Annotated in this window: 91 protein-coding genes, 2 tRNA genes and 4 pseudogenes (1 of these 97 running past the window's edge); 53 read left to right on the forward strand and 44 right to left on the reverse strand. The window is 70.4% G+C overall.

Annotated elements, in window-relative coordinates; all coding sequences use genetic code 11:
- Positions 1 to 126: 126 nt before the first annotated feature.
- Positions 127 to 1356 carry a M14 family zinc carboxypeptidase gene (locus ACFY3C_RS05570; RefSeq protein WP_390769805.1) on the forward strand — a complete coding sequence of 410 codons (1230 nt, stop codon included), beginning with the start codon at positions 127 to 129 and terminating at the stop codon, positions 1354 to 1356.
- Between the two features lie 83 nt (positions 1357 to 1439).
- Here ACFY3C_RS05570 and pepN (ACFY3C_RS05575) read toward each other — a convergent pair whose 3' ends face one another.
- Both pepN (ACFY3C_RS05575) and ACFY3C_RS05580 read right to left on the reverse strand, forming a co-directional pair.
- Positions 1440 to 4013 (reverse strand): aminopeptidase N, encoded by a 2574-nt coding sequence (gene pepN / locus ACFY3C_RS05575; protein ID WP_390769806.1) that lies wholly within the window; start codon positions 4011 to 4013, stop codon positions 1440 to 1442.
- Between the two features lie 183 nt (positions 4014 to 4196).
- Complete coding sequence (locus ACFY3C_RS05580) at positions 4197 to 5216, reverse strand: aspartate-semialdehyde dehydrogenase (protein ID WP_390769807.1); 1020 nt, start codon at positions 5214 to 5216, stop codon at positions 4197 to 4199.
- A 333-nt stretch (positions 5217 to 5549) separates the two neighbouring features.
- On the opposite strand from ACFY3C_RS05580, the gene ACFY3C_RS05585 reads away from it, so the two are divergent.
- A complete protein-coding gene (locus ACFY3C_RS05585) occupies positions 5550 to 6095 on the forward strand; it encodes an RNA polymerase sigma factor (protein ID WP_386571701.1) in 546 nt (181 codons plus the stop codon).
- 1 nt (position 6096) lies between these two features.
- Positions 6097 to 6963 (forward strand): hypothetical protein, encoded by an 867-nt coding sequence (locus tag ACFY3C_RS05590; RefSeq protein WP_390769808.1) that lies wholly within the window; start codon positions 6097 to 6099, stop codon positions 6961 to 6963.
- 54 nt (positions 6964 to 7017) lie between these two features.
- On the opposite strand, the gene ACFY3C_RS05595 is transcribed toward ACFY3C_RS05590, so the two are convergent.
- Together ACFY3C_RS05595 and ACFY3C_RS05600 are read right to left on the reverse strand one after the other, a co-directional pair.
- A complete protein-coding gene (locus ACFY3C_RS05595) occupies positions 7018 to 10320 on the reverse strand; it encodes a S8 family serine peptidase (protein WP_390769809.1) in 3303 nt (1100 codons plus the stop codon).
- Between the two features lie 157 nt (positions 10321 to 10477).
- Complete coding sequence (locus ACFY3C_RS05600) at positions 10478 to 11020, reverse strand: CGNR zinc finger domain-containing protein (RefSeq protein WP_390769810.1); 543 nt, start codon at positions 11018 to 11020, stop codon at positions 10478 to 10480.
- Positions 11021 to 11125: 105 nt separating this feature from the next.
- Here ACFY3C_RS05600 and ACFY3C_RS05605 point away from each other — a divergent pair, with 105 nt between their 5' ends.
- The 6 genes from ACFY3C_RS05605 (at position 11126) to ACFY3C_RS05630 (ending at position 17699) form a co-directional block, all read left to right on the forward strand.
- A complete protein-coding gene (locus ACFY3C_RS05605) occupies positions 11126 to 11572 on the forward strand; it encodes a VOC family protein (protein ID WP_390769811.1) in 447 nt (148 codons plus the stop codon).
- A 2-nt stretch (positions 11573 to 11574) separates the two neighbouring features.
- Positions 11575 to 12528, forward strand: coding sequence for a pyridoxamine 5'-phosphate oxidase family protein (locus ACFY3C_RS05610; protein WP_390769812.1), 954 nt, complete (start codon positions 11575 to 11577; stop codon positions 12526 to 12528).
- Positions 12529 to 12537: 9 nt separating this feature from the next.
- On the forward strand, positions 12538 to 12984 hold the full coding sequence (locus ACFY3C_RS05615) for an NUDIX hydrolase (protein WP_390769813.1): 447 nt from the start codon (positions 12538 to 12540) through the stop codon (positions 12982 to 12984).
- 231 nt (positions 12985 to 13215) lie between these two features.
- On the forward strand, positions 13216 to 14970 hold the full coding sequence (locus tag ACFY3C_RS05620) for a TIGR03767 family metallophosphoesterase (RefSeq protein ID WP_390769814.1): 1755 nt from the start codon (positions 13216 to 13218) through the stop codon (positions 14968 to 14970).
- Between the two features lie 94 nt (positions 14971 to 15064).
- Positions 15065 to 16180, forward strand: a complete 1116-nt coding sequence (locus ACFY3C_RS05625; RefSeq protein WP_390769815.1) for a serine hydrolase domain-containing protein — start codon at positions 15065 to 15067, stop codon at positions 16178 to 16180.
- Between the two features lie 151 nt (positions 16181 to 16331).
- Positions 16332 to 17699, forward strand: a complete 1368-nt coding sequence (locus ACFY3C_RS05630; RefSeq protein WP_390769936.1) for a glycosyltransferase — start codon at positions 16332 to 16334, stop codon at positions 17697 to 17699.
- On the opposite strand, the pseudogene ACFY3C_RS05635 reads toward ACFY3C_RS05630, so the two are convergent.
- From ACFY3C_RS05635 to pepN (ACFY3C_RS05645), 3 genes and pseudogenes are all read right to left on the reverse strand, one after another.
- Positions 17649 to 18059: pseudogene (locus tag ACFY3C_RS05635) on the reverse strand (GNAT family N-acetyltransferase); the annotation flags it as partial. The gene ACFY3C_RS05630 and the pseudogene ACFY3C_RS05635 overlap by 51 nt on opposite strands.
- A 68-nt stretch (positions 18060 to 18127) precedes the next feature.
- A complete protein-coding gene (locus ACFY3C_RS05640) occupies positions 18128 to 19165 on the reverse strand; it encodes a hypothetical protein (protein ID WP_386571715.1) in 1038 nt (345 codons plus the stop codon).
- Positions 19166 to 19372: 207 nt separating this feature from the next.
- On the reverse strand, positions 19373 to 21952 hold the full coding sequence (gene pepN / locus ACFY3C_RS05645) for an aminopeptidase N (RefSeq protein ID WP_390769816.1): 2580 nt from the start codon (positions 21950 to 21952) through the stop codon (positions 19373 to 19375).
- Between the two features lie 140 nt (positions 21953 to 22092).
- Between pepN (ACFY3C_RS05645) and ACFY3C_RS05650 the strand changes: the two genes are divergently transcribed.
- Positions 22093 to 22755 carry a DsbA family protein gene (locus ACFY3C_RS05650; protein WP_390769817.1) on the forward strand — a complete coding sequence of 221 codons (663 nt, stop codon included), beginning with the start codon at positions 22093 to 22095 and terminating at the stop codon, positions 22753 to 22755.
- Positions 22756 to 22816: 61 nt separating this feature from the next.
- Here the strand turns inward: ACFY3C_RS05650 and ACFY3C_RS05655 are convergent, their stop codons facing one another.
- From ACFY3C_RS05655 to ACFY3C_RS05675, 5 genes are all read right to left on the reverse strand, one after another.
- Positions 22817 to 24244 carry an FGGY family carbohydrate kinase gene (locus ACFY3C_RS05655; RefSeq protein WP_390769818.1) on the reverse strand — a complete coding sequence of 476 codons (1428 nt, stop codon included), beginning with the start codon at positions 24242 to 24244 and terminating at the stop codon, positions 22817 to 22819.
- Between the two features lie 12 nt (positions 24245 to 24256).
- A complete protein-coding gene (locus ACFY3C_RS05660) occupies positions 24257 to 25279 on the reverse strand; it encodes a 2-hydroxyacid dehydrogenase (protein WP_390769819.1) in 1023 nt (340 codons plus the stop codon).
- A complete protein-coding gene (locus ACFY3C_RS05665) occupies positions 25276 to 26385 on the reverse strand; it encodes an ABC transporter ATP-binding protein (protein WP_390769820.1) in 1110 nt (369 codons plus the stop codon). The genes ACFY3C_RS05660 and ACFY3C_RS05665 overlap by 4 nt, the downstream gene beginning before the upstream one ends.
- Positions 26363 to 27196 (reverse strand): DeoR/GlpR family DNA-binding transcription regulator, encoded by an 834-nt coding sequence (locus ACFY3C_RS05670; protein ID WP_390769821.1) that lies wholly within the window; start codon positions 27194 to 27196, stop codon positions 26363 to 26365. The genes ACFY3C_RS05665 and ACFY3C_RS05670 overlap by 23 nt, the downstream gene beginning before the upstream one ends.
- 111 nt (positions 27197 to 27307) lie before the next feature.
- On the reverse strand, positions 27308 to 28441 hold the full coding sequence (locus tag ACFY3C_RS05675; protein WP_390769822.1) for an RNA-guided endonuclease InsQ/TnpB family protein: 1134 nt from the start codon (positions 28439 to 28441) through the stop codon (positions 27308 to 27310).
- A gap of 459 nt (positions 28442 to 28900) precedes the next feature.
- Between ACFY3C_RS05675 and ACFY3C_RS05680 the strand changes: the two genes are divergently transcribed.
- Positions 28901 to 30343: an FGGY-family carbohydrate kinase gene (locus ACFY3C_RS05680; RefSeq protein ID WP_390769823.1), complete on the forward strand. Its 1443-nt coding sequence runs from the start codon at positions 28901 to 28903 to the stop codon at positions 30341 to 30343.
- Positions 30340 to 30951, forward strand: a complete 612-nt coding sequence (locus ACFY3C_RS05685) for a histidine phosphatase family protein (protein WP_390769824.1) — start codon at positions 30340 to 30342, stop codon at positions 30949 to 30951. The genes ACFY3C_RS05680 and ACFY3C_RS05685 overlap by 4 nt, the downstream gene beginning before the upstream one ends.
- Before the next feature lie 10 nt (positions 30952 to 30961).
- On the opposite strand, the gene ACFY3C_RS05690 is transcribed toward ACFY3C_RS05685, so the two are convergent.
- The 11 genes and pseudogenes from ACFY3C_RS05690 to ACFY3C_RS05740 all read right to left on the reverse strand — a co-directional run bounded on the left by ACFY3C_RS05690 (position 30962) and on the right by ACFY3C_RS05740 (position 43660).
- The gene (locus ACFY3C_RS05690) at positions 30962 to 31597 is read right to left on the reverse strand and encodes a response regulator (protein WP_386571731.1); all 636 of its coding nucleotides are present in this window, start codon (positions 31595 to 31597) and stop codon (positions 30962 to 30964) included.
- Positions 31594 to 32766 carry a sensor histidine kinase gene (locus ACFY3C_RS05695; protein ID WP_390769825.1) on the reverse strand — a complete coding sequence of 391 codons (1173 nt, stop codon included), beginning with the start codon at positions 32764 to 32766 and terminating at the stop codon, positions 31594 to 31596. The genes ACFY3C_RS05690 and ACFY3C_RS05695 overlap by 4 nt, the downstream gene beginning before the upstream one ends.
- 5 nt (positions 32767 to 32771) lie before the next feature.
- Positions 32772 to 34955, reverse strand: coding sequence for an MMPL family transporter (locus ACFY3C_RS05700; RefSeq protein WP_390769826.1), 2184 nt, complete (start codon positions 34953 to 34955; stop codon positions 32772 to 32774).
- A gap of 180 nt (positions 34956 to 35135) precedes the next feature.
- Entirely contained in the window at positions 35136 to 35783 is a 648-nt protein-coding gene (locus ACFY3C_RS05705) for a superoxide dismutase (protein WP_386571732.1), read from the reverse strand.
- A 133-nt stretch (positions 35784 to 35916) separates the two neighbouring features.
- Positions 35917 to 37305, reverse strand: a complete 1389-nt coding sequence (locus ACFY3C_RS05710) for an amino acid permease (protein ID WP_390769827.1) — start codon at positions 37303 to 37305, stop codon at positions 35917 to 35919.
- Between the two features lie 121 nt (positions 37306 to 37426).
- Positions 37427 to 38317, reverse strand: a complete 891-nt coding sequence (locus ACFY3C_RS05715) for a TauD/TfdA dioxygenase family protein (RefSeq protein ID WP_390769828.1) — start codon at positions 38315 to 38317, stop codon at positions 37427 to 37429.
- 14 nt (positions 38318 to 38331) lie between these two features.
- A complete protein-coding gene (locus ACFY3C_RS05720; RefSeq protein ID WP_390769829.1) occupies positions 38332 to 39672 on the reverse strand; it encodes an LLM class flavin-dependent oxidoreductase in 1341 nt (446 codons plus the stop codon).
- Complete coding sequence (locus ACFY3C_RS05725) at positions 39669 to 40403, reverse strand: ABC transporter ATP-binding protein (RefSeq protein ID WP_390769830.1); 735 nt, start codon at positions 40401 to 40403, stop codon at positions 39669 to 39671. Before ACFY3C_RS05725 ends, ACFY3C_RS05720 begins: the two co-directional genes overlap by 4 nt.
- Positions 40379 to 41225 (reverse strand): annotated as a pseudogene (locus ACFY3C_RS05730) (ABC transporter permease). The gene ACFY3C_RS05725 and the pseudogene ACFY3C_RS05730 overlap by 25 nt, the downstream one beginning before the upstream one ends.
- Positions 41222 to 42265: an ABC transporter substrate-binding protein gene (locus ACFY3C_RS05735; RefSeq protein ID WP_390769831.1), complete on the reverse strand. Its 1044-nt coding sequence runs from the start codon at positions 42263 to 42265 to the stop codon at positions 41222 to 41224. The pseudogene ACFY3C_RS05730 and the gene ACFY3C_RS05735 overlap by 4 nt, the downstream one beginning before the upstream one ends.
- Before the next feature lie 195 nt (positions 42266 to 42460).
- On the reverse strand, positions 42461 to 43660 hold the full coding sequence (locus ACFY3C_RS05740; protein WP_390769832.1) for an ROK family protein: 1200 nt from the start codon (positions 43658 to 43660) through the stop codon (positions 42461 to 42463).
- Between the two features lie 443 nt (positions 43661 to 44103).
- Here ACFY3C_RS05740 and ACFY3C_RS05745 point away from each other — a divergent pair, with 443 nt between their 5' ends.
- Positions 44104 to 44685, forward strand: coding sequence for a biotin transporter BioY (locus tag ACFY3C_RS05745; protein ID WP_386571744.1), 582 nt, complete (start codon positions 44104 to 44106; stop codon positions 44683 to 44685).
- 102 nt (positions 44686 to 44787) lie between these two features.
- Here the strand turns inward: ACFY3C_RS05745 and ACFY3C_RS05750 are convergent, their stop codons facing one another.
- Positions 44788 to 45504, reverse strand: coding sequence for an LPXTG cell wall anchor domain-containing protein (locus ACFY3C_RS05750; protein WP_390769833.1), 717 nt, complete (start codon positions 45502 to 45504; stop codon positions 44788 to 44790).
- A 252-nt stretch (positions 45505 to 45756) separates the two neighbouring features.
- Here ACFY3C_RS05750 and ACFY3C_RS05755 point away from each other — a divergent pair.
- Positions 45757 to 46506: pseudogene (locus tag ACFY3C_RS05755) on the forward strand (serine/threonine-protein kinase); the annotation flags it as partial.
- Between the two features lie 738 nt (positions 46507 to 47244).
- On the opposite strand, the gene ACFY3C_RS05760 reads toward ACFY3C_RS05755, so the two are convergent.
- Complete coding sequence (locus ACFY3C_RS05760) at positions 47245 to 47817, reverse strand: hypothetical protein (protein WP_390769947.1); 573 nt, start codon at positions 47815 to 47817, stop codon at positions 47245 to 47247.
- 159 nt (positions 47818 to 47976) lie between these two features.
- On the opposite strand from ACFY3C_RS05760, the gene ACFY3C_RS05765 reads away from it, so the two are divergent.
- Entirely contained in the window at positions 47977 to 48330 is a 354-nt protein-coding gene (locus tag ACFY3C_RS05765) for a hypothetical protein (RefSeq protein WP_390769948.1), read from the forward strand.
- A gap of 41 nt (positions 48331 to 48371) precedes the next feature.
- Here ACFY3C_RS05765 and ACFY3C_RS05770 read toward each other — a convergent pair whose 3' ends face one another.
- Entirely contained in the window at positions 48372 to 49799 is a 1428-nt protein-coding gene (locus tag ACFY3C_RS05770) for an amino acid permease (RefSeq protein WP_390769834.1), read from the reverse strand.
- Positions 49800 to 50002: 203 nt separating this feature from the next.
- Between ACFY3C_RS05770 and ACFY3C_RS05775 the strand changes: the two genes are divergently transcribed.
- Positions 50003 to 50488, forward strand: coding sequence for a ribose-5-phosphate isomerase (locus tag ACFY3C_RS05775; RefSeq protein ID WP_386571748.1), 486 nt, complete (start codon positions 50003 to 50005; stop codon positions 50486 to 50488).
- Between the two features lie 174 nt (positions 50489 to 50662).
- Positions 50663 to 51472: an Fpg/Nei family DNA glycosylase gene (locus ACFY3C_RS05780; protein WP_386571749.1), complete on the forward strand. Its 810-nt coding sequence runs from the start codon at positions 50663 to 50665 to the stop codon at positions 51470 to 51472.
- A 13-nt stretch (positions 51473 to 51485) separates the two neighbouring features.
- On the opposite strand, the gene ACFY3C_RS05785 is transcribed toward ACFY3C_RS05780, so the two are convergent.
- A complete protein-coding gene (locus ACFY3C_RS05785) occupies positions 51486 to 52727 on the reverse strand; it encodes a GNAT family N-acetyltransferase (protein ID WP_390769835.1) in 1242 nt (413 codons plus the stop codon).
- Positions 52728 to 52902: 175 nt separating this feature from the next.
- On the opposite strand from ACFY3C_RS05785, the gene ACFY3C_RS05790 reads away from it, so the two are divergent.
- The 4 genes from ACFY3C_RS05790 to ACFY3C_RS05805 all read left to right on the forward strand — a co-directional run bounded on the left by ACFY3C_RS05790 (position 52903) and on the right by ACFY3C_RS05805 (position 56239).
- On the forward strand, positions 52903 to 54078 hold the full coding sequence (locus ACFY3C_RS05790) for a PP2C family protein-serine/threonine phosphatase (RefSeq protein WP_390769836.1): 1176 nt from the start codon (positions 52903 to 52905) through the stop codon (positions 54076 to 54078).
- A 146-nt stretch (positions 54079 to 54224) separates the two neighbouring features.
- Positions 54225 to 54974 (forward strand): ABC transporter ATP-binding protein, encoded by a 750-nt coding sequence (locus ACFY3C_RS05795; protein ID WP_390769837.1) that lies wholly within the window; start codon positions 54225 to 54227, stop codon positions 54972 to 54974.
- A gap of 555 nt (positions 54975 to 55529) precedes the next feature.
- Positions 55530 to 55784, forward strand: a complete 255-nt coding sequence (locus tag ACFY3C_RS05800) for a hypothetical protein (RefSeq protein WP_390769838.1) — start codon at positions 55530 to 55532, stop codon at positions 55782 to 55784.
- The gene (locus tag ACFY3C_RS05805; protein ID WP_390769839.1) at positions 55781 to 56239 is read left to right on the forward strand and encodes an HD domain-containing protein; all 459 of its coding nucleotides are present in this window, start codon (positions 55781 to 55783) and stop codon (positions 56237 to 56239) included. The genes ACFY3C_RS05800 and ACFY3C_RS05805 overlap by 4 nt, the downstream gene beginning before the upstream one ends.
- 67 nt (positions 56240 to 56306) lie before the next feature.
- Here ACFY3C_RS05805 and ACFY3C_RS05810 read toward each other — a convergent pair whose 3' ends face one another.
- Positions 56307 to 57404, reverse strand: a complete 1098-nt coding sequence (locus ACFY3C_RS05810; RefSeq protein WP_390769840.1) for an acyltransferase family protein — start codon at positions 57402 to 57404, stop codon at positions 56307 to 56309.
- Between the two features lie 532 nt (positions 57405 to 57936).
- Here ACFY3C_RS05810 and ACFY3C_RS05815 point away from each other — a divergent pair.
- The 3 genes from ACFY3C_RS05815 (at position 57937) to ACFY3C_RS05825 (ending at position 60921) form a co-directional block, all read left to right on the forward strand.
- A complete protein-coding gene (locus ACFY3C_RS05815; protein ID WP_386571759.1) occupies positions 57937 to 58131 on the forward strand; it encodes a hypothetical protein in 195 nt (64 codons plus the stop codon).
- A 57-nt stretch (positions 58132 to 58188) separates the two neighbouring features.
- Positions 58189 to 60321, forward strand: coding sequence for a PQQ-binding-like beta-propeller repeat protein (locus ACFY3C_RS05820; RefSeq protein ID WP_390769841.1), 2133 nt, complete (start codon positions 58189 to 58191; stop codon positions 60319 to 60321).
- Positions 60322 to 60723: 402 nt separating this feature from the next.
- On the forward strand, positions 60724 to 60921 hold the full coding sequence (locus ACFY3C_RS05825) for an RICIN domain-containing protein (RefSeq protein WP_390769842.1): 198 nt from the start codon (positions 60724 to 60726) through the stop codon (positions 60919 to 60921).
- A gap of 75 nt (positions 60922 to 60996) precedes the next feature.
- Here ACFY3C_RS05825 and ACFY3C_RS05830 read toward each other — a convergent pair.
- A tRNA-Gly gene (locus ACFY3C_RS05830) sits at positions 60997 to 61067 on the reverse strand.
- Between the two features lie 163 nt (positions 61068 to 61230).
- Here ACFY3C_RS05830 and ACFY3C_RS05835 point away from each other — a divergent pair.
- From ACFY3C_RS05835 to clpX, 5 genes are all read left to right on the forward strand, one after another.
- Positions 61231 to 61307 (forward strand) — tRNA-Pro (locus ACFY3C_RS05835).
- 179 nt (positions 61308 to 61486) lie between these two features.
- Positions 61487 to 62878: a trigger factor gene (gene tig, locus ACFY3C_RS05840; RefSeq protein WP_386571763.1), complete on the forward strand. Its 1392-nt coding sequence runs from the start codon at positions 61487 to 61489 to the stop codon at positions 62876 to 62878.
- Positions 62879 to 63258: 380 nt separating this feature from the next.
- Positions 63259 to 63864, forward strand: a complete 606-nt coding sequence (locus ACFY3C_RS05845; protein ID WP_067318360.1) for an ATP-dependent Clp protease proteolytic subunit — start codon at positions 63259 to 63261, stop codon at positions 63862 to 63864.
- Between the two features lie 67 nt (positions 63865 to 63931).
- The gene (locus tag ACFY3C_RS05850; protein ID WP_386571764.1) at positions 63932 to 64597 is read left to right on the forward strand and encodes an ATP-dependent Clp protease proteolytic subunit; all 666 of its coding nucleotides are present in this window, start codon (positions 63932 to 63934) and stop codon (positions 64595 to 64597) included.
- A gap of 183 nt (positions 64598 to 64780) precedes the next feature.
- Entirely contained in the window at positions 64781 to 66067 is a 1287-nt protein-coding gene (gene clpX / locus ACFY3C_RS05855) for an ATP-dependent Clp protease ATP-binding subunit ClpX (protein WP_067003552.1), read from the forward strand.
- Between the two features lie 73 nt (positions 66068 to 66140).
- On the opposite strand, the gene ACFY3C_RS05860 is transcribed toward clpX, so the two are convergent.
- Entirely contained in the window at positions 66141 to 67076 is a 936-nt protein-coding gene (locus tag ACFY3C_RS05860) for a hypothetical protein (protein ID WP_390769843.1), read from the reverse strand.
- Positions 67077 to 67213: 137 nt separating this feature from the next.
- On the opposite strand from ACFY3C_RS05860, the gene ACFY3C_RS05865 reads away from it, so the two are divergent.
- The 13 genes from ACFY3C_RS05865 (at position 67214) to ACFY3C_RS05925 (ending at position 87926) form a co-directional block, all read left to right on the forward strand.
- Positions 67214 to 69838, forward strand: a complete 2625-nt coding sequence (locus tag ACFY3C_RS05865) for a valine--tRNA ligase (RefSeq protein WP_390769844.1) — start codon at positions 67214 to 67216, stop codon at positions 69836 to 69838.
- Positions 69839 to 70132: 294 nt separating this feature from the next.
- Complete coding sequence (locus ACFY3C_RS05870; protein ID WP_390769845.1) at positions 70133 to 71647, forward strand: bifunctional folylpolyglutamate synthase/dihydrofolate synthase; 1515 nt, start codon at positions 70133 to 70135, stop codon at positions 71645 to 71647.
- Between the two features lie 9 nt (positions 71648 to 71656).
- Complete coding sequence (locus ACFY3C_RS05875) at positions 71657 to 72013, forward strand: DUF4233 domain-containing protein (protein WP_386571769.1); 357 nt, start codon at positions 71657 to 71659, stop codon at positions 72011 to 72013.
- Between the two features lie 62 nt (positions 72014 to 72075).
- Positions 72076 to 72489 carry a nucleoside-diphosphate kinase gene (ndk, locus tag ACFY3C_RS05880; protein ID WP_389174669.1) on the forward strand — a complete coding sequence of 138 codons (414 nt, stop codon included), beginning with the start codon at positions 72076 to 72078 and terminating at the stop codon, positions 72487 to 72489.
- Between the two features lie 312 nt (positions 72490 to 72801).
- Positions 72802 to 73821, forward strand: coding sequence for a rod shape-determining protein (locus tag ACFY3C_RS05885; RefSeq protein WP_116151120.1), 1020 nt, complete (start codon positions 72802 to 72804; stop codon positions 73819 to 73821).
- A 163-nt stretch (positions 73822 to 73984) separates the two neighbouring features.
- Positions 73985 to 74926, forward strand: a complete 942-nt coding sequence (gene mreC, locus ACFY3C_RS05890; RefSeq protein ID WP_390769846.1) for a rod shape-determining protein MreC — start codon at positions 73985 to 73987, stop codon at positions 74924 to 74926.
- Between the two features lie 13 nt (positions 74927 to 74939).
- The gene (gene mreD / locus ACFY3C_RS05895) at positions 74940 to 75617 is read left to right on the forward strand and encodes a rod shape-determining protein MreD (RefSeq protein WP_386571773.1); all 678 of its coding nucleotides are present in this window, start codon (positions 74940 to 74942) and stop codon (positions 75615 to 75617) included.
- An 80-nt stretch (positions 75618 to 75697) separates the two neighbouring features.
- Positions 75698 to 77947: a penicillin-binding protein 2 gene (mrdA, locus tag ACFY3C_RS05900; RefSeq protein ID WP_390769847.1), complete on the forward strand. Its 2250-nt coding sequence runs from the start codon at positions 75698 to 75700 to the stop codon at positions 77945 to 77947.
- Complete coding sequence (rodA, locus tag ACFY3C_RS05905) at positions 77944 to 79140, forward strand: rod shape-determining protein RodA (RefSeq protein ID WP_390769848.1); 1197 nt, start codon at positions 77944 to 77946, stop codon at positions 79138 to 79140. The genes mrdA and rodA overlap by 4 nt, the downstream gene beginning before the upstream one ends.
- A gap of 112 nt (positions 79141 to 79252) precedes the next feature.
- A complete protein-coding gene (locus ACFY3C_RS05910; RefSeq protein ID WP_390769849.1) occupies positions 79253 to 80752 on the forward strand; it encodes a CHAD domain-containing protein in 1500 nt (499 codons plus the stop codon).
- Positions 80753 to 80825: 73 nt separating this feature from the next.
- Positions 80826 to 82787, forward strand: coding sequence for a TIGR03960 family B12-binding radical SAM protein (locus ACFY3C_RS05915; protein ID WP_386571779.1), 1962 nt, complete (start codon positions 80826 to 80828; stop codon positions 82785 to 82787).
- A 426-nt stretch (positions 82788 to 83213) separates the two neighbouring features.
- The gene (locus ACFY3C_RS05920) at positions 83214 to 85637 is read left to right on the forward strand and encodes a SpoIIE family protein phosphatase (protein WP_390769850.1); all 2424 of its coding nucleotides are present in this window, start codon (positions 83214 to 83216) and stop codon (positions 85635 to 85637) included.
- Positions 85638 to 86390: 753 nt separating this feature from the next.
- Entirely contained in the window at positions 86391 to 87926 is a 1536-nt protein-coding gene (locus tag ACFY3C_RS05925; RefSeq protein WP_390769851.1) for an MFS transporter, read from the forward strand.
- Positions 87927 to 87978: 52 nt separating this feature from the next.
- On the opposite strand, the gene ACFY3C_RS05930 is transcribed toward ACFY3C_RS05925, so the two are convergent.
- The 3 genes from ACFY3C_RS05930 to ACFY3C_RS05940 form a co-directional block, all read right to left on the reverse strand.
- Positions 87979 to 89376, reverse strand: coding sequence for a DUF1254 domain-containing protein (locus tag ACFY3C_RS05930; RefSeq protein WP_390769852.1), 1398 nt, complete (start codon positions 89374 to 89376; stop codon positions 87979 to 87981).
- A gap of 852 nt (positions 89377 to 90228) precedes the next feature.
- Positions 90229 to 90687 (reverse strand): ArsI/CadI family heavy metal resistance metalloenzyme, encoded by a 459-nt coding sequence (locus tag ACFY3C_RS05935; protein ID WP_390769853.1) that lies wholly within the window; start codon positions 90685 to 90687, stop codon positions 90229 to 90231.
- 25 nt (positions 90688 to 90712) lie between these two features.
- Complete coding sequence (locus tag ACFY3C_RS05940) at positions 90713 to 92089, reverse strand: FAD-dependent oxidoreductase (RefSeq protein WP_390769937.1); 1377 nt, start codon at positions 92087 to 92089, stop codon at positions 90713 to 90715.
- Between the two features lie 142 nt (positions 92090 to 92231).
- Here ACFY3C_RS05940 and ACFY3C_RS05945 point away from each other — a divergent pair, with 142 nt between their 5' ends.
- Together ACFY3C_RS05945 and ACFY3C_RS05950 are read left to right on the forward strand one after the other, a co-directional pair.
- Positions 92232 to 92600, forward strand: a complete 369-nt coding sequence (locus ACFY3C_RS05945) for an ArsR/SmtB family transcription factor (RefSeq protein ID WP_390769854.1) — start codon at positions 92232 to 92234, stop codon at positions 92598 to 92600.
- Between the two features lie 38 nt (positions 92601 to 92638).
- Entirely contained in the window at positions 92639 to 93178 is a 540-nt protein-coding gene (locus ACFY3C_RS05950) for a DinB family protein (protein ID WP_390769855.1), read from the forward strand.
- On the opposite strand, the gene ACFY3C_RS05955 is transcribed toward ACFY3C_RS05950, so the two are convergent.
- The 3 genes from ACFY3C_RS05955 to ACFY3C_RS05965 all read right to left on the reverse strand — a co-directional run bounded on the left by ACFY3C_RS05955 (position 93153) and on the right by ACFY3C_RS05965 (position 95447).
- A complete protein-coding gene (locus tag ACFY3C_RS05955) occupies positions 93153 to 94274 on the reverse strand; it encodes an ArsO family NAD(P)H-dependent flavin-containing monooxygenase (RefSeq protein WP_390769856.1) in 1122 nt (373 codons plus the stop codon). The genes ACFY3C_RS05950 and ACFY3C_RS05955 overlap by 26 nt on opposite strands.
- The gene (locus ACFY3C_RS05960; RefSeq protein WP_390769857.1) at positions 94271 to 95071 is read right to left on the reverse strand and encodes an aquaporin; all 801 of its coding nucleotides are present in this window, start codon (positions 95069 to 95071) and stop codon (positions 94271 to 94273) included. Before ACFY3C_RS05960 ends, ACFY3C_RS05955 begins: the two co-directional genes overlap by 4 nt.
- A 61-nt stretch (positions 95072 to 95132) precedes the next feature.
- Positions 95133 to 95447 (reverse strand): ArsR/SmtB family transcription factor, encoded by a 315-nt coding sequence (locus ACFY3C_RS05965; protein ID WP_390769858.1) that lies wholly within the window; start codon positions 95445 to 95447, stop codon positions 95133 to 95135.
- A gap of 103 nt (positions 95448 to 95550) precedes the next feature.
- Between ACFY3C_RS05965 and ACFY3C_RS05970 the strand changes: the two are divergent.
- The 5 genes and pseudogenes from ACFY3C_RS05970 to ACFY3C_RS05990 form a co-directional block, all read left to right on the forward strand.
- A pseudogene (locus ACFY3C_RS05970) lies at positions 95551 to 95679 on the forward strand (arsenate reductase ArsC); the annotation flags it as partial.
- 128 nt (positions 95680 to 95807) lie between these two features.
- Positions 95808 to 96185 carry a low molecular weight phosphatase family protein gene (locus tag ACFY3C_RS05975; protein WP_390769859.1) on the forward strand — a complete coding sequence of 126 codons (378 nt, stop codon included), beginning with the start codon at positions 95808 to 95810 and terminating at the stop codon, positions 96183 to 96185.
- A 47-nt stretch (positions 96186 to 96232) separates the two neighbouring features.
- Entirely contained in the window at positions 96233 to 96652 is a 420-nt protein-coding gene (locus ACFY3C_RS05980) for an arsenate reductase ArsC (RefSeq protein WP_386571797.1), read from the forward strand.
- 731 nt (positions 96653 to 97383) lie between these two features.
- A complete protein-coding gene (locus tag ACFY3C_RS05985) occupies positions 97384 to 98706 on the forward strand; it encodes a vanadium-dependent haloperoxidase (RefSeq protein WP_390769860.1) in 1323 nt (440 codons plus the stop codon).
- Positions 98707 to 98769: 63 nt separating this feature from the next.
- The gene (locus tag ACFY3C_RS05990; protein ID WP_390769861.1) at positions 98770 to 99828 is read left to right on the forward strand and encodes a zinc-dependent alcohol dehydrogenase family protein; all 1059 of its coding nucleotides are present in this window, start codon (positions 98770 to 98772) and stop codon (positions 99826 to 99828) included.
- Between the two features lie 252 nt (positions 99829 to 100080).
- Here ACFY3C_RS05990 and ACFY3C_RS05995 read toward each other — a convergent pair whose 3' ends face one another.
- Positions 100081 to 101286, reverse strand: coding sequence for a cytochrome P450 (locus ACFY3C_RS05995; protein WP_390769862.1), 1206 nt, complete (start codon positions 101284 to 101286; stop codon positions 100081 to 100083).
- The gene (locus tag ACFY3C_RS06000; protein ID WP_386571805.1) at positions 101286 to 102284 is read right to left on the reverse strand and encodes a DUF1259 domain-containing protein; all 999 of its coding nucleotides are present in this window, start codon (positions 102282 to 102284) and stop codon (positions 101286 to 101288) included. The genes ACFY3C_RS05995 and ACFY3C_RS06000 overlap by 1 nt, the downstream gene beginning before the upstream one ends.
- A gap of 565 nt (positions 102285 to 102849) precedes the next feature.
- Here ACFY3C_RS06000 and ACFY3C_RS06005 point away from each other — a divergent pair.
- Complete coding sequence (locus ACFY3C_RS06005) at positions 102850 to 105753, forward strand: SpoIIE family protein phosphatase (protein WP_390769863.1); 2904 nt, start codon at positions 102850 to 102852, stop codon at positions 105751 to 105753.
- A gap of 57 nt (positions 105754 to 105810) precedes the next feature.
- Here ACFY3C_RS06005 and ACFY3C_RS06010 read toward each other — a convergent pair whose 3' ends face one another.
- Genes ACFY3C_RS06010 through ACFY3C_RS06020 form a run of 3 tightly spaced genes read right to left on the reverse strand, consistent with a single transcriptional unit; the run spans position 105811 to position 108662 of the window.
- Entirely contained in the window at positions 105811 to 107031 is a 1221-nt protein-coding gene (locus ACFY3C_RS06010; protein WP_386571809.1) for a cytochrome P450, read from the reverse strand.
- Between the two features lie 12 nt (positions 107032 to 107043).
- Positions 107044 to 108438: an NAD(P)/FAD-dependent oxidoreductase gene (locus ACFY3C_RS06015; protein ID WP_386571810.1), complete on the reverse strand. Its 1395-nt coding sequence runs from the start codon at positions 108436 to 108438 to the stop codon at positions 107044 to 107046.
- Complete coding sequence (locus ACFY3C_RS06020) at positions 108435 to 108662, reverse strand: ferredoxin (RefSeq protein ID WP_386571811.1); 228 nt, start codon at positions 108660 to 108662, stop codon at positions 108435 to 108437. Before ACFY3C_RS06020 ends, ACFY3C_RS06015 begins: the two co-directional genes overlap by 4 nt.
- 354 nt (positions 108663 to 109016) lie before the next feature.
- Here ACFY3C_RS06020 and ACFY3C_RS06025 point away from each other — a divergent pair, with 354 nt between their 5' ends.
- A complete protein-coding gene (locus ACFY3C_RS06025; protein WP_390769864.1) occupies positions 109017 to 109694 on the forward strand; it encodes a GAP family protein in 678 nt (225 codons plus the stop codon).
- Between the two features lie 76 nt (positions 109695 to 109770).
- On the opposite strand, the gene ACFY3C_RS06030 is transcribed toward ACFY3C_RS06025, so the two are convergent.
- Positions 109771 to 110745 (reverse strand): SGNH/GDSL hydrolase family protein, encoded by a 975-nt coding sequence (locus ACFY3C_RS06030; RefSeq protein WP_390769865.1) that lies wholly within the window; start codon positions 110743 to 110745, stop codon positions 109771 to 109773.
- A gap of 287 nt (positions 110746 to 111032) precedes the next feature.
- Positions 111033 to 111335 carry a hypothetical protein gene (locus ACFY3C_RS06035; protein ID WP_390769866.1) on the reverse strand — a complete coding sequence of 101 codons (303 nt, stop codon included), beginning with the start codon at positions 111333 to 111335 and terminating at the stop codon, positions 111033 to 111035.
- 274 nt (positions 111336 to 111609) lie between these two features.
- On the opposite strand from ACFY3C_RS06035, the gene ACFY3C_RS06040 reads away from it, so the two are divergent.
- Positions 111610 to 112191: a hypothetical protein gene (locus tag ACFY3C_RS06040; protein WP_386571819.1), complete on the forward strand. Its 582-nt coding sequence runs from the start codon at positions 111610 to 111612 to the stop codon at positions 112189 to 112191.
- Here ACFY3C_RS06040 and ACFY3C_RS06045 read toward each other — a convergent pair.
- On the reverse strand, positions 112176 to 112733 hold the full coding sequence (locus ACFY3C_RS06045) for a hypothetical protein (RefSeq protein WP_386571820.1): 558 nt from the start codon (positions 112731 to 112733) through the stop codon (positions 112176 to 112178). The two genes, ACFY3C_RS06040 and ACFY3C_RS06045, sit on opposite strands and share 16 nt — an antisense overlap.
- A gap of 260 nt (positions 112734 to 112993) precedes the next feature.
- On the opposite strand from ACFY3C_RS06045, the gene ACFY3C_RS06050 reads away from it, so the two are divergent.
- Positions 112994 to 115343 carry the 5' portion of an amino acid permease gene (locus tag ACFY3C_RS06050; protein ID WP_390769867.1) on the forward strand. 290 nt of this gene lie beyond the right edge of the window, so 2350 of the gene's 2640 nt are visible here — the first part of the coding sequence; it begins with the start codon at positions 112994 to 112996; its stop codon lies beyond the right edge, outside the window.

Genomic DNA, 115343 nt, shown 5'->3' on the forward strand with positions numbered 1-115343 from the left:
ACCTTCGTCCACGTCACCGGCGGAATGTTCCCGAGGTGACCTGACAGCGCCGGTCGCGCTTGACGCGCCCTCCTCCCGACGTTCCCATGGAGACGCTCAACATCCAGAAACGGAAGCGGAGTTGACATGGGCTACCCCGGTGTCGGCGAACTGGAGCGGCGGGCCCGCGAACTCGTCGCCGCGGCCCCCGGTGTGCTGCGGCTGCGCGCCGTCGGCGAGAGCCGGGCCGGCCGGCCGCTGTGGCTGCTGTCCGCCGGGCACGGGGAGCGGCAGATCCTCACCGTCGCCGGGGCGCACGCCAACGAACCGGTGGGCGGGGCCTCCGCACTCCGGCTCGCCAGGCTCCTCGCCCACCGGCCGGAGTATCTGGAAGCACTGGGCTGCACCTGGCACTTCCTGATGTGTCTCGATCCGGACGGGGCCCGGCTCGCGCACGGCTGGCAGCCCGAGGAGCCCGCCCCCTCGCTGGAGGAGTGCCACCGGCACTTCTACCGGCCCGCGTTCGCCTGTCAGCCCGAGTCGCCGCCCGCCCCCGGCACGGGACGGCAACCGCTGCCCGAGTCGGCGGCGCTCGTGCGGCTGCTCGACGAACTGCGGCCCGTGGCCCAGTTCACGCTGCACGGCATCGAGTTCGGCGGTGCGTTCATGATGCAGTCCAGGCGGGTGCCCGGTGCCGCGCGCACCTTCCGGGAGGCGGCCGGGCTCCTGCGCATTCCGCTCGACGACCATCCGTGCGACGGGCCCGACTGGCACTGCGACCCGCCCGGTGTTCTGCGGCTGCCGGAGGAGAGCACCGGAAGCGAACGCGATCCGAGCGGATTCGTCGCCGAGAGCACGTGGCTGTACCCGCGGCGGTACGGCACCCTCACCGTCCTGGTCGAGGCACCCGCCTGGGCCGCCCCGGCGGTGAGCGACCCCCGGCCCGCGCCCGACCCCGAGCGGGAAATCGCACAGGTCGGTGAGTTACTGCTGAGTCGTACCCGGGAGATCGCTGAGCTGCTGCAGGACGGCGTACCCGGCGAAGAACTGCTGCCGCTGGACACCGCCGCACGGGAGCTGCTCGGCGTGGCGCCGTCGCTCGCCGCCACCTGGGCCGTGGAGGAACGCTCCGGCTCCCGGGGCCACTTCGCGACCCTCGGGCTGGCCGCCCGCCGCCTCCCGCTGCGCGCCGCGGCCATGCTGCGCCGGGCCCTGGCCGGCACCGCCCCCGGGACCGCCTGCGCCCTCACGGAGCTGGTGCACGAGTGGTGCCGGGAACTGGAGAAGACGTACGAGCCGCGGTGGATCCCGGTGTCCGCGCAGACCGGGCTGCACGTGCGGACCATGCTGGACGTCGCCCACCGGGTGTGCGGCTGAGCAAAGGGAAAAGGGAAAGGGCGCCCGGTGCACTCGCACACCGGGCGCCCCCAACGCCGTACGGGTGACGGCTACGACTGCCGCTACTCGGCCGCGGCGTCCGCCGCCTGGGCCTTCAGCGCCCGCTCGACGCCCGAGCGGGACTCCGAGACCAGCCGGCGCAGGGCCGCGCTGGGCTCGGCCGCGGCCAGCCAGGTGTCCGTCTTGGCCAGGGTCTCCTCGGAGACCTGGACCGACGGGTACAGGCCGATCGCGATCTGCTGGGCGATCTCGTGCGAACGGGAGTCCCAGACGTCCTTGACGACCTCGAAGTACCTGTCCGTGTACGACGCGAGCAGCTCACGCTGGTCGGTCTGGACGAAGCCGCTGATCACGGCCTCCTGCACGGCGTTCGGCAGCTTGTCGGAGTCGATGACCGACGCCCACGCCTCCGCCTTGGCCTCCGGGGTCGGACGGGCCGCGCGGGCGGTGGCCGCGTGGCGCTCACCGGCCGCGGTCCTGTCCCGCTCGTACTCGCCCGCGATCTCCGCCTCGTCGAAGCGGCCGACCGCCGCGAGCCGCTCCACGAACGCCCAGCGCAGCTCGGTGTCGACGGCCAGGCCCTCGATCGTGTGGGTGCCGTCCAGCAGGCCCTCCAGGAGGTCCAGCTGCTCCGGCGTCCGGGCGGTCGCCGCGAAGGCGCGCGCCCAGGCCAGCTGGTGGTCGCCGGCCGGCTCGGCGGCCCGCAGGTGGGCCAGCGTGGCGTCGGTCCAGCGGGTCAGCAGGGCCTCGCGGGTCGACGGGTCGGCGTACAGGTCGATCGCCAGCTTCACCTGGCGGTGCAGCGACTGCACCACGCCGATGTCGGACTCCTTGGCGATGCCCGACAGGACGAGGGACAGGTAGGCGCGGGCGGGCAGCTCCGCGTCACGGGTCATGTCCCAGGCCGAGGCCCAGCACAGGGCGCGCGGCAGCGAGGCGTCGAAGTCGCCCAGGTGCTCGGTGACGAACGCCAGCGATTCCTCGTCCAGGCGGACCTTGGCGTACGACAGGTCGTCGTCGTTGAGGAGGATGACGGCCGGGCGGCGCCTGCCGGCCAGCTGCGGTACGGCGGTCAGCTCGCCGTCGACGTCCAGCTCGATGCGGTTGGTGCGCACCAGCTTGCTGCTCGCCTCGTCGAGGTCGTAGAGGCCGATCGCGATGCGGTGCGGGCGCAGTACCGGCTCGCCCTTGGCGCCGGCGGGCAGGGCCGGGGCCTCCTGGCGGACGGCGAAGGAGGCGATGACACCCTCGGCGTCGGTGGCGATCTCGGGGCGGAGGACGTTGATGCCCGCCGTCTCCAGCCACTTCTTCGACCAGGTCTTCAGGTCACGCCCCGAGGTCTCCTCCAGGGCGCCCAGCAGGTCGGACAGGCGCGTGTTGCCGAACGCGTGCCGCTTGAAGTAGGCCTGCACGCCCTTGAAGAACTCGTCCTCGCCGACGTACGCGACGAGCTGCTTCAGCACGCTCGCGCCCTTGGCGTACGTGATGCCGTCGAAGTTGACGAGCACGTCGTCCAGGTCGCGGATGTCCGCCATGATCGGGTGCGTGGACGGCAGCTGGTCCTGCCGGTACGCCCAGGTCTTCATCGAGTTCGCGAACGTGGTCCACGAGTGCGGCCACTTCGAGCCGGGCGCGGAGGCCTGGCAGGCGATGGAGGTGAAGGTGGCGAACGACTCGTTCAGCCACAGGTCGTTCCACCACTCCATGGTGACCAGGTCGCCGAACCACATGTGGGCCAGCTCGTGCAGGATCGTCTCCGCGCGCACCTCGTACGCCGCGTCGGTCACCTTGGACCGGAAGACGTACTGGTCACGGATGGTCACCGCGCCCGCGTTCTCCATCGCGCCCGCGTTGAACTCGGGCACGAAGAGCTGGTCGTACTTCGCGAACGGGTAGGCGTAGTCGAACTTCTCCTGGAACCAGTCGAAGCCCTGCCGGGTGACCTCGAAGATGGCGTCCGAGTCCAGGAACTCGGCGAGCGAGGGACGGCAGTAGATGCCGAGCGGCACGCTCTGCCCGTCCTTCTCGTACACGCTGTGCACGGAGTGGTACGGGCCGACGATCAGCGCCGTGATGTACGACGAGATGCGCGGCGTCGGCTCGAAGGCCCAGACGTCGTCCTTGGGCTCGGGCGTCGGCGAGTTGGAAATGACCGTCCAGCCAGTCGGTGCCTTCACCGTGAACTGGAAGGTGGCCTTCAGGTCGGGCTGCTCGAACGAGGCGAAGACCCGGCGGGCGTCCGGCACCTCGAACTGGGTGTAGAGGTAGGCCTGCTCGTCGACCGGGTCGACGAAGCGGTGCAGGCCCTCGCCGGTGTTGGTGTAGGCGCAGTCGGCGACGACCCGGAGGACGTTGCGGCCCTCCAGCAGGCCGGGCAGCGCGATCCGCGAGTCCGCGAAGACCTCGGCGGGGTCGAGCGCGTCGCCGTTCAGGGTCACCTCGTGGACCGCCGGAGCGACCAGGTCGATGAAGGACGTGGCGCCGTTTTCGGCTACGTCGAAGCGCACCGTGGTCACGGACCGGTAGGTACCGCCCTCCTGCGCGCCGGAGAGGTCGAGATCGATCTCGTACGAGTCAACGGTGAGCAGCGCGGCCCGCTGCTGTGCCTCTTCGCGAGTCAGGTTTGTGCCAGGCACGCGGTCATCTCCTCGTTATGTGTGCGTTCGGTCATCCTTCCACGGCACCTGTACGGAGGGCGACGTCCTGCGGCTGCGCGGCGCAGCCCTAGGGAAAGCCCTATGGGCAGGAGACACAGGAGGGCGGCCACCCGGAGGTGACCGCCCCGTTTCAGAGCATTCGCGTTGCTCAGAGCATGCGCGTCACTTCGCGGACAGCTCGGCCGCCACCAGCTCCGCGATCTGCACCGCGTTCAGCGCGGCGCCCTTGCGCAGGTTGTCGTTGGAGATGAACAGGGCCAGGCCGTTGTCCACCGTCTCGTCGCGGCGGATGCGGCCGACGTACGACGGGTCCTTGCCGGCCGCCTCCAGCGGGGTCGGGATGTCGGAGAGGACGACGCCCGGCGCGCCCGCGAGCAGCTCGGTGGCGCGCTCCGGGGAGATCGGGCGGGCGAAGCGGGCGTTGACCTGGAGGGAGTGGCCGGAGAAGACCGGGACGCGCACACAGGTGCCGGAGACCTTCAGACCCGGGATCTCCAGGATCTTGCGGGACTCGTTGCGCAGCTTCTGCTCCTCGTCGGTCTCGTTCAGACCGTCGTCGACGATCGAGCCCGCCAGCGGGAGCACGTTGAAGGCGATGGGCCGCTTGTAGACCTGCGGCTCGGGGTAGTCGACCGCCTCGCCGTCATGGGTGAGCTTGTCGGCCTCGGCGACCACCTTCTGCGCCTGCCCGTGCAGCTCGGCCACGCCCGCGAGACCGGAGCCGGACACCGCCTGGTAGGTCGCGACGACCAGCGCCTCCAGGCCGGCCTCCGCGTGCAGCGGCTTGAGGACCGGCATCGCGGCCATCGTGGTGCAGTTCGGGTTGGCGATGATGCCCTTGGGGCGGTCGGCGATCGCGTGCGGGTTCACCTCGGAGACCACCAGCGGGACCTCGGGGTCCTTGCGCCAGGCCGAGGAGTTGTCGATCACCACGGCGCCCTGGGAGGCGACCTTCTCGGCCAGCGCCTTGGAGGTCGCGCCGCCCGCGGAGAAGAGGACGATGTCGAGGCCGGTGTAGTCGGCGGTCGTCGCGTCCTCCACCGTCACGCCGTCCAGCACGGTGCCGGCCGAGCGGGCCGAGGCGAACAGGCGCAGCTCGGTGACCGGGAAGTTCCGCTCCACGAGGATCCTGCGCATGACCGTGCCGACCTGACCGGTGGCTCCGACGATTCCGACCCTCACGACGACTCCCTCTACGTGTCTCTTGCTGTGTGCCTCTGCATGACCGGGGCTTTTCCATCATGCGGCCGACCCCGGTCCACCTGTCCAATTCTTTGCGATGTGTGCCCGAGGAGTGGGACACGATCACCCGGCCGCCGGTTCCCGATGTCCGCCGTACCCCCTGCTGAGCTGGAGATATTCCCTTGCGGAGGGCCGCGTACCGGAAGCTGTGCTGTCCCGCCCCTGCCCGCCCGGCCCCCGGCCACGCGCGGTGTGACGTACGCCTCTGCGCAAGGGGCCGAACGTTTCCGTCCCCTCCGGCGTCGTAGGGGCAAACGCAGGAGGGGGTGGCTTGTGCTGCGCGGAGGGGCACGCCGCGAGCAGGGGGCGTATGCCGGTGCCGACCAGGCCGGTGACGATCCCCTGGACGCGGCCCAGGAACGCCGGGTGCGGGCGGTGCTCGCCCTCGGTGGCGTGCCGCAGGCGGACCTGCCGGACGGGGTGCAGCAGGTCCGGCTGCGGCTGCTGGAGCGGGCCGCGAGCGGGCGCGAGGCGCCGCGGGACGTGTCGGCGTGGGCGGCGGTGGTCGCCTCCAACCTCGCCATGGACTGGCACCGGGCCAAGCGGCGCCAGGAGCGGCTCGGGGAGCGGCTGGCGTCGCTGCGCGAGCCCGTGCACCCCTCCGGCGAGGAGACCAGCCTGCTCTCCCTCGCCGTCGCCCGGGGCCTGGACGAACTGCCCGACGCCCAGCGGCAGGTGGTGATCCTGCGCTTCTTCGCCGACCTGCCGGTGCGCGGGATCGCCGAGGAACTGGGCGTTCCCGAGGGCACGGTCAAGAGCAGGCTGCACACGGCGGTCCGCGCGCTGCGCGAGAGGCTGCACGAGGACGAGGTGGTGTGACGTGACCGCCGAACACGAGGGCGCGCGAGAGTACGCCGGCATGGACGCGCTCATGGCCGCGATCACGGGCGAACCGCTGCCGGAGGAGGCCCGCGAGGACGCCGCCTACCTGAGCGAACACACCTCGGCCGAGGCCGACGTGGCGGTGCTGAAGGAGCAGCTGACCTGGCTCGCGGAGGCGCTGACCGGGGAGGAACGGACGGCGGCACCGGCGGCCGAGGAGACCGGTTCCACGGCGGGCCCGGCCCGCAGCGCGCCGTCCGGGAAGCGCCCCCGGAGCACCACGCGCCCCGCCGCCCCCGCCCGCCCGGCCCGCCCGGGGCGCCCGTCCGGCCCGCGTCTGGCCCTGCGCCTCGCGCTCGGCACCCTCGTCGGCGCGGCGGCCTTCGGCATGGTCTTCGGGCTCGGCCGGCTGATCACGAACTCCGGGGCGAACGACTCGATGGGCGGCAGCAGCGCCGACGCGAAGAGCGACGCCCACGCCCCGGAGTACAGCGGCGACGGCGGCCGGCCATCCGACCCGGCGCTGGCCCTGGCCTGCTACCGGCTGGTCGTGGAGGGCACCGTCGCCAGGGTGGAGCCGAAGCCCGAGAACCCCTGGACCCTGGTCGTGCTGAAGGTGAGCCGTTCCTACAAGCCCGCGCACAAACCGGCCGAGGTCAGCTTCCTCCTCGACGGCGGCGCGAAGCCGGCCCCGCGCAAGGGACAGCACGTGCTGATCGGGGTCGGCCAGGGCCAGGACAACGCGAGCCTGTGGGCCGTCGGGGACAGCCGGGTGGCCGCCGACCGGGCGTGGATCACCGAGGCGCTGCCCGAGGCCCGGCACACCACGTGCCCGTCCGAGGAGGCGCCGACCGACAAACCGTGAGGGGCGGGTGTCCCTCCGGACACCCGCCCCTCACCTCACCTCAGGCCCGCCGCGTTACGGCGTGACCTTCTCGATCTTCACGCTGCCGACGCCCGCGACCGTGCCGCGCGCGTTCACCAGCTGCAGCCGGCCGAAGAACTCGCGGCCCGCGGGAGCCTCGGCGGCGGCCGTGACCTGGCCGGTCACCGTGGCCGAGTCACCCGTGCCGAGCTTGACCGGGGTCGAGTCGTCGACCGTGACGGTGCCGAGCGTGGAGGCGAAGAACACGTCCCGGTAGTCGTAGTCGGTCGCACCGGACGGGACCGCGTAGCCCACGACCTCGATGGTGTACGTGCCGGCGGCCGGGGACGGGACGGAGACCGCCTCCTCCGAGTCGCCGTCCGCGGACTGCGCGACCTGCTTGCCGCTCGCGTCGTACACGGTCAGGTCGAGGTCGGCGGCCGCGTCGGAGACATTGCCGATGGCCACGTCCAGGGACTTGGCGCCGGCCGGGACGTCCACCGTGGTGGTCTGGGTCTCGCCCTCCTTGATCGACGGACGGGCCGCCTTGGCGGAGCCCAGCGGGCCGCCGACCAGCTTGCCGTCGAGCGCCGCGTACTTGTTGGTCACCTTCCAGGAGGCGGTGGCCGGGGTGCCGACCTTGGCCTCGGGCACGGTCACGGTCTCCGGGTCGAAGGCCGCGCCGAGGACGGAGACGTCCAGCTTGTACGGGTTGTCGAGCAGCGGCGAGGTACGGCGCGACTCGACCTCGATCTCCCAGACACCGGCCTGCGGGTCGGCGTAGGAGCGGACGTCGGCCTTGCAGCCGTTGCCGTCGAGGTAGTTGTTGTAGCAGTACGGGGTGCCGGTGTTGTCGACCGGAGTGCCGTACGGGTGGATCGCGATGAACCGGGTCTGGCTCTTGTCCTTCAGCCCGCTCATCGCGACCTCGAGGGACTTGGCGCCCGCGGGCACGTTCAGGAAGTACGACTGCGTGCTGTTGCGCTGCACCGAACCCGAGGCGGAGTACGTGTAGTTCACCGGGGCGGAGACCACGACGGTGGTGAGGATCTGCTTGTCGACCCCCTCGGTCCGCGGGTCGTCGACCTCCAGGATCGCGCTCTTGATGCCCTCCGACCGCGGCGCCGCCTGGACCTTGACGGTCACCGGCTGGTTCAGCGGCAGTCGCACGACGTCGTCGCCGAGGATCCGGAAGGTGTCACCGGCGTTGTTCGCGAAGTGCAGCTCGTGCCAGACGGCCTTGTCCGGGCCGGAGGTACGGGTGATGGTGACGTCGTACGTCTTCTTCTGGCCGGCCTTCAGGCCGCCCTCGCGGTCGTACAGGCCGGTGCCGTAGCCCGGGATCTTGAGGGCCTGGTCGAGCGCGGTGTCGACCGGGGCCTTCACGGTGTAGTCGTGCGAGGTCGCGTCGTCGCGGATCGCGTCCCACGCGCCCACGATGTTGATGCGGCCCGCGCCCTCCTCGTACGCCTGCACACCCTTGATGTGGTCGGCGGTCGAGGTCAGCGCCGTGCGCAGCGTGGCGGGCGTCAGGTCGATGCCCTTCTGCTTGGCGGCCGACAGCAGCAGCGCGGAGGCGCCGGTGGCCTGCGGGGAGGCCATCGAGGTGCCCTGCAGCATCGAGTAGCCGGCCGGCAGCGAGTAGCCCGCCTCGGCGACCGGGGCGCCCGGCAGCCAGGTCTGGGTGGTGTTGATCGCGGCACCGGGCGCGACCAGGGTCGGCGTGAAGCCGCCGTCCTCACGCGGGCCGCGCGAGGAGAACGGCATCATCGCGTACCGCTTCTCCACCTGCGAGCCGTAGTTGGCCGCCCAGGTCTGCTTCGAGATGGCCGCGCCGACCGAGATCACCTTGTCCGCGAGGCCCGGGTCGCCGATGGTGTTGGCGCCGGGACCGGAGTTGCCCGCGGAGATGACGAGCTGGACGCCGTAGGTGTCGATGAGCCGGGTGTACAGCTCGGCGCGCGCGTTGTTGCCGTCGTTCAGCGCCGGGAGGCCGCCGATCGACATGTTGACGATGTCGACGCCCCGGTTGGTCACCAGGTCGATCATGCCCTCGGTGAGGGCGACGTTGGTGCAGCCGCCGGTCCAGGTGCAGGCACGGGACGAGACGATCTTCGCGCCGGGGGCCGCGCCGTTCATCTCGCCGCCGAACAGGCCGTTGGCGGAGGTGATGCCGGCCACGTGGGTGCCGTGCTCGGACTCGATGACGCCGATGTTGACGAAGTCGGCCTTCTTGCCGACCCAGGACCCGCCGTAGGGGTCCATCGGGACGTCCTTGCGGATCTGCACGACGAACGGCACCCGCTCGACGACGTCCGTCTTCGGGTCGTCGGCACCGAAGTAGCCGATCTGGTAGCCGTCCTTGTACGGCTTCATCGGCGTGTCGTCGGTGAAGTCGTGGTTGTTGTTCAGGTCGACCGTGACCGTGCCGGCCGCCGCGTCGTACAGGACGCCCCAGCTGTCGGTGGTGTCGCCGTCCCGGTCGAGGTCGCCCTTCTCGTCGCCGCCGGTGGTCGCGGACTCCTTGAAGGTGCTGATCCCGTACGAGCCCGCCGGCGCCGTCCAGGTCTGGCCGCCGTAGCTGAAGCTCGGGCCGGAGACCGAGGTGACCATGGGCCGCCAGGTGGCGTCGCTGTCCAGGATCGGGTCGGTCGCGGTCACCCAGTCGACGATCTTGCGCTCGCCGGTGGTGGTCTTCTGCAGCGCCGGGTGGCCGAGGTCGACGCCGGAGTCGAGGATGCCGATGGTGACGCCCCGGCCGTCCGCCTTCGGGTGCTCGTCGACGAAGTCGACGGCGCCGGTCTCGAAGGACGGGTTGTACGGGTTCTCGGCGGGCGTGTCCTTGCCGGGACCCCGGTAAGTCGTCGTGGCCGTCGCCGACTTGGCGGTGTCCGCGTTCGGCGCCGGGTCGTCGAGCGCGATCTCCTGGCGCAGGTCGATGGCGTGCACCGAGGACAGCTTCGCGGCGGCCGCGATCGCCGAGTCCGCCTTGGCGGTCGGGACGGTGGCGCGGACGTAGCCGAGCTTGTCGTAGGTGCGGCCCACCGAGCCGCCCTTGACCGCGTCCAGCTCCTCGGCGACCTGCTCGGTCTTCCCGGGCGCGGTCGCGACCATCATCGTGACGGTCTTGTCGCCGTCCGCCTTGGCCTCGGCGAGCAGTTCCGCGTCGTCCGAACCGAGCTTGTCCTGGGCGGACTTGACGCCGGGGTCGGCGGCCGTGGCGGGCGGTGTGTCCGCGGCGAGGGCCAGGGGTATCGGCCCGGTCGCACAGAGAGCGGCCACCACGCCCACGGCCAGGCCTATGCGGGTCAGGCGTCTGTGGCCGGGTATCGGATCGCGCTCGGGGGTGTGGGTCATCGGCATCCCTTGTAGGTAAAGAATCCAGTGCCGGACGAGGGCACAGCTTTACCCAAGGGCCAAGAATTTGGGACCCGTTGACCGAATCGATATGCATGTATGGGGAAAACCCGCGATGGGGTTTGAGCGGATTGGACCCGTCTGGTTCGGGATTCGCTCAGTTCTCCTTGGAGCGGGCGTAATGACGGGACGCCTTCGCCCGGTTGCCGCACGCGGCCATCGAACACCAGCGGCGGGTGCCGTTCCTGGACGTGTCGAAGAAGTGCAGGATGCACGTCTCATGGGCACAGGCACGGATCCGGTCCGGGGCCTGCGCCAGCAGCTCCAGGTAGTTCCGGGCGGCCAGCCAGGCCGGACCCCAGGCCGGATCGGCGAACTCGGGCTCCTCGGCCGCCCCCCGCTCGGTCAGCCGGGCCCGGATGCGCCCGTGCGCGAGGACGGCGTCGACGAGCGGCGCCCCCTCGGCCAGTGACCCGTCCACCGCGGCCTTCAGCGCCTCCCGCGCCTGGCGCACATGGTCCAGCACGTCCTCGTCGGCCGCGTGGGCGCCGTCGAGCCCGTTGCTCGCGAGCCACACCGCGAGCCCCTCGGTGTCGGCGAGCAGGTCCTGGGTGACGCCCTCCCGGTTCCAGCGGGTGTTGATCAGGTCGAGGGCGAGGGGCTCACCGGTGAGCGGGCGGGGATCGCGGGCGGCGGACATCGGGCACTCCTTCTCGGCTAACCGCTCAAGGGTACGTGACTGGTTGCGCCTCCGCCTCTAACCCTCTACTCTTATGTCAACGGTTACAAACCCGATGGGGGAGCCATGACTCTGCACACCGGCCACACCGGCCTGAATGTCACCGACCTCGACCGCTCGCTCGCCTTCTACCGGGACGTCCTGGGCTTCACCCTGCTCGCCGAGGGCAAGGAGGACGACCGGCGCTACGCGTTCCTGGGCGACGGCGGTGAAGGCCCCGTCCTCACCCTCTGGCAGCAGGCGCGTCAGGGGTACGACGGCGGCCGGGCCGGACTGCACCACCTGGCCTTCACGGCCGACTCGATGGACCGGGTCCGGGAGTACGAGACGGCGCTGCGCGGCGCCGGGGTGGAGTTCGCCCACGAGGGCGTGGTGGCCCACCGGGAGGGCGCGGCCTCCGGCGGGATCTTCTTCCACGACCCGGACGGCACCCGCCTGGAGATCGCCGCGCCGCTGGGCGCCGAGACCGCCCCGGCCCCGAACGCATCTGCTCCGACCTGCGGTTTCTTCTAGCGATGGGCACCTATCACGAGGGCTCGCTCGCCGTGCAGGAGCTCATGGGCGTACGCGACCGAGCCGAACACGTGGGCCGCTCCCTCGGCCAGGACATCAAGCCGGTCGCGGCGGCCTTCCTGGAACTCCAGCCCCTGCTGATCGTGGGCGCGGCGGCTCCGGAGACGGGCCGGGTATGGGCGTCCGCCCTGACGGGCGCACCGGGCTTCGTACGGGCCACGGGCCCGAGACAGATGTCGGTCATCACGAACACCGGCCAGGGCAGCCAACCCAAAGGGGCGCGGGGAACTGCGCGAGCAACCACATGCGACCCGCACTCGCACGACGGAGATCCGCTCACCACGGCCCTCAAAACCACCGGCACTCACATAGGCACCATCGCCCTGGATCCCCGTACCCGCCGCCGCATGCGCCTCAATGGTCGGCTGAGGCCGACAGACCGCGGCTTTGCCGTCACCGCAGACCAGGTCTTCTCCAACTGCCCCAAGTACATCCAACGCAGGGAGTCCTACGAGACCCTCACCGACCGCACACCAGGCACCCCCCACCCACTGACCGAACTCACCCACCAGGCAGCGGAGTTCATACACGCGGCCGACACCTTCTTCCTGGCCACCGTGCACCCCGGCGGAGCCGACGTCAGCCACCGCGGCGGCAACCCCGGCTTCGTCCAGGTCCGTTCACCGCACGAACTGAGCTGGCCCGACTACTCCGGCAACGCCATGTTCCTCACCCTCGGCAACCTGCGCACCGACCCGCGCGCCGGGCTGCTCTTCCTGGACTGGACGACCGGCACGGTGCTGCAACTCACCGGCGAGGCGCACACCGAGTTCACGGCCGACGGCGAGCGAACGGTCCGCTTCACCGTCGCCGAGGCGATCGAGACCCCCGCCGCCCTGCCCCTTCGCTGGTCCGCGCCCGAATATTCGCCCGCCAACCCGGAGCCCACCCGCTAACGTCCGTCCATGCGACGGAAGCTGAGGGTGGCGGCCTACGCCGTGTGCGTGCGCGACGGACAGATCCTGCTCGCCCGCTCGTCGGGCCTCGACGGGACCCCCGAGTGGGTGCTGCCGGGCGGCGGCATGGAGCACGGCGAGGACCCGTACGACACCGTTCGCCGCGAGGTGACCGAGGAGACCGGCTACCGCATCGAGGTGACCGGCCTCCTCGGCGTGGACTCCCTCCGGCTCACCGGCTCCCGCCGCTTCGGCCGCCGTACGGACCACCACGGCGTGCGGATCGTCTACTCGGGCGAGATCGTCGGCGGTGAACTCCGCAACGAGGTCGGCGGCTCCACCGACTTCGCCGGCTGGCAGGACCTGGATGCCGTACCCGGCCTGAACCGGGTGCCGCTCATCGACACGGCGCTGCGGCTGTGGCGCGAGCGCCCTGCCGCGGGGCGGGTGGAATAGCTTCACTACCCCGGAAGATGAACACGGAGTGACCGCCTCCCGGCCGTCCGAGGAGCGGTTGTGGACGCGGAAGGTGGCCCGAGATCCACGTACGGTGATCGGCGCTGTGCGTTGCTGTCGTGTTCACGCACAGGTCATCCCCGGTGCCAAGCATCCAGAGCGAGCGGGATGTTCGCGAGAGCGATCGCCCGCGACCACTGCCGACGCGTTCGCACTCGGGGAGATCGCGCCATGTCGCGCATACGCTCTGTCGCCACCTCCGCACTGGGGGTCCACCGCCGTACCGTCCTTGCCGCCGCCGGAGCGGTCTCACTCTCCGCGGGCGTCGGCTACGCCCTTCGCCCCACCGACAGCCAGGCCGCCGCCAGAACCGCGGAGGCGCCCGTCGCCCACTCCCGGCAGGCCGCCGCGGCGACCGCACTCGCGCCCTACACCAAGGGCACCACCCTCTCCTCCGTCGCCGCACCCCGCACCAGCTCCGGCTACCGGCGCCTCGGCGACGGCGCGGGCTGGAAGCGGGTCGTGCGCAGCGAGCTGGCGGCCCCCAAGTCCGGCCGCGCGTCCCGCCGTACGCCCCTCGCCGCGTTCGTGCAGTTCACCGACCTGCACCTGCAGGACGTCCAGCACCCGCTGCGTCTGGAGTACCTGCGCTCCACCGACCCGCACGCCTGGCGCCCGCAGGAGGCGCTGACCGTGCAGGGCGCCATCTCGCTCGTCGAGCGGGTCAACGCGCTGCGCGGCGCGCCCGTCACCGGCTCGCCGCTCCACTTCGTCATGACCACCGGCGACAACACCGACAACAACGCCCACTCCGAACTGGAGTGGTACATGAAGGTGATGAGTGGCGGCCGTATCACGCCCAACTCCGGTGACCCGCGGCACTTCGAAGGCGTGCAGAACAGCGGCCTCAAGCTGTACTGGCAGCCCGACTCCACCACCCGCGACGGCGACAAGGCGCTCGGCTTCCCGTACCTGAAGGGCTTCCTGGCCGCCGCGATCCGCGAGGTGCGCAGCCCCGGCCTCAACCTGCCGTGGTACTCCACCGTCGGCAACCACGACGCCCTTCCGCTCGGCTGCTACGGCTCCCACGGCGACCCCTACCTCGCCGAGGCGGCCATCGGCGGCAAGAAGCTGATGAACGTCACCGCCGCCGAGGCCAAGAAGCTCCAGGACGCCATCAAGCAGGCCACCGACCCCAAGGGTGTCGGCTACCGCGACTTCCTCAAGGCCCACGCCCGCTCGATGCGCTCGGTCACCCCGGACGAGAAGCGGGCGCCGTACACCTCCGCGGACTATCTGAAGGCTCACCTGGACCCCGCCCACCAGGGCCTCGGCCCGGTCGGCCACGGCTACTCCTCGGCGAACCTGGACGCGGGCACCCAGTACTACGCCTTCCGCATCTCCGAGGACGTCATCGGCATCAGCCTCGACACCACCGACGCCGGCGGCCACTACGAGGGCTCCATCGGCACCGCCCAGCTGAACTGGCTGAAGAAGACCCTGACGGACAACAAGGACTCCTACGCCGTCGTCTTCAGCCACCACACCAGCAAGACGATGACCAACACCCGCCCCGACCCGGCCCACCCGGGGGAGCGCCGCCACAACGGTGCCGAGGTGGTCTCGGTGCTGTCCGCCCACGCCAACGTGCTGGCCTGGGTGAACGGCCACATCCACAAGAACGTCATCACCCCGCACCAGGCGTCCGGCGGCCGCTCCTTCTGGGAGATCTCCACCGCCTCGCACGTCGACTACCCGCACCTCGCCCGGATCATCGAGCTGGTGGACAACAAGGACGGCACGATCTCCCTGTTCACCACCCTGATCGAGTCCGCGGCTCCGCACCGCACCGACTTCGCCGACCTCTCCCAGACCGGTCTCGCCGCCCTCTACCGCGAGCTGGCCTTCAACGCCCCCGGCGCCAAGACGACCCTCGCGGGCACCGCGGCCGACCGGAACACCGAGCTGGTGCTGAAGAAGGGCTGATATTCACTCAACCTGCCTACAGGCGGGCAACCTTCGCACACCACCACCAGGTCCCTTCCCCCGACCGAACCGAACGGCACAGTTGGGGGAAGACATGCGTGCACGTACGACCCTGGTGGGCGCCACCGCCCTGGTCCTGTCGCTGGCCCTGGCGGGCCCGGCCTTCGCGGCCGGGCCCGCCACGGGCGGCCACTCCGCCACCCGCAAGGCCATCGAGGCGGCCGTCCAGGCCGGTGTGCCCGGCGTGACCGCCACCGCGAAGGACAGCCACGGCACCTGGTCCACGACGGCCGGCGTCGGCGACACCCGCACGGGCGCGCCGCGCTCGACGGCCGACCGCTACCGCGTCGGCAGCATCACCAAGACGTTCGTCTCCACCGTCCTGCTCCAGCTGGAGGCGGAGGGCCGGCTGTCACTCGACGACACGGTGGAGAAGTGGCTGCCCGGGGTGGTGCACGGCCACGGCCACGACGGGGGCCGCATCACCGTCCGCGAGCTCCTCAACCACACCAGCGGCATCTACAACTACACCTCCGACGAGGACTTCGGCCGCACCTACTTCACCAAGGACGGCTTCTACGCGCACCGCTACGACACGATCACCCCGCGTGACCTCGTTGCGATCGCGATGAGGCACGAGCCGGACTTCGCGCCGGGCACGTCCTGGCGGTACTCCAACACGAACTACGTCCTGGCCGGCATGGTGATCGAGAAGGTGACGGGCCACTCGTACGCCGACGAGATCACCCGCCGCATCATCGCCCCGCTGCACCTGACGGCCACCTCCCTTCCCGGCACGCGGGTCACCGTCCCGCGGCCCAGCAGTCGCGCCTACTCGAAGTTCACCGAGACGACGGGCCCGTCGTACGACGTCACGAAGCTCAACCCCGCCATCGCCTCCTCGGCCGGCGAGATGATCTCGAACTCCGCCGACCTGGACCGCTTCTACAGCGCCCTCCTGCGGGGCAGGCTGCTCCCGCCCCGGCAGCTGAAGGAGATGAAGACCACGGTGCAGGACACCGGGTACGGCCTCGGCCTGGCGGACTACACGCTGAGCTGCGGCGTCCACGTCTGGGGCCACGACGGCGGCATCCACGGCTCCGCCTCCGCGGCGGTGACGACCGCCGACGGCCGCCACTCCCTGGCGGCCAATTTCAACGGGGACTGGACCGGGGACATGATCGCGGTGGCGGAAGGGGAGTTCTGTTAGTCAACGTTTCATTCGCGTAGTTCTGTGTTAACCCGTACGCAATGTCCGTACCGCCTTATATCGGCTAACCCGCTGTGGACGGGGATGGCTCGATCTTCTCGATCATTTATGCAAGGCGGGTGGTCGTGTGCGTACGAGGCACGGACTGCGTGTGCTGTCGGTCTACGAGGGCTTCTTCTCCGGAGGAGCCAGGATCGTGCACAGTGACGTCGTACTGGGACTGGCCGAGGGCGGCCAGTCCCACCGGGTGCTCAGCATCCATGGTGAGGTCCACCGCGAGGCCACCAGGCAGCGCATGGAGGACGACCACTGCTACCGCGCGCTGACGGCCGGCGAGGTCGCCGTCACGTCGCTGGGCCGCACCGCGGGACTGGTGGACGGCTCGGTTGCGGCGTCTGTTTTCAGCGGACCGGAGCTGGCCGAAACCGCTCGGGCCATGGCCGGGGCGGATGTGATCCTCTCCCTCAAGGAGCAGCCGCTCGCCCTCCTGAACCAGGCCGGGCTGCCCCGCCGCCCGGTCGTGGTCGGCCTGCACCGCTCCGACCCCGAGAACCAGGGCCCCGCCCTGGACGAGCTGAAGGCGGCGATCGCCGACGGCACCGTGGCGGCGTGCGTGTGCTGCGCCGAGTCGACGCGGGCCGCCTACGAGGCCGCCGGCATCCCGGCCGAGCTGCTGCATGTGATCCCCAACGGCGTCGACCTGCTCCGGTTCCGCCCGGACGCGGCGGCCCGGCTGGCGTTCCGCACGTCCCTGGGCATCCCGGCCGGCGCCCCGGTGGTGGTCTTCGCGGCCCGGTACGCGCACATGAAGAACGTCCCCCTCTTCCTCCGGGCCGCCCGGACCTGGCTGGCCCGCGAGGGCGGCGGCCACGTGGTGATGTGCGGGGCCGGGATGACGGCCGCCAACCCCGCCCTGCGGGCGGACCTGGCGGCCGCCTTCGCCGGGGAGCCGGGCCTCGCGGGCCGGGTGCACCTGCTCGGCGTGCGGCACGACATGGAGGCCGTCTACGCGGGCTCCGACGTCGTCGCCCTGACCTCCGTCTCCGGGGAGGCGGCGCCGCTGTGCCTGATCGAGGGCATGATGTGCGGCGCGGTCCCGGTGACGACGGACGTCGGTGACAGTGCGGCGATCGTCACCGGCCACGGCTTCGTCACCCCGCCCGACCCCGGCGCGATCGCCCTCGCCTGGTCGGCCGCGATCGCGGGCCGCGCCGAGCTGGCTCCCGCCCTGGAACGCAGCCGTGAGCGCTTCAGCCGCACCCGCATGATCGCCGCGTACGCCGCGCTGCTCGACGAGGTGTACGCCTCACACGTGGGCGGGCAGCTGGTCGCCGCGCAGCACGCTGTAGGCGACGCCGTCCCGCCACTTCCCGTCCCGGAAGACGATGCCGCGCAGTACGCCCTCGCGAGTGAAGCCGGCCTTCTCCAGGGCCCGCTGCTCGGCGACGTTCTCGGCCTCGGTGTCCGCCTCGATCCGCATCACGGGGGTGTGGGCGAAGAGGTGGCGGACGAGCTGTAGCTGGGCCCGGGTGCCGATCCCGCGCCCGCAGGCCTCGGGCAGCAGCTGGGCGCCGATGTTCCAGCAGTGGGTGGAGGGCGCGACGACGCGCTTGCGCCAGGCGACGAACCCGAGCGGATCGGCGGCGTCCGCCACCACCAACAGGCCGCCGTCCTCGCCCAGCAGCCCGTTCTCGGCGAAGCGGCGCCGGAACCGCCCGGGGTCCGACCAGCCGTACCACTGGAACGGTCCGGCGGTCTCCGGCTCCAGCAGGAACCGTTCCAGTACGTTCAGGTCGTCCTCGCGAGCGGGACGCAGTACGACGGCTTCATCACTCATCCCGACACAGTAACGTGCGTTCGGCCGACCGGAGTTGGACATGAGGAGGGGCCACCGGCGTCGCCCCGGTGGCCCCTCTTCTCCCCTCCTGGTGCGTGCCCGGTCCGTCACTACCGCGGGAGCACCACGACATAGGCGGCCGGGTCGCGGTCGCCGGAGGCCATCAGGGCCGTGCGGACGACCGCCGCCTGTTGCTCCAGGGACGCCCGGAGCTTCCTGGGGGTGATGTAGACGACCGTGATCCCCAGGCGTTCCAAGTGCTCGCGCTTGCGCGCGTATTCCGACCAGAGGGCGTCGTCGTCCTGGCGAGGGGCGCGGGTGTCCAGTTCCACCGCGACCGCCTGCTCGGGCCAGTACGCGTCCACGCCGCCCAGGTGGGGGCCGCCGGGCAGGCGCAGGTCCACGTTCCAGACCGGGTCGGGCAGGCCGTACTCGGCGACCATCCGGTAGAGGCGGTTCTCCGCGATCGCCCGGCCCTCGGCCAGCAGCGCGTCCACCGCGTCCACCACATGCGGCCGGTTCAGCAGCTTGGCCTGGGTCAACTCCCGTACGACTGCTGCCGGTTCGCAGTGGCGGGCGCGTACCGCCTCGGTCAGCAGCCGGCGTACCGCGCCCGCGTCCGTCAGCTCGGCCACCGCGTCCGCCAGTGCGCGCGGCACCGGTGCCACCGGCAGGCCCGTCACTGTGCGGGGGGTGGGCAGGGAGGGGGTGCGCAGGACGCGGACGTACCCGCTGGAGCGCAGCCGGCGCAGGCGCGGGATCAGGACGTCGATGCGGTCCAGGGAGAGGAGCGGCGGGGTGGAGGAGAACCCGTGCAGGGTGAGGGCCGCGAGGCCCGTGATGACGGCGTCCGCGTGCACCGGGCGGTGCGGCTCGTCGGCCGCGGGCTGGGCCGGGACGCCCGGGGCCCACTCCCGCGCCGCGTACAGCAGGGCCCCGTGCAGGCGCTCCTCGCTGGTCGCCGGGCCGGGGTGGAGCAGGACCACGCCGGGCAGCAGCTGCTGCCAGGGGCCGCCGGTGCGGCACTGTTCGTTCAGTTCGGCCGTGGAGACGCCGTGCGAGCGGAGCTGACCCGCCGTCAGAACGCGGCGGTGGACCTCGGAGAGGTGACGGAGGGGGCGGGGGGAGAGCGGGGTGTTGTGCGTCATGGCGTCGGGATTCCCGCGCTCTGTCCCTCCTTTAACCGCTGTTACACGGCCGTCGATAAATGCGGACAAGACGGCACTAAAGGACGCGTGTTCGGGTGCCGAGTAGGCACGGAAAACCCCTGGTCCAATCGGGTGCGGACCAGGGGTTACGGCTGCTATTGCCTGAATTCCGTAACGGTCACCGACCGGGAAAGCTCAGGCCAATGATCAGGCTCCGGCGGCCGCCGTGTCGCACGCCTGTGCGCGCAGCGACCGCGCCAGGTCGTCCCGCGCCTCCAGCACCAGCCGGCGCAGCGCGGGCGCCGCGTCCGCGTGGGCCGCAAGCCACGCGTCCGTCGCGTCCAGCGTCTCCTGCCGGTCCTGGAAGCCGGGGAACAGGCCCCGTACGACGTCCATGCCGATCTGGATCGACCGCTCCTGCCACACCCGCTCGATCGCCGCGAAGTACTTCTCGGCGTACGGCGCCGTCAGCTCTCGCTGCGAGGGCCGGTCGAAGCCCGCGATCGTCGCCTCCACCAGCGCGTTCGACAGGGCGTCGGACTCCACGACCTGCGCCCAGGCCTGGGCCTTGACCGCCGCCGACGGCCGCGCGGCCAGACAGCGGACCTGGTGACGCTTGCCGGACGCCGTGTCGTCACGGGCCAGTTCGGCCGCGAGGGCGGACTCGTCGGCCACTCCCTGGGCCGCCAGCGCATCCAGGAACGCCCAGCGCAGCTCCTGGTCCACGTCCAGGCCCTCGACCGTCTCCGTGCCGTCGAGCAGGCCCTTCAGCAGTGCCAGGTCCGTCTCGCCGGCGGCGACCGTCGCGAAGAACCGCGCCCAGGCCAGCTGGTGCTCACTGCCGGGCTCGGCCGCCTGCAGCTCGCGCAGCGCGCCCTCGGCGAGCAGCTCCTCGCCGGTCGCCCGCCACTCGGGGGCCGCGTAGTGCACCAGCGCCGATTCCGCCCACGCGTGCAGCATCTGCAGCACGCCGATGTCGGACTCCCGGCCCGCGAACCGCAGCACCAGGTCCACGAAGTCCCGCGCCGGCAGCAGGGCGTCCCGGGTCAGGTTCCACAGCGCCGACCAGCACAGGGCGCGCGCCAGCGGGTCGGTGAGCGCGCCCAGGTGCTCGCGCAGGGTGGCCAGCGAGGTCTCGTCGAAGCGGATCTTGCAGTAGGTCAGGTCGTCGTCGTTGACCAGCACCAGCTCCGGGGCCTCGGCGCCCGCCAGCTCCGCCACGACCGTGCGCGGACCCTCGACGTCCGTCTCCACGCGCGCGTACCGCTCCAGGGCGCCCTCGGGCGTACGGCGGTACAGGCCCACCGCGACCCGGTGCGGGCGCTCCTCGGGGTGCGACTCCGGCGCCACCTGCACCACCGCCAGCTCGGCCACCCGGCCCTCGGCGTCCAGCAGCACCTGCGGGGTCAGCGAGTTCACCCCGGCCGTCTGCAGCCAGGAGCGGGCCCACGCGGACATGTCCCGGCCGCTGGTCTCCGCCAGTACCGACAGCAGGTCGCCCAGGCGCGTGTTGCCGTACGCGTTCCGCTTGAAGTAGCGGCGCGCGCCCTCCAGGAACGCGTCCTGGCCGACGTACGCCACCAGCTGCTTGAGCACCGAGGCGCCCTTGGCGTAGGTGATGCCGTCGAAGTTGAGCTTGGCGTCCTGCAGATCGCGGATGTCCGCGGTGATCGGGTGCGTGGAGGGCAGCTGGTCGGCGCGGTAGGCCCAGGCCTTGCGGCGGTTGGCGAAGGTGATCCAGGCGTCGGTGAAGCGGGTCGCGCCGACGTTCGCGAACGTGCCCATGAAGTCCGCGAAGGACTCCTTCAGCCACAGGTCGTCCCACCACACCATGGTGACCAGGTCGCCGAACCACATGTGCGCCATCTCGTGCAGGATGACGTTGGCCCGCGCCTCGTAGGAGGCCTGCGTCACCTTCCCGCGGAAGATGTACTCCTCGCGGAAGGTCACCATCCCCGGGTTCTCCATCGCGCCCAGGTTGTACTCGGGCACGAACGCCTGGTCGTACTTCCCGAACGGGTACGGGTAGTCGAAGTGCTCGTGGAAGAAGTCCAGGCCCTGCTTGGTGACCAGGAGGACGTCGTCGGCGTCGAAGTGCGGGGCGAGACCCTTGCGGCACATCGCGCCGAGCGGGATCTCCAGCTTCGTCCCGTCCTCGAAGATCCGCTCGTAGGAGTCCGTCACATAGTGGTACGGACCCGCCACCACGCAGGTGATGTACGTCGAGATCGGCTTCGTCTCCGCGAACCGCCAGACACCGTCGGTGAGTTCACCGGCGCCGTTGCTCCACACCGTCCAGCCCTCGGGTGCCTGCACCTCGAAGCGGTACGGCGCCTTCAGGTCCGGCTGCTCGAAGTTCGTGAAGACACGGCGGGCGTCGGCCGGCTCGTACTGGGTGTAGAGGTAGACCTCGCCGTCCTCGGGGTCCACGAAGCGGTGCATGCCCTCGCCGGTGCGGGAGTAGGCGCACTGCGCGTCGACCGTCAGCTCGTTCTCGGCGGCCAGGTCCTCCAGCGCGATCCGGGTGCCGTCGAAGACCTCGCCCGGGTCCAGGTCCTTCCCGTTCAGCGTGACCGACGTCACGCTCGGGGCGACCAGGTCGGCGAACGTGGACGCGCCCGGCTCGTTGCAGCGGAACCTGATCGTGGTCACCGAGCGGAACGTGCGCGGCTCGCCGTTCCCGTCGCCCACGGCGGAACGCAGGTCCAGCGCCACCTCGTACCCGTCGACGGACAACAGGGCGGCCCGCTCCCGGGCCTCGTCGCGGGTCAGATTCTCACCGGGCACGGGCGGCACTCCCTCGTGATCGCTTGGATGGGGATGGATCAGGACCGATCCTGCCACGCACTCCTGACACGGGACACCAGGGAATGGGGATGGCGAAGGGAATGTTGACCTTTCAAAAGACCGTTTCGCTGAGGAGAAGCATGTCCGAGACCGTGACCACGAGCGGCAAGACCCCCGTGGACTTCTGGTTCGACCCGCTGTGCCCCTGGGCCTGGATGACCTCCCGCTGGGTGCTGGAGGTGGAGAAGGTCCGCGAGATCGAGGTCCGCTGGCACATCATGAGTCTCGCCGTCCTCAACGAGAACAAGCTGGACGAGCTGCCCGAGGAGTACCGGGAGATGCTCGCCGTCAAGGCGTGGCAGCCGGTGCGCGTGGTCACCGCGGCCTGGCAGAAGCACGGCGCGGACATCCTCGGCCCGCTCTACACCGCGCTCGGCACCCGCTTCCACAACAACGGCGAGGGCGCGACGCTGGAAGCCATCGCCGCTGCGCTCGCGGACGTCGGCCTGCCCGCCGAGCTGATCGAGTACGCCGAGCAGAAGGACTTCGAGTTCGACGCCGAGCTGCGCGCCTCCCACCAGGAGGGCATCGAGAAGGTCGGCCAGGACGTCGGCACCCCGGTCATCGCGGTCCCGGGCCCCGACGGTGAGCAGATCGCCTTCTTCGGTCCGGTCGTCACCCCCGCCCCCAAGGGCGAGGAGGCGGCCCGCCTGTGGGACGGCACCCTCGCCGTGGCCTCCGTCCCCGGCTTCTACGAGATCAAGCGGACCCGCACCAAGGGCCCGGACTTCAGCAACCTGTAAGCCCTGAACCTGTAAGCCTTTGTAAGTCCTGAATAGTGCGAGTTCTACCGAACGGGCCCGGTCAGCGCCGGGCCCGTTCCCGTGCCTCCGCCAGGCGCCCGAGGTGCTCCTCGTACCCCTTCGCGTAGTACGCGGCCCGGTCCGCGTCCGGCTCGACGACCCGGGTCGGCTCGGTCCAGGCCGCCGCGTCCAGGGCCGTGCCGAACCGCTCGGCCGCCGCCAGCACCGCGCCCCGCGCGCCCACCTCACCCTCGACCACCCGCAGCGGGCGGCCCAGCACGTCCGCCAGGAGCCGCATCCAGGCGGGGCTGCGGGTGCCGCCGCCGCACACCGCCAGCGTCCCGGTCAGGCCCGCCGCCGCCAGGCAGTGCCGGGCCGCGTAGCCGATCCCCTCGCAGGTGGCGCGGATCAGGTCGGCGGGCGTCGACTCCAGGGAGACACCCGTGAGTTCGGCCCGCAGCCGGGGCTCCACGAAGGGGGCGCGCTCGCCGGAGGGCGCGAAGTACGGCAGCACCCGCACCCCGTGGGCGCCCGGCGGGGTGGCGGCCAGCAGGGCGTCGACCTCCTCGTGCCGCACGCCCGTCGTGTTCAGCACCCAGTCCAGGGCCGCCGTGCCGACCATCGCGGGCATCGCGCGCAGCCAGTGACCGGACCGGTCGGTGGAGATGTACAGGCCGGCCGGTTCGCCGCCGAGGTCCAGGTCCGTGGTGGCGACCAGCGCGGCCAGGCAGGTGCCGACGATCAGCAGGCCGTCACCGGGCACGGTGACGCCCGCGCCGAGCGCACAGGCCGGCAGGTCGTACGGGCCGTTCGCCAGCCGGGTGCCGGGCGGCAGCCCCGCGCCGCGCGCCGCGCCCGTCGCCACCGGATCGCCGACCGGCGCGAGCAGGCCCCGGCGGTGGGTCAGACCGAGCACCTCCACGACCCGGTTGTCGTAGGACCGGGTGCGCGGGTCCAGGAACGGCATCGACGCGTCCGACACGTCCGTCACCGCCCGTGCCGCGCCGGTCAGCCGCTGGAAGACCATGTCCTTGCAGTAGACGGCCGCGGCGGCCGCGTCCAGGGCCTTCGGCTCGTACCGGTCGAGCCACGCCAGCAGCGGGCCCGGGCAGCCCGGGAACATCGCGCCACCGGTGCGCCGGAACACGGTCTCGAAGGTGCCGTCCGCCAGCCACTGGTCGACCAGTTCATGGGCCCGGCCGTCCATCCAGGAGGCCGCCGGCCGCACCGGCCGGCCCGCCCCGTCCACCAGCCACACCCCGTCGCCCTGCCCGGTCAGCCCGGCCAGCTCCACCGGCTCCGGCACCCGCGCGGTCAGCGCCTCCAGTACGGCGACGACCGCCCCGTACACCTCCTCCATGTCCTGCTCCACGGCCCCGCCGCGCAGGTCGAGCCCCACCGGCCGTGCCTCGACGCCCAGTTCGCGCCCTCGGCCGTCGAACGCGGCGGCCTTCACCATGGACGTGCCCACATCGATCCCGACGAACATGTCGCTCCCCCTTCAGGTCAGACAGTGCGCGAGCGGCTCCCCGCGCACCCAGCGGCCCACCTCGGCGGCGGCGATCCGGGCCGCCTTCTCCGCGACCGCCCGGCTGGCCCCGCCCAGGTGCGGGGTGAGGACGACACGGTCGGCGAGAGCGGGCAGCCGGGAGTCCGGCGGAAGCGGTTCGCGGGCGTAGGTGTCCAGGGCCGCCGCCGCGAGCCGCCCGCCCTCCAGCGCGTCGCACAGCGCGTCCTCGTCCAGCAGCGGCCCCCGGGCCGCGTTCACCACCACCGCCCCGGGCGGCAGCAGAGCCAGCTCGCGGGCGCCGATCAGACCGCGGGTCTCGGCGGTGAGCCGGGCATGCAGGATGACGACGGCGGAGCGGCGCAGCAGGTCGTCCAGCGAGGACACCCGCAGCCCGTGCACTTCCCCGCGCACATAGGGGTCGTACACCATCACCCGCGCCCCGAAGGCGCACAGCACCCGCGCCACCCGGCTGCCCACCGCGCCGTAGCCGACGAGTCCGACCGGCAGGTCCTCCAGCTCCAGACCGCTGTGCGCGTAGGTGTAGTACGCCGATCCGGCCCAACTCCCCTCGCGGGCGAGGAGTTCATGGGCCTGCGGGATGCGGCGCAGGGCGGCGAGGAGCAGGCCGACGGTGAACTCGGCCGTGGCGGCGGCGTTGCGCCCGGGCGCGAAGCACACCCGGACGTCGTGCCGCTCGGCCGCCGCCAGGTTGACGTTGACCGGCCCGCCCCGGCAGACCACGACCAGCCGCAGCTTCGGGCAGGCGCCGAGGACGCGTTCGGTGACCGGGCCCATCTGGGTGACCAGGACCTGCGCGTCGGCGAGGGCGCCGATCAGTTCGTCCTCGGCGTCACTGGCCTCGCTCACCTCGGCGACGGGACCGAAGGGCTGCAGGGGCCAGCCGAGCGTCAACTCCCGTACGTCACAGGCGGCTTCCTTCCCGAGCGCGGCCGTGATGAGGGACGGCAGGACGAAGTGGTCGCCGGCGGCCACCACACGCACACTGGAGGTCATCGCAGGGTGTCTCCCGTCTCGGCGTCGAAGACATGGGTGAGTCCGGCCGCCACCCGGACCCGCTCGTCGTGCCCGAGGCGGACCTCGGGCCCGGTGAGCACCACCAGGTGCCGCTCCACCCCGTCGAGGGCGAGCGTGGCGATGCCCGACTCCAAAAGGGGTTCGTGGGCCACGACCCGGGCGGGGATGCCGTCAGCGGCGCCGGTGAGGCTGAGGTCCTCGGGGCGGATGCCGACCACCACGGCCCGGCCCTCGGCCACCGGCACCGGCAGCGCGAGCCGCACCCCGGCGGACAGGCGCGCGTGGCCGTCGGCGGTGGCGGTGCCGGGCAGCAGATTGATCGCGGGCTCGCCGACGAAGTCCGCCACGAAGGCGGAGGCGGGGCTGTCGTAGATCTCGTAGGGCGTGCCGAGCTGCTGGATCGCACCGTCCCGCATGACGGCGATCCGGTCGGCGAGGGACAGCGCCTCCTCCTGGTCGTGCGTGACCAGGATCGTGGTGTGCCCCAGGTCGCGCTGGATGCGCTTGAGCTCCCGGCGGGTGGTGTCGCGCTGGGCCGCGTCCAGATGGGACAGCGGCTCGTCCAGGAGCAGGACGTCCGGTTCCCGGATCAGCGCGCGGGCCAGGGAGACGCTCCCCCAGTGCCTCGAAGGGCCTGGGGGGACCCCCAGCTTCTGCCCGCTGGACAGTCCGGCCGGGCGGGCGTCGAGGACGTCGGTGAGGCCGACCCGCTCGGCGATCTCGGCGACCTTGTGCCGCACATCCCCCCGAAGGCTCCTGCGGCGGGCCTTCAGCCCGAACGCCAGGTTCTCCGCGACCGTCAGCGGCGGATACAGCGCGTAGTTCTCGAAGGCGACCCCGATGTTCTGCTCCTGGGCCGGACGGCCGACCACCGAGGCGCCCCCGACCAGGATGTCCCCGCCGGTCACCGCCTCCAGGCCCGCGATCATCCGCAGCGTGGTGGACTTGCCGCAGCCCGACGGGCCCAGCAGCCCGAGCAGTTCACCGGACTTCAGACCCAGGTCCAGGCCGCGGACCGCCTCCACCGCCGGGCGGCCCCGCGACCGGTACGTCTTGCGCAGCTCACGTAACTCCAGCGCGGTCATCGCCCTCCCTCGGATCCGTGGCGCACACCTCGTAACGCACCTTGTGCTCGTCCAGATCGCGCAGCGCGTCCGGCGACGCCCCGTCGTCCACCAGCAGCCGGTCGAAGCGGGAGAGCGGGGCGACCCGGTGCAGGGCGACCCGGCCCAGCTTGGTGTGGTCGACCAGCAGCACGTTGCGCGCGGCCGCGTCGAGCATCGCCCGCTTCACGGAGACGATGTGCTGCTCCTGGTGGTAGGCGTAGCCGCCGTGCACGCCCGACGTCGACACGAAGCCCACGTCCACCCGCAGCTGCTCGACCGCCTCCACGCAGGACACCCCGAGGAAGGACGAGTGCAGCTGGTCGTAGTCGCCGCCGAGCGCCATCAGATGGATGCCCCGCCGGCCCGCGAGCAGGTTGATCGCCTCCAGGAAGTTGGTGACGACCGTGAGCGGGGTGATCTCGCCGAGCCGCAGCCGGCGGGCTATCTCCAGGGTGGAGGTGGAGTCGTCGAGGAGGATCGCCATGCCGGGCTCGATGGACTTCAGCGCCCGCTCGGCGAGCGCGGCCTTCTGCGAGCGCATGGTCTTCAGCCGGTACTGCACGTTCGACTCGAACACCCCGGACGGCTGCGCGGTCACCCCGCCCCGGAACTTCCGTACGATGCCCTGCCGTTCGAGTTCGTCCAGGTCCCGGTGGATGGTCATCAGGCTCACCCCGAACCGCTCGGCCAGTTCGGCCGCGGAGGCCGAGCCCTCGGCCAGCACGCGTTCGGCCATGGCGGCCTGCCGGGCCGCGGGTCCCGATCCGTGCCGTGCACCACTGCTGCTCATCACGTGCTCTTCTCCCGTTGACGTCGTCCGCGGCCGAACCACCGTCCCTTGGGGGTCACGTGCCTGTTCATCCTTGACTGCTCCTCTCCCTGGAGGGAGGGGATTCCTGGCTCAGGCGGCCTCTTGGAGCGGCGCTCCAGGAGGTCTTACGCCCTCGACACCAGCTGGGTTCAGACCAGCCCGGACGAGCATCACACGGGCGGAATTCTTGTCCCTGGGGGACACCGTTCCGCACGCGGTGCAGGTGTAGGTGCGTTCCGGCAGTGGGAGTGCGTGCTTGGTTCTCGCTCCGCAGCGCCCGCAGTCCATGGTGGTGTGCGCGGGGTGCACCAGCCGCACGTCCCGCCCGTGCTTGCGGCCCATCTCGATCAGGGCCTTCTTCGTCGCGCCGATCGCGGCGTCCGCCGCCTTGCGCGCCATCGACGTCCTCGCGAGAAACTTCGGCCGGAAGTCCTCCACCGCGATCGCGTCATGGTCCCGCACGACCTTCTTGGCCCACTTGCGGGCAGCGTCCTGCCGCTGGCGGGCGATCTTCTGGTACGTCTTCGCCCGCCACTTCTTCGCCTCCCGGTAGCCCTTCGACGCAGCCTGGCCCTTCTTCGGCTTGCGGCGGGCCATCATCCGGTCGTACCGGGACAGCTTCCCCTTGGATCTCTTGCCGTGCTCGGGGTGGGGAAGGTCGTGGGCATCGGAGGTGGTGGTCGCGATCTCCTTGACACCCCAGTCCACGCCGAGCACCTGGCCGCTCTGCGGCAGCGGCTCGACCCGGGCGGGGATGACGAACGAGGCGTACCAGTCGCCGACGCTGTCCCGGTACACCCGCACCGACGAGGGCTCGGCGGGCAGCTCACGGGACCACACCACCCTCAGCACGATCCCGCCCGCCAGATTCAGCCGCCCGTCTTTGGGCCGGAAGCCTCGCCGTGTGTAGTTCAGGCTCGGATCAGCCTCACGCTTCTTCTTGTAGCCCGGCATCCCCGCTCGCTGCCTCACGGGCAGCCGGTCCCTGATGTCCTTCAGCGCCTTCGTACGGGGCTTGCCGAAGTCACGGATGAGCTGCTGCTGCGGCACGCTGGCACCCTCAGCCAGCCACGGCGTGATCGCGCGGGCCCCGGTCAGCATCCGGTCCAGCCGCGCCGGACCGCACTCCTCCCCCTCCGCATGAGCTTTCTTGGCACGCGCCACGCACTCGTTCCACATCCACCGGCACCGGTCCCACTCCGCCAGCAACCCCGCTCGGGCCATTGACGAAACCCTCAGCCGATACGTGTACCGGGCATGCCCCACCCCGTCGGATCCCGGTGCCGCCTCCACGCCGTCACCTCCGCCCTGACACTCGGCCCTGCCCCGCTCGGATCACCCGGCCTTCACTGTCAGACCGTACGTACGAAGCGCGAACACCTGCACCCTGTCCCGTCAATGCCACGCCAACCAGTGAACAGGGGCACGCATGTTCGCCCCCTCTGACTCCGTAAAGCAGGCCATGTGGGCGCTGCGCGCCCCAAGGAGCCGGAGGCGACGGCGCTGTGCGCCGCCGCCACGGAGGGCGGTTCACCGGGTGGTTAACAAGTTGAGTCGACTCGATAACAGAGGGTGTAACGGCAAAGGAAGGCCGTCAATCCCTTGTGCACGGGGAAATCAGGGGGAAATCTCGGAGGAGCGTGGGAAGTTCACAGTGCCGTTCGCTATCTGCGGGAGGTCCGGATGGGGTTGGCGTGGCTCGGGATCGACCTCGGGACGCAAGGGGTGCGCGCCCTGCTCGTGACGGCCGACGGCGGCGTCCTCGGCAGCGGTGCGGCGCCGCTGCGGCGCGGGCGGCGGGACGGGGTGCGGCACGAGCAGGACCCGGGGGAGTGGTGGGAGGCGGTGTGCGCGGCCTGCGGGCGTGCGCTCGACGGGGCGCGGGTGAGCCTCGGCGGGGTCGCGGTGTGCGGGACCTCCGGGACCGTACTGCTCACGGACGACACCGGTCGCCCGGTGAGCCCTGCGCTCATGTACGACGACGGGCGGGCGGCGGCCGAGGCGGGCCGGCTGCGGTCGGCGGGGCTCGCGGTGCAGGACACCTGGGCGCTGCCGAAGGTGCGCTGGCTGGCCGACCGGTACGGCCCCGGCCGGGTGGCGCACCAGCCCGACCTGGTCACCGCGCGTCTCGTCGGCCGGCCCGTCCCCGCCGACTCCAGCCACGCCCTGAAGACGGCCTACGACGTGGAGCGCGACCGCTGGCCGGACCTCACCGGCCTGCCCGCGGGGACCCTCCCGGACGTCGTACGCCCCGGCACCCGGCTCGGCGAGGTCTGCCCGGCCGCCGCCGAGGCCACCGGCATCCCGGCCGGCACCCCGGTCATCGCGGGCATGACGGACGGCTGCGCGGCACAGATCGCCTCCGGCGCGCTGCGGGAGGGCGCCTGGAACTCGGTGCTCGGGACGACCCTGGTCCTGAAGGGAGCCGCCGCGGACCCGGTCCACGACCCGACCGGCGTGGTCTACAACCACCGTGCGCCCGACGGCACTTGGCTGCCCGGCGGCGCCTCCAGCGTCGGCGCCGGTGTCCTCACGGCCCGCTTCCCGGGCGCCGACCCGGCCGCTCTGGACACCGAGGCCGCCGCCTTCGAGCCCTCGAACGCGGTCGCCTACCCCCTCGTCTCCCCGGGCGAACGCTTCCCCTTCCGCGCCCCGCACGCCACCGCCCTCCTCCTCGGCGTCCCGGAGTCGGACGCCGACCTGTGGGCGGCCCTCCTTCAGGGCGTCGCCTTCACGGAACGCCTCTGCCTGGACTACCTCCACCACCTCGGCGCCCCCCTGCACGGCCCCCTCACCTTCACCGGCGGCGCGGCCCGCAGCCCCTACTGGACCCAACTCCGCGCCGACGTCCTGGGCCGCCCGGCCAAGATCCCGGAACAGCCGGAACCCGCCCTGGGCATGGCCGCACTGGCCGCCTACGGCACCGGCGCCGCACCCACGCTCGCGGACGCGGCCGAGCACATGTCCCGCCCCGGCACGACCGTCGACCCGCGCCCGCACCATTCGGCCCGCTTCACCGAGCCCTACGCCAGGCTGGTGGGTGAGCTGGAGTTTCGGGGGTGGCTGCCGAAGGAGGTCGCCGCGCATGCGCGGGAGCGGCTGGCCCGGGATACTCCGGGCTCATGACTACGACCCTCCTCCTCGCCCGCCACGGCCAGACCGTCTGGCACGCCGAGAACCGGTACGCCGGGGTGAGCGACGTGGCCCTGACCGATAGCGGGCGCGCCCAGGCCGAGGCGCTGGGCCGCTGGGCCGCCGCCCACCCCGTCGACGCGATCTGGACCTCACCCCTGTCCCGGGCGATCGCCACCGCCGAGCCGGCCTGTCGTGCCCTCGGTCTCACCCCGCACCGCGAAGTCGACCTGCGGGAATGCGACTTCGGGGTGGTGGAGGGCCGTACGCTCGCCGAGTTCGAGGCCGAGAACCCGCAGGCGGCGCAGGCCTTCCGCGCCGACCCGGGGGCGCACCCCTTCCCCGGCGCCGAGGATCCCCGCGCCGCCGCGGCCCGGGGCACGGCCGCCCTGCACCGGATCGCCGCCGCGCACCCCGACGAGCGGGTCCTCGTCGTCGCCCACAACACCCTGCTCCGACTGGTGCTGTGCTCGCTCCTGCACATCCCGCTGGCGGAGTACCGCCGCGTCCTGCCGAGGCTGCGCAACGCGGCGGTGACCGAGATCCGCGTCACGGAGCACAGCGCGGCCCTGCTGTCGCTCAACATCCCCTGCGAGTCCTGAGAGTGACCGGTCACGGGCGTGGCAGCAGCCCTCGCTCCATCGCGACGACCACCGCCCGCGTGCGGTCGTTGACGTCCAGCTTGGCGAACAGGCGCAGCAGATGAGTCTTGACGGTGGCCTCGGAGATGACGAGCCGACGGCCGATCTCGGCATTGGTGAGCCCGTCGGCCACCGCGGTCAGCACATCGGTCTCGCGGGTGGTGAGCGGATCGTGGACGGGGCGCCGCATCCGGGCGACCAGCTTCTCCGCCACCCGGGGCGCGAGCACGGTCTCCCCGCGCGCGGCCGAGCGGATCGCGTCGACCAGCTGCTCGCGGGTGGTGTCCTTGAGCAGGTAGCCGATGGCGCCGGCCTCGACCCCGCGCTCGATGTCGGCGTCGGTGTCGTAGGTGGTGAGGATCAGCACGCGGGTGCGCGGGTGACGAGCGACGATCCCGGTGGTCGTCGCGACCCCGTCCAGCACCGGCATGCGCAGGTCGACCAGGGCCACGTCCGGGTCGTGGCGGGCGACCAGGTCGAGTGCGGCACGGCCGTCGCCGGCCTCGCCGACGACCTCGATGTCCGCCTCCCCGTCCAGCAGGGCGATCACCCCGGCCCGCATCACGGTGTGGTCGTCCACCACGACGATCCGGAGCCTGTCGGTCATGCCGCTCCCTCCACCGGGATCACCGCGAGGATCCTGGTTCCGTCCCCGACCGAGCTGGTCACCGTGAGCCGCCCGCCCAGTTCGGCGAGCCGCTTGCGCATCCCGTCGAGACCGAAGCCGGTGCAGGCCTCGACCACGAATCCGGTGCCGTCGTCCGTGACCTCCAGCTCCACCCCGTGGGGGCGCCGGGCCAGCACTACGCCGACCGTCGAGGCACGGGCGTGTTTGCGCACGTTGGCCAGGGACTCCTGGGCGCAGCGCAGCAGCGCGACCCGGGTCTGCTGGTCGCAGTCCAGGTCGGCCAGCTCGGCGGCCACGCTCAGCCCGGTGTCCTCGGCGAACCGGTCCACGATCCGCTGCAGGGTCTGCGCCACCGAGCCGGAGTGCGCGCCGCCCGGCGGCCGCCCCGAGCCGACCAGTTCCCTGGCCTCCGCCAGGTTCTCCCGGGCGGTCGACTCGATCGACACCAGCTGCCGGGCGGTGCGCCCGGGGTCGGTGGCGAGCCCGGCGCGGGCCGCCTCGGCCAGCACGACGATCGAGGCGAAGCCCTGAGCGAGCGTGTCGTGGATCTCCCGTGCCATCCGTTCCCGTTCCTCCGCCGCGCCCTGCCGCAGATGCGCCTCGGCCAGCTCCGCCTGGGTGCGCTCCAACTCCTCGATCAGCCGGGCGCGTTCGCTGCTCTGCTCGACCACCGCGCGGGCCCACAGCCCGATCAGGACGCCGACCGCGACCACGATCAGCGTGCCCACCACCGTCTCGCCGAAGAACTCGCCGGACCAGCCCTGCCGCACCCAGGCCCCCAGCAGCGTGCCGGCGGTGGCCAGCCCCAGGAAGGTCAGGGAGATCCTCGGGGTGCGGCCGAACATCCAGTAGTGCGGCAGCGTGACCATGAACAGGGCCGCGTAACTGGTGCGCAGATAGGCGAGTCCGGCGAGGGCGATCACCAGCACCGCGAGGTACCCGTGCGGCCGTACGACGGGATGGGCGGGGCGGCGGTCCAGCACGGCGAAGCACAGGGCCACGCTGCCCAGCAGGCCGAGGGCCGCGTACCGGTCGGCGCCTTCGCTCAGGGCCGTGATGCCGACCGCCATCGCGGCGAACAGGACCCAGCACACCGCGTTCCAGCGGCGCAGCGAGGTCGCCCACAGGGCGTCGGCGGGCGTGGTCATACCTGTCAACCTACGTCCAGCAGCTGGGGGTTCGGGCCGGGGACGGCGGTCTTCGACGGCCGCACGGGCCACCAGGTGCGCTCGCCGAGCAGCAGCAGGGCCGCCGGCAGGATCAGCACGCGCACCACGAAGGCGTCCAGCAGGACGGCCGCGGCGAGCACGAAACCGATCTGCTTCATCTCGATGATGTGCAGGAAGACGAAGCTCACGAAGACGGTCGTCATGATCACGGCTGCGCTGGTCACCACGCTCGCCGAGCGCCGGATGCCCTCGACGACCGCCTGCCGGGTGGGCGTGCCGGCCAGCACCGCCTCCCGGATCCGGCTGACCACGAACACCTGGTAGTCCATCGACAGACCGAAGAGGATCACGAGGAGGAACAGCGGCACACGGGAACCGATCGACCCCGTGGAGCGGAAGCCCAGCAGCCCCTCGGCCCAGGTGTGCTGGAAGACCAGCACGAGCAGGCCGAGCGCAGCCGCCGCCGACAGCAGGTTCAGTACGACACCGAGCAGGCCGAGCACGACCGAGCGGAACGCGTACAGCGTCATCAGGAACGTCACCAGCAGCAACGCGCCGAGGACCAGGGGCAGTTTGCCGTTCTGATGGGCCGGATAGTCGGTGTAGCGGGCCACGTCGCCGCTCACGCCGTACCGCGCGCCGGTGACCTTGCCGACGGTGGCGGGCAGGTAGTCGTGGCGCAGCTGCTCCAGCGAGTCGTGCGCCTGCGGGGAGTTGCCCAGGTACGGCACCCGCAGTTCCAGGGTGCTGGTCCGGTGGTCGGCGGCGGTGCGGATACGGGCGTAGTCGGTGAACAGCGGGTCGGCGGTCGCTCGGCGGGCCAGTGCCCGCAGCTCCCCGGTGACCTGGGCGGAGCGCTCGGCGGGGGCCTGTACGACGACCTGGTGGGCGACCCGCCGCTCGGGGAACTCCGCGTTGAGGCGGTCGTACACCCGCATGGCGGGGATCGCGCGGGAGTGGGTGTCCCGGCTCATCTCGGTGATCTTCAGGCCGGTCAGCGGGAGGACGAGGGCGAGCAGGGCGAGCAGCGAGCAGCACAGGGTGGCGAGCGGATGCCGGGCGGCGGGGCGCAGCAGCGCGGACCAGAACCGGCCGTCGTCCCCGCCGCGCAGGCGCCGTGCGGGCTTGCCGTGCTCCGCCCGCCGCCGAACCCTGCGCTCGGCCCGTCGGCCCAGGACGGTCAGCAGCGCCGGCAGTGCGGTCAGGGAGCTGGCCACCGCGACCAGTACGACCACGATCGTGCCGGTGGCGAGCGATGAGAAGATCACGTCCGAGGCCAGGTACAGCGTGGCGGTGGAGGCGACGACCGCAAGACCGGAGACCACGACGGCCCGACCGGACGTGGCGGCCGCCAGCTCCACCAGCGCCTCGGTGCCGAGCCGGCCACCGGAGCGGGCCCGCTCCTCGCGCTCCCGCTTGAGGTGGAAGAGCGTGTAGTCGACGCCGACCGCGAGGCCGATCATGAGGATGACGTTCTTGCCGACCCCGGCGTCGGGGGTGAGATGCGAGGCGGCCATCGCCAGCCCGATGGCCCCCGCGATCGACGACAGCGCGAGCAGCAGCGGTACGGCGGCCATGGTGAGCGAGCCGAACACGAGCAGCAGGGTGACGAGGGTGAGGGGCAGGCTGATCTTCTCGGAGAGGGCCAGGTCGTCGTCGCGCTGCTGGTCGACTCCCTTGCTGACGGAGGGGGATCCGGTCTCCTGCACGAGCAGCTCGGGGTGCGCCCGCTGTACGGCCCCGGTCTGCGCGACGAGGGCGCCGACCTTGTGGTCGGCGTCCAGCTCCTCGCCCTTGAGGGACACCTCGACCAGGAGGACGCGTCCGTCGGAGGACCGCTCCGGGGAGGCCACCGCGGCGACCTCGGGCAGCCGTCGCATGCGTGCGGTCAGCTCGCGCGCGACGGAAGCGGCCGGCCCCTCGTCCAGGGCACCCGTTCGGGCGGAGATCAGGATCTGCTCGGTGGACGGGCGTTCCAGATGCCCTTCGGCGGCCGTGGCCTCGGCCCGGCCGGCCTCGCCCACCCGGTAGTCGGCGGTCTTCGCGCTGTCGGTGCCGAGGGCGCTGCCGACGCCCAGGCACAGCGCCACGAACAGCAGCCAGCCGACGAGCGCCCGCCAGGGGTGCCCGGCGCTCCAGCGTGCCATGCGCACAGTCAGTGAGTTCATGCCCAAAAGCCTTGCTGAGCAGGGCATTTGGCGGACACGGGTGTCCGGTGGAACTTCGGGTCAGCCGTTCGGTGGACCCTCGGGGTGGGGAAGACCCCCGCAAGTCACGTCCTCGCGGGGGTCTTCTCTCATCCGCCTGCCTACGTGAAGGGTGAGAAGACGATCACGAGGCAGGACGACTCAGGGGGCGAGCAGGAGCACGTCCGTGCGGGACCTCGCCGCCGCGTAACGCCTGGCCACGTCCTGCCAGTTGACCACCTGCCACATCGCCTCGACGAAGTCCACCTTCTGGTTGCGGTACTGGAGGTAGAAGGCGTGCTCCCAGGCGTCGAAGACCAGGAGGGGCGTCGCGCCCTGGCCGACGTTGCCCTGGTGGTCGTAGACCTGCTCGACGATCAGCCGCCCGCTCAGCGGCTCGTACGCCAGCACGCCCCAGCCCGAGCCCTGGGTGGTGGCCGCCGCCTTGGACAGCTGCGTCCTGAACGCCGCGAAGGATCCGAAGGACTCCTTGATCGCCTCCGCCAGCTCGCCCACCCCGTCCTGCGCCAGCGGCTCGCCGCCGCCGTCCTTCGGACCGGTCATGTTCTGCCAGTAGATGCTGTGCAGGATGTGCCCGGAGAGGTGGAAGGCCAGGTTCTTCTCCAGCCCGTTGATCGCCCCCCACGACTCCTTGTCACGCGCCTCGGCGAGCTGCTCCAGCGTGTCGTTGGCGCCCTTCACATACGCCGCGTGGTGCTTGTCGTGGTGCAGCTCGATGATCTCGGGGCTGATCACGGGGGCGAGCGCGGAGTAGTCGTAGGGCAGGTCGGGCAGCGTGTAGACGGGCATGGGTGGTGTCCCCTCCGAACCTCTTATTGCGAAGGACTTGCAATTACACGCTAGCAACAAAAAGACCCCCGCGGATGCACCGCGGGGGTCTTTCGGGAGGGTTCGAAGGGGGGCTCGAAGGGGAGGGGCGAGGTCAGGACCTGGCCCGCACCCGCTGCCACACGTACCCCACCACCGCCAGGAACACCGTCATCCCACCGGTCGAGTACAGCTGAACCCGAGTCCCCTGCTCCCGGGCCATCAGTACGAAGATCGCCGCCATCCCCGCCAGCGCGATCCACGTCAGGAACGGGAACGCCCACATGCGGACGACCAGCTTCTCCGGTGCCTCCCGCTCCACGCGGCGCCGCAGCAGCAGCTGGGAGACCGCGATGAAGATCCAGACGACCAGGATGACCGCGCCGATCATGTTCAGCAGCCAGGGGAAGACGTCGTCCGGCCGCCAGTAGCTGAGCAGCACGCACACGAAGCCGAAGACGCAGGAGGTGAGGACGGCGATGCGCGGCACCCCGCCGGAGGTCTTCGCCAGGGCCTTGGGGCCCTGGCCGCGCTCCACCAGCGAGTAGGCGATGCGCGAGGAGCCGTAGATGTTGGCGTTCATCGCGGAGAGCAGGGCGACCAGCACGACGACCTTCATCACCTGGCCGGCGCCGGGAATGCCGAGGTGGTCGAGGGCGGCGACGTACGGGCCCTTGTCCGGGTTCGCGATGTCCTTCGAGTCCCACGGGACCAGCGTGACCACGACCGCCATGGAGCCGACGTAGAACAGCGCGATGCGCCACATCGCCGTGCGGACCGCGCCCGCCACGCCCTTGACCGGGTTCTCGGACTCGGCGGCCGCGATCGTGACCGTCTCCAGGCCGCCGTAGGCGAAGACGGAGGCGAGCAGACCGATGACCAGACCCTCGCCGCCGTGCGGGAAGAAGTCGGTGAGGTGGGAGGTGCCCGGGGCGTCCGTGCCGGGGAGCACGCCGGTGATGGCCAGCCCGCCCAGGACCAGGAACAGGCTGATCGCGCCGACCTTCAGCGCCGCGAACCAGAACTCGAACTCGCCGAAGTTCTTCACCGCGGCCAGGTTCGCCCCGCAGAACACCAGCATGAACAGGGCGACCCAGGCCCACTGCGGGGTGCCCGGCAGCCAGCCGGTGACGATCTTCGCCGCGGCGATGCCCTCCAGGCCGACGGCCGTGCACAGCAGGACCCAGAAGGACCAGCCCGCCGTGAAGCCCGCCCAGGGGCCCATCGCCCGCTCGGCGTGCGCGGAGAAGGAACCCGAGGACGGGTAGGCGGCGGACATCTCGCCGAGCATCCGCATCACCAGCATCACCAGGAGGCCGGAGAGCGCGAAGGCGATCACGATGGACGGTCCGGCCGCGGCGATACCCGCGCCGGAGCCGACGAACAGGCCCGCGCCGATCACACCGCCGAGGGCGATCATCGACAGGTGGCGCTGCTTGAGACCGTGGGAGAGGGAGACGCCGTCCTGCTGCTGCGGTGGCGTCTCGGTGGTGGTGCTGGGCATGTGCGCGGCTCGTCCAGTCCTGAGGGTGGGCAAAAACGCCCACAGTCTGGGCGGCCCGTCCGCTCACACGGACAGGCCGCCCAGTATGCGGACACCCACCTTACGCAGGGTGAGACCGCGGTTACGCGGCCACGGGTGTGTAGTGCGAGGCGTCACCCTCGATCGAGTAGCTCTCCTTGCCCTCGATACCGACCGGGATGTCACCGGCGACGGTCACCCGGTGCAGACGGCGCGGCCGGCCGTCGTAGTTGTCGATGGCGTAGTGCTGGGTGATGCGGTTGTCGAAGAGAACCAGCTGGTTCGGGGACCAGCGCCAGCGCAGGACGTTCTCCGGACGGGTGACGTATGCCTGGAGCAGGTCGAGGATCCTGCGGGACTCGCCCACCGACAGGCCCACGATCCGCTGCGCGAACCCGCCGATGAACAGGCCGCGTTCACCGGTCAGCGGGTGGACGCGAACCACCGGGTGCGCGGTGCGGTACGTGATGGACGTGAACTGGGCCCGCTGGGCGGCCTTCTCCTCGTCGATCTCCTCGGCCGGCACCGCGTAGTCGTAGTCGTTGGTGTGCTCGGCCCACAGGGTGTCGGCGAGCCGGCGCAGTGGCTCGGGCAGGTCACGGTAGGCGGCCGCCGCGTTGGCGATCAGGGTCTCGCCGCCGTACGGCGGGACGGTGATCGAGCGCAGGGTGCTGGCCTGCGGCGGGTTGAGGACGAAGGTGACGTCCGTGTGCCAGTGGTTGGCGCGGCCCCGCTCGCTGTCCACGGGCAGCACGTTCGGGGCACCCTCGACGGCGCCGACCGTCGGGTGGGCGGTGGTCAGGTCGCCGAGGTGGCGGGCGAAGGCCTGCTGGCCCGCGTCGTCGAGGTGCACGTCGTCGAAGACGAGCGCCTTGTGGACGTTCAGGGCCTCGCGGATCGCGGCGACCTGCTCGGGGGCGAGCGGCCGGGAGATGTCGACGCCGGAGATCCGCGCGCCGATGCGTGCGGTGACCTTGGTGATCTCGATGGACATGTTCGCTGGTCCTTTCACACGAGGGATGCGGTGTACTGGTTGGCGGGGCGGGGGAGGCCGTAGCGCTCCCGCAGGGTCTGGCGGGGGCGGCCGTCGTACTTCGTGCGGAGCAGGCCGCGGGTGCGCAGGATCGGTACGACGTGCTCGACGAACGCCTCCAGACCGGAGGGCAGCACGGCCGGCATGATGTTGAAGCCGTCGGCGGCGCCCTGCGTGAACCAGGTCTCGATCTGGTCGGCGACCTGCTCGGGCGTCCCGGCGAAGGTGAGGTGCCCGCGCCCGCCGCCGAGCCGCCCGATCAGCTGCCGTACGGTCAGCCGCTCGCGCCGGGCCAGCTCCACGATGAGCGTGTAGCGGCTCTTGGCGCCCTCGACGGCGGACTCGGGCGGCAGATCGGCCGGGAGTCGCGCGTCCAACTCCAGTGTCCCGGCGGGCAGTTTCAGCAGGCTCTCCAGGCGGCTCACCCCGTGGTCGTACACGATGTGGTCCTCCAGCAGCCGCTCGGCGGCCCGCGCCTCGGCCTCCGTCGAGCCGATCACCGGGACGATGCCGGGCAGCACCTTGATGTGGTCGGGGTCCCTTCTCTCCTGTGCGGTACGGGACTTGAGGTCGCCGTAGAAGGCCCGCGCGTCCCGCAGTGTCTGCTGGGCGGTGAACACCGCCTCCGCGTACCGGGCCGCGAACCGCCTGCCGTCCGCCGAGGAGCCCGCCTGCACGAGCAGCGGGTAACCCTGGGGTGTGCGCGGCACGTTGAGCGCGCCCTCGACGCTGAAGTACGTCCCCTTGTGCCGGGGCGGATGGATCTTGGCGTCGTCGCCCCAGACCCCGGCCGCCTTGTCGGCGACGATCGCGTCGTCCTCCCAGCTGTCCCACAGCTTGAGGGCCACGCCGAGGAACTCGGCGGCGCGGGCGTACCGCTCGGCGTGCGCGGGTTCTCCGTCCAGGCCGAAGTTGCGGGCGGCCTCGGCACCCGCGGTGGTGACGATGTTCCAGCCCGCCCGGCCACCGCTGATGATGTCCAGCGAGGCGAACTTGCGGGCCAGGTTGTAGGGGGAGTTGTAGGAGGTGGAAGCGGTGGCGATCAGACCGATGTGCTCGGTGACCGTCGCCAGGGCGGTGAGCAGGGTGAGCGGTTCCAGGGCGCCGGCCGGGCGCTGGGCGACGCTGCCCCACAGCTGCGGGCTGTCGGCCAGGAAGAGGGAGTCGAAGGTGCCGCGCTCGGCGATACGGGCGAGCCGCACGTAGTGGTCCAGCTCGACGTGCGCGTACGGGTCGCTCTCCGGCAGCCGCCAGGACGCCTCGTGGTGGCCGGTGTTCATCAGGAACGCGTTGAGGTGGAGCCTTCTCTGTGTCACTGATGGTCCTCCGTGACGCCCAGCGCGGCCAGCAGCCGCTCGCGGTATTCGCCCAGCACCGGCTCGCGGTACGAGCGCGGGTGGGGACGGTCGATGGTCAGGTCGAGGCCGATCCGGCCCCGGTCCAGGACGAGGACCCGGTCGGCGAGCACGATCGCCTCGTCCACGTCGTGGGTGACGAGCAGCACCGAGGGCCGGTGGCGCTCCCACAGCTCGCGCAGCAGGTGGTGCATCCGGATCCGGGTGAGCGCGTCCAGCGCGCCGAACGGCTCGTCGGCCAGCAGGAGTTCGGGTTCGCGGACCAGGGAGCGGGCGAGTGCGGCCCGCTGTGCCTCGCCGCCGGACAGCTCGCCCGGCCAGGCCCGCTCCCGGCCTTCGAGACCGACTTCGGCCAGCGCCGAACGGCCCCGCTCGACGGCGTCCTTGCCGTCCAGGCCGAGAAGTACGTTGTCCAGCACCCGGCGCCAGGGCAGCAGCCGGGAGTCCTGGAACACGACCGACACCCGCTCGGGCGCGGTGAGCCGGCCGCTGCCCGCGACCCCGTGGTCGAGGCCCGCGACGGCTCGCAGCAGGGTGGACTTGCCCGAGCCGCTGTGCCCCAGCAGGGCCGTGAACTGGCCGGCGGGCAGGTCGAGGTCGATGCCGTCGAGGACCGTACGCCCCTCGAACGACCGGGTCAGGTCCCGCAGCCGGACGGCGGGCCGGGTCAGCTGTTCAGTGTGCGGCGCCACGACAGCACCCTCCGTTCGATCAGGCGGACCACGCTGTCGGAGACCAGGCCGAAGACGCCGTAGATCAGCAGGCCGACCAGGATGACGTCGGTCTGGCCGTAGTTCTGCGCCTGGAACATCAGGTAGCCGAGGCCGCTGGTGGCGTTGATCTGCTCCAGGACCACCAGGCCCAGCCAGGAGCCGGTGACGGCGAGCCGGAGTCCCACGAAGAACCCGGGCAGCGCCCCGGGGATCACGACCTGCCGGATGAAGGCGAACCGCGACAGGCCCTGCACCTCGGCGAGTTCGACGTACCGGCTGTCGATGCCCGACAGCGCGGCGTGCGTGTTCAGGTAGAGAGGGATGTAGACGACGATCGCGATGACGGCGATCTTGAAGGTCTCTCCGATGCCCAGCCAGAGGATGAACAGCGGGATCAGACCGAGGGTCGGGATCGCCCGGTTGAGCTGCACGGTCCCGTCGATCAGCGCTTCCCCGGCCCGGCTGAGCCCGGCGGCGAGCGCGAGGGCGACACCGGCGGTCAGCCAGATTGCGAAGCCGTACCCGGCCCGCGTCAGCGGTCAGGATGTCGGTGGGCAGGGTGCCGTCGGTCCACAGGCGGGCGCCCGTTCTCAGCACGGTCCAGGGCGCCGGGACCGCACCCGGATCCAGCCGGCCGGCGGCCGAGGCGGCGGCCCACAGAGCGAGCAGCAGCAGCGGGCCGGCCAGCCGGGCCGCGGGCAGGCGGCGGCCGGGGGAGAGCCGGCGGCGCCGGCGGACCAGGGGGAGTTCCCCGGCGGCCGTGGCCGCCACGGCGGTCGTCGTCGTGGTCACGGCGCTCACCTCCGGTACTGGGCCGGTACGGCCTTGGCGGCGAGGGACTCGAAGCGGTGATCGAAGAGCGAGGAGACGTCGAACTTCTTCACGAAGCCGCCCTCGGCGAGCAGGTCGGCGGTCTCCTGCTCCCACTTGACCGCCTCGTCCCAGCTGGGCGGGAACAGCGGCTTGTTGGCGAGTTCGGAGATGCCCCGGGCCTGCTCCGGGGTCAGGTTCTGCGTCTTGACGTAGAACTCCTCGTTCCACACGTCCGGGTGCTCGTACTGCCACACCTGGCCCTTGGCCCACTGCGGGACGTACGCGGCGATCGCGGCGGCCTTCGCCGGGTCGGCCAGCACGGAGACCGGCGCCCACAGCAGGTTGAGCAGGTCGACGACGTCGGTGGGGATGGTGTGGGCGCCCTTGCCCTCGTACTGCTTGAGGTAGGCGGGTGCCTGGCTGTTGGCGAGCGGGGCGATGTCCACCTGCCCGGACTGCAGGGCGGTCAGGAACTGGTTGCTGGTCAGCGGGACCAGCTTCACCTCGTCGTACGTCAGACCCGCCTGCTTCAGCGCCCGCAGGAGCACGACACCCTGCGCCTGCCCCTGGGAGAAGGCGAGCTTCCTGCCCTTGAAGTCCGCGACCGTCCGGATGTCGCTGCCCGGCTTGGTGGCGAACAGGTAGTTGGGCTTGCGGGTGATGCCGATCGCCACGATCTTGGCGTCGAAACCCTGGTAGTGCGCCTGGATCGGCGGGATGCCCGCGTTGTTGGCCAGATCCAGGGACTTGGCGCGGAAGGCGTTGATGACATCGGGACCAGCCCCGATGTTCACCCAGCTCGACACCGTGAAGGGCAGGCCGGGCAGCTTGGCCAGCCTGAACTGGAGCTGCTGCACACCCTGGTACGAGGCGATCCTCAGGCTCGTGCCGGCCGGGACCTGGTCGGCGAGCGGCTTCGTGGCCGCGCCCTCGGTGTCGGCGGCGGCGCTGCCGTGTGCGCAGCCGCCGAGACCCGCCACGGCGGCGGACGCGCCCAGCACAGAGGTGAGGAAGAGACGACGGTGCATGGGAGTACTCCCGGGGAAAAAGAGCGAAAAAGGCAGGCGGAATTCCAGCCTGGCAAGGGGGAATTCACACGGAAGAGATACGGAGGAGATACGCGCTTCACGCGCGTCAACGCGTCAGCAACAAAGGGTGCGACAGCTCATGAGCAGGATGTTCTCGGCCACCGGTGATCCCTGTCAACATTCCGAGTTTCTGAATCAAATAGCCTCAGGTGACGCAGCCAGCGGATCCCGGTACAGCACATCCAGGGCCACCGAACCGCCCGCCACCGCCAGCACGGAATCCGGGAAACTCGTCGGCACGACGTCCGCCGAACGTGCCGTGCCGACGGCCTCCTGCAGGGCGCTCAGGCAGTCCTCGAAGTGGATGACGCCCACCTCGGTGACGACCACCGTCTCCGGGTTGAGCACATCCAGCAGCAGTCCGGCTGCCCGTCCGGTCGTCCGGGCTCGCTCCACCAGCAGCCGCCGGGCCACCGCGTCCCCGGCCGCCGCCGCGGCCACCACCTGCATCGGGTTCGCTCCGTCGATCACCCCGGCCTCCCGGGCCCGCCGGCACAGCGTCCGCTCGCTCAACTCCGCCTGGAGGCAGCCGGTTCGCCCGCAACCGCACGGCTCGGTGCCGCCCGGCACCGGAAGGTGGGCGATGGTACCGGCCTGGGACCGGGGCCCGTGGTGCACCTCGTCGTTGGTCGCGAAGGCCGCGTCGACCATGTTGCCGACGAACAGATGCAGCACGCTGCGGCTGCCCCGGACCCGCCCGAACAGCCGCTCGCCGCCCACCAACGCCCGCGCGTGCCCGTCCACTTGTACGGGCAGTCCGGTGCGGGCGCCGAGCAGCTCCCGCACCGGCACCTCGCGCCAGCCCAGCAGCTCGTGCTCGACGACGGTGCCCGTCTCCCGGTCCACCCAGCCGCCGACCGCGACCCCGACCCCCAGCGGCCGGCGGCCCGGTACCTGCGCGAGCAGCGCCTCCAGGCCCTCGGCGGCCCGGGCCAGCACCCGGCCCGGATCGGTCCGTTCGTGCTTCAGCCGCCGCTCGGCCACCACCCGGCCGCGCAGGTCCAGCAGCGCGACGGTGGTGTACGGCACGGCCACGTGCACCCCGCCGACCACGAACCGCTCACGGTCGAGGTCGACCGGCACATGCGGCCGGCCGACCCCGTTCGAACGGCGGGGCGCCGCCTCCTCCCGGATCAGCCCGAGCCCGGCCAGCCGGGCACAGTGCTCGGTCACCGACGCGGGTGAGAGCCCGGTCAGCCGGGCGATGGTGCTGCGCGCCACCGGCCCGTGCTCCAGCACGGACCGCAGCACGACGCTGGCACTCGTACGCCGCCGGTCGCTGTCGGCGGCACGGGGAACGGGGGAGACAAGGGTGGATGCCGCGGTACGGGGCATGGAGGACCGTCCTCGAAAACGGGGCCGACACGTCTCGGAGAGGAGCGGCACACCGTGGAGCGCCGCTACCCCGGGCGGCGACAGGTGGCCGTGCCCTGGCGTCGCAGGTCGACATAGCGACGCGACGTGAAGTACCGGGCCTGGGCAACCATGCGTTCGAAGCTAGCAAAGCACCCACGTGCTGCCCAGACAGCGACCGACGGGCGAGACGGCCACCAGGGCATTGGTGGAACCCTACAGACGCGGCGTCAGGTCCCCCCGTACCATGCACCACTTCACCTCAGTGACGGGCATCACGCCGTACCCGGTGTAACCCACACCCTTTGTCCGAAGCCCACCAAGGGCCGGTTCCCGCCTTTGTCGACCACTGACGGTGATCAGCGCGCGACGCCCGGGATAGCGTCACGGTGTTCCCCCGTGCCCACACCACTCGCGGAGTCCCCATGAGCACCGCCACCGTCGCCGCCCGCCCCGGCGCCGTCCTCGCCGACCTCCTTCCCGCGTCCCGCGTGCGCGACGCCGCCCTCGTCCTCGGCGGCGCCGTGCTCACCGGTCTCGCGGCCCAGCTGTCGGTTCCGGTGCCCGGCTCCCCGGTGCCGGTGACCGGCCAGACCTTCGCCGCGCTGCTCGTCGGCACCGCGCTCGGCGCCCGCCGCGGCTTCCTCTCCCTCGCCCTGTACGCCGTCGCGGGTGCCGTCGGCGTGCCGTGGTTCGCGGGCGGCACCTCCGGCTCGGGCGCCGTCTCCTTCGGCTACATCCTCGGCATGCTGCTCGCCTCCGCCCTGGTGGGCGCGCTGGCCGCCCGCGGCGCCGACCGCTCCCCGCTGCGCATGGCGGGCACGATGATCCTCGGCGAGGCCGTCATCTACGCCGTCGGCGTCCCCTACCTGGCCGTGGCCGCCGGCCTGTCCGCCTCCCAGGCGATCTCCCTCGGCCTCACCCCGTTCCTCATCGGTGACGCCCTGAAGGCCGCCCTGGCGATGGGTCTGCTGCCCACGGCCTGGAAGTTCGCCGGCAAGCGCTGACGCCGTAGTTGGGACGGAAGAGGTTCGCCGGGTCGTACCGCTCTTTGAGCCCGGCGAGCCTCTTCCGCGTCTCCGGCCGTGCAGCCCCGCACTCCGTGCCGCTCAGGCCTCCTGCCGCCGGCGCTGCGACCACCACACTCCGGCCGCGCCGGCCGCGATCAGTGCGGCGCCCGCGGCACCGAGGGGCAGCACGTCCCGCCCCACACCGGTCTTCGGCAGCTCGTCGCCGCCCGGTGCGACCGGCTTGTTGTCGGTGCCGAGGAGCAGCGGGGTGGCCGGGGCGTTCGGCGACGGGTTGGTCGTGCCGAAGGGCACCGGGCCCTGCTGCCAGAACGTCTTCTTCCCGTCCGTGGTCTGCACGGGCAGACAGATCTTGCCGGCCTTGCTCAAGTCGTAGGTGGCCTGCACCGCGTACGACTTGGACTGCCCCGCCGCGAGCGTGCCGACCGGGCAGCTGAAACCGCTGTTCGAACCTTCCGGCAGATCCTTTTCCGCGATGGCCGAGCAGCCCTGAACGCTCGTGATCTTCAGCGCGTCGAATCCGACGACCAAAAGCCGAATCCCACCGCTGTCCTTGCTGCCGTCGTTCTTCACGGTGGCGGTAATCGCCGTCTTTTTCGAACTGTTGTCGACCGAGATCTTCTCCGGCAGCAGCGTGCGCAGCTTCACGCCCGCCGGTGCCTCGTCGACCGCCTTTCCTCCCTTGTCGCTGCCCGTTCCCTGGTCATCGGCGGCGGCCGTGCAGGCGAGGACCAGCACGGCCGAAAAAGATGCCATGACCAGCGATCCTGCGATGCCCGCCCTACGACGAGAACTCATGTTCGCCCCCCTTGCAACCCCCTGGACTGCGCCTGAATTCGCAGTACTTGAAGAGGTACCACAAGATTTCCCCGCACTATGCTGGTACGGCTCGAAGTGTGACCGTTGTGTTTCAGCAGAGACGGTCGTTGAGGGGGGTGCGACGCATTGCCGGGAAATATGGGGGAATTGGGAGAACCGGGGGCCGGCGGGATTCCGGGGCTGCTGGTGAACGCACGCTATCGGCTGGTCGAAAGCATCGGGCAGGGGGGAATGGGGCGGGTGTGGCGGGCCGTCGACGAAACACTCGACCGGCTGGTCGCGGTGAAGGAGATACGCGTCGACGGGCAGGCCGCGGAGGACACCCACACACACCGCGAACGCACTCTGCGCGAGGCGCGGGCGACGGCCCGGATCGACCACCCCAACGTCGTGCGCGTGTACGACGTGGTGGACCAGGGTCAACGCCTCTGGATCGTCATGGAGTTGGTCACCGGCCGCTCACTGGAGCGGATCATGACGGAGGAGGGCCCGCTGAGCCCGCGCGAGACCGCGCGCATCGGACTGGGCCTGGTGGCCGCGCTCCGCCAAGTACACGCCGGCGGCGTCCTGCACCGGGACATCAAACCGGGAAACGTCCTGGTGGAAACCGGAGCGGGCCGCGTGGTCCTCACCGACTTCGGCATCGCCGCGATCCAGGACGCCAAGGCCCTCACCATGGTCGGCATGCTCGTCGGATCCCCCGACTACATGGCCCCCGAACGCGTCTCCGGCCGCCGCCAGGGCCCACCGTCCGACCTGTGGTCCCTCGGCGCGACCCTCTCCGCGGCTCTGGCGGGCAACTCCCCGTTCACCCGCGACACCACCCTCGCCACCCTGCACGCGGTCCTCTACGAAGAACCCCACCTCCCCCCGACAACAGGCCCACTGCACCCCCTCCTCACCGCCCTCCTGACCAAGGACCCGTCGAACCGCCCCGGCCTGAACGAGGTGGAGCGGGCCCTGAGCACGGTGGCGTATCCGTCGCCGACACCGACGGTTGCTCTGGGGGAGGGGCCGGTGGTTGGGGAGGGGTCGGTGGGGGCTGGTCCTGGGGGAGGTCAGGGGGCGGGGGGCGGCGGGCTCGTAGGGCCTGGGGCGGTGGGGCCTTCGGCGGCGGGGGCCGGGTCGACGGGGGCCGGTCCGGTGGAGCCGGGGTCGGCGAGGCCTGGGTTGGGTGTGCCTGGGGTGGCGGGTTCCGGGGGTGTGGGGCCGGAGTTGGCTGGGGCTGGGGCGGCGGGTGTCGAGCCGGTGGATGTTGGATCGGGAGCGGTGGGTCCTGGTCCGACGGGGGCTGGGCCGGGGCCGACGAAGCCTGGGTCGAGCGGGCCCTGGGTGGCGAGTTCCGGGGCTGTGGCGCCCGAGTCGGCTGGGCCTGCGGGGCCTGGGTCGACGGAGCCTGGGTTGAGCGGGCCCGGAGTGGCGAGTTCCGGGGCTGCAGTGCCCGAGTCGGCTGGGCCTGTGGTGGCGGGTGTCGAGCCTATGGGTGCTGGATCAGCGGCCGGAGTCGAGCCGGTGGCTCCTGGACCGGCGGGGACCGGGCCGAGCGGAGCCGGGATGGTGGGGCCCGACTCGGCCGGTCTCCACTCGGGGGATTCCGCGCTGCGCGGAGCCCGGTCGGTGGGAGACGGGCCGGTGGGAGCCGAGCCGAGGGACCGGGGGGCGGGCGAGGCTCAGGCCGGGCGGGGGCTTACCCCGTCCACAGGGCCGTCCCAGGACGCGCTAGCCGGCCGATACGGCCCCATCGGTGTCGGCAACGGCCCCAGCCCCGTCGGCGGCGTCCCTGTTCCTGGCGGCAGTGGTTCTGCCGGTGTCGGTGGCGGTCATGCTCCTGGCGACTGCGGCCCTGCCCGTGTCGGCGACGGCCCGCGCCTCAGTGACCCCGGCCCCACCCCTGTCGGCCTTGTTCCCGGCGACTCCGGCCCTCTCCCTGTAAGCGGCGGTCATGCTCGCCCCGACCATGGCATCGCTCCCGTCGGCAGCAGCCCAGGCCGTGCCGGTGACCGTGCCGGACTCCTCGCGGCCCCTGATGAAGCTGTGGCCGGGGTCCCCGGGGGCGGTCCGGCGCAGCAGTCTGCCGGGGCTCGCGTGCGGGCCGGTGCGGTGACCCAGCGGCGGGTGGGCGCGCCGTTCGAGTCGGCGGCCGGGGTGCCCGAAGGCCAGGACGGCCCGCACTTCCGTCGTACCGCGCTGCTGGCCGTTCTCGGGGTCGTCGCCGTCGGTGTCGTGATCGCCGTGCTGGTCGCCACCTCCGGCGGGGGTGGGCGGCGGGAGGGGGCACAGGGACAGGGACAACAGGGTGGGACCGCTACGGCTTCTTCGCCCAGGGGCTCGGACTCCGAGGCCGTTTCCCCGACCGTCGACGGGACCTCGCGGCCGCACAGTCCGCCGCCCGGCTCCAGGACGGAGGCGGGCGGGTTCGCGTGGACTCCGCCGCAGGGGTGGCGGCGGGATGTGAAGACCGGGGCCGAGGTGCACTACACCTCGCCCGACGGGCGGCAGGAACTCGTCGGCAAGTCCTCGCTGGCCCGGGGCAACCTCCTGGACACCTGGAAGCGCTCGGAGAAGAACGCCCAGCAAGGACGTGACTACGTCAAGATCCGGCTGGCCGAGACCAGATTCCAGGGGTACCCGGCGGTCGTCTGGGAGTACACCTTCACCCTCAGGGGCACCCCCTGGCACGCCCGCCTCCTCGGCTTCGACGCGGACGGGAAGTCGTACCAGATCAACACCTGGTACCAACCGGAGATCGAAGCACAGGCCCTGAAGACGTACAGCACGGTGAAGGAGACCTTCACCGTGCTGTGAGCCGGAAGCAGCCGGAAGCGGCTGGAATCAGACGGGCGACGTCAGCCTGTGGTGACCTTGTCGACCACCTCGGCCTCGACCGCGGGCACCTCGGTCCCGCGGCCCGCCGTCACCTTCTGCTTCACGAACGCGACCACGAGCACGACCGCCGCGACCAGCAGCGACAGCAGCACCGTCTCCCGCCCGTCATGCTCCGTGTCGAAGAGCATGTACACCAGGACGGACACGATCAGAGCGGCCGTCGCCCAGGTCAGGTAGGGATACAGCCACATCTTGACGATGAGCTTCTCCGGCGCCTCCCGCTGGATGATCTTCCGCATCCGCAGCTGCGAGGCGCAGATGACCAGCCACACGAACAGCGCGACCGCACCGGACGAGTTGACCAGGAAGAGGAAGATCGTGTCCGGGAACTTGTAGTTGAAGAAGACCGCGACGAAACCGAAGACAACGGAGGCGATGATCGCCGCCATCGGCACGCCCCGGGACGTCGTACGGGCGAACGCCTTCGGCGCGTCACCACGCTGACCGAGCGAGAAAGCCATCCGGGAGGCCGTGTACAGGCCCGAGTTGAGGCAGGACAGCACCGAGGTCAGCACGATGAAGTTCATGATCTCACCGGCGTGCGCGATGCCGAGGGAGTCCAGGGCGGCGACGTACGAGCCGTCCTTCGCGATCGAGGGGTCGTTCCACGGCAGCAGCGAGACGACGACCAGGATCGAGCCCAGGTAGAAGACGCCGATACGCCAGATGATGCTGTTGGTCGACTTGGTGACCGCCTTCTGCGGGTCCTCCGACTCGCCGGCCGCCAGCGTCGCGATCTCGCTGCCCATGAAGGAGAAGACGACCAGCAGCACACCGGTGAGGATGGCGCCGGGTCCGTGCGGCAGGAAGCCGCCGTGCGAGGTCAGATTGCCGAAGCTCGCCTTGTCGGCGTGCACGCCCGGCAGGACACCGAAGATGGCCAGCAGGCCGACGACGATGAACGCGCTGATCGCCACGACCTTGATGCCGGCGAACCAGAACTCGAACTCGCCGTAGGAGCCGACCGAGACCAGGTTGGTCGCGGTCAGGACGACCATCACGATGAGCGCCCAGCCCCATTGGGGCACGGCCGGGATCCAGCCCTCGAGGATGTCCGCGCCGGCGGTGGCCTCGACGGCCAGCACGACGACCCAGAAGAACCAGTAGAGCCAGCCGATGGAGAAGCCGGCCCAGCGTCCGAGCGCACGGTCGGCGTGCGCGGAGAAGGAACCGGAGGTCGGATTGGCCGCGGACATCTCGCCGAGCATGCGCATCACCAGCACCACGAGCGTGCCGACGAGGGCGTACGACAGGAGGATGCCCGGTCCCGCGGTAGCGATACCGGCCTTGGAGCCGACGAAGAGGCCGGCTCCGATGACGCCACCGATCGCGATCATCGTCAGATGGCGGTTTTTGAGTCCTGCTTGGAGGCCCGAACCAGGGGTCATGGACGGATTTCCTTTACGCCAGGGGGAGCAGCCCGTACGAGCGGTGTACGAGCCGGTCCAGTGAAACCGAGGCGAACGAATCCGGGAACCTCTGAATCCAGATCGTTACTTGAGGTTTCCTTGAGGTTCTATGGTTCCAGTCACATTTTCTGGGCTCGACACCCGAGGCTGCTGCCCTGAAACAGGCGTGTCACACTCGTCCCATGCGCGTGTATCTCGGCTCCGACCATGCGGGCTACGAACTCAAGAACCACCTCGTCGAATGGCTCACCGCGGCGGGGCACGAGCCCGTCGACTGCGGGCCTCACATCTATGACGCCCAGGACGACTACCCGCCCTTCTGCCTGCGTGCCGCGGAGAAGGCGGCCGCGGACCCCGAGGCTCTCGGCATCGTGATCGGCGGCTCCGGCAACGGGGAGCAGATCGCCGCGAACAAGGTGAAGGGTGTGCGGGCGGCTCTCGCGTGGAGCGAGGAGACGGCGGCGCTGGGGCGGCAGCACAACAACGCGAACGTCGTCGCCGTGGGTGCGCGGATGCACAGCACGGAGGAGGCGACCAAGTTCGTCGAGGTCTTCCTCAACACGCCGTTCTCGGGTGACGAGCGTCACCAGCGCCGCATCGACATGCTGTCGGCGTACGAGACGACGGGCGACCTGCCCCCGATCCCGCCCCACCACCCGCAGCAGTAACCCCGGGGGCCCTGCCCCCAGGCCCCCGCTTTGCCCACCCACCCACCCGACTCGGTGGGCTGAGATGAGACGGGTGGGCAAAGCCAGTACACCCACCCTTCTGCCGACCGAGACGGATGGGTGGGTGGGAAAGTCGCGGTAGGAAAAGTCACGGTAGGAAAGGACACCTCAGCCGTGCCAGAAGGGCACACCATCCACCGGCTGGCCCAGGACTACGCCGAGCGCTTCCAGGGCACCGCCCCACGGGTGACCAGCCCCCAGGGCAAGTTCTCGGACGCGGCCGACCTGCTGGACGGCGCCCTCCTCACCGGCACCGAGGCCCACGGCAAGCACCTCTTCCTCCGGTTCCGCGACACCGACTGGGTCCACATCCACCTCGGCCTCTTCGGCAAGGTCGGCTTCGGGCCCACCCCCGCACCCCCGCCCACCGACACCGTCCGCCTCCGCCTCGCGAACGGCACCGCGTACGTCGACCTGCGCGGCCCGACGACCTGCGCGCTCATCACGGACGACGAGAAGCGGGCGATACACGACCGCCTCGGCCCCGACCCCCTCCGCGCGGACGCCGACCCGGGCGCGGCACACCGGAGGATCTCCCGCAGCCGTACGACGATCGCCGCGCTGCTGATGGACCAGAAGATCATCGCCGGCGTGGGCAACGTCTACCGCGCCGAGGTCCTCTTCCGGCACCGGATCGACCCGTACCGCGCGGGCCGGGACATCACCCCGGCCGAGTGGGACGCCATCTGGGCCGACCTCGTCGCGCTCATGCGCGAGGGTGTGCGCAACAACCGCATCGACACGGTCCGCCCCGAGCACACCCCGGAGGCGATGGGCCGCCCGCCCCGCGTGGACGACCACGGCGGCGAGGTCTACGTCTACCGCCGGGCCACCCTGCCCTGCCACATCTGCGGCACCGAGATCCGCACCGCAGACCTCGCCGCCCGCAACCTCTTCTGGTGCCCTACCTGTCAGCAGCCCTGAGCGGGAGCAGCCGTCAGAAGCCGTGCGGCAGCCACGGGGCCACCGGTGAGGCGAACGCCACCGACGCCTCCGTCAGCGCCCCGTCCCGCAGTTCCCGTCCCCGGCCGGCCGCCGCCAGCGACAGCAGGGTCACGCCGCCGAGGTAGGCCGCGCCCAACTCCCGTACGGACAGGGTGAGATCGGCGGCGTCGGTCGTACGCTCGCAGGTCGCGCCCTTGGTGTCGCCGGTCAGTCGCCAACGCCCGGCGTTCCAGGGGCAGAAGTCGTCCGCCACCTCGAACACGACGTCCACCGGCGCCTGATAGGTGCGCGCCGCCAGCGCCGCACCGACGTCGACGAGACGGACGTAGCACGAGTCCCGCAGTTGCGGCACGCAGCGCCGGATGTCGGAGACCAGGTACTGCCACGCGTCGTCGACCGGCCGCCCCCGCACGGTCAGGTTCGTCATCAGGTCGATGTCGAACAGGAAGCGCCACAGCGCCGCATCGGTCGCCGGGTCCAGCGCGGCGAGGTCCTCCAGCGACACCGTGCCGTTGTGCCCGGTCGGCCCCCAGCCCAGCTTGGTGCGGAAACGGGCGTACCCGGTGACCTCACCGTCCCGCTCGGCGACCACGCACTGCAGCGCGGACGCGCCGTCCCGCTCGCTCTCCGGGTCGAGCAGCGCCACCCGCTCCCAGCCGGGCTGCCGGGCCAGCATCCCGGGCCGGCGCGGCACCAGCGCCGCGTACACCGCCTCGCACTCGGCGAGGACGTCGGCGGGCCGCGCGTACCGCAGCCGTATCTCCTCGGTGCCGGCGGGCAGGGCCAGTTCCACCCGGCTCGTGTCGATCTCGGCGCGCAGCTGGAAGGTGGCGGCGCCGTACCCGAAGCGGCCGTAGATGGCCGGCTCGGAGGCCTGCAGCACCGCCAGCGGCTCGCCCAGGGCGTGCACATCGTCCAACTGGCGCCGCATCATCGAGGTCAGCACGCCGCGCCGCCGGTGCGTGGCGGCCACGCTCACCATGGTGACGCCTGCGGCGGGCACCAGGGACCCGCCCGGCACGGTCATCCGGAAGTTGAACGCCCCCGCCGTCCCCACCAGCACGTCCCCGTCCCAGGCGGCCAGGGAACGGTCGAAGTCGGTGAGTGATTTGTCCAGTTCACGCTCCTCGGGCGACGCCTGACCCGCGCCGAAGGCGCGGATCAGGTTGTCCCACCACCCGTCCCACTCCTCGGGGCGCAATACCTTCAACTCGGTCGTACGGTCAGTCGCCATGAGCCATGCCTATCAGGGCATTGCGGGACGAGCCAGTGAATTTCTCCCGGGCGGCGGCGCGATGGCCCTCCGTGCCGTTCACTGTGAAGTTGAACCGCGAAGTTACGCCTCTCACGGGGGACAAGTGGGACCTCCCGTGCCAAGGGGCTGGTCCGATCGATAGGGTCCCGAACTAATGGCAGCAGGACGAGAGCGGCGCGCGAAGGCCGAGACGTTCACGGCCCGGTGGAAGATGCAGTGGCACCGGGCCCGTGTCGGCCTGCGCAGAAGCGCCGTGGACTACTTCCGCGGCGACGGCTCGGACTGGATCGCGCTCGTCGGTCTGCTGCTCACCATCCCTGTCCTCGCGGCCATGACCCTCGCCAACTCGGTGTGGTGCTCCCCGGGGACCCTCGTGCTGCCGATCGTCGCGGGCGGCCTGCTGCTGCGCCCGGCGAGCCTGCTCGGCCTGTACGCGGCGGCGGCCACCGCGCTGATCGTGGAGTCGGTGCGGCTCGGCCCGTACACCGAGGGGCCTTCGCGGGTGACCCCCGGGGTGGTCCTGGTGGTCGCGGCCTGCGGCTTCTTCGGGCTGCTCACGGCCCAGTTCCGCAGCCGGGTCGGCGTGCCCTGGCGGCGCGGCGGCACCATGCTCTTCGACCTGCGCGAGCGGATCCGGGTGCAGAGCAAGCTGCCGAAGCTGCCGCACGGCTGGCACCACGAGATGGCGCTGCGCCCGGCGGGCGGCCAGTCCTTCTCGGGCGACTTCGTCGTCGCGGCCCGTACGAACAGCGGCCGCACCCTGGAGGTCGTGCTCACGGACGTGTCCGGCAAGGGCATGGACGCGGGATCGCGTGCGCTGCTGCTGTCGGGTGCGTTCGGCGGACTGCTGGGCTCCCTCGCCCCGCACGCCTTCCTCCCGGCCGCCAACGGCTACCTGCTCCGCCAGGACTGGGACGAGGGCTTCGCCACCTCCATCCACCTGGTGCTGGACCTGGACTCCGGGGACTACGAGCTGTACTCGGCGGGCCATCCGCCGGGGCTGCAGCTGAGCGCGGGCAGCGGACGCTGGGAGGAGAAGGCGGCCGAGGGCCCGCTGCTGGGTGTGTACGACGGCGCCCAGTTCGACCCCGTGAAGGGCTCGCTGCGCCCCGGGGACGTGTTGATGCTGTTCACGGACGGACTGGTGGAAACCTCCGACCGCGACATCGTGGAGGGCATCGACCGCCTCACCGGAGAGGCCGACCGCTATGTCGCCGGCGGGTTCCACGGCGCCGCCTGGCACCTCATCGAGGCGGTCGCCAAGGACGTCAACGACGACCGGGCCCTGCTCCTGATCTGCCGCCAGGCAGTGCCGGCGACGGCCCGCTGAGCCACCCCCGGGGAATGCCGGGCGGGATTGCCGGGGGTGGGGTTTTCCCCCGCCCGGATCCGCCAGCCGTCCGCATGGTCCGGCCACCCTCCGTATCCGTACGGTCGAGACACGTCACCGAACGCCCACGGACCGGAGGGACCCCCATGCCAAGCGACTGGGCCGTAGAACTGCACGGAGTCACGCGCCACTACGGACGCGGAGGCGCCGCCGTGCACGCCCTGCGCGGCATCGACCTCGCCCTTCCCGCCGGCACCTTCACCGCGGTGATGGGGCCCTCCGGCTCCGGCAAGTCCACGTTCCTGCAGTGCGCGGCGGGCCTGGACCGCCCCACCGCGGGCCGGGTCGTGCTCGGCGGCACGGACATCACCGGGCTGAGCGAGAACAAGCTGACCGCACTGCGCCGCACCCGCCTGGGCTTCGTCTTCCAGGCCTTCAACCTCCTCCCCTCCCTCACGGTCGCACAGAACGTCATGCTGCCGATGCGACTGGCCGGCCGCCGCCCCGACCGCCACCGCTGTGCCGAGGTACTCGCCCAGGTCGGCCTCGCCGACAAGGCCCGCCGCCGCCCGAGCGAGCTGTCCGGCGGCCAGCAGCAGCGCGTGGCCGTCGCCCGGGCCCTGGTCGCCCGCCCCGACGTCGTCTTCGCGGACGAGCCCACCGGCGCCCTGGACACCACCACCGCCGCCGAGATCCTCGCCCTGCTCCGCGAGGCCGTGGACACCCAGCGCGCCACGATCGTCATGGTCACCCACGACCCGACGGCCGCCGCCTGGGCCGACCGAGTCCTGTTCCTGGCCGACGGCCAACTGATCGACCACCTGGACCGAGCCCCCGCCTCCCACATCGCGTCCCGCATGACAACCCTCACCACCCACGCCCGCCCAGCAGCCTGACACCCCACAAGCCAGTCGACGGCGCGAGCCCAACCACGCCCACAACTCCCACCAGCACTCCCGCCCCGCGGGGTCTACCCGCCCCCATCGACGGCGCCCCCGCCCCGCGGGGCCCTCTGGCACCCGCCGACGAATCCCGCAGGCCCCACCCACGTCCCGCATGCGCCGACGGCGCTCGCGCCCCTCAGGGCCCGCCTGCACGCGCCGATGGATCGCGCAGGCCCCACCCACGTCCCGCATGCGCCGACGGCGCTCGCGCCCCTCAGGACCCGCCTGCACGCGCCGATGGATCGCGCAGGCCCCACCCACGTCCCGCATGCGCCGACGGCGCTCCCGCCCCACAGGGCCGACCCGCACCCGCCGACGAATCCCGCACGCCACGTCCCGCACCCGCCAACAGCGCTGCCGCCCCACGGGGTGCACCCGCACCCACCGACGAATCCCGCACGCCCCACCCACACCACCCACCCACACCACATCCCGCACCCGCCGACGGCGAATCCGCCCCACAGGGGCCACCCGCACCCGACGACGAAAGCAGTACGGGTGGTGCGGGTGGGAAACACATCCCCGCCGAAGGCGAAGCCGAGGCGGACCGACCCCGAACGGCACCCAGATGCGCCCCAACGGCCTGGCAAGAGCATCGCTCCGCTTCAAGCCCTCCACCTTCATCGGCACCTTCATCGCCCGCGCCCTCACCGCGATGATCTGGTCTACGGCGCCTTCGTCGGCGGCATCCTGCTGCTCGGGCTGACCGCGGTCACCGTCCCGGCCCGCGCGGCGCTGCGCCGCGAGACACTGGACGAGTGACCGAGACACCACTCACCCTGGCCGAGGTCGAGAGCCTCGCCCGCACCGCGCACGCGGGGCAGACCGACAAGGCGGGACGGCCGTACGCGGAGCACCTCGCGGCCGTCGCGGACGGGGTGCGCGCCCGCGGCGGGGACGCCGAGCAGATCGCGGCGGCCTGGCTGCACGACTCCGTCGAGGACGACGCGCTGAGCGAGGAGTGGCTGACGGCGGCCGCCCTGACCGACCGCACCAAAGCCATCGTGCGCGCCGTCACCAAGCGGGCGGGGGAGGAACCGGAGGAGTACGCGCGCCGGATCCTCGCCACCCCGGGCGCGCTGCTGGTGAAGCAGGCCGACCTGGCGCACAACGCCGACCCGGAGCGGCTCGCGGTCCTGGCCGGGCCGACCCGGGAACGACTGACCCAGAAGTACGCACGGATGCACGCACTTCTCGGTCTGGAACAGCGGGGTTAGACGCGCGCGCGAGCAGCCGGCGGACCTGGACGCGCGAGCAAGGGAGCCAGTCGCTCGAACAGCGGAGCTAGACGCCGACCTTCTGCCGCTCGCGCTCCTTCTGCTGGCGCTCGCGGGCCAGTTCGGCCGCGTCCTGCTTGAACGCCCACTCCATCTTCGGTTCCATCGCGAACCGGAAGACCCGCTGCACGGGCCGGGTGCAGAGCAGCGTGACGACGGTGGCCGCGACGACGGTCACCGCGATCTCGCCGAGCGGGTGGTGCAGCCAGGAGTGGTCGAACCAGCCCTGGTAGTCGGCGAACTTCCCCAGGAAGCCGTGCAGCAGATAGCCGTACAAGGTGCCCGCGCCGAGCGCCGTGAACCACATCTTCCGGCGCGGCACCCAGGCGAAGAAGCAGGCCGTCAGCACCAGCGAGCAGCCCAGCATCGCGAGCACCATCACCGGGCCGCACCACCACGGCGCGCCCAGCTCCTGCGCGGAGTCGCGGTGGTAGAACCACGCGGTGTTCATGCGCGGCACCGCCCACCAGCCGACCGCCAGCGCGACGGCGACGATGGGCACCGAGGCGATCCGCACCGAGCGGCGGCGCACCAGTTGGAAGTGCTCGGGCTTCATGCACAGGCCGAGCACGAAGTACGGCAGGAACTGCAGGACGCGCTGGAGGTCGAGGTCGTCACCGATGCTCGGCGTCATGCTGGCCAGCACGGCGAGGCCGACGGCCATCGGCAGCGGCCAGCGCACCAGCTTCCAGATCGGTGTCGTCAGCCGCCAGACGAACAGCGCCACCAGGAACCAGGTCAGGTACCAGGGATCGAGGAGGCTGATCGGCTCGTGGGAGCCCTCGTCGACGGCGTTCTTGAAGAGCGGGTACGCGGTCTCGAAGAGGACGTACGGCACGGCGACACCGGTGATGAGCCGCTTCAGCCGGTCCGGGCGCATGTCGAAACTGCGTGAGAAGAAGCCGGAGATGATGATGAACGCCGGCATGTGGAAGGTGTACACGACGGTGTACATGGCCTCCAGGATCCGGCTGTCGCCCTTCAGCGGTTCCCAGGCGTGCCCGATCGCGACGAGCACGATCGCCAGGTACTTGGCGTTGTCGAAGAACGAGTCGCGCTGTTTGCCCGGTCTGTCCGCGGGCGGCCGCCGCTTCTGCGCACTCATCGGGGTACGCGGACTGGGCACTCCGTCCGCCGGCGACTGTGCCGGGGGGAGTGGCCTGCGGGTGTGGCCGGGGGACGAGGCGGCGTCGAACATCTCAGGCACCCTAGCGTCGACTGTGGGATTTCGTAAAACCCCCGTGGTCATTCCTGGTTATCACCTTCGGATACCCACTGATTTACATGTCTTGCCTCCCCTGTCCACGTGATGATGGGCACAGCCAAGCCCTCCGTTCAGCCTCAATGTCCCGATTCATCCCGACTAATTGGGGCATAGTGCGCCCCTGTGTCATGAATTCGAATTCCCTGCGCATGTGATGTGTGGGCACCGAAACGAAGCTGTGCAATTCCCTGTGGAGTCCGGCGCGGGTGGCCCGTCGAATTACTGTGCGGGGCGTCGCCCGCCGCGGGTGCTCGTCCAACGTTGCGTCACGAACCGCATGAGGCAGCCGGGTTGGTGGCACGATGGTTCTGGCGGGGGTGCGGGGCCGTACCCCCGGGCCGGGAGAGCGGACCGACCGAGGGTGTGATCAGTTGTGGCCATTTCACTGTCTGTGGTGCTGCTGTTGGCGATCATCCTTGTGGTGCTGATCCGAGGCGGGAACATCAAACCCGGTCCGGCCATCGTCGCCGTCCTCTTCGGTTTCTTCCTCGCCTCGACCGGCATGGCGCCGTCCATCAACCGGTTCCTGAACTCGATAGCCGAGACCATCAACCAGATCAGGTTCTGACGCCGGCCGGGGGGCCGGCAGAGCTGGACAACTGAAACAACGGGGGGACGTACGGGGATGGCGCTGCGCGACTCGGATCCGCGGGAAGTGGGCGGCTACCGGATCGAGGACCGTCTCGGCAGCGGCGGCATGGGAGTGGTCTACCTGGCCCGCTCCGCCTCCGGCCGCAGGCTCGCCGTGAAGGTCGTCCACGGCCAGTACACCGACGACGACGAGTTCCGCATCCGATTCCGCCGCGAGGTGGCCGCCGTCCGCCAGGTCAGCGGCGCCTTCACGGCACCCGTGGTGGACGCGGACGCCGACGCACCGCGCCCCTGGATGGCCACGCTCTACATCCCCGGCGAGGACCTCGGCACCCACGTCCGCCGCCACGGACCCCTGCCGCCCCACCGGCTGCGCGCACTCGCCGCAGGCCTCGCCGAGGCCCTGCGCGACATCCACCGTGCCGGCGTGGTCCACCGCGACCTGAAACCGGCCAACGTGATGCTCGCCGACGACGGCCCCCGGGTCATCGACTTCGGCATCTCCCGCGCGGCCGAGTCGGCCGCCGCCGACGCCCTCACCCAGACCGGGCGCGTGATGGGCACCCCGCCCTTCATGTCACCGGAGCAGTTCTCCTCCCCGCACGAGGTCGGCCCGGCCGCCGACATCTTCTCCCTCGGCGCGGTCCTGGTGTACGCCGCCACCCGGCACGGCCCCTTCGACAGCACGAGCCCTTGGGAGACGGCCACGAAGGTCGTCGAGGGCGAGCCCGAACTCGACGGCCTCCCCGACGATCTGCTCCCCTTCGTCCGGCTCTGCCTGGAAAAACACCCCAAGTCCCGGCCGACCCCCGACGAACTCCTGGCCTTCCTGCGCGAGGGCCGCCTGCCGGACCCGCGCCCGAAGCCCGAGCCGCAGGAGAGCGCGCCCACCCGCCCGCGCACCCGGCGCCGCAAACTCTGGCCGGCCGTGACCGCGGGCGCCCTGGTGCTCGCGGCGGCAGCCTCCGCGACCGCACTGCGACTGACCGGGGGCGAGCACGGCCGGCCCGGCGACCTGCCCCCGGGCTGGCACGCCTGGCAGGCCCGGGAGACCGACAGGAAGACCACCCCCGGCGGGGCGTTCACCTCCTGCACCGCGCTCGACGGCGGGCTGGTCTGCGCCGGCGACGGCCTCAAGGCCGTCCGCTTCTCGCTGGCCACCGGCAAGGTCGCCTGGAGCCTCCCGGAGGACGACCACCCCGACCGGAGCAACAGCGGCAGCGCCTACCCCGACAGCGGAGTGATCGGCACGCACGGACACGACGTCTACACCGTCGCCGACACAAGGGTCCACTCGGACCAGAACAGCCACTTCGTCTTCCAGGCCGTCGACGCCCGCACCGGAAAGATCCGCTGGAACAGGCCCCTCGGCGAAGGGAAACCCACCGCGGCGGAGGGCACGGTCACGGTCACCGGCGACGGGCCGATCGTCACCTACGGCAAGGACGGCAAGACCTACTCCCTGCTGGACACCGCCCGCGGCACCCCCCGCTGGAAGCGCACCATGCCCGCGAACGACACCTGCGGGCTGCACAGCGCGCACGGGAACGGCTACCTCGTGTGCGTCGACGTCAACAGCACGCACACCACGATCACCCGGATCGACCCCGCCCACGGCACGGCCCGCTGGGCCACCAAGGTGGTCGGCCCCCTCACCCTGGCCGGCCAGACCGGCGACCGCCTGGTCCTCATCACCTCCCCGGACTCCCCCGTGGGCCCGGACGAGTCCGAGATTCCCCCCTACCGCCGCATCACCCTCCTGAACCTCGCCGACCGCTCACCGCACGTCGTCCCACTGGACCGCTCCGTGCCCTGGGCCGCCACCCCCACCCTGGCCGACGGCACCCTCTACTTCGTCCTCGACAGCGGCGAGGTCCGCGCCGTCGCCCCGAGAACCGGCCACACCCTCTGGGACACCCCCTCCTCCGTCGAACGCCCCGGCGCCCCCGCCGTCTCCGACACCTACGTCCTCCTCTCCTCCCCGGGAGGCCGCCTCGCCGTCCTGGACCGTCGCACCGGCAAGGAACTCCACAGCGTCCCCGGCCGCGCCACCGGCCCGGAACCCTTCACCAGCAACGCCGGCACACCCCCGGTCCTCCGGGGAGACGCCGTCTACGTCGCCTACGGCACCCGCTCGGTGTACAGCGTGAACATCAGGGCCCTGTGACAGGTGGTCGACCGCGAAGATCGCCGACGACTACCTCGCCGTGATATCGAGCCCCGACGGGAATCCCCCGCCGCAAGGGCGGATCCGAGTGTGCTGAGCCCCCTGTAAAGGAGCTGGTTGTCGCCGTGTCCAAAGGCAAGAAGACGATCATGGGCGGTTCCGTGGTGGCGACAGCGCATGTGTTCTGGCCCTCTCCACCTCGGCCGCAGGCTCCGACGGCTCGGTGCAGTTCGAGAACGACTGCACCAGAGACTGCCTCGCCATTCCCGACCCGAGCCTGGCCAATGGCGTCGGCGCGATCCAGTGGACCTGAAACACCAACTATGACCAGCAGTGGATCATAGAAAATCATGACCACGGCAACACCGGGCAATTCACGCTCAAGAACCGCTGGAGTGGCAAGTGCCTCGCCATGCCATTCAGTGGACCTGTAACGGCGGCAGCGAGCAACTGTGGATCCATGACAGCATCGGCCGCCTGCGGAACGTGGCGAGCGACAGATGCCTCGCGGTCCCCAACGGAAGCTGGAAGGACGGGACCGAAGTCATCCAGTGGACGTGCACAACCAACACCGACCAGCGGTGGAACGCCCTGGTTTAGGGCGACAGAAGCCTCGGGGACGACCGAAGGCCCAGGGCGAGGAAACCACCTCTCACCTGGGCCTTCGGTCTTCAGAGCGGGCGACGGGAATCGAACCCGCGTAGCTAGTTTGGAAGACTAGGGCTCTACCATTGAGCTACGCCCGCAACAGTGCGCCGCAGGTCGGTGACCTCGGCACTGCTGAGCATCGTAGCGGGTCGCCCGCCACGGAGGCCAACGCGTTTGGACTGCGGCGATGCCACGCGCGCGGCAGTCGGCAAAGCGGCCGACGGATCCGGCCGGGGCATGTACCCTACGTGTCGCACCAGACGGGGTGTGGCGCAGCTTGGTAGCGCGTCCGCTTTGGGAGCGGAAGGCCGTGGGTTCAAATCCCGCCACCCCGACCACCGGCTCACGGCGCAGCGGTGATCGCCTTTTGGGGCGCTGAGCGGCTGCGGTTACTATGCAAGCTGCGCGCCCGTGTGTCCCGGCCCACTCGGCCTACGAACTCCTTCGGGCGGCGAAATCCGCCGGACCAGTCTGGCTCCGGCAGAACCCAAGAAGTCAGCCACAAGGAGACCGAACCGTGAAGAGCGCCGTGGAGACCCTGAACCCGACCCGGGTTCGGCTCACTGTCGAGGTGCCCTTCGAGGAGCTCAAGGACAGCCTCGACGCGGCGTACAAGAAGATCAACCAGCAGGTCACGGTGAAGGGCTTCCGCAAGGGCAAGATCCCGGCCCGCGTCATCGACCAGCGGTTCGGCCGCGGTGCGGTGCTGGAGGAGGCCGTCAACGACGCGCTCCCGAAGTTCTACACCGAGGCGGTCAACGAGGCCGAGCTGAGCCCGCTGGGCCAGCCCGAGGTCGACATCACCGAGCTGAAGGACGGCGAGACGCTGAACTTCACCGCCGAGGTCGACATCCGCCCGACCCTGGAGATCCCGGACTACTCCGGCATCGAGGTCGAGGTCGACGCCGTCGAGGTCACCGACGAGGACATCGAGAAGTCGGTCGAGCAGCTCCGTGAGCGCTTCGCCTCCACCTCCCCGGTCGAGCGCGCCGCCGAGGACGGCGACGTCGTCACCATCGACCTGGAGGCCAAGGTCGACGGCGAGGTGCTGGAGGACGGCATCGCCAACGGTGTCTCCTACACCATCGGCTCCGGCGAGCTGCTGGACGGCATCGACGACGCCGTGAAGGGCCTGGAGGCCGGTGGCGAGTCCACCTTCACCTCAGAGCTGAAGGGCGGCTCCGCCGCCGGCAAGGAGGCCGAGGTCACCGTCAAGGTCACCCAGGTCGCCGCCCGTGAACTGCCGGAGCTGGACGATGAGTTCGCGCAGCTCGCCTCCGAGTTCGACACCCTGGACGAGCTGAAGGCCGACAGCCGCAAGCGCCTGGCCAACATGAAGCAGTTCGACCAGGCCACCCAGGCGCAGGAGCGCGTCCTGGAGAAGCTCCTCGAGCTGGTCGAGGTCCCGGTCCCCGAGAAGCTGCTCGAGGACGAGATCAACACCCGCAAGCACAACCTGGAGCACCACCAGCTCGGCCAGATGGGCCTCACCCTCGAGAAGTACCTGGAGATCCAGGGCAAGACCGTCGAGGAGTTCGAGACCGAGACCCGCGAGGCCGCGGTCAAGGGCATCAAGACCCAGTTCGTCCTCGACGAGCTGGTCAAGAAGGAGAACCTCAACGTCAACCAGGAGGAGCTCACCGAGCACCTCATGCGGCGTGCGGCCTCCTCCGGCATGTCCCCCGACCAGTTCGCCCAGGCCGTCGTCGAGGGTGGCCAGGTGCCGCTCCTGGTCGGTGAGGTCGCCCGCGGCAAGGCCCTGGCCGTCGTGGTCGAGGCCGCCACGGTGAAGGACACCAACGGCGAGGTCATCGACCTGGACGACGAGGACGAGACCGAGGCCGCCATCGAGACGGTCGAGGCCGCCGAGGGCACCGAGGACGCGGCTGAGGAGAAGACCGAGGGCTGAGCCCCACGGCGTCTGTGACGACCTAGACGGGCCCCTGGGGACTTCCCAGGGGCCCGTTTGTCGTACCGGCCCGTACCGGCCAACCTGAAAGGGTGCGGTGCTGTATCCGTATGCCGCTCCGCCGCAGGGCGCGACCGGCCCCCGCACACCCACAGCCCGACGATCTCCCCACCACCCCCCACAAACCACACCGCCAAACCGGCGGAGCCCTCCGCTACGCCCCCGGCGAACACCCGCTTCTCCGGGATTCACCGAAGCGGCCTGAGCGTTAGGGTCCATGAATACGAGGGCAAGCTGGAGTTCCCGCTAAGCCCCGGCAGGACTACGTGAGACGGCCCGGCGCCGTCGTAAGACGAGCAGGTGGATACGTGACGAATCTGATGCCCTCCGCCGCCGGCGAGCCTTCCATCGGTGGTGGCCTCGGCGACCAGGTCTACAACCGGCTGCTCGGCGAGCGGATCATCTTCCTCGGCCAGCAGGTTGACGACGACATCGCCAACAAGATCACCGCTCAGCTGCTGCTCCTTGCGGCCGACCCCAGCAAGGACATCTACCTCTACATCAACAGCCCCGGCGGCTCGGTGACGGCCGGCATGGCGATCTACGACACCATGCAGTACATCCCGAACGACGTGGTCACGATCGGCATGGGCATGGCGGCCTCGATGGGCCAGTTCCTGCTCACCGGCGGCACCGCCGGCAAGCGCTTCGCCCTGCCGCACACGGACATCATGATGCACCAGGGCTCCGCGGGCCTCGGCGGTACGGTCTCGGACATCAAGATCCAGGCCCAGTACCTGCTGCGCACCAAGAAGACCATGTCCGAGCTGACCGCGCTGCACTCCGGCCAGACCGTCGAGACGATCGTCCGCGACGGCGACCGCGACCGCTGGTTCACCCCGGAAGAGGCCAAGGAGTACGGTCTCATTGACGAGATCATCACGCACGCCTCGGGTGTTCCGGGAGGCGGCGGCACCGGTGCCTGACCGGCCCGGCCACGCCAAGCACCGCCGAGACCCCAGCCCCCCGAACGCCACCAGGACGGTGAACCCCATGAGCAACTTCCCCGGCGCCGCCAGCGGCATGTACGAAGGGCCCCGCCCCGACAGCCGCTACGTCATCCCGCGCTTCGTCGAGCGCACCTCCCAGGGCATCCGCGAGTACGACCCGTACGCGAAGCTCTTCGAGGAGCGCGTGATCTTCCTGGGCGTCCAGATCGACGACGCCTCCGCCAACGACGTCATGGCGCAGCTGCTGTGCCTGGAGTCGATGGACCCCGACCGGGACATCTCGATCTACATCAACAGCCCCGGTGGTGACATGACGGCCCTCACGGCCATCTACGACACCATGCAGTTCGTGAAGCCCGACATCCAGACGGTGTGCATGGGCCAGGCGGCTTCCGCCGCGGCCATCCTGCTCGCCGCCGGTACGCCGGGCAAGCGCATGGCGCTGCCGAACTCGCGCGTGCTGATCCACCAGCCGGCCGGCTCCACCGGCCGCGGTCAGCTCTCCGACCTGGAGATCATCGCCAACGAGTTCACCCGGATGCGCGACCAGCTGGAGACCATGCTGGCCAAGCACTCCAACCGGCCGATCGAGCAGGTCCGCGAGGACATCGAGCGCGACAAGATCCTCACGGCCGAGGAAGCGCTTGAATACGGCATCGTCGACCAGATCATCTCCACCCGCAAGATGAACAACGCCTCGGTCCGCTGACGCGGGTCGACGTCTTCGTCGACGTATTCTCTGCCCCTCTTGGCACGGTGCACGTCAAAGTGAACCCTGCCAAGGGGGGCCCGAACACAGGGCCCGGCAAGGTACCGTCGGACATAAGGCAGCACCAGGAGCCGCTGGATTCGAAAGCGTCCAGGCGTCTCCCAGGCGAAGGGGAAGCACACCGTGGCACGCATCGGTGACGGCGGCGATCTGCTCAAGTGCTCGTTCTGCGGCAAGAGCCAGAAGCAGGTCAAGAAGCTCATCGCAGGGCCCGGTGTGTACATCTGCGACGAGTGCATCGATCTCTGCAACGAGATCATCGAGGAGGAGCTCGCCGAGACGAGCGAGGTGCGCTGGGAGGAACTCCCGAAGCCCCGCGAGATCTACGAGTTCCTGGAAGGCTACGTAGTCGGCCAGGAAGCGGCCAAGAAGGCCCTCTCCGTCGCGGTGTACAACCACTACAAGCGGGTCCAGGCAGGCGAGAACGGCGGCGCCCAAGGCCGCGACGACGCCATCGAGTTGGCGAAGTCCAACATCCTTCTGCTCGGCCCCACGGGCTCCGGCAAGACCCTCCTCGCGCAGACCCTGGCCCGCATGCTCAACGTCCCGTTCGCCATCGCCGACGCGACGGCGCTGACGGAGGCGGGGTACGTCGGCGAGGACGTCGAGAACATCCTCCTGAAACTGATCCAGGCAGCCGACTACGACGTCAAGAAGGCCGAGACCGGGATCATCTACATCGACGAGATCGACAAGGTCGCGAGGAAGAGTGAAAACCCTTCCATCACCCGCGACGTCTCGGGCGAGGGCGTCCAGCAGGCCCTGCTCAAGATCCTCGAGGGCACCACGGCCTCCGTCCCGCCGCAGGGCGGCCGTAAGCACCCCCACCAGGAGTTCATCCAGATCGACACGACGAACGTCCTGTTCATCGTGGGCGGTGCCTTCGCGGGCCTGGAGAAGATCATCGAGTCCCGGGCCGGCGCGAAGGGCATCGGCTTCGGCGCGACGATCCGCTCCAAGCGCGAACTGGAGGCCAAGGACCAGTTCGAGGACGTCATGCCCGAGGACCTGGTCAAGTTCGGCATGATCCCCGAGTTCATCGGCCGCCTCCCCGTCATCACCTCGGTCCACAACCTGGACCGCGAGGCCCTCCTCCAGATCCTGGTCGAGCCGCGCAACGCGCTCGTCAAGCAGTACCAGCGCCTCTTCGAACTCGACGGCGTGGAGCTGGACTTCGAGCGCGAGGCCCTGGAGGCCATCGCCGACCAGGCCATCCTCCGCCAGACCGGCGCCCGCGGCCTGCGCGCCATCATGGAGGAGGTCCTGATGTCGGTGATGTACGAGGTTCCGTCCCGCAAGGACGTGGCCCGCGTGGTCATCACCGCGGACGTGGTCCACTCCAACGTCAACCCGACGCTGATTCCGCGGGATGCGCGGGGGCGGGGCTCGGGGGAGCAGAAGACGGCGTAGCCGTCGTCACGGACGGACGCGAAGGGCCCCGGTCGGGATCGACCGGGGCCCTTCGCCGTTGTGCTGTAAGCCGTCAGGACTTGACGCGCACGTCGTTGCGGAGCTTGGCGGCAAGCTCCGCGGTGTCGGCGATCGTGCCGCCGTCACCGGAGGCGAGGCTGGCGAAGCTGAACGCCGTGACCCGGGCGGTCGTGCTGTGGTCGGCCCAGATGCAGACCGGCACCTTGACCGTCTTCGCCCCGGTGGTCGAGCCCGACCCGGTGTTGTCGAACTCGGCCACCTGGCACTTCATGACGCCGTTGGAGAAGCCCGACGGGTTGACCGTCTCGGGGCTGCCGATCAGCTTGCCCTTGTCGTCTTTCTCGGACTCCGTCTTGGCCTTGGCGAAGGCGGCGTCGATGAGCCCCTCGGGGTCGTCGATCGTGCCGTACACGCCGGAGAAGGAGAGCCCCTTCGTAGTCAGCCCCTTGCCGTTCTTGTAGGCGGCGCTGACACCCTTGGGGTCCTTCACGCCCGCCTTCTCGAAGTCCTGCAGGTCGGAGTCGCTGACGCTCTCCGCGTCGCTCGAGTCCGTCGACTTCGTGTACGTCCCGTTGATCACCGACGACGGAGCCGTCAGCTTGTGCGGGCCGTCGTCCGCGACGCTGCTGCTCCCGCTCAGCACGAAGTACGCGCCCACCGCGATCGCCGCGACGACCGCCACGGCACCGATGATCAGGCCCGTCTTCTTCTTGCCGCCGCCCGCGGCCGGCGGCTGCGGGACGCCGTAGGGCTGCTGGCCGTAAGGCTGCTGCTGGCCGTACGCGTTCGGCTGCTGCGGCGCACCCTGCTGCGGGTAGCCGTACCCGGGCTGCGGCGGGGCCGCAGGAGCCTGCTGGGGGTAGCCATAGCCGGGCTGGGGTGCCTGCGGCTGCTGGCCGTAGGGGCCCGGCTGGCCGTAGGGACCAGGCTGCCCCGGCTGGCCGTAGGGCGGCTGCTGGCCGTACGGGCCCGGCTGGTTGCTGCTCATTTCTGGGTTCCCCTCCAGATGCTTATGTGTTCCTGACATCCTGGACCAGGCACAGGAAGCACATGGCACCGGGGGCCGCACCGTTACAGAACAATCGCGTTTCGGGACCACCCCGTGACACCTCTAAACTGACCCCCGTGACCGAGAACGCTCAGCAGCAGCCACCCGCGCCCGACACCGAACTGCCGACCCAGTACGCGCCGGCCGATGTAGAGGGGCCGCTGTACGAGCGCTGGGTAGAGCGGGGTTACTTCGAGGCGGACGCGAAGAGCGACAAGCCGCCGTACACCGTCGTCATCCCGCCGCCGAACGTCACCGGCAGCCTCCACCTGGGCCACGCCTTCGAGCACACCCTCATCGATGCGCTGACGCGTCGTAAGCGCATGCAGGGGTTCGAGACGCTCTGGCAGCCCGGCATGGACCACGCCGGCATCGCCACGCAGAACGTCGTCGAGCGCGAGCTGGGCAAGGAGGGCAAGTCCCGCCACGACCTCGGCCGCGAGGCGTTCGTCGAGCGCGTCTGGCAGTGGAAGGGCGAGTCCGGCGGCCAGATCAGCGGCCAGATGCGCCGTCTGGGTGACGGTGTCGCCTGGTCCCGTGAGCGCTTCACGATGGACGAGGGCCTCTCCCAGGCCGTCCAGACCATCTTCAAGCGCCTCTACGACGACGAGCTGATCTACCGCGCCGAGCGCATCATCAACTGGTGCCCCCGCTGTCTGACGGCCATCTCGGACATCGAGGTCGAGTACCAGGACGACGACGGCGAGCTGGTCTCCATGAAGTACGGCGAGGGGGACGAGACCATCGTCGTCGCCACGACCCGTGCCGAGACCATGCTCGGTGACACCGCCGTCGCCGTTCACCCCGACGACGAGCGGTACAAGCACCTGGTCGGCAAGCTGATCCGCCTGCCGCTCACCGACCGCTCGATCCCGGTCGTCGCCGACACGCACGTCGACCCCGAGTTCGGCACGGGCGCCGTCAAGGTCACCCCCGCGCACGACCCGAACGACTTCGAGATCGGCCAGCGCCACAACCTGCCGTCCATCACGATCATGGACGAGCACGCGGTCATCACCGCCCACGGCCCCTTCCAGGGCCTGGACCGCCTGGAGGCCCGCTCCGCCATCGTCGCCGCGCTGCGCGCCGAGGGCCGGATCGTCGCCGAGAAGCGGCCCTACGTCCACAGCGTCGGCCACTGCTCGCGCTGCAAGACCACCATCGAGCCCCGCCTGTCCATGCAGTGGTGGGTCAAGGTCGGCCCGCTGGCGAAGGCCGCCGGTGACGCCGTCCGCGACGGCAAGGTCAAGATCCATCCGCAGGAGATGGAGAAGCGGTACTTCGACTGGGTCGACAACCTCCACGACTGGTGCATCTCGCGGCAGTTGTGGTGGGGCCACCGGATCCCGGTCTGGTACGGACCGGGCGGGGAAGTCGTGTGCGTCGGCCCCGACGACGAGGCGCCCACCGGCGAGGGCTGGCACCAGGACACCGACGTCCTCGACACCTGGTTCTCCTCCGGCCTGTGGCCCTTCTCCACGCTGGGCTGGCCCGAGCAGACCGAGTCGCTCGCGAAGTTCTACCCGAACTCCGTCCTGGTCACCGGCTACGACATCCTCTTCTTCTGGGTCGCCCGGATGATGATGTTCGGCCTGTACGCGATGGACGGCACCCCGCCGTTCCACACCATCGCCCTGCACGGCATGGTCCGCGACCAGTTCGGCAAGAAGATGTCGAAGTCCTTCGGCAACGCGGTCAACCCGCTGGACTGGATGGACAAGTACGGCTCCGACGCGCTCCGTTTCACCCTCGCGCGCGGTGCCAACCCCGGCGTCGACGTCCCGATCGGCGAGGACTGGGTCCAGGGCTCCCGCAACTTCGCCAACAAGATCTGGAACGCGACGCGCTTCGCGCTGATGAACGGCGCGACGGTGGACGGCCCGCTGCCGGACGCCTCCGCCATGTCGGCGGCGGACCGCTGGATCCTGTCCCGCCTCAACTCCGTCGTCGCCGAAGTCGACGCGCTCTACGACGACTTCCAGTTCGCCAAGCTGTCCGACGCCCTCTTCCACTTCGCGTGGGACGAGGTCTTCGACTGGTACGTCGAGCTGTCCAAGACGACGTTCCAGGCGGGCGGCGAGGCGGCCGAGGTCTCCAAGCGGGTCCTCGGCGAGGTCCTCGACGTCACCCTCAAGCTGCTGCACCCGATCGTCCCGTTCGTGACGGAGACCCTCTGGACCACCCTCACCGGTGGCGAGTCGGTCGTCATCGCCGACTGGCCGACGGACAGTGGTTTCCGTGACGCGGCCGCCGAGCGCGAGATCGAGTCGCTCCAGTCGGTCATCACCGAGGTCCGCCGCTTCCGCGCCGACCAGGGCCTCCAGCCCGGCCAGCGCGTCCCGGCCCGCCTCACCCTCGACGGCACGGCCCTCGCGCCCCACGAGGCCGCCATCCGCCAGCTCCTGCGCCTGCAGCCGGAGGGCGAGTCCTTCACGGCCACGGCCACTCTGCCGGTCGCCGGTGCCGAGGTCGCCCTCGACCTGTCCGGCACGATCGACGTGGCCGCGGAGCGCAAGCGCCTCGCGAAGGACCTGGCCGCCGCCGAGAAGGAGAAGGCCCAGGCCACGGCCAAGCTCGGCAACGAGGCGTTCCTGGCGAAGGCGCCGGACAACGTGGTCGACAAGATCCGCGGGCGCCTGTCCAAGGCAGACGAGGATATCGCCCGCATCCAGGCCCAGCTGGAGCGGTTGCCGCAGGCGTAAGGGCTCGTACGACGTCGAAGGCCCCCGGAGCTGCGAGGTCCCGGGGGCCTTCGTGTACCCGGGGGCAGGTTCCGCTCACCCGCGCTTGCGGGGTGCCGCTGCGCCCACCCGTGCCGCCCCTAGCGGCACGACTGCCCGCAGCTACGTACGGCACCTGGGCGGCCGACGGCGCTGCAACTCGCTAGGGGCGCGGGGAACTGCGCGACCAGCCCCCACGCACCCGCAGCCGGGAGACAAGACAAGCCACCCCATACCGGCGCCGCGAAGCCACCGCCCGCTCCGTAGACTGGCCCTGTGAGCGACCTCCCGCACGAAAACGACCAGCCCGACCCCCTCGACGCCTTCGAAGAACTCATCGCCGAAGAGACCGACCGCGACCCCGACCTCGCGGTGATCGAGGCCGGCAGCCGCACGCTGCGCACCCAGGGCGGCCCGCCGCAGGCCGACGTGCCCGCGCGGCCGGAGGACCCCGAGGTCGACCGGGCCCTGCGCGAGGTCGAGGCGGAGCTGGCGGGCCGCTGGGGCGAGACCAAGCTGGAGCCCTCCGTCAGCCGTATCGCCGCGCTGATGGACGTGCTGGGCACGCCGCAGCGGTCGTACCCCTCGATCCACATCACGGGCACGAACGGCAAGACCTCCACCGCGCGCATGATCGAGGCCCTGCTCGGCGCCTTCGAGCTGCGCACCGGCCGGTACACCAGCCCGCACGTGCAGTCGGTCACCGAGCGGATCAGCCTGGACGGCGCCCCGATCTCCGCCGAGCGGTTCATCGAGACGTACCAGGACATCAAGCCGTACATCGAGATGGTGGACGGCATGCAGGAGTACCGGCTGTCGTTCTTCGAGGTGCTCACCGCCATGGCGTACGCCGCGTTCGCGGACGCCCCCGTCGACGTCGCCGTCGTCGAGGTCGGCATGGGCGGCAGCTGGGACGCGACGAATGTGATCGACGGCGACGTCGCGGTGGTCACCCCCATCGCCCTCGACCACACCGACCGGCTCGGCGCGACGCCGGGCGAGATCGCCGTTGAGAAGGGCGGCATCATCAAGCAGGACGCGACCGTGATCCTGGCTCAGCAGCCGGTGGACGCGGCGCAGGCGCTGCTGAAGAAGGCCGTCGAGGTGGACGCGACCGTGGCCCGGGAGGGGCTGGAGTTCGGCGTCGTGGCCCGGCAGGTCGCGGTCGGCGGGCAGCTGGTCACCCTGCGCGGCCTGGGCGGTGAGTACCCCGAGGTGTACCTGCCGCTGCACGGCGCCCACCAGGCGCACAACGCGGCCGTGGCGCTCGCCGCCGTGGAGGCGTTCTTCGGGGTCGGCTCGGTGCGCGCGGAGGCGCTGGACATCGACACCGTGCGCAAGGCCTTCGCGGCCGTGTCCTCGCCGGGCCGGCTGGAGGTCGTACGGCGCTCTCCCACGGTCGTGCTGGACGCGGCGCACAACCCGGCGGGCGCCGAGGTCACCGCCGAGGCCGTGCGGGAGGCGTTCGACTTCACCCGGCTGATCGGTGTGGTCGGAGCGAGCGCCGACAAGAACGTGCGGGGGCTGCTGGAGGCCTTCGAGCCGATCTTCGCCGAGGTCGTCGTCACGCAGAACTCCACGCACCGTGCCATGGACACGGACGAGCTGGCCGCGATCGCCGTCGAGGTGTTCGGCGAGGAGCGGGTCCAGGTCGAGCCGCGGCTGCCCGAGGCTCTGGAGGCCGCGATCACGCTGGCCGAGGAGGAGGGCGAGTTCGCGGGCGGCGGGGTGCTGGTCACCGGTTCGGTCATCACGGTGGGCGAGGCCCGCCTGCTGCTGGGGAAGGGCTGAGGTTCCGTCGTGCGTACGCTCTGTTCATCGACGCTGATCGGTGAGTTCTTCATCATCGGGTTCGCCGGACTCGTGGCCATGAAGGACCCGGATCTGTCCACGTCGACGGTGTGGCTGGTCAGCGGTGTCGCCATGGTCCTGTGCGTGCTGCTGTGCGGCATGGTGACCCGGCCGGGCGGTGTCGCCCTCGGCTGGGCCCTGCAGCTCGCCCTGATCGCCTCCGGTGTCTTCGTCCCGACGATGTACTTCATGGGTGCGGTCTTCGCGGCGCTGTGGTGGGCGTCGGTGCACTACGGCAGAAAGGTCGACGAGGCCAAGGCCCGTTTCGCGGCGCAGGCCGAGTCCTCTGCACCTGACGCTGCGTGACAGCGACACGGACACGCCCTGTAATGTCGTCCCACCGCACACGTCAGTCGTAAGGAGCCCCTGTGAGCCAGCGCACCCTCGTCCTGCTCAAGCCCGACGCCGTCCGTCGCGGCCTGACCGGCGAGATCATCAGCCGTATCGAGCGCAAGGCAGGCTGGCAGATCACCGCGCTGGAGCTGCGCACCCTGGACCAGGACACCCTGGAGCAGCACTACGGCGAGCACAAGGGCAAGGCCTTCTACGAGCCGCTGGTGGAGTTCATGTCCTCCGGTCCGGTCGTCGCGCTGATCGTCGAGGGCGAGCGGGTCATCGAGGGGGTGCGCGCGCTCGCCGGCCCGACCGACCCGATCGCCGCCGCGCCCGGCTCCATCCGGGGTGACTACGGCGTGATCGTCCGCGAGAACCTGATCCACGCCTCCGACTCGGAGGACTCCGCCGAGCGCGAGGTGAAGATCTTCTTCCCGGGGCACGCCTGAGCGCCATTCTGCGGATCTTCCGCTAATTTTTCTGAGGGAGTGTCAGCTCCGCTCGGAGTCCTGACCAGGGGCGGCCGTACGTTTTCGGCCGTCCTTTGGCATATGCGTTGCCGATCGGGGGAACGTGTGCCCCCGATGGGCCGTCTCCACAAGCGAGGTGGCGCGCCATCTGCTGACAATGGCGAAGACCCTCGCGCAGTGTTCGTGCAGGCGCGTTTACGATGGAAGCCTTCACGTCACAGCACCCGCCTCGCCGACCTGATATGCCCTCAAAAGCTTCGGAAGGCCAGATGAATCCGGATGGGGAACTCAATGTCGTTCATCGGCCGTGACATGGCTGTCGACCTCGGGACCGCCAACACGCTGGTGTACGTCAGGGGTCGCGGAATCGTGCTCAACGAGCCGTCCGTCGTCGCGATCAACACCAACACCGGTGGCATCCTCGCGGTCGGTGCCGAGGCGAAGAAGATGATCGGCCGCACGCCGGGCAACATCGTCGCCGTGCGTCCGCTCAAGGACGGCGTCATCGCCGACTTCGAGATCACCGAGCGGATGCTCCGCTACTTCATCCTGAAGATCCACAAGCGGCGGTATCTCGCCCGGCCCCGGGTCGTCGTCTGTGTGCCCTCGGGCATCACGGGCGTCGAGCGCCGCGCCGTCATCGAGGCGTCCTCCCAGGCGGGTGCCCGCCAGGTGCACATCATCGAGGAGCCCATGGCGGCCGCCATCGGCTCCGGCCTGCCGGTCCACGAGGCCACGGGCAACATGGTGGTGGACATCGGCGGCGGCACCACGGAGGTCGCGGTCATCTCGCTCGGCGGCATCGTCACCGCCCAGTCCATCCGGGTCGCGGGCGACGAGCTGGACAACGCGATCATCCAGTACATCAAGAAGGAGTACAGCCTCCTGCTGGGTGAGCGCACGGCCGAGCAGATCAAGATCACGATCGGTTCGGCGTACGAGCTCGACGCCGACGAGCACACCGAAGTCCGCGGCCGGGACCTGGTGTCCGGGCTGCCGAAGACCGTCGTCATCTCGGCCGCCGAGGTCCGCAAGGCGATCGAGGAGCCGGTCAACGCGATCGTGGACGCGGTCAAGACGACCCTCGACAAGTGCCCGCCGGAGCTGTCCGGCGACATCATGGACCGAGGAATCGTTCTGACCGGCGGCGGAGCGCTGCTGCGCGGCCTGGACGAGCGGCTGCGCCGGGAGACCGGCATGCCGATCCACATCGCCGAGGACCCGCTGGACAGCGTGGCGCTCGGCTCCGGCAAGTGCGTCGAGGAGTTCGAGGCGCTCCAGCAGGTCCTGGACGCCCAGCCGCGCAGATGACGCAACTCTTCGATTCCGCCGTACGAGATGATCTCCTCTCGTACGGCGGATCGTTGGCATTGAGGCATAAGCTCCCACAAATGGGCCCCTTGGGTTTGCGCTTCGCCAGTGGCGCCTTGAGGGGTCCCCGAATTCCTACCGAGGAAGGGCACGGCCGCCGCACGTGAGGGACACGAAAGAGAGCCGGCTGCTCCTGGTCCTGCTGATCGCCATCGCGTTCGCGTTGATCACGGTGGACATCCGCGGAGGCCGGAACTCGCCGGTCGACGGTGCCCGGCAGGCCGCGGCAGCGGTGTTCGGTCCGATCGAGAACGGGATGTCCTCGGCGGTCGATCCCGTCGGCGACGCCGTCTCCGCCGTCCGTGACTCCGGCAGCCGCCACGACCGGCTCGCCGCGCTGGAGAAGGAGAACGCGGCCCTCAAGGCGAAGCTCGGCAGCGACGACCGCAACCGCAGCCGCCTGGGACAGCTCGACAAGATGCTGAAGATCTCCGGCGAGGGGCAGTACGGCATCAAGGGCGCCCAGGTCATCGCCATAGGGTCGGCGCAGGGCTTCTCCTGGACCATCACCATCGACGCCGGCGCGAGCGACGGCATCAAGCGGGACATGACCGTCCTCAACGGGGACGGCCTCGTCGGCCGCGTGACCACCGTCGGCCCCGACACCTCCACCGTGCTCCTCGCCAACGACCCCGACTTCACCGTCGGCACCCGCATGGAGGGCAGCGACGAACTCGGCTTCGCCTCCGGGCAGGGCGACCGCCCGCTGCGCGTCGAACTCCTCAACGGCAAGGCCGAGGTGAAGAAGGGCGACCGGCTCGTCACCTTCGGCTCCCAGGCCGACAAGCCCTTCGTGCCGGGCGTGCCGGTCGGCGTGGTCTCCCGCATCGACCCCTCCGGCGGCGGCCTGACCCGCACGCTCTACGTCACGCCGTACGTCAGCTTCACCCAGCTCGACATCGTCGGTGTGGTCGTCGAGGCCCCGAAGAAGGACCCGCGTGACGAGGTCCTGCCGACCAAGCCCAAGCCGACACCGACACCGACGGTGACCGTCACGGTCACACCGTCCGCCGACGCGAACGCCACCGACGAGCAGCAGCAGTAGGAGCTGAATCCCCATGCGTGTCAACCGGATCCTGCTCTCCAGCGCGCTGGTCGTCGTCGCCCTGGTGATCCAGGTGAGCGTCCTCGCCCGCCTGCATTTGCCCGGCGCCGTCCCGGACCTGCTGCTGCTCACCGTCCTCGGCCTGGCCATGGTGTACGGCCATGTGGGCGGCGCCCTCGTCGGCTTCGGCGCCGGCCTGCTCGCCGACCTCGCCCCGCCCGCCGACCACGCGGCCGGCCGCTACGCCCTCGTGCTGTGCGTCATCGGCTACGGCGCCGGACTCATCAAGCCGGAGAACGGCCGCCTGAAGTCGGCGACCGGCCCGATGGCGGTCGTGGTCGCCGCCGCCGTCGGCTCCACCCTGCTGTACGCGGGCGTCGGCGCCCTGGTCGGCGACACCGCCGCCCGCCATGTCGGCCTGACCGGGCTGCTGTTCTCGGCCGCCCTGTACGACCTGCTGCTCGCGCCCTTCGTGGTCCCCGGGATCATGTGGCTGGCCCGCCGCTCCGACAACGACCCGCTGGCCGAGACCAGCCCCGCCGCCAAGGCCGGCGACATCTCCTCCGGCTGGCTCTCCTCCGGCACCGGCCTGCGCATCGGCAGCCAGCGCGGCGGCCTCGGCGGCCTCAAGGCCAAGGCCCGCACCCGCTCGACCCGGGTCGGCCGCATCAAGGGGGTCAAGCGGCTGTGAGCACGCGCGAGTTGCTCAGGAGCACGCACAGCTTCGTCGTATATGACACGTACACGTACTGAGAGGGGGAGACAGCCGCAGTGACCAACATTCCCGAGACCGGACGGACTCCACGAGTCCAGACCCGACTGGTCGTGATCCAGATCCTCGTCCTCTCCCTGCTCGGCACGCTCGGCGGCCGCCTGTGGTACCTGCAGATCCGGGAGGGCGCCGAGTACCAGAAGGAGGCCTCCGGGAACCACGTCCAGCAGGTCGTCGACCCCGCCGTGCGCGGCGACATCCTGGACGCCCGGGGCGTACCGCTCGCCGACAACGAGACCCGTCTGGTCGTCTCGGCCTCCCGCACCGACCTGCTCAAGCAGAAGGACGACGGCAAGGCCGTCCTCGCCAAGCTGGCCGGCGTCCTCGGCATGAAGCCCGAGGAGGTCGCCCAGAAGGTCCGGCTGTGCGACGCCAAGACCCCGCAGCCCTGCTGGAACGGCTCGCCGTACCAGCCGATCCCGATCACCGACGAGGCGACGCCCAAGCAGGCCCTGCAGATCCGTGAGCGCGCCGAGGACTTCCCCGGCATCACCGCCGAGCCGGAGGCCGTGCGCCGCTACGCGGGCCCGGGCAAGTCCAACAGCGCCCAGGTTCTCGGCTATCTCTCGCCGGTCACCGACGACGAGATCCAGAAGGCCAAGGACACCGACTCGCCCTACCTGCGCTCCGACATGGTCGGCCGCTCCGGCCTGGAGCGCCAGTACGACAAGGTGCTGCGCGGCAAGGCCGGCGTGACGCGGTACGAGGTGGACAACCTCGGCCGGGTCATCGGCAAAGCCAAGTCGGACGCCGCCGAGTCCGGTTCCAACCTGGTCACCAGCATCGACTCCCGGGTGCAGCGGGTCGCCGAGTACGAGCTGAACAAGGCCATGAAGAAGGCCCGTCAGCAGTTCGACAAGATCACCGGCGAGAACTACAAGGCCGACTCCGGCGCCGTCGTGGTGATGGAGGCCAAGACCGGCCGGATCGTCGCCATGGCCTCGGCCCCGACCTACGACCCGAACGTGTGGGTCGGCGGCATCTCCGCCAAGGACTACAAGGCCCTCACCGGCAAGGACTCCGACTACCCGCTGATCAACCGGGCCATACAGGGTCAGGCTGCGCCCGGTTCGACGTTCAAGGTGGTCTCGACGGCCGCCGCGGTCCAGGCCGGCTACGAGTGGGACGGCGGCTATCCGTGCACCAGCTCGTACTCGGTCGGCGGCCAGGTCTTCAAGAACTTCGAGGGCGAGAGCTTCGGCCCGATCTCGCTCGGCCGAGCGCTGGAGGTCTCCTGCGACACCGTCTTCTACGGCCTCGCGGACCGGGAGTGGAAGAAGGACGGCGGCATCAACCCCAAGAAGGGGCAGCCGAGGGACTACTTCTTCAAGACCGCCCACCAGTTCGGCCTCGGTAAGGAGACCGGCATCGACCTGCCCAACGAGGTCACCGGCCGCGTCCCCGACCGCCAGTGGAAGCTGGACTACTGGAAGGCCAACAAGGACGCCTGGTGCAAGTCCGGAAAGAAGGACGGCTCCTACGTCGAGAAGATCGCCTACGAGAACTGCCTCGAAGGCAACAAGATGCGCGAGGGCGACGAGATCAACTACTCCATCGGCCAGGGCGACACGCTCGTCACGCCGATCCAGGAGGCCGTGATCTACGGCGCCGTCGCCAACGGCGGCACCATGTACCAGCCGACCATCGGCAAGGCGGTCATCAGCGCGGACGGCAAGACGGTCACGCCGATCAAGCCGAGGAAGTCCGGGAAGCTGCCGGTCAGCCAGGCCACCCTCAAGGGCATGGACGACGCCTTCGCGGGCGTCATCACCCGCGGTACCGCCGCCTGGAAGTTCGGCGGCTGGCCGCAGGACAAGATCGCGCTGCACGCCAAGACCGGTACGGCGGAGGTCTACGGCAAGCAGACCACTGGCTGGCTGGCAACGTACACCAAGGATTACTCGGTGATCATGACGATCGCCCAGGCCGGTACGGGTTCCGGTTCCTCCGGTGAGGCCGTGCGCAACATCTACAGCGCGCTCTACGGCGTCCAGGGCGACGGCTCCATCGACAACAAGAAGGCGCTGCTGCCCGAGCCGCAGAAGGGCCTGCCGAAGGTCCGCACGGACGGCACGATCGCCGCCCCGAAGGTCACCGGGGACCCGGGTAAGGACGCCGAGGCCTCCCAGAAGGACAACCCCACCAACGACGACAACCAGCAGCCCGCCACCAGCCCCTCGCCCAGCACGGGCAACAGCAACACCCGCAGGCGGCCGCGCCGGAGGGGGAGCCGGAGGAAGCTCACATGACCGGCAACAGCTTCTCCGTCTCCGGGTACGGTCCCGAGCGGGCCGGCTGGACCAGGATCTTCGCCCGCGACTCGCTGGCCCGCCGGCTCGACTGGCCGATGCTGCTGGCGGCCCTCGTGCTGTCGCTGCTGGGCTCGTTGCTGGTGTACTCCGCGACCCGTAACCGTACCGAGATCAACCAGGGCGACCCGTACTACTTCCTGGTCCGCCATCTGATGAACCTCGGCATCGGACTCGCCCTGATGATCGGCACGATCTGGCTCGGCCACCGCGCCCTGCGCAACGCCGTGCCGGTCCTCTACGGCATGTCGTTGCTCGGGGTGCTGCTGGTGCTCACCCCGCTCGGCGCCACCATCAACGGCAGCCGCAACTGGATCGTGTTCGGCGGCGGCTTCTCGCTCCAGCCCGCCGAGTTCGTGAAGGTCTCGATCATCCTGGGCATGGCGATGATACTGGCGGCCCGGGTCGACGCCGGGGACAAGCCGTACCCCGACCACCGCACGGTCGTGCAGGCGCTGGGCCTGGCCACCGTGCCGATCCTGATCGTGCTTCTCATGCCCGACCTCGGCACGGTCCTGGCCATGGTGGCCATCATCCTGGGCGTGCTGCTCGCCTCCGGCGCCTCCAATCGCTGGATCTTCGGCCTGCTCACCGCCGGTGTGATCGGCTGTGTCGCCATCTGGCAGCTCCACATCCTGGACGAGTACCAGATCAACCGCTTCGCGGCCTTCGCCAACCCGGAGCTGGACCCGGCGGGTGTCGGCTACAACACCAACCAGGCTCGCATCGCCATCGGCTCCGGCGGTCTGACCGGCGCGGGCCTCTTCCACGGCTCGCAGACCACCGGCCAGTTCGTGCCCGAGCAGCAGACCGACTTCGTGTTCACGGTCGCGGGGGAGGAGCTGGGCTTCGTCGGCGCCGGCCTGATCGTCCTCCTGCTGGGCGTGGTGCTGTGGCGGGCCTGCCGCATCGCCCGCGACTCGACCGAGCTGTACGGCACGGTCGTCGCCGCCGGCATCGTCGCCTGGTTCGCCTTCCAGTCCTTCGAGAACATCGGCATGACCCTCGGCATCATGCCGGTGACCGGTCTGCCCCTGCCGTTCGTGTCGTACGGCGGATCGTCGATGTTCGCGGTGTGGGTGGCGGTGGGACTGCTGCAGTCGATCAAGGTGCAGCGGCCGATGTCCGCGTGAGGACGTCCGCCGGACGGGCGGGGGCGTTCACCGGCTGGATGGCGGGAGTTTTCCCGCCATTCACCCTGGTTGGCCCCTGCCCTCCCGACCGTTCTGCCACTAGATTCAATTCATGGCGGATGCGAAACGCGAGATCGAGCGCAAGTACGAATCCGACGACAGTGGCCTGCCCGACCTGACCGGCGTCGGCGGGGTGGCGAACGTCCTCGACAAGGGCCTCGTCGAACTGGACGCCACCTACTACGACACCGCGGACGAGCGGCTGGCCGCCGCCGCCCTCACCCTGCGCCACCGCACCGGAGGCTCGGACGCGGGCTGGCACCTGAAGTTCCCGGTCGCCCCCGGCGTCCGCGACGAGATCAGGGCACCGCTGTCCGACACCGTCCCCGACGAGATCGCCGCACTGGTCCGCTCCCGGGTCCGCCACACCGAACTGGTCCCCCTCGTCCGGCTCCGCTCCGCCCGCGACGTACGCCACCTCGTGGACGCCGACGGCGCGCTGCTGGCCGAGGCGAGCGTGGACACCGTGACCGCCGAGCGGCTCTCCGGCGCGGGCGGGACCGCCCAGTGGACCGAGATCGAGGTGGAACTCGCCGACGACGGCGATCCGGCCTTCCTCGACAAGGTGGAGAAGCGGCTGCGCAAGGCGGGTGTACGGCGCTCGAAGTCGCCCTCGAAGCTGGCCCGGGCGCTGGAGCAGACCGGCGGCCCGCGGCCCGGCTCCGGTCGGCGTGCCAAGCCCGTGACCGCAGGCGACCACGTCCTCGCCTACGTGCGCGAACAGCGCGAGGCGATCCTCGGGTACGACCCGGGCGTCCGCCGGGACGTACCGGACTCCGTCCACCAGATGCGGGTGGCCACCCGCCGCATGCGCAGCACCTTCCGCACCTTCGGCACCGTCCTCGACCGCACCGTCACCGACCCGATCGCCGACGAGCTGAAGTGGCTGGCGGGCGAGCTGGGCGTGGGCCGCGACCAGGAGGTGCTGGCGGAGCGCCTGATCGCCCTGCTCGACACCCTGCCGCCCGCCCTGGTGTCCGGCCCCGTGCACAAACGGCTCACCACCTGGGCGACCGCCAAGCACGACAGCGCCCGCGGCCACGTCGTCGGGGTCCTGGACTCCGACCGGTATCTGGCCCTGCTCGACACCCTGGACGCCGTGCTCGCCGAGCCGCCGCTCGGGAAGAAGGCGGCGGGCAAGCCGGAGAAGGTGATCGCCGAGGCCGTACGCAAGGACCTCGCCAAGGTCTCCCGCCTGGTCACCGAGGCCCTGGACCAGCCACCCGGCGAACAACGCGACACCGCCATCCACGAGGCCCGCAAGAAGGCGAAGCGCACCCGGTACGCGGGGGAGGCGGCCATCCCGGCCCTGGGCGGCCCCGCCCGCTCCCTGGCCAAGTCCATGAAGTCCCTGACCAGCCTGCTCGGCGAACACCAGGACAGCGTCATGGCCCGCCTGACCCTGCGCGAGCTGTCCGCGGTGGCACACGCGGCGGGGGAGAGCGCGTTCACGTACGGGCTGCTGTACGGCAGAGAAGAGGCGGCCGCGGCGGCCGTGGAGGCGGAGCTGCCGGGTCTGTGGCGGGAGATCACAGCCGGGCCGTCCGTCTGAGCGTACGGGGGAGGCCCGCGATCAGGTTAGGCTTGATGGTCACCCCTGCCAGCTCACGAAGGTAATCCCCGCGATGTCTGTCGAGTCGGTCTTCCCACAGCTCGAAGCTCTGCTCCCGCATGTGCAGAAGCCGATCCAGTACGTGGGCGGCGAGCTGAACTCCACCGTCAAGGAGTGGGACAGCTGCGACGTCCGCTGGGCGCTCATGTACCCGGACGCGTACGAGGTCGGTCTGCCCAACCAGGGCGTCATGATCCTCTACGAGGTACTCAACGAGCGGGAGGGCGTCCTCGCCGAGCGCACCTACAGCGTGTGGCCGGACCTGGAGGCCCTGATGCGGGAGCACGGCGTCCCGCAGTTCACGGTGGACAGCCACCGCCCGGTGAAGGCCTTCGACGTGTTCGGCCTGTCCTTCTCCACGGAGCTGGGCTACACGAACATGCTCACGGCCCTGGACCTGGCCGGCATCCCCCTGGAGTCCAAGGACCGCACGATCGACGACCCGATCGTGCTGGCGGGCGGCCACGCGGCCTTCAACCCGGAGCCGATCGCGGACTTCATCGACGCGGCGATCATCGGCGACGGCGAGCAGGCCGTGCTGGACATGACGAAGATCATCCGCGAGTGGAAGGCGGAGGGCCGCCCCGGCGGCCGCGAGGAGGTCCTCTTCCGCCTGGCCAAGACGGGCGCGGTGTACATCCCGGCGTTCTACGACGTCGAGTACCTCCCCGACGGCCGCATCGGCCGCGTGGTCCCCAACAAGTCGGGCGTCCCCTGGCGCGTGTCGAAGCACACAGTCATGGACCTCGACGAGTGGCCGTACCCCAAGCAGCCGCTCGTCCCCCTGGCCGAGACGGTCCACGAGCGCATGTCGGTGGAGATCTTCCGCGGCTGCACCCGGGGCTGCCGCTTCTGCCAGGCCGGCATGATCACCCGCCCCGTCCGCGAGCGCTCGATCACGGGCATCGGCGAGATGGTCGACAAGGGCCTGAAGGCGACGGGCTTCGAGGAGGTCGGCCTGCTGTCCCTCTCCTCCGCGGACCACTCGGAGATCGGCGACATCGCCAAGGGCCTGGCCGACCGCTACGAGGAAGACAAGATCGGCCTGTCCCTGCCGTCGACGCGGGTGGACGCCTTCAACGTCGACCTGGCGAACGAGCTGACGCGCAACGGCCGCCGCTCCGGCCTCACCTTCGCCCCCGAGGGCGGCTCCGAGCGCATGCGCAAGGTCATCAACAAGATGGTCTCGGAAGAGGACCTGATCCGGACGGTCGCGACGGCCTACGGCAACGGCTGGCGCCAGGTGAAGCTGTACTTCATGTGCGGCCTGCCCACGGAGACGGACGACGACGTCCTCCAGATCGCCGACATGGCCATGCACGTGATCCAGAAGGGCCGCGAGGTGTCGAAGTCCAACGACATCCGCTGCACCGTCTCGATCGGCGGCTTCGTCCCGAAGCCCCACACCCCCTTCCAGTGGGCTCCCCAGCTCTCCGCCGAGGAGACGGACGCCCGCCTGGAGAAGCTCCGCGACAAGATCCGCGGCGACAAGAAGTACGGCCGCTCGATCGGCTTCCGCTACCACGACGGCAAGCCCGGCATCGTCGAGGGCCTCCTGTCCCGCGGCGACCGCCGCATCGGCGCGGTCATCCGCGCGGTGTACGACGACGGCGGCCGCTTCGACGGCTGGCGCGAGCACTTCTCCTACGACCGCTGGATGGCCTGCGCCGACAAGGCCCTCGCCCCCTTCGGCGTCGACGTCGACTGGTACACCACCCGCGAGCGCACCTACGAGGAGGTCCTCCCCTGGGACCACCTCGACTCCGGCCTGGACAAGGACTGGCTCTGGGAGGACTGGCAGGACGCCCTCGACGAGACCGAGGTCGAGGACTGCCGCTGGACGCCGTGCTTCGATTGCGGCGTGTGCCCCCAGATGGACACCCACATCCAAATCGGCCCGACCGGCAAGAAGTTGCTGCCTCTGACGGTCAAGAACGCTGGGCCGACGCCGGCCGCGAGTGGTCACGCGCACTGAGGTGAGCGAGGCACTCGATCGGGTGGTTGAGGCGCCGGCGGGGTGAGCGCGGACGAGGTGGCGGCTGCGCCGGCTGCAGTCGGCGTCTCACGTCCGCACCCATTGGCGCTGCCGACGTCTCCTCGGACACCATTGCCGGCTCCCAGCGGCGGCTCGCAGATCGTCTCCGGGGTGCAGTGGGTCTGAGGGGCCGTCCAGGCTGGTGCCGGGCGGCGTGACGGGTTGCGCCCCTTCCCTGACCAGGAGGGGGCTTGGTTGCGTTTGGTGATCGCCAAGCCCTCTGTGTTCGGGGTCGCTCAAGAGGAACCGCGCCGACCTGCGGGCGGGAGCGGGGAACGGTAGAAGTGGGGGTAGAGGGCACTCGCGGCACCCCACGGTCGGGATGGCATCTCCCCACACCTCCGGCTTTCGCATGCCAGATAGGCGATGATCGAAATGCACGGCGCCACAACTGGTAATGGCTCCGGCCTCTTCCCCGACCCGGCGGCCTCAGCCACGGCCGTCGTCGATGGACGGGGGATTGTTACAGGGTGGAGCACCGGCGCCGAGCAGCTGCTTGGCTACCCCTATCAGGACGTCGTTGGGCGCCCTGCAGCCCGTCTGCTCGGCTTGGATCCCGATGCGGAAGATGTCCTCTCCGCGGTCCTCGACGGGCGGAGCAGTACTGCCGTGCTCCGCCACCGGGACGGCCAACGCATCGAGGTGCGACTGCGCGCCTTTTCGTCGCTCGACGGCGAAGGCAACGCGCAACAGTTGGTCGTGGCGACTGCGCCGGACCGCCCAGAACTGCGTGCGACGACGACAACGGAGGAAGCGTTCGCGCAGTGTCATCTGCCCTTGATGGTGTTCGATTCCGAGCTGCGAGCCCTACGAGCGAGCGCCGGCGCTGTTCGCGAGCTTGCTCTCTCGGAAGAGCAGCTGAGTGGTCGGCGGGTCACCGAGATCATGCCGCCTCACATCTGCCAATCGGTTGAGGAGGGGATGCGCCGCGCGTTCAAGACGGGGAAACCGGAACAGTTCCACGTGCGTGGCAGAGCGCGGCCCACGGCACGCGAGCGGGTCTGGTCCATCACCGTGTCCCCGCTCAAGACGCCGACCGGACAGGTACGGTGCGTGCAACTGACCGCGCTCGACGTCACCGAACAGCACTTGGCCCGCGAGCGGCTCGCCCTGCTCAACGATGTCAGTACGCAGGTGGGCAGCACTCTTGACGTGATGCGTACAGCTCAGGAGATGGCAGATGTCGCTGTGGGCTGGCTTGCCGACTTCGTCACCATCGACCTGCTGGATTCGCTGTTCCGGGGTGTCGAGCCGATGCCTTCTGCCACCGACGCTGTCGCTCTCCGTCGCGCTGCGCAACAGTCCGTGCTCCCTGGCGTGCCCGAGGCATTGATCCGACCGGGAGATGTGGACTACTACCCGCAGTCCTCGCCGCCCGCGCGCTGTCTGGCCACCGGTCGGCCCTCGCTCCATCGCTCCTTGGACGAAGCGATCAAGGATTGGCAGGCGGTCGACCCCAAGCGGTCATGGGTGGTCCAGACGTTCGGAGTCCACTCGATCATGGTGATTCCGCTGCGTGCCCGCGGTATCACGCTTGGCGTGGGCGTTTTCGTCCGCCACCGGCGTCAGGAACCCTTTCAGGACGACGACCTGCTCCTCGCAGAGGAAATCGGCGCACGTGCCGCCGTGGCCGTGGACAACGCACGCCGCTACACCCTCGAACGCACCACCGCCCTGGCCCTGCAGCGGAGTCTGCTCCCACGGCGGTTTGCCGCCCAGGACGCGGTCGAGGCCGCTTATCGCTACCTGCCGGCTCGAACCCGGGCGGGGCTGGGGGGCGACTGGTTCGATGTGATCCCCCTGTCGGGCGCGCGGGTCGCCCTCGTGGTCGGGGACGTGGTGGGCCACGGCCTGCACGCCTCCGCCACCATGGGCCGACTGCGGACCGCAGTGCGCACTCTGGCCGATGTCGACATTCCCACCGACGAACTCCTTGTCCACCTCGACGACCTCGTCACCCACCTGGCGACAGAGGAGGACCCCACCGCGGACCCCGGGGCCGAGTCAGCCCTCGACACCACCACCGATCTCATCGCCACGTGCCTGTACGTCGTGTACGACCCCGTTGAACGGCGCTGCACAGCTGCCAGTGCGGGTCACCCGCCTCCAGCCGTCGCCACGCCCGACGGCACGGCGCACTTCATCGACGTCTCGCCAGGGCCTCCACTGGGCGTAGGAGGGCTGCCCTTCGAAACGGTCGAGTGGCAACTTCCCGAAGGCAGCCTCCTTGCGCTCTACACCGACGGCCTCGTCGAGGGAACCCACCGTGACCTCGACAAAGGCCTCACGCTACTGCGCCGACGTCTGGAGCAGCCCGCGCACTCGCCGGAGGCCGTCTGCGAGGACCTGATCCAGACCCTGCTCCCCGCACAGCCGCGGGACGATGTCGCTCTCCTGGTCGCCCGCACCCGTGTCCTGGACGCCAGTCAGGTCGCCACGTGGGACTTGCCGTCCGACCCTGCCGCGGTGGCCGGAGCTCGTGCGGAAGTCCAGACTCGGCTGGCGGCGTGGCGACTTTCCGATGTTGCCTTCACCGCGGAACTGGTGATCAGCGAGCTGGTCACCAACGCGATCCGTTATGGGCAGCCACCCATTCGGTTGCGTCTGATCCGTGACGCCGCGCTCATCTGTGAGGTCTCCGACAGCAACAGCACAGCCCCGCATCTGCGGCGTGCCCGTGTCTTTGACGAAGGCGGCCGCGGCCTGCTGCTTGTCGCACAGTTCGCCGATCGCTGGGGGACACGCCACCATGCTCAGGGGAAGACGATCTGGGCGGAGATCAACTGCTGAAGCAGCGGGCTGGTCCTCGTCAGCTCCGAATCCGCCTGACAACAGGCCCCGGAATGGGAACAGGTCCGCAGTTGTGCTCCGTTTCCTCCTGGACCTGTGCCTCATACGGTGCGGGACGGCTGCGACCAAGCGCGGCGGCGGATGCCTGGCGACCCGGCCGGCTCACCCCATGTGTCGCGTGACCCCCAGCGCCGGCCGTGTGCCGGATGCGAGGGCTTGGAAGGCGTGTGGTGTGGCCTTGCCCGCAGATGGATACGGTCATACAAATCGGGACGACCGGCAAGAAGTTGCTGCCTCTGACGGTCAAGGAGGCTGGTCCAGGGCCGACTTCGAGTGGTCACGCGCGTCGAGGTGGGCGAGGTGTCGGCGCCGTCGGCTTCCTTCCGGACGCCGTGCTCGGACCTGCCCTGCCGGTGAGGTCGCCACGGGGGGAGGGGGGTTCGCCAGTGATGCCGTCAGCCCGGCAGGCGACATCCTGGCATTCTCCGTGGGTGTGGGCCCGCATAGGCGGCAGCTGCCGTCCGGCGGCTCCACTGGCGGGGGGTGACTCGGGCTCGGGGAGTGCCAAGCCCGCCATCCTGTGGAAGCGAGCCCGGACCGCGGGCGAACTTCCCCGCCGTGGGACCGGCCACGGCGACGTATGTACTCCGAATGCCGGGCTTCCGTGCGTGTCGGCCCGGGGAAGCCCGACGGTGCGCAATGGCCGGGTTAGCGTTGACCGGAATGCGACGTGGGATCATGGGAGGCGCTCCGGTGTCGTCCGCTGAGTCACGTACCAACGCGACGGCCCTGCCGATCATCCTCGGACTCGCCCTCGCCTTCACGGTCACCGTCGTCGACCCGCTGGTGCTCAGCCTGAATCTGCCGCAGGTGAGCCGGGCCCTCCATGTGCCGCCGCAAGTCGTCGGGCTGCTGGGCGGAGCAGCGACGCTGGTGATGGCCACCTCCGTACTTGCCGCGGGCAGGCTCGGGGACTCCGTCGGGCTCAAACGCCTGCTGATGCTGGGACTGGTCGTCGTCACGGTCGCCGACCTGCTCTCCGTGTTCTCGCCCGGCTACGGCTTCCTGCTGGCGATGCGCTTTCTGGCCGGGCTGGGGATGACCGCGCTGCTGGCAGTGCCGCTGGCCCTGCTGAAGGTGTCCGTGGCGCCGGAGAGGCGGCCGGTCGCCATCGGTGTCCTGATGGCCGTCGACGTGATCCTGTGCGGGGTGATCCCCACGTTCACGGGCTGGGCGGTGACGGCCGTCGGCTGGCGGTTCCTGTTTCTGATCGCTCCACTGCTGTGCCTGGTGTCGCTGGGGTTGACGGTCCGGTACATCCCGGAATCACCCGTCCAACAGGGCCGTCGCCTCGACGTGGTCGGTGTCACCCTGATCGGGGCGACTCTGCTGGCCCTTGTCGTCGGCCTCGCCGCGGCGCAGAACGGCATCCTCCGGCCCGAGACCTGGGTGCCGCTGTTGATCAGCACGGCCGTCGCCGTGCTCTTCGTGCTTCATGCACGCCGCACCCCGGAACCCGCCTTGGACCTGGCACTGTTCCGCAGCGCACCGTTCAGCGTCGCCTTGGCGGCGACCCTCACGCTGAACTTCCTGATCGCGGGGCTCGGCATCGTCCTGGGGCAGTTCGGCAGCGTTGTGCTGTCGCTCTCACCCGAGTCCATCGGCCTGCTGTACCTCCCCGGCACACTGCTGATCGCCGGTGCCGTGATCCTGGCCGGGAGCCTGATCGGGAAGTACACCCCGCGGCCGGTGATGGTCACCGGCCTGCTGGTGATGGCGGCAAGCGGACTGCTGCTGGCGGGGACCGCCGGCCCCACGATGGCGGTGTGGCTGCTCGTGCCGACCACATGGCTGTGCAACCTCGGGTCGGTGGTCACTTCCGCATCGGTGTCCGAGACGGTCCTCTCCCAGGCGCCGCCCGGGCGCTCCGGCACGGTGGCCTCCGTGCAGATGGCCTTCGCGATGACCGGCGCCGCTTTCGGGCCCACCGTCTACGTTCTGCTTCTCGACTTCTTCTTCCAGCGGCAGTGGCTGGTGGACGCGAAGTCACGCGGGCTGTCGGTGGCCCGGGCCGGGCGGGCCGTGGATGCCGTGCGCAGCGGACTGGCGCAGAGTCCGGGCAGCACCGTATACGACTCCAACCTGCTCCGTCAGGCTTCAGGACTGGACCTCGGGCTGGACTTCGCCCACGGACTACGGCTCACCATGGTGATTGTCAGCATCCTGCCGCTCGTTGTGGCCGTGCTGGCGTTGCTGCTGATGCCCCGCCGCAAGGAGCCCATGGTCTAGGGTGCGTGCCGAGCCCGTCGTCGGCCGTGCCGTGGCCCGCTCCGCGGTGCCGTCAGCCGACGCGCTTGATCGGCGGGCACACCCATCGGGCGTCGATGACCTCGGGGCGTGGCAGATACATGCGCAAGCCGATGAACCAAATGCCCTGTGGTGTGGGAATCCAGTTGGGCTCACGGGCGGGACCTGGTGACTCCGGTTGTAGGTGGAGGGTCAAGCTTCCGTCACCGTCGGTGAGCAGTCCTGGAGTGCGGTCACCGATGGAGTAGCGGCCGATCGGGTTGGGGACCAAGTTCCTGTCCTCGCCGTAGGCGGTCAGCGACCAGAAGGCGTCGACAGGGGGCAGATTCCCTGGTTCGAAGCGCAGTTCGTAGCGGCCCGTGGACAGCTTGCTGCCGTCCGCGTCGTGGAAGGCGGCCAGGTAGACCGCTTCCTCGGGATCGTTGACGGCGACGCCGACAAAAGACTGCTCCGCGGCTCGCCTCAGGAAATCGTCCCCGAACCGTCCCATCTGTGGTGGCGGGTAGCGCCAGCCGTTGATGACTTGAGCCCATTCACCACTGAGCAGTTGCTGTTCGAGCATGCGAACGCCGGTCGTCGCGGCCCGGATCAGGCTCTGCTTGACGGATTCGGGCTGGGCTTCGACATCGAGCCCGGGCCCGATTCCGATCTCGGCGAACTGCTTCAGCAGAACCTCGTGGTGTCGGGGTGGCGGATTCTCGGCCAGCATCGCGTTCAGGGTCTTCCACGGACCGAGAGGATCATCTGCCGCGTCGATCGGTTCCAGCACGTCACGGCGTTCCGGAACGTGCGCTCCTTCTTTGCCGAACAGATGGAGCGGGGTCAACCGGTACCGGCGTTGAAGTGCATGAACGTTCGCAAGGTCGGGCTCGCCTTCGACGAGGGTCCGGCCGACGATCACGGCCCAGGGACTGGGGGCGGTCGCCGTGCGGCGCACCCCTTCGGGGAGGTCTCCCGTCCATCCCGGCCCGATGATGGCGAAGTCTCCGGCGTGTGACCCGGTGGCGCGCTGTCCCACGTAGTCGTAGTTGTCGGAGGTGACGCCGACCAGTTCGAAGGTGAAGTAGCGGTCGCCCATGTCCGGGTGCGAGAGGATGACGGGTTCCTCGCTCAGGTCGACCCAGGCGAACGAGTACAGGGTGTCGTTGTTGGGGGCCAGACCTTCCCGGTCCGAGGCGTCGAAAAGCGTGCGGGCGTGCCAGAAGTGGTTGACGGCGGCATACGGCGTCGTGTCGGTGTCGGGCTTCCGGGTCACCCACCGGTGGCGGAGCCGGGCGTTGTAGATGTACGGGAACCCATAGACGAAGGCCTGTTCCCCGAGGGTGTAAGCGTATTCTCGGCGCCAGTCCCCGACGTGGCCGGTCAGCACCGGCTTCACCGATTCCCACATCAGCGGCAGCGCCTGGGATGCCTCGCGGGCGCGTCCGGCCATTGCTCGGGGGTGGCGCACGGCGTCCGCCGTAACCCTGCCCGTCGCCGTCGCCGCATGGCCGATGCTCGACGCCGCTCCTGTGAGTTGGTCACGCAGTCGCTGCAGGGGGCGGCTGATCGTGGCTTCAGATGTCATTTCAGCGCTCATCTCCCGTCGCTGAGCACCACGGCGTCTCACCGTCTCCGGCCGAACAGCCGGCTCCATCGACGACGCGGTCCTGCCGTGGGCCGGCGTCCGCATCGTTCGCCGTGCTTCGTCGGGTATCGGGCAGGGTGCTTCACAACTCCGGCTCCACTACCGAGTAGATCACCGCAGCCAGGGCCCGGCAACCGCGGCGCTCCCCACCGCACAGCCCGGCTGCTCACGAAAGCCGACACGGCCCGCCGGTACAACCGGACGGACCGCAGGGCTCGCGGCGCGTCGTCCGGCACCTGGGTCTCCGACTTCTTCAGCTCCTCCAGGAGGGCTGAGTCGACCTCGGTCCACTCGGCCTCAACCGAGTACTGAATGCGGTCAGTCGCGGCGCGCGTCCTCGTTCGCTTTCCCAGGACCAGCACGGTAGCGGTTTTGGGTCCGTTGGTATGTGGCCGCAGATGGACACCCACATCCAAATCGGCCCGACCGGCAAGAAGTTGCGCCGGCGGCTGCTGGCGTTTCCGCTCGGACGCAGCCTCGTGTCCCGCGGTGCACGCCGCGGACGCCGTTGCCGGAGCATGGAGGCCCCGCAGTGGGCCTCCCTGAGTTGCGTGACGTTCTGAGCCCCTTCCCTGATGGGGAAGGGGCTCAGTCGTGTCTGATGGTTGCCGGGTGCCCGTGCGCCTCCCTGGTGCAGGGAGGTTGGTCATCGGTGGATCAGCAGCAGCCGCCCGCGACGGCTGGTTCCTTCGGGTCGGCCTCGGCCGGGCCGGTGCAGCAGGTGCTTCCCTGCTCTTTGGCCAGGGAGTCGGCGTCCCCCTTGACGACGTACACCTCCCAGGGTTCCTGACCGGGGCCGTGGACCCAGACCTTGTCCTGGAGGGCATAGCAGCAGGTGGTGTCGTTCTCCACGTCGGTGGCCAGGCCGGCCTCGCCGAGGCGGGTGGTGGCGGCGTGGACGGCCTCGGTCGTCTCGACCTCGACGCCGAGGTGGTCCATGCGTGTCGGCTCGTCCGGGGTGCCTTCGATGAGGACGAGCTTGAGCGGGGGTTCGGCGATGGCGAAGTTGGCGTAGCCGTCGCGGAGTTTGGCGGGCTCGGTGCCGAACAGCTTGGTGTAGAAGGCGATGGACGCGTCGAGGTCGGGGACGCGGAGGGCGAGCTGTACGCGGGACATGGCGAACCTCCTTGTGGGTGTGGGTTCAGCAGCCGCCGGAGGCGGCCGGGGCCCCGATGCCGATCTGCAGGGTGGCCGGGGCTGCGCAGCACCCGCCTCCCCCGCCGTTCTGGGCGGCTTCGGGGTCGTCGAAGAGGCCGGCGCCGCCGCATACGCCGGTCTCGGGGAGGGTCAGTTCGACGCGCTCGGCGGCTTCGCGGTCTCCGGCGATGGCGGCGGTGATGGAGCGGGCCTGCTCGTAGCCGGTCATCGCGAGGAACGTGGGGGCGCGGCCGTAGGACTTCATGCCGACCAGGTAGATGTCCTGCTCGGGGTGGGAGAGCTCGTTCACGCCATGCGGGTAGACGGTGCCGCAGGAGTGGACGTTGGGGTCGATGAGCGGGGCGAGCGCGGTCGGGGCCTGGAGGCGTTCGTCGAGGCCGAGGCGGACCTCGGAGAGGAAGGAGAGGTCGGGGCGGAAGCCGGTGAGGACGATGATCTCGTCGACCGGGTCGAGGCGGCGGCCGTCCTCGGCGACCAGGATCAGGCGGCCGTCGGTGTCGCGCTCGACGGCCTCGGTGCGGAAGCCGGTGGCCGCGCTGGCGTGGCCTGCCTCGACTGCGGCCTTGGCGCGCAGGCCCAGTGCGCCGCGGGCGGGAAGCTGGTCGGCCTCGCCGCCGCCGTAGGTGTTCGCGCTGATACCACGGCGCAGGATCCACACCGCGTGCGTGCCGTCCTCCTCCTTGGCCAGGTCGGCGAGGTGGGCGAGGGCGGTGAAGGCCGAGGCGCCCGAGCCGACGACGGCGGTGCGCTTGCCCGCGTACCGGGCGCGGACGGCCGGGTCGCCCAGATCGGGGACGCGGTAGGAGACGCGGTCGGTGGCCGTCTTCTCGCCGAGGGCGGGCAGGCCGTCGGCGCCCATCGGGCTGGGGACGGACCAGGTGCCGGAGGCGTCGATGACGGCGCGGGCGGCGATGCGCTCCTCGTGGCCGTCGGCGAGTTGGATGTGGACGGTGAAGGGCTGCTCGTCGCGGCCGGAGTCGACGATGCGGTCCCGGCCGGCGCGGGCGACGCCGGTGACCGTGGCGCCGTAGCGGACCTTGTCGCCGAGGGTGTCGGCGAGCGGCTGCAGGTACTTCTCGGCCCAGTCGTCGCCGGTGGGACAGGTGGCGCCGTCGGGGCGCACCCAGCCGGTCGGGGCGAGCAGCTTCTCGGCGGCAGGGTCGGTGACCTCGGCCCAGGGGGAGAACAGCCGCACGTGCGCCCAGTCCCGGACGGCGGAGCCGGCAGACGGTCCGGCTTCCAGGACCAGCGGTTCGAGGCCGCGCTCGACGAGGTGGGCGGCTGCGGCGAGGCCGATGGGGCCGGCTCCGATGACCACGACGGGCAGCTGGTCGGTGGTGGGCACGCTGTTGATGGACACGGCCACGGGGTTCCCCTTTGATTCGACGTTTGTCGATGGCTTGTGCGGCCAGCATGGCACCTGATTAGGTAGACGTCAATATAGACATCTATCGAATGCTTGACCCTCGCCATCCTGGTTCGACATGTGTCAACATAGACATATGTCGAATATGAAGGTGCTGCCGCTGCTGGAGCCGGAGGGCTCCGACGCTGTGGTGCCGTGCTGCCCACCCCTCACCGAGCGCCCCCTGACCGCTGAACAGGCGGAGAAGACCGCTCGGATGTTCAAGGCGCTCGGCGATCCGGTGCGGTTGCGGCTGTTCTCGCTGGTCGCCTCGCACGAGGGTGGCGAGGCCTGCGTGTGCGACATCTCCGACGTCGGCGTCTCCCAGCCGACCGTCTCCCACCACCTGAAGAAGCTCAAGGAGGCCGGGCTGCTGACTTCCGAGCGGCGTGGCACCTGGGTGTACTACCGGGTGGAGCCGTCGGTGGTCGCCGCGATGGGGCAGATGCTCGGCACTCTCGGCTGAGCCGACCGCACAAACCGTACGGCGAGCGGGAGGGTCCGATGGACGAGCCGTCGGTGGACCGTCAGGCGGTCCACGAAGAGCTGGAACGTGCCCGTGCGACGTTCCATGGGCTTCTCGACGAAGCCACCGAGGACGACTTGCGTCGGCCCACCGACGGCACCCGGTGGACCAACGAGCAGCTGCTGTTCCACATGCTCTTCGGCTACCTCTTGATCTGGCCGCTGCTGGTCCTGCTGCGGATCTTCGGGCGGCTGCCGCGCGGTGCCAGCCGGGCCTTCGCCCGGCTCCTCAACGCGGGAACCAAGCCCTTCGACGTGGTCAACTACCTGGGCCCTGTCGGCGGGGCGAGGGTCCTCGGGCGCCGCCGGATGGGGACGGTCCTTGACCGTGTGATCACCTTCCTGCACGGCCGCCTCGACGCCGAACGGGAGAGCGACCTCGCGCTCGCCATGCACTACCCCACCCGCTGGGACCCGTTCTTCCGCGACGTCATGACCATCGCCGACCTCTACCGATACCCGACCCGGCACTTCGACTTCCATCGCCAGCAGCTCACGCTGACCCACACGGATCGCTGAGGCGGGAAACCGGATTCGCGCCCGGCGGTTGACGCGCGCCCGCGGCGAGTAGCGTGCTGATCTCGCGGGCTGCCTCGCGGGCCGGGCGGCCGACACCGATGAGGGTGGCGGAGGCGGGGCCGGTCCAGTCGCCGTAGCCGAGCAGATGCAGGCGCGGTTCGTCCACCGCCCTGGTGCCCTGCATGGCGATGCGGCCGCGTCGGCCGCGGAGTTGAAGCGGGGCGAGGTGGGAGAGAGCGGGCCGGAAGCCGGTGCACCAGATGATCGCGTCCGCCTCCGCGCGGGTGCCGTCGGCCCACTCGACGCCGCGCTGGACGAGCCGGGTGAACATGGGGCTCGCCTTGAGCAGGTTGCCGTCACGGGCTGCGCGTACGGGCGGGACGGCGACGATGTCGCCGAGGGAGGCGACGCCGCCGGCGTCGGTGCGGCCCTCGTCGAGCGCGCGGCGGCGGGCGGTGGCGGCGTCGAACAGGGCCCGGCCGTCGATGTCGTCGGCGAGGTAACGGGGCGGGCGCTGGGTGACCCAGGTCAGCTCGGTGTGGTGGGCCAGGTCAGCCGCGATCTGTGCTCCTGAGTTTCCGCCGCCCACCACGACCACCCGACGGCCTTCGACGTCCTGCGGTCGCCGGTACTCGACGGTGTGCAGCTGGCGTCCCTCGAAGGCCGTGCGGCCCGGGACGGCGGGGAGGAAGGGCCTCCACCAGGTTCCGGTCGCACTGATCACGGCACGGGCGTGCCATGTGCCGGAGTCGGTCTCCACGCGCAGTTTCCCGCCCTCCCGGTGGACCCCGAGGACGCGCACACCTCGCTCGACGGGAAGCTCGTAGCGCTTCTCGTAGTCGGCGAGGTAGTCCACGACGTGCTGCGCGTCCGGGTAGACCTCGCCGGGCTGTGGTGGCATGAGGCGGCCGGGCAGCGAGGAGTAGGCGGCCGGGGAGAACAGGCGCAGGGAATCCCAGGTGCGCTGCCAGGCGCCGCCCGGTGTGGTCGGGGCGTCGAGGATGACGAAGTCGACGCCCAGACGGCGCAGGTGGTAGCCGGCGGCGAGGCCGGCCTGGCCGCCGCCGATCACCACCACCTGCGAGACCGGTGTCATCCGGTCGGCTGCTCTTCGGCCGTCCGGCCGGGCATGAAGATGAGGGCCACCAGGGTCAGTCCGACCACGGCGCCGACGAGCTGCATGCCGATGAAGGCCGCGACCGAGCCCGGTGCGATGCCCGCGAAGGTGTCGGTGAAGGCTCGGCCGATGGTCACCGCCGGGTTGGCGAAGGACGTGGACGAGGTGAACCAGTAGGCGGCGCCGATGTAGGAGGCGACCGCGACGGGGGCGAAGCGCAGCCGGTCCGTGCGGGCCAGGCCGAAGATCAGCAGGATCAGGCCCGCGGTGGCGACGACCTCGCCGAGGAGCAGGTGTCCGGCGGAGCGGTCGTGGGTGGACCACTTCACCAGGGGCTCGCCGAACATGGCATCGGCCAGGACAGCGCCTGCGATCGCGCCGGCGATCTGGGCGGGGACGTAGACGGCCGCCTCGCGCAGGGTGACGCCGGCGCCGCTGCGGCGGGCGGTGAACCACTCGGCGAGAGTGACGGCGGGGTTGAAGTGCGCGCCGGATACCGGGCCGAGCAGGGCGATCAGGACGCCGAGGCCGAAGACGGTGGCCGTGGAGTTGGCCAGCAGCTGCAGGCCGACGTCCTTGGTCAGCTCGGTGGCCTGGATGCCGGATCCGACCACGATGACCACGAGCGCCGCCGTGCCGACCAGTTCAGCGGCGGCCTTGGCCGGCAGTGGAGGGGTCTGCGGCGGGGTGGCGCCCGGGGCGGGTTGCGGCGCGGTGCCCGGCGCTATGGCGGATTCCTCGGCTCTGTCGTGTTCGGTGGCCTCGGTGGCGCTCAACAGGACTCCTCGGTGCGTTCGAAAAGGCGACGGGACGCGGCGATGGACGGGCGCCGGAAGATCAGGGGCAGGACCGCTTGACGTTGTTCTCGGCGGTGGCGCGCGCGGTCTCCGCGAGGTCGGCGAACTGACCGGCGAGCGAGGCGATGACGTCGGGCTTGAGCCGGTAGTAGGTGAACCGGCCGCAGGGCTCCGTCTCCACGACCCCGGCCTCGCGCAGCACCTTCAGATGGTTGGAGAGGTTGGTCTGCTTGGCCCCCGTCTCCTCGATCAGGTGCGTCGAGCAGAGCGTCTCCTTGGCCAGCAAGGTGACGATCTGGAGGCGGAGCGGGTCGGCCAGAACCCGCAACAGATCAGTGTCGACTGACGTCAGCATGGACTGATACTCTCACATCACTCCCGGCTGATACCAGCCTGGGCTGATCCTTGGGACCCGTATCCCAGCACGAGTTGGGACCCATGCCCCGAAGGGGGTTCCCATGACCGCGTCGCCGCCCCCTGTCCTGCCCGACGAACGCCTCGCGTCCGGTATCGCCCGGCTCTCGGTGCGTTACCGCGGGCACTTCTCCCCGGAGACCATCCAGCGCCTGATCACCGACTCCTACGAGCGCCTCGCCGAGCACGCCCGTGTCCGCACGCATCTCGTCGTGCCGGCCGAGCACCTGGCACCGAGCGCCTCGACGCCCTCTCCCACATCGAGGGCGCACCGGGAAGTGGTCTTCCGCGGGTGCTGTTCGTGTGCAGCCGCAACGCCGGACGCTCCCAGATGGCCGCCGCCCTGCTCGCCCATCGCGCCCACGGCCATGTGGTCGTCTCCTCTGCGGGCACGCACCCGGCCGCCGCGGTCGAACCGGTCGTCGCGCAGGTGCTCACCGAGGCGGGAGTGGACCTCACCGACGCGTTCCCCAAGCCGCTGACGGACGAGGTTGTGCAGGCCGCCGACATCGTCATCACGATGGGCTGTGGGGATGCCTGTCCCGTGCTGCCGGGCCGCCGGTACCTGGACTGGCCCGTCACCGACCCCGAGGGCGCGCCGATCGCCGTCGTCCGCGGCATCCGCGACGAGATCGACGCCCACACCACCGAGCTGCTCACCTCGCTGCCCAGCAGCTGAACCCGACCCCCGTACCAACTGCTGATCCACTTACGAAGGAAGTACCGATGTCCTCCAGCCCGCTCGCCTCCGTGCTGTTCGTCTGTGTCCACAACGCCGGGCGTTCGCAGATGGCCGCCGGCTTCCTCAACCACCTCGCGGGCGACCGGATCGAGGTCCGCTCCGCCGGCTCCATCCCGGGCGACCAGGTAAACCCCGCCGCGGTCGAGGCCATGAAGGAGGTCGGCGTCGACATCTCCGAGGCCAAGCCGAAGATCCTGACCACCGAGGCCGTCCAGGCGTCCGACTACGTCATCACCATGGGCTGCGGCGACGCCTGCCCGATCTTCCCCGGCAAGAAGTACCTCGACTGGGCGCTGGAAGACCCGGCGGGCAAGGGCGTCGAGGCCGTCCGCCCCATCCGCGACCAGATCAAGACCCGTATCGAGGCCCTGATCGCCGAAATCGACGCCCAACAGGACGCGTAACCTCCGCGAGGGATCGTGGGATGCGGGAGGTCATCGGCTCGGCCCCCTCGAAGATCGCCTTCGGCCGGCCGAGTCGGCAGCGTGCCGCTGAGCGCCTCGCGTCGGCAAGAAGTTGCTGCCTCTGACGGTCAAGAACGCTGGGCGGTGGGTCAGGCCCGGGTGTCGGCGTCCGGCATGGAGGCCGCGAACGCCTCGGGGCCCTGCTCCGCCGCTGCCGGGTCCATCCACATGACCGCCAGCCGTGGCCGTCGAGGTCGAAGAAGCTGCGTGAGTACATGAAGCCGTAGTCCTCGGCGCCATCCGCCTCGGAGCCGCCCGCCGCGAGCGCAGCGGCGCTGACCGTGTCGACCTCTTCGCGGGACGACACGCTGAAGCAGTACAGCGCCAGCGTGTGCGTGGTGGGATCGGCCATCGGCAGTTTCGCGAACTCCGCGAACTTCTCGCGGCTGAGCAGCATGACGAAGGCGTGTTCGCCGACCAGTATGCAGGCGGCGGTCTCGTCGGTGAACATCGGGTTGAAGCCGAACCCGAGCTTGGCGAAGAACGCCTTGCTGGGGAGGGTGCCCTGGGTCTGTCCGGTATCGGCGAGTTGTCTTGCTCGCGCAGTGGGCCGTTGCTAAGCCTTGGGAACTCAACGCTGGGAGCACGCTGTGCATCAAGAGCCCCCTCTTCCCGTTCCTCCGCGTTCACGTGTCCGGGCATTCATCTGCGCCGTCGCGGCCATCGCCCTCGTGACGCTCACCGCCGCGACCAGTCCCCCCGACGCGGACACCCGGACCGTGGCGGACCCGGCAGCCGTGGTCCGCGAGTGGAACGCCATCGCCACCGACACGATCAAGACCAGCCTCGGCCCACGCCCCTCCGGGCAGGTGGCGATCTGGGAGGGGTTCCTCTCCGTCGCCGTGTACAACGCCGTGGTGGGGATCGAAGGCGGCTACGCCCTGTACAAATGGCACGAGCACGGTCCGGCCAAGGCATCCTCCGCGGCGGCCGCCGCCACCGCGGCCCACGACGTGCTGCTCACCTACTTCCCTGCCTTCAAGGAGCGGCTCGACACCGCCTACGCGGACTCGCTCGCCGCTCTTCCGCCCGGTCAGGCCAGAGAGAGGGGCGTGGACTACGGAAGGCGCGCTGGCGCCCGCATCATCGAACTCCGGGAAGGGGACGGCAGGTTCGCGGATGTTCCGTTCACCGCTTCCCCGGCACCGGGGGTCTGGCGGCCCACCCCGCCCGCGTTCCAGCCCTTCATCGACACCTGGCTCGCCAGGCTCCGCCCCCTCCTGCTCTCCTCGCCGCAGCAGTTCCGCCCCGGCGGACCATCCGCCCTCTCCTCGGCCGCTTACGCCGAGGACGTCCAGGAGCTGAAGGTCATGGGCGCGAAGACCGGCTCGGGCAGGAGCGCGCAGCAGACCGAGACCGCCCTCTTCTTCAGCGGCAACCTGGTCGCACAGGTCCAGGAAGCCGTACGAGACCACGCCGCCCGGCACCGGCTCGGCATCGCCGAGACGGCCCGGCTGTTCGCCGCCGTGAACGCGTCGGCGACCGACGCCGTCGTCACCGCATGGGACGCCAAGCTCCACTACGGCTCCTGGCGGCCGATCACCGCCATCCGCCTCGCCGACACCGACGGCAACCCCGCGACGACGGCAGACCCGGCCTGGGAGCCGCTGCTCCCCACCCCACCGCACCCGGACTACATCGCCGGCCATACGACCGTCACCGCTGCCGTAGTACGCGCCCTGACCGGCGTCCTCGGCACCTCGCACATCGACCTCCACGTCCCCTCCGAGGTCACCGGCACCACACGGTTCTACGGGTCCGCCGACGACCTCAACCAGGACGTCGTCGACGCGCGTGTGTGGGGCGGCGTCCACTCCCGCACGGCGGACGTGGCCGGGTGCCGGGCCGGCACCCACGTGGCCGCCTGGGCGCTGGACCACTACTTCCAGCCGGTCGACAAGGACGGTACCCAGCCGTCCCCGCCGACACGAACGGCTCGGCAGGACAGGTCCGCCGCCGGGAATCTTTCCGGGGCCGGACGTAGCGTGAAATGACAGATTCACATCCGAACTCATGATCATCTTGAGTGGGTCGAAAGGCCGCTCATGCCTCAATCCATGCGCGCGCTCGTAGCTGTGAAGGCCGGCGAGCCCACCGATGTCCTGCGGCTGGAATCCCGGCCTGTACCCACGCCGAAAGCCGGTCAGGTGCTGATCCGTGTGAAGGCGACTCCGATTCACGCCAGTGATCTGCACGTGCTGCGCGGCCGCTACGGTTTCTCCCCCGGGTTTCCCGCTGTCGGGGGTCACATGGAATGCGTGGGCCGTATTGCGGCCCTGGGCCCGGGTACCGAGGGGCTGACGGTCGGTGAGCGCGTGGTGGCCGCTGTGGTCCCGGCGGTACCCGGGCCCCCTGTGGACGGCACCTGGCAGGAGTACCTCGTTGCCGACACGCGAAGGCTTCTGCCGGTCCCCGACCGTCTGAGCGACTCCAGCGCCTGTCAACTCGCGGTCAACCCGTTGACCGCGCTGCTCCTCGTGACGCGCGAACTCGACGTACAGCCGGGCGAATGGCTGTTGCAGACGGCCGCGGGCTCCACCGTCGGCCGGCTCGTCATTCAGCTGGCCAGGCATCTGGGCGTGCGGACGATCAATGTCGTGCGGCGGCGCGCTGCCGTCGAGGAGATCAAAGCGCTTGGCGGTGACGAGGTCATTTGCACCGAGGACGAGGACCTGGTGCAGCGTGTGGCTGAGATTGCGGGGCCGGTCGGCGTGCGGAAGGCCGTCGACTGTGTCGCGGGTCCCGTGGGTGCCCAGGTGTCCCAGTCATTGGCTCCGGGAGGGGAGGTCGTGGTCTACGGCGCACTCTCGACCCATCGGCAGACCGACCCTGCGGCACTGACGATCCCGCTGCAGGCACGCTCGGTCATCTACGAGACCAAAGCGGTCCGTGGCTTCTGGCTGAACCGCTGGTTCGGCGCTGCCTCACCCGAGGATGCGCTGCGCGCGCTGTCCCAGGTTCGTGGTCTGGTCGCCGACGAGGTGCTGAGCATCCCCCGGGGCCGGCCGTTCCCGCTCGAACGCTTCACCGAAGCCGTCTCGCTCGCCGAAGCACCCGCACACGGCACCAAACCACTGTTCGTCTTCGAAGACGGCCGGGACGAAGACGACAGATAGGAAGGCGGCCCTGCCGGTGTGGCCGCGGCGGGCCAAGACTGCCGAGTGAACGTACCGGACTGGTCGACTCCGCTGCCTGCTGGTGGCAGGGCAGGGCAGCACGGGCCGAGTTGCTGGGCGACACCGGTGAGAGCGCCCCCGCTGCGCGCCTGCGTGGCCCCGCGAGCCCCCCTTCCTGGCCGGGAAGGGGGGCTCGTCGGTGTTCGGTGGCGTCCGTGCGTCGTCCGTGCGTCCGACGCGATGCAGGCCTTCCTACCAGGCCACCGGCAGCTCCAGCGGAAACCGCCTGATCGTCTCCGTGTCCCAACGCAGCTCCTCCGGCGGCACTGCGAGCCGCAGGCCGGGGAACCTCTCCACAAGGCGGCCGATGGCCACTTCGAGTTCCGCCATGGCCAACGGCATGGCGATGCACCGGTGTCCGCCCCAGCCGAAGGTCATGTGCGGAGCGGTGGGGCGGTCGAGGTCGATGTCGTGGGGGGACGGGTAGCGCTCCGGGTCACGGTTGGCCGTCAGGTACGACACGTGCACGAAGTCGCCTGCCTTGATCCGCGCACCGTCCAGTTCCACGTCCTCGAGAGCCACGCGTGGGATTCCGACACCCTTGCGGAACGGGATGCAGCGGAGCATCTCGTGCACGACGTCGGTCACGGTCTCGGGCCGGCGCCTGAGGTGCTGCATCAGTTCGGGACGGGTCAGGAGCAGGTAGGTGATGTCGCTGATCTGGCAGGTCGCCGTGTCCTGGCCGCTGAGCGCCAGCGTCAGTGCCATGACCGCCAGTTCCTTGTCGTCGAGCTGTTCCTCGCCCTCCCGCGCCGCGGCCATAGCGCTGATGAGGTCGGGGCCGGGTGAGTTCCGGCGCTGTTCGACGAGTTTGGCGAAGTAGGCCGTCAGATCGGCCTTGGCCGTCGCGGCGGCCTCCTTGGTGCCCGCGCCGACGACGAGCAGTTGGTGCACGGACTCCTCGATCCGGGGCCATTCCTCCCGTTCGATACCGAGGAGGTCCAGGATGGCGTGCTGGGGGAGCGGGTTGGAGAGGTGCTGGACCAGGTCCGCCGGCGGTCCCTGCTTCTCCATGTCGTCCAGCAGGCGGTCCGTGAGCCAGGTGATCCGCTGCCGCATGCCTTCGACCTGCTGCTGTGTGAAGGCCTGCGAGGCCAGGTGGCGGACGCGGCTGCTCTGCGGCGGGTCCATCACGTTGATCGATTCCGGCGAGACGATGGGCTCCGGCGTCATCCGGGGGTAGTCGTGACCGATGATGCCCGCCCTGCTGAACCGTGGGTCGGTGGTCACCTGCTTGACGGAGTCGAAGCCGGTGATCAGCCAGGCATCCGCAGCGCCGTAGCGAAGCCGGATGCGCGCGGGGGAGCGGCGCTGCATCAGGTCCGCGAGCGCGGGGTCGAAGTCGAGTGCTTCGCTGAAGTCGAACGGGCAGGTGATTGTCTCGTTGTCCGCGTCCATCAGCCGGTTCCTCCAGGCATGGGTACGACGTTGGTGACGTCCACGGCCCGGCGAACGGCCCCGGCGAGCCTGACGGCATCGCCGACGGCCCAGTAGTGGACGAAGAACAGGCGTGGTTCGTCGGTGAGGTTGTGGTGGTGCACCTCGACGAGTTCGACCCCACCGCGTCGCAGGGCCGTGAGGGCGGGCTGGACCTCGCCGGCGATCATGGCCAGGTCGCCGCTGAGGGCGGCCCTTCCGCCGCCGAGCGGCTGGAAGTTGACGGAGGTGGTGGAGCCCAGTCCCGGAGGCAGGGCCAGATGGCCGTCGGCGATGGTCTCGCGGCGGACATAGGTGGACTTGTAGATCTTGCCGTCGGGGGAGCCCTTGACGCCCATCGCGGCGTCGATGGCGGTGGTGTCCAGGTCGACGCGCGGCGAGGGGGTGGCGGGTGCGGCGGGTGGAGTACGGGTGCGGTCGAATGCGGCGCGCAGACCGCGGGCGATGGCGACCGGGTCGTGACCGTGGGCGTGCAGGTGGACCCACCAGACGTCCGGTTCATGGGCGAGCAGGTGCTTGTGGATGGCGGTCTGCATGATCCCGTGCTCATTCAGGACGTCGCAGAAGCGCTGCAGTTCGCGTTCGGTGACCACCGCGTCGCCCATCAGGAGCGTGCTCTGGTCCGCGTATCGGACGAAGGACACGTGCGTACCGAGGGCGAGCGCGGGGTCGATCAGAACGCCTCGCGAGATGACCTTGAGGTCCTGACGCGGCAAGGCCGTGTGGTACATGAACCGCCGCATGTCACCGGGTCGGCCGAGAGACTCGCCCACCTCCGTCCAGTCCGTCAGCTTGGTCATCACCGGTGCGACCAGGGCGCGGTCCGTCGGTCCGGCGGACAGGGCGTGGGCCCGGGCCGGCACACCGGCAGCTATGGGCGCCAGGGCGGCCGCCGCCAGCACACGACGCCGGGACGCGGAGAGTCGGGAGCGGGTGTCTTGCTGTCTCTCGTCAGTCATGTCATGGGCCTCCACTCAGGATGCAAGCACGGGAGACCGCGTCGACCGCTGATCGGCACAGCTGCACCCGACCAGGTGGGCTAATACCGGGTTCGGCGCTGTGGAGTGCCGCCCAACGGAGCACCTCGACTTGCCGCTCTCTGTGCGAGCAGGACGCTTGTCGTGGAGACACGCTTCGCGGAAGAGACCCCGATGAGCGCCAATGGTGGAACCGGGGCGGATGCATCCAGTGACAGACGGTGGGCGTACCCGAGGAGGGCTCAGGCGCCCTCCTCGGCGGACGGGGTCCGAGTTCTCCGGTAGGCACGGTTCCCCGGAGCAGATCAAATCACCTAAGTTATTCCGATTAGGATGTATTGGACGGATGTAGATCGCCGCAGGTCCACATCTGATCACTTGCAGCCCGGCGGGTGAGCGGAGGCGACAGTCGACAGTGGTGAACAGCAGAGGTGGCGAAGCGCACAGCACCGAACCGTCCATGCCGCACGTCCCCCAGTCGCTGAACCAACCGCAGGGCCTGCGGTCCATACCGACCGCACGGCCCTCGGAAACACACCGCATACGGATGCGGCTGCTCAATGCCGTGGACGAGGACCGGCGCGATGTCGACGTGCTGATGACCGCGCTCCAGCAGGCGGTGGCCGAGGTGCACGGCCTGGGCGGCATGGTGCATCTCCCGGGCGGCGGCATGAGCGGCATCCTCTACCTGGTCGCCGACAGCGGCCTGCCGGAGTCGATGACCCGGCCCTGGCTGATCATTCCGGTACGCGGCACGGCCCCGCCCAGCAGGGCCGCCCGCAACGACACCATCACCTGGCAGCCCGACCTGGCCCCGCCCGACCCGGTGCCCGGCCGGGACCCCGCCGCCCTCTGGCCTTCCCGGCTCCCCGCCGGCATCGGTCACCTGGCCGTCCCCGTTCCGGGCGGTGGCGGGCGACGCGGCGCGCTCTCCGTCCTCTTCGCCCCGGGCGACGAGCCCGGTGCGGCGGAGTGCGCGTTTCTGGACGAGGTGGCGGCCTGGATGTCCGGGAGGCTCGGGGCGTCCGGGATCCTCAATCCGTCCCCCACCCTGCTGCGCGACCTGGAGAACGAGCCAGGACCGCGGGAGGCCGCCTCGCCGTGGGACGTGGAAGGGGCGCCCTCCGTCACGTACACCTGGGACCTGCGCACCGGCGAGCTGACCTCCGACCGGCCCGTCGAGGAGGTGGTGGCCGGCATCGATCCGGAGGTGATGAGCGGTGGCATCGAGGCGTGGGCGGCACTGATCCACCCGGACGACCTGCCGGCGGCGGTGGCCGGCTTCGACACGGGCATTCAGCTCCGCGGCGGCTTCCAGAACGAGTACCGGGTCCGCCGGCAGGACGGCACGTACCTCTGGATCGAGGCCAGTGCCCGGACGATCACGGACGAGGACGGGGCGCCGGTGAAGGTGATCGGCACCCTCAGGGACACCAGCGAAACACATGCCGCCGCCGAGTCGGTGGGGCGGGCACTGCGACACATGAGCGACGGCTTCGTCTCCCTGGACACGGACTGGCGCATCGGATTTCTCAACCAGGCCGCCGAGCGGTTCCTCGGCGCCGCGGGAGACGTGGCCGGAGCCCTGCTCTGGAACATCCCCGCGGTACGTGCCGTGCCGGGGCTGGAGCAACAGTGCCGGGCGACGGCGGCCGAAGGCCGGCCGGCCGAGTTCGACGTACCGGGGCCGGACGGGACGTCCTGGTACCACGTGCGGCTGGTGCCGGTGCCGGAAGGCCTCACGCTCTACATCACCGACACCACCGAGCGGCATCTGCGCGAGGCCGAGCGGGCCGCCGCGGAGCGGGCGTCCGCGGAGCGGGCGGCCCTGGTGCAGCGGATCACTCGGGAGCTGGCCGAGGCTGTCACGGCTCAGGACGTGATGGCGGCGGTGGCCGACGGCGTGATGACACCCCTCGGGGCCACGGGACTCATCATGCTCGGCGTGGTCGGCGACCGGCTGAACGTGGTCGGCTCCCGGGGATACACGGAGCGCTTCACCCGACTGCTGGACGGGCACTGGACCGTGCGGGACACCATGAACCCGGTGGGACACGCCCTGCACACCCGCACCCCCCTCTGCATCTCCTCCCCGGAGGAGTTCCTGAGGCGCTACCCGGCGGCCGAGACCCTGATCCGGGAGAGCGACAAGCAGGCATGGTCCTTTCTGCCGCTGGCGGTGTCCGGGCGCGAGATCGGCGCGGTGGTGATCTCCTTCGGCCGACCGCGGGTACTGGACGACGACGAACGAACGCTGCTGACCGCGCTCAGCGGACTGACCGCGCAGGCCCTGGAGCGAGCCGGGCTCTACGACGAGGCGACGACCCGGGCCCGTACCCTCCAGCGCAGCCTGCTGCCACAGGCACTGCCCGAGCTGCCCGAGGTGACGACGGCTGCGCGCTACCAGCCGGCCAAACAGGGAGCCGACGTCGGCGGCGACTGGTACGACGTGATTCCCCTCTCCGCGGCCCGGGTGGCGCTCGTGATCGGCGATGTCATGGGCCACGGCATGGCCGAGGCCGCCACGATGGGCAGGCTCCGCACGGCCGTGCGCACCCTCTCGGAGCTGGAGCTGCCGCCCGACGAAGTCCTCGGCCACCTCAACGACATCGTCGGCGAGCTGGGCAACGACGCCCTCGCAACCTGCCTCTACGGCATCTACGACCCGGTGAGCCGGTGTCTGTCGTACGCCAGCGCCGGTCAGCCGCCCCCGGCGGTGGCCCACCCCGACGGCACCGTCACCTTCCTGTCCATGAGCCCGGACCCGCCCCTGGGGGTGGCCGCTCCGCCCTTCGAAACGCTGGAGACCCCACTGCCCGCCGGCAGCCTGCTCGCCCTCTACAGCGACGGCCTGGTCGAGAGCAAGGACCGGGATGTCACCACCGGCATGAACCAGCTGGCCGAGCTGCTCCTCCAGTCCGTGCACGCCCTGCCGGCCTCACCGGCGGACGCGTCCGACCTGGACGCCCTCTGCGCGAACCTCACCTCCGCTCTCCTCCCTGCCCACGGCGCGCTGACCGACGACGCAGCCCTGCTGCTGGCCCGCACCCACCCGCTGGACGCGGAGAACGTCGCCGAGTGGCCGTTGCCGGAGGACCCGGTGGCGGCGGGCCGGGCCCGTGAGCTGGTCCGCGCCCAGCTCGCCGACTGGGACCTGGCCGACGAGGACCTGATCATGACCACCGAACTCCTGGTCAGCGAGCTGGTCGGGAACGTCATCCGGCACGCCTGCGGCCCGATGCGGCTGCGTATGCTCCGCAGCCGCGCACTGATCTGCGAGGTCTCCGACGCCAGCCTGACCACGCCGCACATCCGCCACAGCTCCGCCACCGACGAGGGCGGCCGCGGCCTGCAGCTCGTCTCCGCACTCTGCCAGCGCTGGGGCACCCGCCACACCCGCACCGGCAAGTCCATCTGGACCGAACAGCCCCTCCCTGCCGCCTCCGTTTGATGTTCGGGGGCGTGCGAGGAAGGGGCTGCTGCTCTGCCGGTGCCCTCGGCTGTCGCGTCACCCCTCGCTCTGCTCGACCTGCAGATGGATCGGGCCGCGAAGAACCGGGCTGCGCCGGTACGGCGGCGGGTCGGCGAGCAGGCTGGGCCGGTCGAGGCGGCGGACCAGTTCGGTCAGCGCGATCTGGGTCTCCCGTCGGGCCAGCGGGCCGCCGAAGCACAGGTGGATGCCGCTGCCGAAGCCGAGGTGCCGGTTGTCCCGGCGATCGGGGTCGAAGCGGTCGGGATCGTGGAAGCGGTCCGGGTCGCGGCTGCCCGAGGCCAGCATGAGCATGATCTGCGAGCCCTTGGGGATGACGGTGTCGGCGACGGTGATGTCGCTGTACGCCGCCCGCCAGGGAATGATGTGCACGGGCGGCTCGTAGCGCAGCAGTTCCTCGACCAGCGGGACGACCAGACCCGGTTCGTCGCGCAGTCGCTGGAGCATCTCCGGGTGGCGCAGCAGCGTCAGCATGCCGTTGGTGATGAGGTTGACGGTGGTCTCGTGGCCGGCGATCAGCAGCAGGTTGGCGGTGGCGACGATCTCCTCGTCGGCCATCCGCCCGTCCGGCCCGTCGTCGTTGGCCAGCTTCGACAGCAGGTCGTCACCCGGCCGGCCGTGGCGTTGCTCCAGCAGCCCGCCGAGGTACTCGTGCAGGTCCGTGCGGGCCTGCACGCCCTTTTCCAGTTTTTCCTTGGGGTCGGTCCTGGGGTCGTAGTCGATCGAGTTGATGAGGTCGTTCACCCACACGTGGAACCTCGGTTCGTCCTCGCGCGGCACGCCGAGCAGGTGGCAGATCACCGTGACGGGGAACGGGTAGGCGAAGTCGTCGACGATGTCGATCTGCTCCTTGCCCGCGAAGTCGTCGATCAGGCTGCCGACAATGCTGGTCAGCGTGGGGTCGAGGCCGGTCACCAGTCCCGGGGTGTGCGGGGGGCCGAAGTGGCGCATCGCCATCCGCCGCAGGCGGTCGTGCTCGGGCGGGTCCATGTTGATGAACGCCGGCGTGGTCTCTCCCTCCTTCCCGGGCATCGGGTGCGACAGATTGCGGACGTCGGAACTCAGGTGCGGGTTGTGCAGGAGGTCCGTGAGCTCGCGATAGGTGCTGACGACGTAGCTGCCGTCCTCCTGCCGGGCCACCGGCGTCCTGCGCAGCTCGGCGTACAGCGGGTACGGGTCGGCCCGGGAGGAGTAGTCGAGGATCCGGCGCAGCGTGTCGGGCGTCTCGGTCGTGGTCATCTTGCCTTCCCCTTACCGGTGGTGCTGCTGGATCGACGTGACGCGCCGCTCACCCGGGTCATTGCCGGTGACGACCACAGTGGCTCCCTGGGCGATCAGCTCGGGGCCGGGGAAGTCGACGGGCACCGGTTTGTTGTCGACGGGCTGGTCGGGTGTGGGGCACGGCGGCGGGAAGGGCGCGGCCGTCTCGATCAGCTGCCGGTAGTGGTCCAGCCACTTCGCGTTGTTGAAGCTCACCGCCGCGGTGACGCGGCCCCGGTAGCCGTATGCGGCGACGAAGCGGCGGTCGGACACCGACCCCTGGGTGACGACGACCTCGTCGGCGAAGGTCGGCACGCCGACGGACTTGATGTTGGCACCGAACTGGATCGACCAGAACAGCGGGATGGTCAGGTGGGGCCAGCGGTCGGCCTGGCCGCTGACCATGTTGTGCGCCGCGACCTCGGCCTGCTCCACGGCGTTGGCCCAGTGCTCCAGCGAGATGAGCCGGTACTCGTAGATCGGGTTCGGGCAGCGTGCCACGTCTCCGGCGGCGAAGACGTCGTCGGTGATCAGGCCGTTGATGTCGAGGGCGCGGCAGCCCGTGTCGCAGGCGATTCCCCAGACACCTGCCGCCAGTCCCGAGCCCCGCAGCCACTCGGTGTTGCGGATGCCCCCGAGCGCCACCACCGCCACGTCGGCGTCGATCGTGCTGCCGTCGTCGAAGTGGGCGCGGCGGAACCGCCCTTGAGCGTCGCCCTCCAGCCGGGTGACCTTGACGCCGCAGCGCAGGTCGACACCGTGTGCGCGCTGCATGTCGGCCGCGACCTCACCGATCATGGCACCGAGCGCCCCGACCAGCGGGGCCGGCGCGAGTTCGGCGACGGTCACCGGGATGTCGCGCTCGCGGCAGATGGAGGCGATCTCGGAGCCGGTGAATCCCGCGCCGATGACCAGGACGCGGGAGGGTCCGGCGGCGAGGGCTCGCTGCAGACCCTCGGCGTGCTCGCGCGTACGGACGACGAACACTCCGTCCAGGGCCGCCTCGCTCTCGACGAACCAGGGCCGGGCCCGTACCCCCGTGGAGATCAGCACCCGGTCGAAGGGAATCTCGCGTCCGTCGGCGAGACGCACGACGTTGGTTGCCAGGTCCAGCCCGCTGGCGGGCACCCCCAGCAGCCACTCCGCATTGATGTCACGGCGTCGCGGCAGTGCGGTGTTTCCGGCCGGCACCCACCCCGTCAGTACCTGCTTGGACAGGGGAGGCCGGTCGTAGGGTTCGCCCAACTCGTCACCGATCATGGTCAACGAGCCGGTGAAACCCTCGTCGCGCAGAGCCTCCGCCGCTCGCAGCCCCGCCAGCGAGGCCCCGACGATCACGATGCTGCCCTCGCGCTTGAGCGCTCGCAGGGTGTCCGCGCGGGTCATGACGGCGACGCCTCCACCGGTGCCTCCCGCCCCTCCAGCTGGTCGACCAGAATCGCTTGGACCGGGCAGGCCGCCGCGGCGCGCAGCACCTGCTCGCGCCGGGCGTCGTCGGGGCTCGGGTCGTACATCAGCGCTTCCTCGCCGTGCATCCGGAACGCGTCCGGAGCGAGAAACGCGCACTGCGCGTACCCCTCACACCGGGAAAGGTCCACGACAATTCTCATCCCGACCTCCACAGGGACTGCAGGCTGCGGACCCTGAAGCCGGTGCCACTCCGGCACGCACAGCGCGAGACAGGCTTCGAGAGGAGGGATTCGGCCGCTGCCCACCCCTGGAAAGCGCCTGGAAAGTGCGAGGGGGCGCACCGCGCTCGTCGGGTCTCAACAGAAAGAACTGAACGTCGCGCATTAGGCGACCGGCGTCTGTAAACCGCCCAGAGAACCTGACCTTGTCGTCAAAAGCCTATCCCGCGTGCACATCACCCGCACCCGGGGAACCAGGGCATGCGTGAGTGCCATTCACTCGCGTGCCGCGTGGCCCTGCGGCCAGGATCGTGCGCGGTCGTTGATTCTTTACGCATGGGTGAAGTGCTGGGCGATGTGCTGGGCTTGGCGGCCGGTGTCGCCGTCAGTCCCCTTCCGATCATCGCCATCATCATCGTGCTGGCCACGCCTCGGGGACGCGTGAACGGACTGGTGTTCGCCGCCGGTTGGGTGGTGGGTCTGTCGGCCTTGGGCGCGGTGATGCTGGTCATCGGCGGCCGGGGGAGCTCCACCACCCACGGGCAGCCGGCCGACTGGGTGGGGGCTCTCAAGCTCGCGCTGGGCGTGGCACTGGCTCTTTTCGGTGCGAAGCTCTGGCGTCATCGGCCGACCGATGTCACGCAGGCACAGTTGCCGAAATGGATGGCGGCGATCGACCGTTTCACACCGGCGAAGATCTTCCTTCTCGCCCTGTTGCTGTCGGCCGGGAACTTGAAGAACGCCCCGCTGACCATTGCCGCGGCAGCGACCATCAGCTCGTCGGGGCTGCCGGTCGCAGAGCAGATCGCCGCCCTGGCAATCTTCGTCTTCATCGCTTCCGTCGGACTGCTGACCCCTCTTGGGGTCTTCCTGGTCATGGGTGAACGGGCGAAGAACATGCTGGGCAACTGGAAGGAATGGGCGGCGCGGCACAACACCGCCGTCATGGCGGTGCTGTTCTTCGTGTTCGGGCTGAAGGTGCTGGGGGACGGCATCGGCGTTCTGGTTTCCTGACGAGCCGGCACCGCCTCCGGCTGTGGGGCCGGAGGCGGTTCACCGCGGGATCGCGGGCCGGGGCGCCCTGTGCGGGTCAGTTCACGCCGATGGTGTCCAGCATCGCCGCTGCGACGTGGTCGGCGGCGTTGCGGTGGCCCCGGGCGTTGGGGTGCACGACGGCCGGCTGGTCAGGGACGCGGGTGAAGATGCCTTCCACCCACTTGCCGGTGTCGCAGACGCTGTGGTTCCGGGAGGAGTCGTAGAGGTCGACGAAGCGGGCGGAGTCGTGGGTGCCGGCCGACTTCTCGATGACGTTGTTGAGGGGCTCCAGAACGTCCTGGCGCAGCCAGTCCAGGTCGCCCTGGGTGATCGAGCCGAACTGCTCCAGGTCGTTGTACCGGCACTTGGAGGTGTCCTTGGGGATGACCGTGGGGTAGCCCACGGCCAGGATCTTCGCGTGCGGGGCGCGCTCGTGGAGCACGGTGAGCATCTCGTCGTAGTCCCTGCTCGCCTTGTTCAGCCGGCCGGGGATGCCGCCGGCCAGGTCGTCCCGGCACGGGGTGCCCACTCCGCCGCTGCCCGCGCCCAGTTGCAGGCACTGGAAGAGGATGTCGGCGAAGCCGATCGAGTTGCCGCCCACGCCGACGGTGACGACGTCGGTGCCGGGGCCCACCGCGGCGGACTGGGGAGGCACCGCGGGGAACGGGTAGTCCGGGTCCTCGGAGAGGGGCGGCAGGTGACGTCCGATCGGCTCCTGGGCTCTGAAGGTGACGTCCTCGATCGTGGCGGCGCCGCAGCTGACGTCGGTCAGGTCGAAGAGTGAGCCGAGGTCGCGGTCGATGACCTGCGGGTAGGACTGGTCGGTGCGCTCGCAGCCGTCGCGGGGGACTTCGAAGGTGTCGCCCGCGGCGGGGATGACACCGGCGGTGTAGGAGTCGCCCAGGGCGACCCACTGGTGGGCTGCCGCGGCGGCGGGTTGCGCCGCGGCGAGTTGTGCGGGAACCAGGGCGCCTGCGGCGAGAGTTGCGGCCGTGCCGAGCATGGCCAGACGAGTACGGAAGCTTGCCACGAATCCTCCAGGGATACGGGGTTGGCATCCCTTTGACCATAAAGAGAGAGTTACTGACTGCACTAGATCCAATGCGGACAGTGACATACGGGCGGCCGGGTGCGCGTTGTGAGCGGGTCGGATCGGTGTGGCGACCAGTCGCGTTCGTTACGTGGCAGGCCTTGCACGATATGTGGGCAGCGCGGGGGAGGTCCTTGACCGACTGCTCGACCCCGGCCCGACGCCCGTACTCTCCGTGGCTGTCCTGTTCTCGATCAGCGGCCGGTCCGTTGCGTGAACGGCCCCGGCTATCCGTCTCTCCGCAGGATGTACGTACTGCGCGAGTCCGGGGCACCGAAGAAGAAGTAGAGCTCGAGTGCCTTCTTGTTGTCGCGCCGCAGCTCGAATGTCCAGGTGTAGGTCTTGGGGGGCTGGGGGCGGTCCGTCGTCGGGGCGGGCGGGTCGTCCGGCTCCGGTGCTCGTGTCGCCACCGCTGTGCGTGCGGTGAGGGTCAGTTGGACATGCCGGCCGTCGTTCCATCCGGTCCGCTTGTCGGTCAGCTTCCAGGTTCCCGTACCCGACAGGCGCCACCTGTCGTCGAAGTCATCCATGAACCCGACACCTCTGCCTGCTTTGCATCATGCAGCGCGGGCACGTCGTCGTACATGTGGGGATTGCATTCCGTGAGCGCGAGCAGGCAGGCGGCGAACACCGCGTGCCGCCCTCGGGCGAGGCCGGATGAGTGGCGCGGCATCAGTCCCCCGGAGAAACAGCGGCATCAAAGGCGGTCGTGAGTCGACGGCTTGGCGGTTGCGGCCCCGTCATGCCGGCACTGTTTCTGAACATGTTCAACTCCGGCGCCGCGCCCGGGCTACTGTTCGGCGTATGACTCCGATCAGTCCCGAGAACCCGCTGACCTCAGAAGGCGCCCAGGCCCTGCTTGCCATGCTCCCCGCCCGAGTTGAGCTGAAGCCGGGCATGAGCGAGCGGGAACTCGATCGCGTCGAGGAGCGCTGGGAATTCCGTTTCGCTCCGGAGCACCGGACCCTCCTGGGCGCGGGACTGCCGACCGGGGGCCGCAACTGGCCCGATTGGCGGGACGGCGACCCGGAGGACCTGGCGGAACGGCTCGCCTGGCCGGCGGACGGAGTGCTGTTCGACGTGGAGCGCAACAGTTTCTGGCATCCGGACTGGGATGTGCGGCCGGCGGGCATGCAGGACGCCCTGGAGGTGGCTCGCGCGTACCTGGCCGAGGTCCCGGTCATGGTGCCGATCCACTCGCACCGGTACCTGCTGGCGGATCCGGACCGCACGGGCACACCGGTGCTGTCGATGTACCAGACCGACATCATTTACTACGGCGCCGATCTGGTCGACTACTTCCACCACGAGTTCGGCGCGCCCGTGCCCACACCCGAAGGCCATCAGTACGCCACGATCCCGTTCTGGTCCTACTTCCTGGACTGAACGGCCGACGGCGACGCGGGGGTCTCCTCCTGTGTGGGCGCACCGCGGCCGATGGTCATCGACCAGCGCACGGAGGAGGGGGCCTCGACGGAGGCGACGCCGCTGCGGTCCACGCCGCTGACAGCCAGCTGGTTGTAGGTGGTGCTGACCTGGTCGGCGCGGCACTCCAGCGAGAAGGAGGCGCGCACGGGCCGCACGGCGACCTTGATCTTGCCTGTGCCCTGGCAGCTGACCGCGACGATCAGGGCGTCCCCCTTCCTGCCCTTGCCGAAGGCGAGGCTCGCGTTCCCGGTGGTCGCCTTCAGGCGGCCGGCGAGTGTTTCGTCGGCGTCCAGCTCCGGGGGCTGTCGGACCGAGGGCTGTGCACTGCTGTCCGGCGTGGCCGTCGCCGCCGTTGACCCCGGCTCGGACGAACGTGCGGGCTGCGCAGGCTTCTCGGCCTCGGTGTGGCCCGAGGTGCAGCCGGTGAGCGGAGCGAGCAGTGCGGCACACGCGATGCTCAGTCCTGCGAGGGTTCGCAAAGCCGCCTTGGATGTGCGCATGACACTTCTTCCTTGGTCCAGGGTGGTGACGCGGCCGGGATCGATCGGTCACTGGCGGCTGATCATGTCAGCGGCGAGGGGCGGACTGTCGGCTTCCGTGGATCTTCTGAGCAAGATGTGAGCTTCGCATGGCACGTGAAGCATGGAGTGCGAGTCGCCGGTCCGGGCCTCGCAGGATGCGTCACCCGGGTGCCGAGGGGGCCCGGCGGTGACGCCGCCGCGCTGTTGCGGAGGGCAGTGGCCCCGCGTTGGAATCAAGTGTGAGGCACTTTGGCGGCGTCGAGTCCGTCGGCCGCCCCGCGCCCGGGACGCGAGCCGGCCGGAAAGGGCTCAAGAGCAACGCCCTGGGCATGTTCTCCTCGGTGGTCATGGGTCTGGCCTCCACCGGCCCGGCGTACAGCATCGCCGCCACGCTGGGCATCATCGTGGCCGGGGTCGGACTGCAGGCCCCGATCGTCACCATCCTGGCCTTCATCCCGATGCTGCTGGTCGCGTACGCCTTCCGGGAGCTGAACGCGAGCAACGCCGACTGCGGGACCACCTTCACCTGGGCCACCCGTGCCTTCGGGCCGCGCACCGGCTGGATGGGCGGCTGGGGCATCGTCGTCGCCGACGTCATCGTCATGGTGAACCTCGCCGAGATCGCCGGTGTCTACGGCTTCCGGCTGGTGGGCCTGGACGCGCTGGGGGAGAGCCGGCTGTGGACCACGGTGGCCGGCATCGTCTGGATCACCCTGCTGACCGCGATCTGCTACGTGGGCATCGAGGTCTCGGCGGCGGTCCAGCGCTGGCTGCTCTGCCTCGAAGTGCTGATGCTGATCCTGTTCGCCGTCGCCGCGCTGGTCCGGGTCTACACCGATCCTCCCGCGACGGCGATCCACGTCTCCGCCTCCTGGTTCAACCCCTTCGACGTGTCCTCGACACGGGCCCTGACCTCGGGCATCCTCGCGGGCGTCTTCATCTACTGGGGCTGGGACACCTCCTTCGCGGTCAACGAGGAGACCGTCGACAGCACACGTATCCCCGGGCGCGCGGCGGTCCTGTCCATCGTGCTGCTCCTGGTCACGTACGGGCTGGTGTCGACGTCGGCGCAGGCGTTCGCGGGAGTCGGCACCTCGGGTATCGGGCTCGGCAACCTGGACAACTCGGACGACGTGTTCTCGGGGCTGGGCGATGCCGTCTTCGGGAGTCACGAAACGGGGCTGGTCCTGTCGAGACTGCTGATCCTGATGGTGCTGACCTCGGCGCTGGCCTCCGCCCAGACCACCATCCTGCCCCTGGCCAGGACCGTCTTCTCCATGGCGGTCCACAAGGCCGTCCCCGCCCGGTTCGCCCGCATCCACCGCAGGTTTCTCACCCCGACCTGGGGGACCGTCGGCATGGGAGCGGCCTCGATCGCCCTGCTGATCCTGCTGACGTCGTTCAGCCAGAACATCGTGGCCGACTCGATCGACTCGGTCGGGCTCGCGATCGCATTCCAGTACGGGCTGACCGGCTTCGCCTGCCTCTGGTACTACCGCAAAGTCCTCACCCGCAGCGTCCGGGACATGGTCTTCAAGGGCGTGTTCCCGGGGCTCGGCGGGCTGATCATGCTCCTGCTGTTCCTGTACGCCACCTTCGGCGTCTACGCGAACCCCCGGTACGGCACGACCAGCGTCGACCTGCCGCTGATCGGACCGACCGGCGGGGTCACCGTCCTCGGCCTCGGCGCCCTGCTGATCGGTTTCCTGCTGATGCCGGTGGTCACCCGGGGCCACACGGTGGCCCTCAAACTCCAGCGGAGCCTGCTGCCGCGCCACCTGCCGGCGCACACCGCCGTCGACTCGGCGAGCCGCTACCAGCCCGCCGACAGCGGGTCCGGGGTGGGCGGCGACTGGTACGACGTCATCCCCCTGTCGGGCGGCCGGGTCGGCCTGGTCGTCGGGGACGTGCTCGGTCACGGCATGCACGCCGCGGTGACCATGGGGCAGCTGCGCACGGGGGTACGCGTCCTGGCCCGCCTGGACCTGAGCCCGGACGAGCTGCTGTCCCGCCTGGACGACCTCGCAGAGCACACCGCGCACGAGCGCGGGACCGGACACGGCCCCGGCCACCTGAGGCCGCGGCCCCCCGCGGCGCTGGGCGTGGCCTGCCTGTACGCGGTGTACGACCCCGCGTCCGGAAAGTGCCGTCTGGCGCAGGCCGGGGACTCGGTGCTGTCAGCCGTCGTACCGCGCCCGGGTGTCGTCGAGTGTCCGGAGCTGCCGTCCGGGCCGCCGCTGGGGGTCGGTGGCCCGCCCTACCAGAGCACGGAACTGGAGTTCCCGCCGGGCAGCGTCGTCGCCCTCTTCACGGGCGGGCTCCTCCAGGCGGCCGACGACCGTGCGGCCGGGCTCGCGCAGCTGTCCCAGGTGCTCGCCGGCGACTGCAGGTCCCTGCAAGGGCTGTGCGACAGGGTGGTGGACACCCTGCTGCCCGGGGCGGTGGACGTGGACGCGACACTGCTCACGGTCCGCACCCGCATGCTCGACCGGAACCAGTTCGCCGAGTGGGCCCTGGCCTCGGACCCGGCGGCGGTGGCCACCATCCGCTCCGCCGTCGCGAAGCGGCTCGGCGACTGGGGGCTGGACG

This window comes from Streptomyces sp. NPDC001410, assembly GCF_042895235.1.
GTDB lineage: Bacteria > Actinomycetota > Actinomycetes > Streptomycetales > Streptomycetaceae > Streptomyces.

What these genes read in the sequence shown, in the direction of transcription:
- ACFY3C_RS05750 (WP_390769833.1), bottom strand. Translation starts at nt 45,504, where the DNA reads ATGAGTTCTCGTCGTAGGGCGGGCATCGCAGGATCGCTGGTCATGGCA.
- ACFY3C_RS06010 (WP_386571809.1), bottom strand. Translation starts at nt 107,031, where the DNA reads ATGACCACGACCGAGACGCCCGACACGCTGCGCCGGATCCTCGACTAC.
- ACFY3C_RS05715 (WP_390769828.1), bottom strand. Translation starts at nt 38,317, where the DNA reads ATGTCCATCGAGATCACCAAGGTCACCGCACGCATCGGCGCGCGGATC.
- ACFY3C_RS05705 (WP_386571732.1), bottom strand. Translation starts at nt 35,783, where the DNA reads ATGCCCGTCTACACGCTGCCCGACCTGCCCTACGACTACTCCGCGCTC.
- ACFY3C_RS05660 (WP_390769819.1), bottom strand. Translation starts at nt 25,279, where the DNA reads ATGACCTCCAGTGTGCGTGTGGTGGCCGCCGGCGACCACTTCGTCCTG.
- ACFY3C_RS05945 (WP_390769854.1), top strand. Translation starts at nt 92,232, where the DNA reads ATGTCGAATATGAAGGTGCTGCCGCTGCTGGAGCCGGAGGGCTCCGAC.
- ACFY3C_RS05675 (WP_390769822.1), bottom strand. Translation starts at nt 28,441, where the DNA reads ATGGCCCGAGCGGGGTTGCTGGCGGAGTGGGACCGGTGCCGGTGGATG.
- ACFY3C_RS05775 (WP_386571748.1), top strand. Translation starts at nt 50,003, where the DNA reads ATGCGCGTGTATCTCGGCTCCGACCATGCGGGCTACGAACTCAAGAAC.
- ACFY3C_RS05845 (WP_067318360.1), top strand. Translation starts at nt 63,259, where the DNA reads ATGCCCTCCGCCGCCGGCGAGCCTTCCATCGGTGGTGGCCTCGGCGAC.
- ACFY3C_RS05670 (WP_390769821.1), bottom strand. Translation starts at nt 27,196, where the DNA reads ATGAGCAGCAGTGGTGCACGGCACGGATCGGGACCCGCGGCCCGGCAG.
- ACFY3C_RS05810 (WP_390769840.1), bottom strand. Translation starts at nt 57,404, where the DNA reads ATGAGTGCGCAGAAGCGGCGGCCGCCCGCGGACAGACCGGGCAAACAG.
- ACFY3C_RS05860 (WP_390769843.1), bottom strand. Translation starts at nt 67,076, where the DNA reads ATGAGCAGCAACCAGCCGGGCCCGTACGGCCAGCAGCCGCCCTACGGC.
- ACFY3C_RS05915 (WP_386571779.1), top strand. Translation starts at nt 80,826, where the DNA reads ATGTCTGTCGAGTCGGTCTTCCCACAGCTCGAAGCTCTGCTCCCGCAT.
- ACFY3C_RS05615 (WP_390769813.1), top strand. Translation starts at nt 12,538, where the DNA reads ATGCGACGGAAGCTGAGGGTGGCGGCCTACGCCGTGTGCGTGCGCGAC.
- ACFY3C_RS05620 (WP_390769814.1), top strand. Translation starts at nt 13,216, where the DNA reads ATGTCGCGCATACGCTCTGTCGCCACCTCCGCACTGGGGGTCCACCGC.
- ACFY3C_RS05605 (WP_390769811.1), top strand. Translation starts at nt 11,126, where the DNA reads ATGACTCTGCACACCGGCCACACCGGCCTGAATGTCACCGACCTCGAC.
- ACFY3C_RS06000 (WP_386571805.1), bottom strand. Translation starts at nt 102,284, where the DNA reads ATGACTGACGAGAGACAGCAAGACACCCGCTCCCGACTCTCCGCGTCC.
- ACFY3C_RS05610 (WP_390769812.1), top strand. Translation starts at nt 11,575, where the DNA reads ATGGGCACCTATCACGAGGGCTCGCTCGCCGTGCAGGAGCTCATGGGC.
- ACFY3C_RS05955 (WP_390769856.1), bottom strand. Translation starts at nt 94,274, where the DNA reads ATGACACCGGTCTCGCAGGTGGTGGTGATCGGCGGCGGCCAGGCCGGC.
- ACFY3C_RS06025 (WP_390769864.1), top strand. Translation starts at nt 109,017, where the DNA reads ATGGGTGAAGTGCTGGGCGATGTGCTGGGCTTGGCGGCCGGTGTCGCC.
- ACFY3C_RS05710 (WP_390769827.1), bottom strand. Translation starts at nt 37,305, where the DNA reads ATGCCCAGCACCACCACCGAGACGCCACCGCAGCAGCAGGACGGCGTC.
- ACFY3C_RS05665 (WP_390769820.1), bottom strand. Translation starts at nt 26,385, where the DNA reads ATGACCGCGCTGGAGTTACGTGAGCTGCGCAAGACGTACCGGTCGCGG.
- ACFY3C_RS05700 (WP_390769826.1), bottom strand. Translation starts at nt 34,955, where the DNA reads ATGAACTCACTGACTGTGCGCATGGCACGCTGGAGCGCCGGGCACCCC.
- ACFY3C_RS05910 (WP_390769849.1), top strand. Translation starts at nt 79,253, where the DNA reads ATGGCGGATGCGAAACGCGAGATCGAGCGCAAGTACGAATCCGACGAC.
- ACFY3C_RS05935 (WP_390769853.1), bottom strand. Translation starts at nt 90,687, where the DNA reads ATGTCCCGCGTACAGCTCGCCCTCCGCGTCCCCGACCTCGACGCGTCC.
- ACFY3C_RS05930 (WP_390769852.1), bottom strand. Translation starts at nt 89,376, where the DNA reads ATGGCCGGACGCGCCCGCGAGGCATCCCAGGCGCTGCCGCTGATGTGG.
- ACFY3C_RS05920 (WP_390769850.1), top strand. Translation starts at nt 83,214, where the DNA reads ATGATCGAAATGCACGGCGCCACAACTGGTAATGGCTCCGGCCTCTTC.
- ACFY3C_RS05950 (WP_390769855.1), top strand. Translation starts at nt 92,639, where the DNA reads ATGGACGAGCCGTCGGTGGACCGTCAGGCGGTCCACGAAGAGCTGGAA.
- ACFY3C_RS05795 (WP_390769837.1), top strand. Translation starts at nt 54,225, where the DNA reads ATGCCAAGCGACTGGGCCGTAGAACTGCACGGAGTCACGCGCCACTAC.
- ACFY3C_RS05820 (WP_390769841.1), top strand. Translation starts at nt 58,189, where the DNA reads ATGGCGCTGCGCGACTCGGATCCGCGGGAAGTGGGCGGCTACCGGATC.
- ACFY3C_RS05990 (WP_390769861.1), top strand. Translation starts at nt 98,770, where the DNA reads ATGCGCGCGCTCGTAGCTGTGAAGGCCGGCGAGCCCACCGATGTCCTG.
- ACFY3C_RS06005 (WP_390769863.1), top strand. Translation starts at nt 102,850, where the DNA reads ATGCGGCTGCTCAATGCCGTGGACGAGGACCGGCGCGATGTCGACGTG.
- ACFY3C_RS05695 (WP_390769825.1), bottom strand. Translation starts at nt 32,766, where the DNA reads ATGACCACGCCCGCCGACGCCCTGTGGGCGACCTCGCTGCGCCGCTGG.
- ACFY3C_RS05735 (WP_390769831.1), bottom strand. Translation starts at nt 42,265, where the DNA reads ATGCACCGTCGTCTCTTCCTCACCTCTGTGCTGGGCGCGTCCGCCGCC.
- ACFY3C_RS05685 (WP_390769824.1), top strand. Translation starts at nt 30,340, where the DNA reads ATGACTACGACCCTCCTCCTCGCCCGCCACGGCCAGACCGTCTGGCAC.
- ACFY3C_RS05745 (WP_386571744.1), top strand. Translation starts at nt 44,104, where the DNA reads ATGAGCACCGCCACCGTCGCCGCCCGCCCCGGCGCCGTCCTCGCCGAC.
- ACFY3C_RS05680 (WP_390769823.1), top strand. Translation starts at nt 28,901, where the DNA reads ATGGGGTTGGCGTGGCTCGGGATCGACCTCGGGACGCAAGGGGTGCGC.
- ACFY3C_RS05790 (WP_390769836.1), top strand. Translation starts at nt 52,903, where the DNA reads ATGGCAGCAGGACGAGAGCGGCGCGCGAAGGCCGAGACGTTCACGGCC.
- ACFY3C_RS05655 (WP_390769818.1), bottom strand. Translation starts at nt 24,244, where the DNA reads ATGTTCGTCGGGATCGATGTGGGCACGTCCATGGTGAAGGCCGCCGCG.
- ACFY3C_RS05570 (WP_390769805.1), top strand. Translation starts at nt 127, where the DNA reads ATGGGCTACCCCGGTGTCGGCGAACTGGAGCGGCGGGCCCGCGAACTC.
- ACFY3C_RS06045 (WP_386571820.1), bottom strand. Translation starts at nt 112,733, where the DNA reads ATGCGCACATCCAAGGCGGCTTTGCGAACCCTCGCAGGACTGAGCATC.
- ACFY3C_RS06020 (WP_386571811.1), bottom strand. Translation starts at nt 108,662, where the DNA reads ATGAGAATTGTCGTGGACCTTTCCCGGTGTGAGGGGTACGCGCAGTGC.
- ACFY3C_RS05995 (WP_390769862.1), bottom strand. Translation starts at nt 101,286, where the DNA reads ATGGACGCGGACAACGAGACAATCACCTGCCCGTTCGACTTCAGCGAA.
- ACFY3C_RS05625 (WP_390769815.1), top strand. Translation starts at nt 15,065, where the DNA reads ATGCGTGCACGTACGACCCTGGTGGGCGCCACCGCCCTGGTCCTGTCG.
- ACFY3C_RS05650 (WP_390769817.1), top strand. Translation starts at nt 22,093, where the DNA reads ATGTCCGAGACCGTGACCACGAGCGGCAAGACCCCCGTGGACTTCTGG.
- ACFY3C_RS05965 (WP_390769858.1), bottom strand. Translation starts at nt 95,447, where the DNA reads ATGCTGACGTCAGTCGACACTGATCTGTTGCGGGTTCTGGCCGACCCG.
- ACFY3C_RS05640 (WP_386571715.1), bottom strand. Translation starts at nt 19,165, where the DNA reads ATGACGCACAACACCCCGCTCTCCCCCCGCCCCCTCCGTCACCTCTCC.
- ACFY3C_RS05885 (WP_116151120.1), top strand. Translation starts at nt 72,802, where the DNA reads ATGTCGTTCATCGGCCGTGACATGGCTGTCGACCTCGGGACCGCCAAC.
- ACFY3C_RS05850 (WP_386571764.1), top strand. Translation starts at nt 63,932, where the DNA reads ATGAGCAACTTCCCCGGCGCCGCCAGCGGCATGTACGAAGGGCCCCGC.
- ACFY3C_RS06040 (WP_386571819.1), top strand. Translation starts at nt 111,610, where the DNA reads ATGACTCCGATCAGTCCCGAGAACCCGCTGACCTCAGAAGGCGCCCAG.
- ACFY3C_RS05690 (WP_386571731.1), bottom strand. Translation starts at nt 31,597, where the DNA reads ATGACCGACAGGCTCCGGATCGTCGTGGTGGACGACCACACCGTGATG.
- ACFY3C_RS05740 (WP_390769832.1), bottom strand. Translation starts at nt 43,660, where the DNA reads ATGCCCCGTACCGCGGCATCCACCCTTGTCTCCCCCGTTCCCCGTGCC.
- ACFY3C_RS05595 (WP_390769809.1), bottom strand. Translation starts at nt 10,320, where the DNA reads ATGACCCACACCCCCGAGCGCGATCCGATACCCGGCCACAGACGCCTG.
- ACFY3C_RS05980 (WP_386571797.1), top strand. Translation starts at nt 96,233, where the DNA reads ATGTCCTCCAGCCCGCTCGCCTCCGTGCTGTTCGTCTGTGTCCACAAC.
- ACFY3C_RS06015 (WP_386571810.1), bottom strand. Translation starts at nt 108,438, where the DNA reads ATGACCCGCGCGGACACCCTGCGAGCGCTCAAGCGCGAGGGCAGCATC.
- ACFY3C_RS06035 (WP_390769866.1), bottom strand. Translation starts at nt 111,335, where the DNA reads ATGGATGACTTCGACGACAGGTGGCGCCTGTCGGGTACGGGAACCTGG.
- ACFY3C_RS05600 (WP_390769810.1), bottom strand. Translation starts at nt 11,020, where the DNA reads ATGTCCGCCGCCCGCGATCCCCGCCCGCTCACCGGTGAGCCCCTCGCC.
- rodA (WP_390769848.1), top strand. Translation starts at nt 77,944, where the DNA reads ATGACCGGCAACAGCTTCTCCGTCTCCGGGTACGGTCCCGAGCGGGCC.
- ACFY3C_RS05770 (WP_390769834.1), bottom strand. Translation starts at nt 49,799, where the DNA reads ATGACCCCTGGTTCGGGCCTCCAAGCAGGACTCAAAAACCGCCATCTG.
- mreD (WP_386571773.1), top strand. Translation starts at nt 74,940, where the DNA reads ATGCGTGTCAACCGGATCCTGCTCTCCAGCGCGCTGGTCGTCGTCGCC.
- ACFY3C_RS05785 (WP_390769835.1), bottom strand. Translation starts at nt 52,727, where the DNA reads ATGGCGACTGACCGTACGACCGAGTTGAAGGTATTGCGCCCCGAGGAG.